This is a genomic window from Bacteroides bouchesdurhonensis (genome assembly GCF_900155865.1).
GTDB lineage: Bacteria > Bacteroidota > Bacteroidia > Bacteroidales > Bacteroidaceae > Bacteroides > Bacteroides bouchesdurhonensis.
The window spans coordinates 1,973,385-2,088,727 of the sequence record NZ_LT707006.1; the positions used below are offsets into that span (position 1 = coordinate 1,973,385).

The 115,343-nt window shown below is 41.6% G+C and carries 89 protein-coding genes, 5 pseudogenes and 1 riboswitch (2 of these 95 cut by a window edge); of the genes and pseudogenes, 58 read left to right on the forward strand and 36 right to left on the reverse strand.

Features of this window, described 5'->3' with window-relative positions; genetic code table 11:
• Nucleotides 1-2,575, reverse strand: partial view of a zinc-dependent metalloprotease gene (locus tag CZ225_RS07935; protein ID WP_077153681.1) — the 5' portion only. Its footprint begins 62 nt before the window's first position; only the first 2,575 of its 2,637 coding nucleotides appear in the window; its start codon is at nucleotides 2,573-2,575; its stop codon lies off the left edge, out of view.
• A 199-nt stretch (nucleotides 2,576-2,774) separates the two neighbouring features.
• On the opposite strand from CZ225_RS07935, the gene CZ225_RS07940 reads away from it, so the two are divergent.
• The 6 genes from CZ225_RS07940 (at nucleotide 2,775) to CZ225_RS07965 (ending at nucleotide 12,152) form a co-directional block, all read left to right on the forward strand.
• A complete protein-coding gene (locus tag CZ225_RS07940; RefSeq protein WP_077155747.1) occupies nucleotides 2,775-4,427 on the forward strand; it encodes a M23 family metallopeptidase in 1,653 nt (550 codons plus the stop codon).
• Nucleotides 4,428-4,452: 25 nt separating this feature from the next.
• A complete protein-coding gene (locus tag CZ225_RS07945; protein ID WP_077153682.1) occupies nucleotides 4,453-6,093 on the forward strand; it encodes a C69 family dipeptidase in 1,641 nt (546 codons plus the stop codon).
• A gap of 294 nt (nucleotides 6,094-6,387) precedes the next feature.
• Nucleotides 6,388-7,851 carry a tetratricopeptide repeat protein gene (locus CZ225_RS07950; RefSeq protein ID WP_234983020.1) on the forward strand — a complete coding sequence of 488 codons (1,464 nt, stop codon included), beginning with the start codon at nucleotides 6,388-6,390 and terminating at the stop codon, nucleotides 7,849-7,851.
• A 30-nt stretch (nucleotides 7,852-7,881) separates the two neighbouring features.
• Nucleotides 7,882-9,063, forward strand: a complete 1,182-nt coding sequence (locus CZ225_RS07955; RefSeq protein WP_077153684.1) for a 6-bladed beta-propeller — start codon at nucleotides 7,882-7,884, stop codon at nucleotides 9,061-9,063.
• 8 nt (nucleotides 9,064-9,071) lie between these two features.
• Nucleotides 9,072-10,244, forward strand: coding sequence for a 6-bladed beta-propeller (locus CZ225_RS07960; RefSeq protein WP_077153685.1), 1,173 nt, complete (start codon nucleotides 9,072-9,074; stop codon nucleotides 10,242-10,244).
• Nucleotides 10,245-10,406: 162 nt separating this feature from the next.
• Nucleotides 10,407-12,152: a phospho-sugar mutase gene (locus CZ225_RS07965; protein ID WP_077153686.1), complete on the forward strand. Its 1,746-nt coding sequence runs from the start codon at nucleotides 10,407-10,409 to the stop codon at nucleotides 12,150-12,152.
• Nucleotides 12,153-12,319: 167 nt separating this feature from the next.
• Here CZ225_RS07965 and CZ225_RS07970 read toward each other — a convergent pair whose 3' ends face one another.
• The 6 genes from CZ225_RS07970 to cdd all read right to left on the reverse strand — a co-directional run bounded on the left by CZ225_RS07970 (nucleotide 12,320) and on the right by cdd (nucleotide 21,009).
• Nucleotides 12,320-15,943: a DUF4062 domain-containing protein gene (locus CZ225_RS07970; protein ID WP_077153687.1), complete on the reverse strand. Its 3,624-nt coding sequence runs from the start codon at nucleotides 15,941-15,943 to the stop codon at nucleotides 12,320-12,322.
• A 293-nt stretch (nucleotides 15,944-16,236) separates the two neighbouring features.
• Entirely contained in the window at nucleotides 16,237-17,073 is an 837-nt protein-coding gene (gene nudC, locus CZ225_RS07975; protein ID WP_262352017.1) for an NAD(+) diphosphatase, read from the reverse strand.
• A gap of 489 nt (nucleotides 17,074-17,562) precedes the next feature.
• A complete protein-coding gene (locus tag CZ225_RS07980) occupies nucleotides 17,563-18,936 on the reverse strand; it encodes an FAD-dependent oxidoreductase (RefSeq protein WP_077153689.1) in 1,374 nt (457 codons plus the stop codon).
• 78 nt (nucleotides 18,937-19,014) lie between these two features.
• Complete coding sequence (locus tag CZ225_RS07985; RefSeq protein WP_077153690.1) at nucleotides 19,015-19,596, reverse strand: DUF417 family protein; 582 nt, start codon at nucleotides 19,594-19,596, stop codon at nucleotides 19,015-19,017.
• Nucleotides 19,597-19,684: 88 nt separating this feature from the next.
• A complete protein-coding gene (locus CZ225_RS07990) occupies nucleotides 19,685-20,524 on the reverse strand; it encodes an AraC family transcriptional regulator (protein WP_077153691.1) in 840 nt (279 codons plus the stop codon).
• A gap of 2 nt (nucleotides 20,525-20,526) precedes the next feature.
• On the reverse strand, nucleotides 20,527-21,009 hold the full coding sequence (gene cdd / locus CZ225_RS07995; protein ID WP_077153692.1) for a cytidine deaminase: 483 nt from the start codon (nucleotides 21,007-21,009) through the stop codon (nucleotides 20,527-20,529).
• A gap of 111 nt (nucleotides 21,010-21,120) precedes the next feature.
• Between cdd and CZ225_RS08000 the strand changes: the two genes are divergently transcribed.
• The 12 genes and pseudogenes from CZ225_RS08000 to CZ225_RS08055 all read left to right on the forward strand — a co-directional run.
• Entirely contained in the window at nucleotides 21,121-22,026 is a 906-nt protein-coding gene (locus tag CZ225_RS08000; RefSeq protein WP_077153693.1) for a glucosaminidase domain-containing protein, read from the forward strand.
• 116 nt (nucleotides 22,027-22,142) lie between these two features.
• On the forward strand, nucleotides 22,143-23,531 hold the full coding sequence (locus CZ225_RS08005) for an NAD(P)/FAD-dependent oxidoreductase (RefSeq protein WP_077153694.1): 1,389 nt from the start codon (nucleotides 22,143-22,145) through the stop codon (nucleotides 23,529-23,531).
• Nucleotides 23,532-23,612: 81 nt separating this feature from the next.
• Nucleotides 23,613-26,222, forward strand: coding sequence for a sensor histidine kinase (locus tag CZ225_RS08010; RefSeq protein WP_077153695.1), 2,610 nt, complete (start codon nucleotides 23,613-23,615; stop codon nucleotides 26,220-26,222).
• Nucleotides 26,223-26,304: 82 nt separating this feature from the next.
• Nucleotides 26,305-28,857, forward strand: coding sequence for a DUF5686 and carboxypeptidase-like regulatory domain-containing protein (locus CZ225_RS08015; RefSeq protein ID WP_077153696.1), 2,553 nt, complete (start codon nucleotides 26,305-26,307; stop codon nucleotides 28,855-28,857).
• A 108-nt stretch (nucleotides 28,858-28,965) separates the two neighbouring features.
• A complete protein-coding gene (locus tag CZ225_RS08020; RefSeq protein WP_077153697.1) occupies nucleotides 28,966-30,255 on the forward strand; it encodes an inositol-3-phosphate synthase in 1,290 nt (429 codons plus the stop codon).
• Between the two features lie 258 nt (nucleotides 30,256-30,513).
• Entirely contained in the window at nucleotides 30,514-30,993 is a 480-nt protein-coding gene (locus tag CZ225_RS08025; protein ID WP_077153698.1) for a phosphatidylglycerophosphatase A family protein, read from the forward strand.
• 14 nt (nucleotides 30,994-31,007) lie between these two features.
• Nucleotides 31,008-31,475 carry a GtrA family protein gene (locus CZ225_RS08030; protein ID WP_083714715.1) on the forward strand — a complete coding sequence of 156 codons (468 nt, stop codon included), beginning with the start codon at nucleotides 31,008-31,010 and terminating at the stop codon, nucleotides 31,473-31,475.
• A 21-nt stretch (nucleotides 31,476-31,496) separates the two neighbouring features.
• Nucleotides 31,497-32,162, forward strand: coding sequence for a CDP-alcohol phosphatidyltransferase family protein (locus tag CZ225_RS08035; protein ID WP_077153700.1), 666 nt, complete (start codon nucleotides 31,497-31,499; stop codon nucleotides 32,160-32,162).
• Nucleotides 32,163-32,189: 27 nt separating this feature from the next.
• On the forward strand, nucleotides 32,190-33,107 hold the full coding sequence (locus tag CZ225_RS08040) for a phosphoinositol dihydroceramide synthase (protein ID WP_129585896.1): 918 nt from the start codon (nucleotides 32,190-32,192) through the stop codon (nucleotides 33,105-33,107).
• Nucleotides 33,108-33,140: 33 nt separating this feature from the next.
• A complete protein-coding gene (locus CZ225_RS08045) occupies nucleotides 33,141-34,142 on the forward strand; it encodes a lysylphosphatidylglycerol synthase transmembrane domain-containing protein (RefSeq protein ID WP_077153702.1) in 1,002 nt (333 codons plus the stop codon).
• 65 nt (nucleotides 34,143-34,207) lie between these two features.
• On the forward strand, nucleotides 34,208-35,380 hold the full coding sequence (locus CZ225_RS08050; RefSeq protein ID WP_077153703.1) for an iron-containing alcohol dehydrogenase: 1,173 nt from the start codon (nucleotides 34,208-34,210) through the stop codon (nucleotides 35,378-35,380).
• Nucleotides 35,381-35,886: 506 nt separating this feature from the next.
• Nucleotides 35,887-36,642: pseudogene (locus tag CZ225_RS08055) on the forward strand (tyrosine-type recombinase/integrase); the annotation flags it as partial.
• A 196-nt stretch (nucleotides 36,643-36,838) separates the two neighbouring features.
• Here the strand turns inward: CZ225_RS08055 and CZ225_RS08060 are convergent.
• The 10 genes and pseudogenes from CZ225_RS08060 to CZ225_RS24690 all read right to left on the reverse strand — a co-directional run.
• Nucleotides 36,839-37,150: pseudogene (locus CZ225_RS08060) on the reverse strand (helix-turn-helix domain-containing protein); the annotation flags it as partial.
• On the reverse strand, nucleotides 37,107-37,433 hold the full coding sequence (locus tag CZ225_RS24300) for a DUF2589 domain-containing protein (RefSeq protein ID WP_310591582.1): 327 nt from the start codon (nucleotides 37,431-37,433) through the stop codon (nucleotides 37,107-37,109). The pseudogene CZ225_RS08060 and the gene CZ225_RS24300, both read right to left, overlap by 44 nt.
• A complete protein-coding gene (locus CZ225_RS24305) occupies nucleotides 37,372-37,602 on the reverse strand; it encodes a hypothetical protein (RefSeq protein ID WP_234983022.1) in 231 nt (76 codons plus the stop codon). Before CZ225_RS24305 ends, CZ225_RS24300 begins: the two co-directional genes overlap by 62 nt.
• 226 nt (nucleotides 37,603-37,828) lie before the next feature.
• A complete protein-coding gene (locus tag CZ225_RS08070; RefSeq protein WP_077153704.1) occupies nucleotides 37,829-39,541 on the reverse strand; it encodes a fimbrillin family protein in 1,713 nt (570 codons plus the stop codon).
• Nucleotides 39,542-39,560: 19 nt separating this feature from the next.
• Nucleotides 39,561-41,123 (reverse strand): fimbrillin family protein, encoded by a 1,563-nt coding sequence (locus CZ225_RS08075; RefSeq protein ID WP_077153705.1) that lies wholly within the window; start codon nucleotides 41,121-41,123, stop codon nucleotides 39,561-39,563.
• Nucleotides 41,124-41,157: 34 nt separating this feature from the next.
• Nucleotides 41,158-42,045, reverse strand: a complete 888-nt coding sequence (locus CZ225_RS08080; protein ID WP_077155748.1) for a fimbrillin family protein — start codon at nucleotides 42,043-42,045, stop codon at nucleotides 41,158-41,160.
• Between the two features lie 20 nt (nucleotides 42,046-42,065).
• Complete coding sequence (locus CZ225_RS08085; protein WP_077153706.1) at nucleotides 42,066-42,953, reverse strand: FimB/Mfa2 family fimbrial subunit; 888 nt, start codon at nucleotides 42,951-42,953, stop codon at nucleotides 42,066-42,068.
• Between the two features lie 16 nt (nucleotides 42,954-42,969).
• Nucleotides 42,970-44,064, reverse strand: a complete 1,095-nt coding sequence (locus CZ225_RS08090; protein WP_077153707.1) for a DUF3575 domain-containing protein — start codon at nucleotides 44,062-44,064, stop codon at nucleotides 42,970-42,972.
• A 198-nt stretch (nucleotides 44,065-44,262) separates the two neighbouring features.
• Nucleotides 44,263-45,390: a helix-turn-helix domain-containing protein gene (locus CZ225_RS08095; RefSeq protein WP_077153708.1), complete on the reverse strand. Its 1,128-nt coding sequence runs from the start codon at nucleotides 45,388-45,390 to the stop codon at nucleotides 44,263-44,265.
• Nucleotides 45,391-45,598: 208 nt separating this feature from the next.
• A pseudogene (locus CZ225_RS24690) lies at nucleotides 45,599-46,048 on the reverse strand (hypothetical protein); the annotation flags it as partial.
• Between CZ225_RS24690 and CZ225_RS23870 the strand changes: the two are divergent.
• Both CZ225_RS23870 and CZ225_RS08110 read left to right on the forward strand, forming a co-directional pair.
• On the forward strand, nucleotides 46,014-46,220 hold the full coding sequence (locus CZ225_RS23870; RefSeq protein ID WP_229066725.1) for a hypothetical protein: 207 nt from the start codon (nucleotides 46,014-46,016) through the stop codon (nucleotides 46,218-46,220). The pseudogene CZ225_RS24690 and the gene CZ225_RS23870 sit on opposite strands and share 35 nt — an antisense overlap.
• A gap of 930 nt (nucleotides 46,221-47,150) precedes the next feature.
• Nucleotides 47,151-51,116, forward strand: coding sequence for a hybrid sensor histidine kinase/response regulator transcription factor (locus CZ225_RS08110; protein WP_077153710.1), 3,966 nt, complete (start codon nucleotides 47,151-47,153; stop codon nucleotides 51,114-51,116).
• 36 nt (nucleotides 51,117-51,152) lie between these two features.
• Here CZ225_RS08110 and CZ225_RS23270 read toward each other — a convergent pair whose 3' ends face one another.
• Nucleotides 51,153-51,365, reverse strand: coding sequence for a hypothetical protein (locus tag CZ225_RS23270; RefSeq protein WP_129585771.1), 213 nt, complete (start codon nucleotides 51,363-51,365; stop codon nucleotides 51,153-51,155).
• 227 nt (nucleotides 51,366-51,592) lie between these two features.
• On the opposite strand from CZ225_RS23270, the gene tnpA (CZ225_RS08120) reads away from it, so the two are divergent.
• The 5 genes and pseudogenes from tnpA (CZ225_RS08120) (at nucleotide 51,593) to tnpC (ending at nucleotide 54,638) form a co-directional block, all read left to right on the forward strand.
• Complete coding sequence (gene tnpA, locus CZ225_RS08120) at nucleotides 51,593-51,997, forward strand: IS66 family insertion sequence element accessory protein TnpA (RefSeq protein WP_200800545.1); 405 nt, start codon at nucleotides 51,593-51,595, stop codon at nucleotides 51,995-51,997.
• The gene (gene tnpB / locus CZ225_RS08125; protein WP_077153712.1) at nucleotides 51,985-52,380 is read left to right on the forward strand and encodes an IS66 family insertion sequence element accessory protein TnpB; all 396 of its coding nucleotides are present in this window, start codon (nucleotides 51,985-51,987) and stop codon (nucleotides 52,378-52,380) included. The genes tnpA (CZ225_RS08120) and tnpB (CZ225_RS08125) overlap by 13 nt, the downstream gene beginning before the upstream one ends.
• Nucleotides 52,381-52,442: 62 nt before the next feature.
• Nucleotides 52,443-52,829 (forward strand): IS66 family insertion sequence element accessory protein TnpA, encoded by a 387-nt coding sequence (gene tnpA, locus CZ225_RS08130; protein ID WP_233525122.1) that lies wholly within the window; start codon nucleotides 52,443-52,445, stop codon nucleotides 52,827-52,829.
• Between the two features lie 7 nt (nucleotides 52,830-52,836).
• Nucleotides 52,837-53,217 carry an IS66 family insertion sequence element accessory protein TnpB gene (gene tnpB, locus CZ225_RS08135; protein WP_077153714.1) on the forward strand — a complete coding sequence of 127 codons (381 nt, stop codon included), beginning with the start codon at nucleotides 52,837-52,839 and terminating at the stop codon, nucleotides 53,215-53,217.
• Nucleotides 53,218-53,278: 61 nt separating this feature from the next.
• Nucleotides 53,279-54,638 (forward strand): annotated as a pseudogene (tnpC, locus tag CZ225_RS08140) (IS66 family transposase).
• A gap of 670 nt (nucleotides 54,639-55,308) precedes the next feature.
• Here tnpC and CZ225_RS08145 read toward each other — a convergent pair.
• From CZ225_RS08145 to CZ225_RS08155, 3 genes are read right to left on the reverse strand one after another with little or no spacing between them, the layout of a single operon-like run.
• The gene (locus CZ225_RS08145; RefSeq protein ID WP_075964296.1) at nucleotides 55,309-55,725 is read right to left on the reverse strand and encodes a hypothetical protein; all 417 of its coding nucleotides are present in this window, start codon (nucleotides 55,723-55,725) and stop codon (nucleotides 55,309-55,311) included.
• 31 nt (nucleotides 55,726-55,756) lie between these two features.
• Nucleotides 55,757-56,203: a PepSY-like domain-containing protein gene (locus CZ225_RS08150; protein WP_077153715.1), complete on the reverse strand. Its 447-nt coding sequence runs from the start codon at nucleotides 56,201-56,203 to the stop codon at nucleotides 55,757-55,759.
• Nucleotides 56,204-56,253: 50 nt separating this feature from the next.
• Nucleotides 56,254-56,988: an RteC domain-containing protein gene (locus CZ225_RS08155; protein WP_233525123.1), complete on the reverse strand. Its 735-nt coding sequence runs from the start codon at nucleotides 56,986-56,988 to the stop codon at nucleotides 56,254-56,256.
• Between the two features lie 1,129 nt (nucleotides 56,989-58,117).
• Between CZ225_RS08155 and CZ225_RS23875 the strand changes: the two genes are divergently transcribed.
• From CZ225_RS23875 to CZ225_RS08175, 3 genes are all read left to right on the forward strand, one after another.
• On the forward strand, nucleotides 58,118-58,330 hold the full coding sequence (locus tag CZ225_RS23875) for a hypothetical protein (RefSeq protein WP_005825814.1): 213 nt from the start codon (nucleotides 58,118-58,120) through the stop codon (nucleotides 58,328-58,330).
• A 387-nt stretch (nucleotides 58,331-58,717) separates the two neighbouring features.
• Nucleotides 58,718-58,921 carry a helix-turn-helix domain-containing protein gene (locus CZ225_RS08170; protein ID WP_077153717.1) on the forward strand — a complete coding sequence of 68 codons (204 nt, stop codon included), beginning with the start codon at nucleotides 58,718-58,720 and terminating at the stop codon, nucleotides 58,919-58,921.
• A 12-nt stretch (nucleotides 58,922-58,933) separates the two neighbouring features.
• Complete coding sequence (locus CZ225_RS08175) at nucleotides 58,934-59,227, forward strand: helix-turn-helix domain-containing protein (RefSeq protein ID WP_077153718.1); 294 nt, start codon at nucleotides 58,934-58,936, stop codon at nucleotides 59,225-59,227.
• A gap of 66 nt (nucleotides 59,228-59,293) precedes the next feature.
• Here CZ225_RS08175 and CZ225_RS08180 read toward each other — a convergent pair whose 3' ends face one another.
• Together CZ225_RS08180 and CZ225_RS08185 are read right to left on the reverse strand one after the other, a co-directional pair.
• A complete protein-coding gene (locus tag CZ225_RS08180) occupies nucleotides 59,294-60,505 on the reverse strand; it encodes a site-specific integrase (RefSeq protein ID WP_077153719.1) in 1,212 nt (403 codons plus the stop codon).
• A 19-nt stretch (nucleotides 60,506-60,524) separates the two neighbouring features.
• Nucleotides 60,525-61,754 (reverse strand): site-specific integrase, encoded by a 1,230-nt coding sequence (locus tag CZ225_RS08185; RefSeq protein ID WP_008670537.1) that lies wholly within the window; start codon nucleotides 61,752-61,754, stop codon nucleotides 60,525-60,527.
• Nucleotides 61,755-62,686: 932 nt separating this feature from the next.
• Between CZ225_RS08185 and CZ225_RS08195 the strand changes: the two genes are divergently transcribed.
• Both CZ225_RS08195 and CZ225_RS08200 read left to right on the forward strand, forming a co-directional pair.
• Nucleotides 62,687-65,551: a hypothetical protein gene (locus tag CZ225_RS08195; RefSeq protein WP_077153720.1), complete on the forward strand. Its 2,865-nt coding sequence runs from the start codon at nucleotides 62,687-62,689 to the stop codon at nucleotides 65,549-65,551.
• A 75-nt stretch (nucleotides 65,552-65,626) separates the two neighbouring features.
• Nucleotides 65,627-66,721 carry an OmpA family protein gene (locus CZ225_RS08200; protein ID WP_077153721.1) on the forward strand — a complete coding sequence of 365 codons (1,095 nt, stop codon included), beginning with the start codon at nucleotides 65,627-65,629 and terminating at the stop codon, nucleotides 66,719-66,721.
• A gap of 205 nt (nucleotides 66,722-66,926) precedes the next feature.
• On the opposite strand, the gene CZ225_RS08205 is transcribed toward CZ225_RS08200, so the two are convergent.
• Nucleotides 66,927-68,501 (reverse strand): Rne/Rng family ribonuclease, encoded by a 1,575-nt coding sequence (locus CZ225_RS08205; RefSeq protein WP_077153722.1) that lies wholly within the window; start codon nucleotides 68,499-68,501, stop codon nucleotides 66,927-66,929.
• Nucleotides 68,502-68,788: 287 nt separating this feature from the next.
• The gene (locus CZ225_RS08210) at nucleotides 68,789-69,064 is read right to left on the reverse strand and encodes an HU family DNA-binding protein (protein WP_077153723.1); all 276 of its coding nucleotides are present in this window, start codon (nucleotides 69,062-69,064) and stop codon (nucleotides 68,789-68,791) included.
• Nucleotides 69,065-69,273: 209 nt separating this feature from the next.
• Between CZ225_RS08210 and mutY the strand changes: the two genes are divergently transcribed.
• The 4 genes from mutY (at nucleotide 69,274) to CZ225_RS08230 (ending at nucleotide 72,933) form a co-directional block, all read left to right on the forward strand.
• Nucleotides 69,274-70,323, forward strand: a complete 1,050-nt coding sequence (gene mutY / locus CZ225_RS08215) for an A/G-specific adenine glycosylase (protein WP_077153724.1) — start codon at nucleotides 69,274-69,276, stop codon at nucleotides 70,321-70,323.
• A gap of 88 nt (nucleotides 70,324-70,411) precedes the next feature.
• Nucleotides 70,412-70,876, forward strand: coding sequence for a single-stranded DNA-binding protein (locus CZ225_RS08220; RefSeq protein ID WP_077153725.1), 465 nt, complete (start codon nucleotides 70,412-70,414; stop codon nucleotides 70,874-70,876).
• A 76-nt stretch (nucleotides 70,877-70,952) separates the two neighbouring features.
• A complete protein-coding gene (locus tag CZ225_RS08225; protein WP_077153726.1) occupies nucleotides 70,953-72,299 on the forward strand; it encodes a gliding motility-associated protein GldE in 1,347 nt (448 codons plus the stop codon).
• A 1-nt stretch (nucleotide 72,300) separates the two neighbouring features.
• Complete coding sequence (locus CZ225_RS08230; RefSeq protein ID WP_077153727.1) at nucleotides 72,301-72,933, forward strand: 4'-phosphopantetheinyl transferase family protein; 633 nt, start codon at nucleotides 72,301-72,303, stop codon at nucleotides 72,931-72,933.
• A gap of 119 nt (nucleotides 72,934-73,052) precedes the next feature.
• Here the strand turns inward: CZ225_RS08230 and CZ225_RS08235 are convergent, their stop codons facing one another.
• The 4 genes from CZ225_RS08235 to CZ225_RS08250 form a co-directional block, all read right to left on the reverse strand.
• Entirely contained in the window at nucleotides 73,053-73,904 is an 852-nt protein-coding gene (locus CZ225_RS08235) for a cell surface protein (protein WP_077153728.1), read from the reverse strand.
• Nucleotides 73,905-74,245: 341 nt separating this feature from the next.
• Nucleotides 74,246-74,452, reverse strand: a riboswitch (cobalamin riboswitch).
• A gap of 103 nt (nucleotides 74,453-74,555) precedes the next feature.
• Nucleotides 74,556-75,497, reverse strand: coding sequence for a DUF5106 domain-containing protein (locus tag CZ225_RS08240; RefSeq protein ID WP_077153729.1), 942 nt, complete (start codon nucleotides 75,495-75,497; stop codon nucleotides 74,556-74,558).
• 739 nt (nucleotides 75,498-76,236) lie between these two features.
• Nucleotides 76,237-78,018: a sensor histidine kinase gene (locus CZ225_RS08245; protein ID WP_077153730.1), complete on the reverse strand. Its 1,782-nt coding sequence runs from the start codon at nucleotides 78,016-78,018 to the stop codon at nucleotides 76,237-76,239.
• A 9-nt stretch (nucleotides 78,019-78,027) separates the two neighbouring features.
• Nucleotides 78,028-78,717, reverse strand: a complete 690-nt coding sequence (locus CZ225_RS08250; RefSeq protein ID WP_077153731.1) for a response regulator transcription factor — start codon at nucleotides 78,715-78,717, stop codon at nucleotides 78,028-78,030.
• A gap of 241 nt (nucleotides 78,718-78,958) precedes the next feature.
• On the opposite strand from CZ225_RS08250, the gene CZ225_RS08255 reads away from it, so the two are divergent.
• The 4 genes from CZ225_RS08255 to CZ225_RS08270 all read left to right on the forward strand — a co-directional run bounded on the left by CZ225_RS08255 (nucleotide 78,959) and on the right by CZ225_RS08270 (nucleotide 83,869).
• Nucleotides 78,959-80,152 carry a hypothetical protein gene (locus tag CZ225_RS08255; RefSeq protein WP_077153732.1) on the forward strand — a complete coding sequence of 398 codons (1,194 nt, stop codon included), beginning with the start codon at nucleotides 78,959-78,961 and terminating at the stop codon, nucleotides 80,150-80,152.
• Nucleotides 80,153-80,254: 102 nt separating this feature from the next.
• Nucleotides 80,255-81,055, forward strand: coding sequence for a DUF3805 domain-containing protein (locus tag CZ225_RS08260; protein WP_077153733.1), 801 nt, complete (start codon nucleotides 80,255-80,257; stop codon nucleotides 81,053-81,055).
• Nucleotides 81,056-81,090: 35 nt separating this feature from the next.
• Complete coding sequence (locus CZ225_RS08265; protein ID WP_077153734.1) at nucleotides 81,091-82,959, forward strand: ABC-F family ATP-binding cassette domain-containing protein; 1,869 nt, start codon at nucleotides 81,091-81,093, stop codon at nucleotides 82,957-82,959.
• Nucleotides 82,960-83,026: 67 nt separating this feature from the next.
• Nucleotides 83,027-83,869, forward strand: coding sequence for a histidinol-phosphatase (locus CZ225_RS08270; RefSeq protein ID WP_077153735.1), 843 nt, complete (start codon nucleotides 83,027-83,029; stop codon nucleotides 83,867-83,869).
• Here the strand turns inward: CZ225_RS08270 and CZ225_RS08275 are convergent.
• Together CZ225_RS08275 and CZ225_RS08280 are read right to left on the reverse strand one after the other, a co-directional pair.
• Nucleotides 83,859-85,928, reverse strand: a complete 2,070-nt coding sequence (locus CZ225_RS08275) for a M48 family metallopeptidase (RefSeq protein WP_083714611.1) — start codon at nucleotides 85,926-85,928, stop codon at nucleotides 83,859-83,861. The two genes, CZ225_RS08270 and CZ225_RS08275, sit on opposite strands and share 11 nt — an antisense overlap.
• A gap of 99 nt (nucleotides 85,929-86,027) precedes the next feature.
• Nucleotides 86,028-87,263 (reverse strand): L-arabinose isomerase family protein, encoded by a 1,236-nt coding sequence (locus CZ225_RS08280; RefSeq protein ID WP_077153737.1) that lies wholly within the window; start codon nucleotides 87,261-87,263, stop codon nucleotides 86,028-86,030.
• 180 nt (nucleotides 87,264-87,443) lie between these two features.
• Here CZ225_RS08280 and CZ225_RS08285 point away from each other — a divergent pair, with 180 nt between their 5' ends.
• Complete coding sequence (locus CZ225_RS08285; RefSeq protein ID WP_025074415.1) at nucleotides 87,444-88,643, forward strand: pyridoxal phosphate-dependent aminotransferase; 1,200 nt, start codon at nucleotides 87,444-87,446, stop codon at nucleotides 88,641-88,643.
• A 21-nt stretch (nucleotides 88,644-88,664) separates the two neighbouring features.
• Nucleotides 88,665-89,909: an ABC transporter permease gene (locus CZ225_RS08290; protein ID WP_077153738.1), complete on the forward strand. Its 1,245-nt coding sequence runs from the start codon at nucleotides 88,665-88,667 to the stop codon at nucleotides 89,907-89,909.
• An 18-nt stretch (nucleotides 89,910-89,927) separates the two neighbouring features.
• Here the strand turns inward: CZ225_RS08290 and CZ225_RS08295 are convergent, their stop codons facing one another.
• From CZ225_RS08295 to CZ225_RS08315, 5 genes are all read right to left on the reverse strand, one after another.
• Nucleotides 89,928-91,100, reverse strand: a complete 1,173-nt coding sequence (locus CZ225_RS08295; RefSeq protein WP_077153739.1) for a glycosyltransferase — start codon at nucleotides 91,098-91,100, stop codon at nucleotides 89,928-89,930.
• A gap of 56 nt (nucleotides 91,101-91,156) precedes the next feature.
• Nucleotides 91,157-92,182: an AI-2E family transporter gene (locus CZ225_RS08300; RefSeq protein WP_077153740.1), complete on the reverse strand. Its 1,026-nt coding sequence runs from the start codon at nucleotides 92,180-92,182 to the stop codon at nucleotides 91,157-91,159.
• A 94-nt stretch (nucleotides 92,183-92,276) separates the two neighbouring features.
• Complete coding sequence (locus CZ225_RS08305) at nucleotides 92,277-93,776, reverse strand: L-lactate permease (RefSeq protein ID WP_077155749.1); 1,500 nt, start codon at nucleotides 93,774-93,776, stop codon at nucleotides 92,277-92,279.
• Between the two features lie 93 nt (nucleotides 93,777-93,869).
• The gene (locus tag CZ225_RS08310) at nucleotides 93,870-95,321 is read right to left on the reverse strand and encodes a DUF3868 domain-containing protein (RefSeq protein WP_077155750.1); all 1,452 of its coding nucleotides are present in this window, start codon (nucleotides 95,319-95,321) and stop codon (nucleotides 93,870-93,872) included.
• A 24-nt stretch (nucleotides 95,322-95,345) separates the two neighbouring features.
• Nucleotides 95,346-95,933: a DUF3575 domain-containing protein gene (locus tag CZ225_RS08315; protein ID WP_077153741.1), complete on the reverse strand. Its 588-nt coding sequence runs from the start codon at nucleotides 95,931-95,933 to the stop codon at nucleotides 95,346-95,348.
• Nucleotides 95,934-96,115: 182 nt separating this feature from the next.
• Between CZ225_RS08315 and CZ225_RS08320 the strand changes: the two genes are divergently transcribed.
• The 18 genes and pseudogenes from CZ225_RS08320 to CZ225_RS08410 all read left to right on the forward strand — a co-directional run.
• Complete coding sequence (locus CZ225_RS08320) at nucleotides 96,116-97,660, forward strand: acyl-CoA carboxylase subunit beta (protein ID WP_077153742.1); 1,545 nt, start codon at nucleotides 96,116-96,118, stop codon at nucleotides 97,658-97,660.
• Nucleotides 97,661-97,680: 20 nt separating this feature from the next.
• Entirely contained in the window at nucleotides 97,681-99,192 is a 1,512-nt protein-coding gene (gene accC, locus CZ225_RS08325; protein WP_077153743.1) for an acetyl-CoA carboxylase biotin carboxylase subunit, read from the forward strand.
• Between the two features lie 24 nt (nucleotides 99,193-99,216).
• The gene (locus CZ225_RS08330; protein ID WP_077153744.1) at nucleotides 99,217-99,741 is read left to right on the forward strand and encodes a biotin/lipoyl-containing protein; all 525 of its coding nucleotides are present in this window, start codon (nucleotides 99,217-99,219) and stop codon (nucleotides 99,739-99,741) included.
• 201 nt (nucleotides 99,742-99,942) lie between these two features.
• The gene (locus CZ225_RS08335) at nucleotides 99,943-100,236 is read left to right on the forward strand and encodes a helix-turn-helix domain-containing protein (protein WP_077153745.1); all 294 of its coding nucleotides are present in this window, start codon (nucleotides 99,943-99,945) and stop codon (nucleotides 100,234-100,236) included.
• On the forward strand, nucleotides 100,220-101,212 hold the full coding sequence (gene dcm, locus CZ225_RS08340) for a DNA cytosine methyltransferase (protein ID WP_077153746.1): 993 nt from the start codon (nucleotides 100,220-100,222) through the stop codon (nucleotides 101,210-101,212). Before CZ225_RS08335 ends, dcm begins: the two co-directional genes overlap by 17 nt.
• Nucleotides 101,178-102,245: a HaeII family restriction endonuclease gene (locus CZ225_RS08345; RefSeq protein WP_077153747.1), complete on the forward strand. Its 1,068-nt coding sequence runs from the start codon at nucleotides 101,178-101,180 to the stop codon at nucleotides 102,243-102,245. The genes dcm and CZ225_RS08345 overlap by 35 nt, the downstream gene beginning before the upstream one ends.
• A 221-nt stretch (nucleotides 102,246-102,466) precedes the next feature.
• Nucleotides 102,467-104,149: pseudogene (locus CZ225_RS08350) on the forward strand (PAS domain-containing sensor histidine kinase); the annotation flags it as partial.
• Nucleotides 104,150-104,785: 636 nt separating this feature from the next.
• On the forward strand, nucleotides 104,786-105,847 hold the full coding sequence (locus tag CZ225_RS08360; RefSeq protein ID WP_077153749.1) for a type II toxin-antitoxin system RnlA family toxin: 1,062 nt from the start codon (nucleotides 104,786-104,788) through the stop codon (nucleotides 105,845-105,847).
• Between the two features lies 1 nt (nucleotide 105,848).
• Nucleotides 105,849-106,232 (forward strand): type II toxin-antitoxin system RnlB family antitoxin, encoded by a 384-nt coding sequence (locus CZ225_RS08365; protein ID WP_077153750.1) that lies wholly within the window; start codon nucleotides 105,849-105,851, stop codon nucleotides 106,230-106,232.
• Between the two features lie 540 nt (nucleotides 106,233-106,772).
• A complete protein-coding gene (locus tag CZ225_RS08370) occupies nucleotides 106,773-107,249 on the forward strand; it encodes a helix-turn-helix domain-containing protein (RefSeq protein ID WP_083714612.1) in 477 nt (158 codons plus the stop codon).
• Between the two features lie 44 nt (nucleotides 107,250-107,293).
• Nucleotides 107,294-110,287, forward strand: a complete 2,994-nt coding sequence (locus CZ225_RS08375; protein WP_077153751.1) for a coiled-coil domain-containing protein — start codon at nucleotides 107,294-107,296, stop codon at nucleotides 110,285-110,287.
• 21 nt (nucleotides 110,288-110,308) lie between these two features.
• Nucleotides 110,309-111,241 (forward strand): BT1926 family outer membrane beta-barrel protein, encoded by a 933-nt coding sequence (locus tag CZ225_RS08380; RefSeq protein WP_077153752.1) that lies wholly within the window; start codon nucleotides 110,309-110,311, stop codon nucleotides 111,239-111,241.
• Nucleotides 111,242-111,344: 103 nt separating this feature from the next.
• The gene (locus tag CZ225_RS08385; protein ID WP_129585772.1) at nucleotides 111,345-111,914 is read left to right on the forward strand and encodes a DUF4369 domain-containing protein; all 570 of its coding nucleotides are present in this window, start codon (nucleotides 111,345-111,347) and stop codon (nucleotides 111,912-111,914) included.
• Nucleotides 111,915-111,927: 13 nt separating this feature from the next.
• Nucleotides 111,928-113,001 carry an OmpA family protein gene (locus CZ225_RS08390; protein ID WP_077153754.1) on the forward strand — a complete coding sequence of 358 codons (1,074 nt, stop codon included), beginning with the start codon at nucleotides 111,928-111,930 and terminating at the stop codon, nucleotides 112,999-113,001.
• Nucleotides 113,002-113,283: 282 nt separating this feature from the next.
• A complete protein-coding gene (locus CZ225_RS08395; protein ID WP_077153755.1) occupies nucleotides 113,284-113,610 on the forward strand; it encodes a helix-turn-helix domain-containing protein in 327 nt (108 codons plus the stop codon).
• Nucleotides 113,594-114,709 carry a type II toxin-antitoxin system HipA family toxin gene (locus CZ225_RS08400; RefSeq protein WP_077153756.1) on the forward strand — a complete coding sequence of 372 codons (1,116 nt, stop codon included), beginning with the start codon at nucleotides 113,594-113,596 and terminating at the stop codon, nucleotides 114,707-114,709. Before CZ225_RS08395 ends, CZ225_RS08400 begins: the two co-directional genes overlap by 17 nt.
• Nucleotides 114,710-114,802: 93 nt before the next feature.
• Nucleotides 114,803-115,027 carry a helix-turn-helix domain-containing protein gene (locus CZ225_RS08405; protein ID WP_077153757.1) on the forward strand — a complete coding sequence of 75 codons (225 nt, stop codon included), beginning with the start codon at nucleotides 114,803-114,805 and terminating at the stop codon, nucleotides 115,025-115,027.
• Nucleotides 115,024-115,343, forward strand: the 5' portion of a protein-coding gene (locus CZ225_RS08410; RefSeq protein ID WP_077153758.1) for a HipA N-terminal domain-containing protein. Its footprint extends 1 nt past the window's final position; only the first 320 of its 321 coding nucleotides appear in the window; the start codon lies at nucleotides 115,024-115,026; the stop codon is cut by the window's right edge — 2 of its three bases fall inside, at nucleotides 115,342-115,343. Before CZ225_RS08405 ends, CZ225_RS08410 begins: the two co-directional genes overlap by 4 nt.

Here is a 115,343-nt window from a genome sequence, read left to right on the forward strand (position 1 = left end):
CAGTATCAGAAGTGCTGAGACGGTTCTGCAAGAGTTTCTTGATACGTAATAATTCTCCGCGTTTTACAGAAATAGCATCTGAGATACGGTTAAGTTGGCTACCATAAAAATTCAATACTCGTGGAGCACCCATCCGGCTTTCTTCGTGCAGAGTACGCTGTTCGGCAGCATGGCAGCTACAAAAAGAAGTAGAATGATCGAGTAAGAAATGTTCGTCAGCCAGTTTCTTGTTGATTTTAACCGCTTCGGGTTCTGCGGCTGCTGTAAGTAAAGCATCCAGAAAGTTTTTCTGTAAAGAGCGTTCCATCACATCTGGAGTTCCTCCCCGTTCGGTAACACCGAAAATGTTTTTGTGAAGCGCATCCATAAATTCTACTACTGTAAACGCTTTCTTGCCATTTACAGACTCATTTTCGATCATACGCATCAATCGATTGTTACCTAGCAGATCCCAAAGGATATATGCCTGCGCATTTTTCAATATTTGTGTAGGTGCGTTCTCTTGTTTACCAACAGGAGTGTTACGAAGTAAATATGTATATTGTCCAACTTCCGTATCAAACAACCATTTGGGATAAGTCAGTACTTCGTCCATCAGGAACTTCAATGAAGCTTGTTGTTTCTCTTTTTCCACAAATGTATATGTCTTAACGCCATCACCTACTGTCGTATTTTCAATATAGATACCACCAATATTAGTCAGTACATGATACAAGTAATTGTTCCATTGATTGATAACAGCGTAATATAATCGTGACGCGTCTTCATACGTTTGTCCCTTTTCTCCGGTAGTAGTCCATTGGAGAATTTGAGGAACGATACGTTTCAGGTTTTCGATACCGAGTAGAGAAGAACGAACCGGATCATCTCCTAAATCTTCGTTTTGTGCACGCGGATCAACAGCATCACGTATATCTTGTGCTTCACTATACTTGTAAAGGCGGTCTGTATGTTTACTCAGGAAATCGAACAGAAGATTTTTTTCTTCCTCCGGAGTATTTTTACCATACCAACGATACCCATATTCAATAGCAAATTGGTCATAAGGACCAATATGTGGAGAAAGGACTTTCACTCCATCTCCCGGTTGAGCAATATAATTGAAACGGGCATAATCCATGATCGATGAAGCGGTGGAGTTCATCTTGGATGTGAATGACTCAGAGCGCAGAGAATCTGTAGGGAATGCAGCTGATCCCATCATATTATGGCGCAGACCTAGAGAGTGGCCTACTTCGTGACAAGCCACAAAACGGATAGCGTCACCCATCAGAGAATCAGGTAATTGTACGCTACGTGCTGCCGGGCAGACTGTTCCGGTTTGTACAGTGATCCATTCGCGTACCATGGAGAGTACATTGTGCCACCACATGATGTCAGCTTCTAGAATTTCTCCTGAACGTGGATCAAGGATGGAAGGTCCCATAGCGTTCTTTTTTTCTGAAGCTGCGTACGTTATTACAGAGTAATTAACGTCATCCATATCAATTTGCATACTGTCGGTAATCTCCTTGGCAATAATTGCATTTTTGAACCCTGCTTTTTCAAAAGCGGCTTGCCAATCTTCGATTCCCTTTTTTATATAAGCACGCCATTGATAAGGTGTTGAGTTATCTATATAAAACACGATAGGTTTAGCCGGTTCTACGAGTTTCCCTTTCAGATAGGCTTCCCGATCTTCCGGTTTAGGTTCTAGGCGCCAACGAGTGATATAGTGTTTGGTATCGGTACCTTGCTGTGCGTCGCTGAAACTTAATAGCGGATTAGTAAAGTATCCTACTTTCTGATTGTCGAAGCGTCCCATCATTGGAATCTCCGGCAACAAAAGGATAGATGAGCTGACCTCTACAGTTACATAAACACTAGTTGTGCCTTCTGTGACTTTAGTTGTCAATTCCGAAGTTGCTACTACATTGTTCGGGAAAGACTTCACAGAAAGAATACGTGAAAGGTTTTTGATGGCTGAGGTTCCTAAATTAATATTTGTGAATACATTATTAATGCTGGTTTCCGTTCCATCATAGATATCATTTACTTTAATAACCAAAGCTGTAGAATCCTGATTGATTGCTTCAATTTTGAATGCAGCGATCAAGGGAGAGATAAAGTTATCTTTCACCGATTGATAGATAGCATCAGTTTTGGGAGCTAAAGGTAAAGGGCGTTGCTGACGAAACATTAGTTTTTTGCTGGCTTTGTCCCATTCAGCACTGATCATTTGATTTTCATAATTTACCCCACGGTTTACACCAGCTTCATTCAGCTCTGCGGGTACACGTTGTAGCTTATTGACCACTAATAGGTCACGACCTAACAAAGAGGTAGGAACTTCGAAATAAAAATCATTTTCTTTTTGGTATACAGTAAACATTCCTTTGGAAATTTTACTGCCTTCTACCAACTTCTCATAGTCTGTTTTTGACTTTTCTTCCTGTTCGGGCTTCTTCTTTTTTTTCTTCTTGAACCAACTCGCTTGTTCTGCGACCGAGGATTCTGCTGATGCCATGTGGGGGCATACAACACCTAGCAGTACGCAGGCAACCACTGTTGCCATTACTCTCTCATAAATTCTCATTGTTTTTTTCGATTAATTAAAAATAAGAAACAGCCTACAAAATTACGAATATAATTCATATGTTACTTTCAAAGTGAGAGATAAATACGAAAAATAAAAGAATTATTAACTAGTATTCGGTATATCATTCGCTTCGGGACATTTCGTAATCTACTTAAAATAGTGTACTTTTGTAGAGTTTTTAAAATGTATGTGTTATATGAAACAATATATTGCTGCCTTTTTGCTTGCTTGTTGCATTCAAGGGTATGCGCAAGAGAAAAAGCAAGTGACTTTTACACCGCCTTTCGATTTCCCTCTCACTTTAAGCGGAAATTTTGGAGAAATCCGTACCAACCATTTCCATGGAGGATTAGATTTTAAGACGGGAGGAGTGATCGGTAAACCTGTACATGCTCTGGCTGATGGTTATATTTCGCGTATCCGCGTCACTAATGGTTCGGGATATGTACTTGATGTTTGCTATTATAATGGATATTCAACTATAAACCGACATCTAAGTGGTTTTCTTTCTCCTATTGCCGAAAGAGTGGAAAAGCTTCAGTATGAAAATGAGAATTGGGAAGTGGAGATTATTCCCGGACCGGAAGAATACCCTGTAAAAGCCGGACAACCGATCGCTTGGAGTGGGAATACAGGATATTCGTTCGGACCTCATCTCCATCTGGATGTATTCGAAACAGAATCGGGTGAATTTATTGATCCTATGCCTTTCTTCAGAACGAAAATAAAGGATACGCGTGCGCCTAAGGCGGATGGTATCATGTTATTTCCTCAAGCGGGTAAAGGTGTAGTAGCGGGTAAGCAGGAGAACTTAACGATCCTACCGAATCATGAACAGCCTGTAGAAGCGTGGGGTATTATTGGTACAGGTATTAAAGCGTATGATTATATGGATGGCGTGAGCAATCATTATGGAGTATATTCCGTAGTACTTTCAGTAGATGGAAACGAAGTATTTCGTAGTACTGTAGATCGCTTTTCCCCAAATGAAAACCGAATGATTAATTCCTGGACTTACGGGCAATATATGAAATCGTTTATTGATCCGGGGAATACTTTACGTATGCTAAAAGTTTCAAATGGAAATCGTGGTCTGATCACTATCGATGAAGAACGGGATTATCAATTCTTGTATACTTTGAAAGATGTTTTTGGTAATACCTCCCGTTATCGTTTTACAGTACGTGGACGAAAACAACCGATTCAACCGTTGGAATATCAGGATAAATACTTCTTTGCATGGAATAAAACAAATTTTCTGCATGAACCGGGATTGAGTCTGGTTGTGCCGAAAGGAATGTTGTATGATGATGTGAATCTTCATTATGAAGTAAAAGCGGATAGCGGGGCTATTGCACTTACTTATCAGTTGAATGATGAATCGACACCTCTTCATGCCGGTTGTGAATTACGAATCGGATTATTGAGGAAACCATTGGCAGACACTACAAAATATTATATAGCTTCTGTTACTCCCAAAGGAACAAGATACAGTGTGGGTGGTAAATATGAAAATGGATATATGAAAACAAATATCCAGGAGTTAGGTACTTATACGGTAGACATTGATACTATTCCACCAGAGATCATTCCTATCAATAAGAATCAATGGGCAAAAAATAAAAAGATTGTTTATCGATTGAAGGATAAGGGTACGGGAGTCTGTTCCTATCGTGGAACGATTGATGGAAAGTATGCGCTTTTCGGACGTCCCAATATTGTTAAGTCTTATTGGGAATGTGAGCTCGATCCGAAACATATCAAAAAGGGAGGGAAGCATATTGTCGAATTTACCGTAACTGACTGTTGTGGTAACAAGACCGTTTCCCGGGAAAGTTTTATCTGGTAATTATTAAAAATGTGAATCATATATTATGAAAAGAAGAATTGTCTTTTGTGCTGTAGTATTCCTGACAGCTGTAGCGAATACTTTCGCCTGTACCAATCTGATTGTCGGAAAGAATGCTTCTACCGACGGATCAACTATAGTTTCTTATTCTGCTGATTCCTATGGATTGTTTGGTGAGCTTTATCACTATCCTGCCGCCACATATCCGAAAGGAACGATGTTGAAAGTGTACGAATGGGATACTGGTAAATATCTGGGAGAAATAGAGCAAGCGCGTCAGACTTATAATGTAAATGGTAACATGAATGAATATCAGGTGACTATTGGTGAAACAACTTTCGGTGGTCGTCCTGAATTGGCTGATTCTACCGGGATTATAGATTATGGAAGTTTGATTTATATCGGTCTGCAACGTTCGCGTACGGCGCGTGAAGCTATTAAGATAATGACTGATCTGGTGCAACAATACGGTTACTATAGTGAAGGGGAATCTTTTACTATTGCCGATCCTAATGAAGTTTGGATTATGGAGATGATTGGTAAAGGTTCAGGTGTACGTGGAGCGGTTTGGGTAGCTGTACGAGTGCCGGATGATTGTATTTCAGCTCATGCTAATCAATCCCGTATTCACCAATTTGATATGAGCGACAAAGAAAACTGTTTGTATTCGCATGATGTTATTTCGTTTGCACGTGAGAAAGGTTATTTCAATGGAGTCAATAAAGACTTTAGTTTTGCCAATGCGTATGCACCGCTTGATTTCGGTGCCCGTCGATTCTGTGAAGCTCGTGTATGGAGTTATTTTAATAAGTTCACTGATCATGGAAAAGAATACCTTCCTTATATAGAAGGTAAGACAAACGATCCGATGCCTCTTTTTATCCGTCCGAAACAGAAGCTTTCTGTTCAGGATGTGAAAGACATGATGCGTGATCACTATGAAGGAACGCCTCTCGATATTTCTAATGATTTCGGAGCAGGTCCTTATAAAACTCCCTATCGTCTTTCTCCGCTGAACTTCAAGGTTGGTGATAAGGAGTATTTCAACGAACGTCCTATTTCTACTCAGCAAAGTGGTTTTGTGTTTGTGGCGCAGATGCGTGCAAATAAACCCGATGTGATTGGTGGTGTGCTTTGGTTTGGTGTAGATGATGCAAACATGACTGTATTTACTCCTGTTTATTGTTGTTCAACCAAAGCTCCATTATGCTATACGCGTGTAGACGGAGCAGATTATATCACTTTCTCATGGAATTCTGCTTTTTGGATTTTCAATTGGGTGTCGAATATGGTATATCCTCGTTATAGCTTGATGATAGATGACGTACGTGCTACTCAAAAAGAACTGGAAACGACTTTCAATCAAGCACAGGACGGTATTGAAGAAATGGCTGCAAAGCTATTGGCAAAAGATAAGAATGCTGCCATCGAATTTCTGACAAATTATACTAATATGACTGCTCAAAGTACTTTTGATACATGGAAACAACTCGGAACTTTCCTTATCGTGAAGTATAACGACGGAGTGGTAAAACGTATGAAAGATGGAAAATTTGAACGTAATTCTATCGGTCAGCCTGCCGGCGTCATCCGTCCGGGATATCCGAAGGAGTTTCTCGAAGAATATGTAAAACAAACCGGAGAAAGATATATGGTTACAGAATAATTCTGTTATTATCGTCTTTTTATTTAATAAACTGTCCATATAGTCTAAAATCCTGTCCACATCATTCGGTCAATCTGAATGATGTGGATTTTTATTTTATTAGTAATCAGATAAATAAATATATCTGATTTGTCCATGCATGAAATTTGCTTTCTTTCTCGATACTTCCTACATTTGCATTAATCATTAAATCATGATACGATGAGAAATGTTTTACTTTTATATATTCTCTTGCCGGGATTTCTCTTTATCTCTTGTCAGTCTTCCTCACAAAAAAGAAACCTTGAAGAAAAAATGCAATCTTTATTTGAGAAAGGTGATAGTTGTAGGAAGCACGGGGATGAAGAAAATGCGGTAAATTTTTATAATCGATCTTTGAATTTGGCTAAACAAGGAGATAACCCTTGGCTGGAGGCTACTCTTTATAATCGACTTGGTACTATATATATGTATCGGGAACTGTACAGTGATGCTTTGGATATGTTTAAATCGGGTGCTGCTCTTTATGCGAAGGTGCCCTACTGTAAAGAAGGTGCCGTTACCTTACGGAATATCGGTAGAGTGAATTTATTGTTGCAGCAGTCTGATAGTATTTTCTGTTATTACGACCGGGCTTTGGACGTTGCAATGCAACTGCCTGATAAGGAGTTGCAGCGTAAACTCTCATCCGAGTTGGAGGCTATTTATTCAAAAGCGGGTCTTTTTCATTTCTCTACCAAATTATTATTGAGATTTCTTGATAGTCTCGAGGATGATGCCTCTACTTATTTATTACTCGGAGAACTTAGTGTATATCAGAATCGGAAGGAGGAAGCGAGAAGGTTGTTATTGAAAGCTGTTCAGACGAGTGATATGTATATTTGTTCGAATGCTTATCTGCACTTGTATAATCTGGAGAAAAAAGAACAACATTGGGAAACTGCCGTTCGATATGCCGATTCTTATAAACAATGCCGAGATTCATTAGAGCGACAATTAGCTTCTTCTTTTGACATTCGAGCTTTGGGACAAAAATACGAGAAAGAACGTCTTCAGAGTGCAAATCAGGAATTACAGAATGAACATTTACGTCAGCGGACTCACTATCTGACAGGCATATTGGTAATTTGTTTCTTGTTTATAATCTGTCTGTTCTTTTATTACCGGGAGAAAAGGAAGAAAGATAAAGAACTTACTCGGATATTACGGAGATTGAGGGAAAATGAACAACAAATCAGCAATTATACTTCATTGTTGCAAAAAAATAAACGTATGATTGGGAATTTGTTGAATGACAAGAAAGAGAATGATACATTGTTACAAGATAAGAACGTAGAATATGAGGATTTGAAAGAAATAAATAATCAGTTATCAGCAGAGCTTAGGACTTTACATACGGATCGAGAGGATATATTACGTCATCTCAATGTTGGAAACTTAGAATTAAACCTTTCTGAACAGTATATGGCTTACACTCATCTCTGTCAATTAAAAAGTGAAACTTATTATGGGATTCTCGAAACTCAACAGGAATGGAGTCAATTATTTGCAATTATTGATTTACTGTATGACAATGTTTCCGCGAAACTCAGTAAATATGGGCTGTTGACGGAACAGGATAAAAGAGTTTGTTACTTGCTTCGTATCGGCATCAGTAATGCGGACTTAGGCAGACTTTTTAATATAGACGCCCGTTCTGTTACAAAATCGAAACAACGAATCAAAAAGAAAATAAATCTTGCACCGGACGACTCATTAGAAGAGTTCTTGATAAAATAGAAATTATTTCACTTTTAAAATAGAAAAACCATGAGAAAACTGTTATTATTATCATTTTTACTGTATATCGTACTGAGCGTATCTGCACAAAATGGAAAACAACCAACTAACCGGAGTCTGCCGGTAGTTGATATTACTAAAGACTATCCGAAGAAGGAAATGGTACTTAAAGATTTTGTCACAGTAGAGTATATTCCATTGGAGACTACAGACGATGTGTTACTGGATAACATCGCACATCTGTATACTTCTGTTACAGATCACTATATCGTAAATTGTAATTCTCGAGAGGGAACTGTGTTTGTTTTTGACCGGTCGGGGAAAATCAAACATCATTTTAATCACAAGGGTGGTAGTGGAGAAGAATATAATTATATTCTTCAATTGCGAATAGATGAAAAAGCAAAAGAATTATACTTATTGGATAATACGAGAAAATTACTGGTTTACTCTTTTGAAGGTCATTTTAAACGGCGTTTGCCATTCCCTAAAGATATTAGAATTGAAAAGATGTATAATTATGATGATCAATATTTACTGTGTTATGATATTTATAATTTAGATTGGGAAAAACTAATTCCAAATAGCTGTCCCTATTTCCTGATGTCAAAGAAAGATGGTGCTATTTCACGTCTTCCGATAACGATTCAGAATAGAATTGGTAATTGTATTCATATTCAAAAAAGTCCGACTGAAGTCATGACGAGTTCAATGACGGCTTTTCCAATGGTCAGTAATGGAACTGAATTTGTTCTTTCAGACTTGGCGGGAGATACAGTGTTCCTTTATAAGAATAAGAAGATCATTCCTCTGTTTACTCGTACCCCAAAGTCGGCAGCTAGTGACCCTCGTCTGATGTTGACTTGTACAATGAAACTGGGAAATTACCTTTTTATGTCATCAATGGCGAAGAAAATATATGACGGTCCCCGTATTGAGACGAAAGACTTTGTATACGATCTGTCGACCGGAGCTATATATGATGGCCGTTTGGTAATAAAAGATGCTAATTCCTCTGGCAGGTTTTCATTAATGGGGGATAATTCTTATACTCAATTACCAGAGAATTGTTTACTTCAAAGTTATCGTCCTGATAGATTGCTGAAAGATTATAAGGAAGGTAAGCTGAAAGGTCAATTGAAAGATATTGCTTCTAAACTGTCGGAAGATGATAATCCGGTGTTTATGTTGATTACATTCAAACTCAAATAGAAAGTACTATGAAATTTGTATGGTTTCTTTTCTCACTTACTCTATTGGTCGGATGCAACCGTCAGCAAGTGACTATTGTTCCTGACTCTTCATTGCCGGTGCTGGATATTACCGCTGATTATCCTGAAAGAGAGATTGACTTGACGGAAGAAGCGGAGATAGAGTATATTCCATTGCAATTTCAAGGAAAGGAGCGGCTGGAACTTTCTGATTTGTTGTATGGAACGGTATCAGAACATCTGATTATTGCTTATAACAGAGAAGGAACTGTTTTTGTATTTGATAAAATGGGGAAACAATTGCATCAGTTCAATCCTATTAAAAAAGAAAAGAAACCATACGACTATATTTTTTCGATTTATGGTGATGAAGAAAACCAAGAGATATTTATAAAGACTTCTTCTCGCGAAATAAAGGTTTACTCTTTGGCTGGTAACTATAATAGGAGTTTGAAAGTTGTCTATCCAATATCATTCGACCAAGTTTTTGGATATAGTAAAGATACGCTGATTGTTAGTAATGGGACGGAGGACGTTGATAATTCGGTCACTAATGGAATTTATTATTATAAATTATCAAAGAAAAATGCGGGTCTGTCACCTTTTCCATTTTATGTAAAGCGTAGGATTACGAATAGATTTACTGGTAATGTGCAGGATGGGGCGCAGGCTAATGGTTTTTGGTTTAGTTTGTCTGTAGAGCCGATGATAAAAAATGGCAATGAGATAATCCTCTCTGATTTCGCCTGTGATACTATTTTTTCATTTGACGGTGGTATAAAGAAGGCTTTATTGCGTCGTACGCCAGCCGTTCGTTCTACTTTTCCTTTGAAGTTGATCGGGGTGATAATGAAGACTGATCGTTATATGCTTATGAATATTGTAGAAAAAGTATATGTACCCAATGAAAAAAAAATTAAAGTTAAATCATTGTTATATGATTTCAAGACACAGGAGATTGTCGTTCCTAAACTTATAAATAAAGAGTTTACTCCCCTGCGTCCGGTTTATCTGGAAAATCTTAAGGGGAATTTTCCTAAGAATACCTGTGTAGCTGCCATACATTCGAAGAAATTGTTTCAATTATATGAATCAGGACGTCTTTCGGGCAAGGCAAAAGAAGTGGCTTCTCGCCTGGGGCGGGATGATACGCTTGTTTTAATCTTGCATCGTTTCAAATAATAGTAGATGCAAAATCCTTTTCTTTGGTGATTAATTTAGCGAAAATGTAGGATTTATAAACTTATTCTTTTACATTTGTATGCTCAATCCACCAGTCAGATTACTTCTGACTGGGTTTTGTGTTGAGCTCTGACTAAAATATCAACTAATATTTAAATAGAAATGGAAAATCAAGAACTTGTGAAACAGGTAACTGAGAAAGCCAAGAAATGGCTGACACCGGCTTATGATGCCGAGACTCAGGCTGAAGTGAAACGTATGTTGGAAAACGAAGATAAAACCGAATTGATTGAAGCGTTCTATAAAGACTTGGAATTTGGTACAGGCGGTTTGCGTGGAATCATGGGAGTAGGAAGTAACCGCATGAATATATATACTGTGGGTGCTGCTACTCAAGGACTTTCCAACTATCTGAAGAAAAATTTCAAGGATCTTCCTCAGATTTCTGTTGTAGTAGGTCACGATTGTCGTAACAATAGTCGCCTGTTTGCAGAAACTTCTGCTAACATTTTCTCTGCCAACGGTATCAAAGTATATTTGTTCGACGATATGCGCCCAACTCCTGAGATGTCTTTTGCTATTCGTCATCTTGGTTGCCAAAGTGGTATTATTTTGACTGCTTCACACAATCCTAAAGAATATAACGGTTATAAGGCATATTGGGATGATGGCGCACAAGTATTGGCTCCGCATGATAAAGGTATTATTGACGAAGTAAATAATATCGCTTCAGCTGCTGACATCAAGTTCGAAGGAAATCCGGATCTGATTCAGATTATCGGTGAAGATATAGATAAGGTTTATCTGGATATGGTGAAAACAGTATCTATTGATCCGGAAGCTATTGCTCGTCATAAAGATATGAAGATCGTTTATACTCCGATCCATGGTACAGGTATGATGTTGATTCCACGTGCATTGAAGATGTGGGGATTTGAAAATGTGTTTACTGTCCCCGAACAAATGATTAAGGATGGTAACTTCCCGACTGTTGTTTCTCCGAATCCGGAAAATGCTGAGGCTTTAACAATGGCAATCAATCTGGCTAAAGAAATTGACGCTGACCTTGTGATGGCTTCCGATCCGGACGCTGACCGCGTAGGTATTGCTTGTAAGGACGATAAAGGTGAGTGGGTATTGATTAACGGTAATCAGACTTGTATGATGTACCTTTATTATATCCTGACTCAATACAAGCAATTGGGTAAGATTAAAGGTAATGAATTCTGTGTAAAAACTATTGTAACAACAGAATTGATCAAGAAGATTGCCGATAAGAATCATATTGAAATGCTGGATTGCTACACCGGTTTTAAATGGATTGCCCGCGAAATTCGTTTGCGTGAAGGCAAGAAGAAATATATCGGTGGTGGTGAAGAAAGCTACGGATTCCTTGCTGAAGACTTTGTTCGTGATAAAGATGCCGTATCTGCATGCTGTCTGATTGCTGAAGTTGCTGCATGGGCTAAAGACAATGGTAAATCATTGTATCAGTTGTTATTGGATATCTATATTGAGTATGGATTCTCTAAAGAATTCACTGTGAATGTAGTGAAACCGGGAAAGAGTGGGGCAGAAGAGATTAAAGCAATGATGGAAAATTTCCGTTCTAATCCTCCGAAAGAATTGGGGGGCTCGAAAGTTATTCTGAGCAAAGACTATAAGACTTTGAAACAAACTGATGCTCAAGGCAATGTTACTCCAATTGATATGCCGGAACCGTCTAATGTTCTGCAATATTTCACAGAAGATGGTAGTAAAGTTTCCGTTCGCCCATCAGGCACTGAACCAAAGATTAAGTTCTACATGGAAGTGCAAGGTGAAATGGGTTGTCGTAACTGCTATGCTTCTGCCGAGTCGGATGCAATGGAAAAAATTGAAGCAGTGAAGAAATCATTAGGCATTTGATCGAATTCAGATACTTTTATTGATAAATAGTAAAAGAAGCTTTTTGGAAAGCCTTGTCCTATAAGATTTAGGCAATGTGTTAAAATCCACTTTTCAACGAAATCACCCTCAATACAAATACTTGTAGCGAGGGTGATCTCATTAAAATGAGTGAAAGATATTTGTACTTATTCCTGTTTTTCAAAAACTGCTAAAATGTTATCAGCCCATTTTATGTTTTCCGGGTCGGGGTGTGCGCCATTCTCCCTGAGCATTGTCAGGACTTGTTTCGCTGAAAGTGCAGCATAGTAACACCTTTCATAGTCTTTCAAATGAAAGCAGGTATGTGAAAAATAAAGATAAATCTCTGCCATAAGTGAGAAGAAAGGAACAGTATTGGCTTTCTTTACCAATTCATTTACGTGATTGATTGCTTCTCCAAATTCTTGTTGAGCAGATTGATAGTTTTCAAGTCGCAGATAACTCTTTCCGGTGGCTTTTAGTGCATTAACCAGGCTACTTTGCCATTGTTTACGGCTCGGATTGTTTTCATATAATTCAGCAGCATGCCTTTTGTATTCCTGATAGGAATCTAATGCTGTGTCATATCTTTTGTTTTTGAAGGCAAAGTCTCCTAGTACGCGGGAAATACTTAGTATTCTCATCTTGCCATCTTCAAAATCGGGATTGTGCATATGTATCTCTTTTGCCAATCTTTGTGCTTCTAAATAAGTTGAGAGTGCTTTCTCGTCCTCTTGCGCTTTTTCGTATAATAGACCGGTAGCCTGAAGAGATAAGATGTATTCGGCAATATCTTCTAAACTCCCTGAGTCTACGCATATTGATCTATACAAAGTACAGGATTCTTGTTGGCAGGCTATTGCTAATTCTTTGTGCATTGGTAATATAACTTTTGCAATATTTTCCATAAATAGAGCTAGGATGGGTACCCTTGCTTCCCAGATGGTGAGAGTTCTTAGATATCCTTCAGAATATTTTTTCTCATACTTTCCATTAATAATATCCTCCATAAATGCATTATACAAATCTTCAAAGTTTTCTTTATCTTCCATATTTGGATTCTTTAAAGTATAATGTAGCAAGAGTAAACCAAGATAAGCTCTTTCATCTAGCCAATCTGCTTCCCATTCGTTTGGTAATTCCTTATCAATGATTTCGATAGTATCTTGTACAATTTGATTATGATCCTCATTCTCCAACGTGTTGTTTAGTTTAGAAAGATCCATAAAGAGATTGCGGGAGAAATCAAGAGAAGAGATTTCTGTGAGTTCCTTGTATTTTTCGTTATAATATTCTTTTAGTTTAGTGTTGTAGCAATGTTCATAGATGTTCCTTAAATTTTTATATGCATTGGGAAGTAAAATCTCCTTCACTACTAAATCATCCATATCTTCCTCCATCATAGGAATAATGATCTGAAGGATTTTTTCGTTCATTTCTTCCTTACCAATAAACATCAGGTGGTTAGACATCGTTCTCACTATGCGGTCGTACATATGACGCGACTGACAAGTATTGTTTTGGTATTTGTCTAAATTGTTATCATTATCAGTTGTATTTTGGCTTTCATTCAAATGCTGTAATAAATACTCATATGCTTTTTTCCACGTCTCTTTACTTTCTTGATTACTTCGATATAATTCCCGAATTTCCTCGCAAAACATTTCGAATAATTGCGGATTATTCTCAAATTCATCCACAAGGATCGATGTTCCGGCTTGTATTGCTATGGGGAGACGGCAGGAATAGGTGTAGTGAAATAAGATAAACTCTTTTGCTTTAGCAGCATGATACATTAGTTCTTTGATACGTATGGGATCATCCGGTTTCAGGTTATTTAGATGTCGTAATATTGTTTGGTGAGTATCACATAGATTCTCTTTATTGAGTTCATTCAGTCTGTTTTTCAATAACTGGTGGGAGATGTTCCATTGCTTATCAACACCATTTTCTGTAAAATGGGGACGGAACCAACGGCGTAAAATGGAGAATGTGAGTTCATTCCATTCTTCTTTAAGCAATACGGATAAATCAGATTCACGAAGTCCGTAACGTGAAGCTGCCAAATAATACATGACTTGGTAAACAAACTTATCTCCAAGATTCTCAGCCGCCCGTTTCAGTAAATAAAGAAACATATCGCCCGGTGTACTTGGGAATTCATTGACAAGTTTGAGCATGTATTGTTCTATTTTCACCTCATTGTCTTCCTCTTCTCTTTCGCGAATGGCTTCGAAATCTGAGATGTCGAGTGTAAATAGGGCATGGGTAGCCATTTTCAACCATAAGGGAGAATAGTGTGAAAGATACTCGGAAGTACCATGTTGCAATAGTGCATTGACCACACTGGAATGAACCTCTTTACAGTTATAGGTGCAAAGAGAAGTGATCATGTCGCGAGTATCCGATTCATCGAATGAGGGAACTTCTATGATGAAACTTTGAGGTATTTTTTGTAGTTCTTCTATTGAATCAGGGATTGTACTTATTAAAGCTGATACGTTGAGCAGGGATAACCATTGTAGCGATATTAATTGCGAATGTTTGTTGAAACAGTCATAAGCGTCAATTAGTAATGTTAAATGAATTCCTGTCTTGGTAGCATGATTAACCAACTTTTCGAAATTGTGAAGAACAATCTGATCATGAGACATATGATTAACTTTCTCCTGCCCAATAATATTGAAGGTGCTTACCCAACTGGAAAATGCTTTAAATTCTTCTCCTGACATTTTCGCTCCTTCTTCTACGGGTTCGTACCTTTGATTTAAGATGGTTGCTATTTGATGACAGAAACATTCCAGCATATTGCTAACGGATGAAGCATTACCTGAAACGGATGCGCTGTGGAATAGAAGCAAGTGTTTCGGATCGTCTTCCCATTTTATTTGTATTTCATTGGCTAGCTGGCACATAATCGAACTCTTTCCGGAACCGGATTCTCCTGAAAACAGAATGATAGGGTACTCTGCCTTCTCTAATTTATCTTTAAGCTCTGAAAGAATAGATTCACGTCCTATAAACGAGCGGGTATTCTGTTGGATAAACCCCACTTGTTCTGCAATGTCTTTTTCTATCCAATTCTTATAATTCAGTTGCCTTTCTCCTACATCTTCTGAAATACATTTCTTTAATAGCTCATAAAGTTTTGTGTCGAATTCATCCAGATTTTCAAAATTCCTTCCGTTCCATGTGGGCGAATAATTCATTAATAGTTCATCCATATCATTCTGATGGAAGTGTCCAGTAATAATTTCCTTGAGATTGTTGAGCTCAGGTTTATGTTGTGTTTCGATATATTTCTTTTGGTATTCTTCGGGAATTTCGCGATAAACCTCTTCGTTGCGAATACATACGATGCTTCGGTTCAGATGATTTTTTTCAAATAAACCGTAATAAAATTCTAATGCAGTTACACTGATTTCGTCAGTTTGTAGCAAATTGCGGCAACGGTCTATATCTAACTGCGGGAGTGAACGTTTGATACGAATATTATCCGGCACCCATCCATAACGTGAACCAAGTAACCCAATAAAGAAAGGACGGCTTCTGTCTATCTCTTCCATACATACTTTCAGTATCTTAGCGTCACGGTCAATTAGGCTCTTGTCATCAGTGGTATTTACTCCCCAACGTAAGTCAATGACTCGAATTGCTACGTGTAGAGGATTGAAGAACTCTTCTAGTTGAGGGATTACTATTCGGCGGATATGATCTCTTTCCGCATCCATGTCTGCAAATGTACTACTGATAAAGAGTGTTACTGTGGTCCATTCGTCGGTTTGCTTCATAGTTGAATTTTTTCGGTTCGTAATTTACAAATATAAGAAAGTTGGGCGGATATCCAATGAATAATCTCTTTGTTAGTTTCATTTCCTTTGCATTCTTTAAGTTCCCTTTCTAATCCTTCTGCCTTGAATCTTGTTCTATCTGCAACATCTCAATTTAAACATGCAGGCTGCGGGGACACAAGGTTTTTGTTGATGCTTTAGAGTGGATGCGTTTCGTTTCATTCTCATAAGTTGTTCGTTTGTAGTTTTTGTGTACTTCGTAGCCTGTTCTTGTTGTGCTAGTATACGATTGATTATTTTGCTTCAGAGGTAGGATTTTCTATCCACCAATCAATCATCTTTCTAGCCAAACTCAGTTTATGTGGAAGCTCCGGCAAATTGTCTCTTCTGTAAAATGCTCCCGAATTCAGTTCCTCTTTTTGTAATTTGATTTCTCCTCCGGCATAATCGGCAATAAAGCCGACCATTAATCCGCTGGGATAAGGCCAAGGCTGATTGCCGAAATAAGTGATATGCTTTACATCTAGTCCTGTTTCCTCTTTTACTTCACGTGCTACACATTCTTCCAGTGTCTCTCCTGTTTCCAAAAATCCGGCAACAAGGCTATTGAATGTTCCTTTAAAATTATGGGCATGGACGAGCAAGATAGAATCTTCTTTGCGTACCAAAACCAAGATAGCAGTAGAAATTGCTGGATACACTTCTTGTCCGCACTTCGGACAACGTTTCATAATCGTTTCTTTTTGTTCCAGAGGAGTTCCACAAGCAGAACAGAAACGGCTGTTTCTGTCCCAATGTAATATTTCATATGCTTTTCCCGCTGTCTGATAATGAACTACTGATAGATACTCGTACGAAGCGCGAAGTCCGACCATTACAAATTGTTCCGATTCCTCGACAGGAGATATGATGGAAAATGCTTTGCAATTACTATTTTCCAGTGTGGTAATATTGTGTATAGTAGTTTTCTCTTTGATATTAATAGGAGGTACTTCTCCATAAGGAATAGTGAATGTCCCATTTTCATTCTTTTCAAGTAGCAGCTGGTCTTTATAAAAGATGAACCACCAGGATTGCATTGTTTGACTCATTTTTTTTCTAAAGTTTTCTTCGCGGTATTTTCCACGAATGTTTTCGTGGATATTTTTTCACGCTGCGAAGTTATAAAAAACTGATTTGATATTTAAACTAGTGAAGTAAAATATCAGTGGATTACTCTAATAATATTCGTTGTTTTATTCCAATCTCTTTGATAAAATAACTATCACGGGAAATAGCGATACTAAACAACACGAATTTCGTGATTCTTAGCGATGAAAAAGCATATTAAAAGTGATGTTTAAAGAAAGTATTGTCTTACTTAGATATACTTATGGGAGTAATTATGAAGTTTAATTTGTGTGCAAAAAATACTTTTTATCAATATGATTGCGTTTCTTTTATTAAAAATAAGTGTGTCCAACTTAGAAGATAAATCCTCAGAGTATTGAGCTAGGAGAAGTGAATAAGTAATATTAAAAAATGAAACAGAGGTTGAGCTTGAAATAAACGTATCCTCTGTTTCCCTTATTTACAATTTCTGTTTTCTAAACTATGTAGCTTTTATATATAAATAGACCTTACACATCAAACAGCTCATTTAATCCTTCACTCATACTTGGATGTGTGAAGATAAAGTCGCGAAGGAAAGTATAATGCTGCCCGGTTTTCATTGCCATTGCCACGATATTGATTACTTCCGATGCATCCGCACAAAACAAAGTACATCCCATTATCTTTCCACTATGGTTGTTTACAATTGCTTTCAACATACCATCTATCTGTTGTAAAGTACGTGAACGTACCACAGCTGTTGCCGGTAATCGTGAAACCTTGATAGAGTAACCTCTCTTTAGGGCTTCCTCTTCAGTAAGTCCGATATGCGCCAACGGTGGATCAATAAATACTGCGTAAGGAACAGGAGTTCTATCACCAATATCCCGTTTCTTATCTCCAAAAAGCTGATTACGAATAATCCGGAAATCATCCAAAGAGAGATATGTAAATTGCGGTCCTCCTTTTACATCACCCATTGCCCATATATGAGGAACATTGGTACGGAGTTGGTCACTGACGGCAATAGCCCCATGAGCATCTACTGTCACGCCTGCTGCCGAGAGGTTCAGGTCTTTAATCATCGGTTTGCGTCCCGTTGCTATCAGGATAGCGTCCCCATCTATAAAATAAGGGGTGCCGTCAGAAACATCGGAATACGTTAGCGTTACTCCGTCATTCGTGTCATGAATGGATTGCGCACGCGAATTCAAGCGGATTTCAATTCCTTTCCTTTTCATGACATCTTTCACACTGTTGGCAATATCTCGATCTTCATTAGGCATAAACTTATTTCCTCCTTCAAGTACTGTAACTTTACTGCCGAATCCTGCATACATAGAAGCGAATTCCAGTCCGATATATCCTCCACCAACGATAATTAAATGTTTAGGCAATAAATCTACTTCCAGCATTGTTGCACTTGTGTACACTTTCTGGCTTTGTTTGATTCCATCAATTGCTGGAATTATAGGTGTAGAACCGGTGTTGATAAAAATCTCTTTACCCTGCAGCTCAATATCTCCGTCAGGTAAAGTTACTTTAATCGTATTGGTCGATGTGAAGGAACCAACACCTGTATAAATCGTAACATTAGGACGTTTACTCAACTTTTCGTAGTTGCTTTCCCGTAAGAACGAAGTTAGTTTGTTTTTGCGGTATATTGCTTGTTTATACATATTTGCCTGTTTTGGATAGTCTTCATGAAGAAACAGACTGGAAATATCAGCTTCATGTATCAGAGCTTTCGTAGGAATACAAGCTATATTGGGGCAACTTCCTCCGTACATCGTCTTGGAACGTTCTACGATGGCAACTTTCCATCCCCGGTTTGAGAGTTCGGCAGCAAGAACTTTTCCTGCTTTTCCGAACCCTATAATAATTGCATCATATTGTTTCATAAATTATTCTCTTTAATCGTTTATACTCAGCCATATAAACAGCAGAAGAGAATATTTGTTTATGTTGCGAAAGGCTACTTATACGTTTTTAAGTGTTTTGAGTACGCGTTGTGACGAATTGGAAAGTAATACGACTGCTCCGGCGAGAATTACGATATCTTTAATCACCAGTCTACCGGCACCGGACAGTAATGGAAAACCGAATTCATCACCTCCAAGATTAGGTACCCAGACTTCCGGTGTAGTGACAAGGAAGGAAAGTGTACCAAGCGTCATAATAATAGCTAGCGTATCACCTATCAGTCCAATTCTCGGGAAGAAAATACCAAGAAAAACCAGAATACCGATACTCATAATTAGTGCTCCTAATCCATAAGAGAAAATATAAGTATGATTGGTTTCATGCCATGCTCTGTGTTCCGGAACAAGAGCTCCTTCCGGATTCTTAAACTCTTTGTATTCGGGTGCCTCCTTGGCATAGAAGAAGCTCATAAATGGGCTGTTGGCAACAAACGGTACAATACCGTCAGCTTCATAATGGAAATACTTTAATCCGCCGATCCAAACGAATACAACCAAAATAGCTACGCGGATAAACTTGATTCCGAAATTCTGAAGACCTGAAGTAAAGGTAAGTAATGTGATAAATTTTTCTTTCATCTTAATTGAGTTTTTATGGGTTTAACTTACACTGCAAAGATCGTGCTTTCCCCATAACTGCTCAATGGCAATACTTCCGTTTTACTTATCAATTCTTCCTTTCAGTCTCATTCCTGAACTGTACAGCACTCTGTCCTGTCATATTCTTGAAAAAACGACTGAAAGAAGCTTGGTCTTCAAAGCCTAGAATATCAGCAATTTCCTTGGCACTTTTGTTACTGTAAAGTAGCAAACGTTTGGCTTCAGCTTCCACTCTTTCGTGGATAACTCTCAGTGGAGATGGCAGTTTGCAAGTCGAAAATATGTTGGAAAGCGTCTTGGGAGACTTATGCAACATATCTGCATAATCTTGTACTTGTTTTTTAGTCCGGTAATGCTCATCTACCAAATTATAGTATTGGCGTACTATCTCAAAACCGGATTCTTTTTCTCGCGTGATATCTAACCGTTGCCGAGCAATGCGGGTACATTGGATGATAAACCGTTTCAGCAGGATACGTAGCATTTCTTCCTGAAGACTGTCGGAAACTGTGAATTCACTTTCCATAGCCTTAGTGATATCATTCAACTGTTGGCGTTCTTTTTCATCCAGAGTAAAACGGATAAGATGTGAGGAACCGTTGAAAAGGAAACCGCTGCATGATACTTCATGATCATTGCCGTAGATACAATAGAAATTACTATTAAACAATAAAGTCAGATATTCTCCGTCAATAGATTTGAATTCAAGATGTTGCAGGTGAGTCAATGAGATTACGTCATTTTCTGAGATTAACATCTCCTGGTGGTCAATTTCCACAGTGATACTTCCTTTGCGTACCCAGATGAACTTATAAAGCCCTTTTTCTTTTTGAAGAGCTTTTTCCATCAGATAAGAATCTGTGAGTGCGAGTGTTCCTTTTAGTTTGGTGTGATACTGTTGTAGCATATTTATTCCTCCATAGCTGATGCGTCAAATGATAATGGAAGTAAGTCGGAAATGCTTTTTACTTCGTAGATACATTCTTTTCCGTATAATAAAATACGGATGGGTTGCCCGTAACGTTTTTCTGTTTCCAGAATTACCTGCCGGCAAGCACCACATGGCGGAATTGGTGTTTGGATAAAGCCTTTCTCTGTTTTTGCGGCAACGGCAAGTGCCTTTACTGCTTGGTCAGGATATTGTGAATTAGCGTAAAACAGGGTAGTACGTTCTGCACATAACCCCGATGGGTATGCGGCATTCTCCTGATTGGTTCCGGTTACTATTGTTCCGTTATTCAGCAATGCAGCTGCTCCCACTGAAAAATGAGAGTAGGGAGCATAACTGCGGGCAGTTGCTTCCATAGCTGTTTTTATTAGCTTTTGGTCGTCTGCATTCAGTTCATCGTACTGATATACTTTGATAATAGCGGTTATTTGAAGGTCTTTCATATCGACTGGAGAATTAGTTTCTACAATTAATGTTACAAAGTTAGAAAAGAGATTGATAATCCCAATTATTTTTCAGAATTTTGTGCCTTATAATCCACTATTAAAATAAAAATGGAGAATAAACTGTATAGACTTGTTTTTTTAACGGTTATTTTATTCTTTGCCATAGGAGTACAGGCACAACGACGAAATTCCCGTTATGTGGAATATATAAATAAGTATAGCGATTTGGCTGTGGAGCAGATGAAACTCCATAAGATTCCTGCTAGTATCACATTGGCACAAGGACTTCTGGAAAGTGGAGCCGGATATAGTGAGCTTGCCCGTAAAAGTAACAATCATTTTGGAATTAAATGTGGTAGTAGTTGGCGAGGACGTTCAGTTCGTCACGATGATGATGCACGTAATGAATGTTTTCGTGCTTATAAGCATCCACGTGATTCTTATGAAGACCATTCTGATTTCCTAAGACGTGGAGCTCGTTATGCTTTTCTTTTTAAACTTAATATCACAGATTATAAAGGTTGGGCTCGTGGATTGAAGAAGGCGGGATATGCTACCGATCCTTCTTACGCTAACCGTCTGATAACAATAATCGAAGACTATGACCTGTACAAATACGATACTAAGGGAGTCTATTCAGAACGTAAATTGAAAAAAGAACCTTGGCTGTTGAGCCCGCATCAGGTGTATCTTGCGAATGGTATTGCTTATATAATAGCACGTAATGGTGATACATTTAAGAGCTTGGATAAAGAGTTTGATATCAGTTGGCGTAAACTTGTGAAGTATAATGATCTACAACGTGATTACACATTGATGGAAGGTGATATTATTTACTTGAAGAGTAAAAAGAAGAAAGCTTCCAAACCATATACTGTATATATAGTAAAAGACGGTGATTCTATGCATGGCATTTCCCAGAAGTTCGCTATTCGTCTGAAGAATCTGTATAAGATGAATCGTAAGGATGGTGAATATATTCCTGAGGTAGGAGATCGTCTACGTCTTCGTTAATGTAACTATGTTATTAGAGAAAATGATAGTTTGAGTGAGACAAAAATAATCATGATCTATAAGTAAACTAAAAGTACGCTTTGTTTGTTATTGAAAGAATAAAACATGATTAAGGTATGAGTCTCAACATTGCAAAAACAGATAAGAAACGCGTTGTTATAGTAGGCGGTGGTTTCGGTGGTCTGAAATTAGCTAATAAGCTTAGAAAATCAGGCTTTCAGGTCGTATTGATTGATAAAAACAATTATCATCAGTTTCCTCCATTAATCTATCAGGTAGCTTCGGCTGGTATGGAACCTACTTCTATCTCTTTCCCTTTCCGTAAGATATTCCAACATCGGAAAGACTTTTATTTCCGTATGGCGGAGGTACGTGCTATTTATCCTGAGCGAAACATGATACAAACTTCTATCGGGAAAGCGGAGTACGACTATCTGGTGCTTGCCGCAGGTACTACTACTAATTTTTTCGGTAATAAACATATCGAAGAAGAAGCCATGCCGATGAAAAATGTATCTGAAGCGATGGGCTTACGAAATGCTTTGTTGGCTAATTTGGAGCGTGCTGTTACCTGTTCTAATAAGCAAGAACAACAAGAGTTATTGAATGTCGTTGTAGTAGGAGGTGGAGCTACCGGAGTAGAAATAGCGGGTGTACTTTCTGAAATGAAAAGATTTGTCCTTCCGAATGACTATCCAGATATGCCCAGTAGCTTGATGCACATCTATCTGATTGAGGCAGGGCCACGTCTGTTAGCTGGAATGTCTGAAGATTCATCAGCTCATGCAGAACAATTTCTCCGCGAAATGGGAGTGAACATTTTTCTAAATAAACGAGTTGTTGATTATCGTGATCATAAAGTTATGCTCGAAGATGGAAGTGAAATTGCTACACGTACATTCATTTGGGTGAGTGGTGTTACCGGAGTTGCTATCGGTAATATGGATACCTCTCTAATTGGTCGTGGTGGGAGAATTAAGGTAGATGCATTTAACCGGGTGGAAGGTATGAAAAATGTGTTTGCTATTGGTGACCAATGTGTACAATTTGCTGATAAAAACTATCCGAATGGACATCCTCAATTGGCACAAGTAGCCATCCAACAGGGAGAACTGTTAGCTAAGAATCTGATTCGTCTGGAAAAAGGAAAGGAGATGAAGCCTTTTCATTACCGGAACTTAGGAGCAATGGCAACCGTTGGGCGTAATCGTGCTGTGGCGGAATTCAATAAAGTGAAGATGCAGGGTTGGTTCGCTTGGGTGATGTGGTTGGTTGTTCATTTGCGTTCTATCCTTGGAGTTCGTAATAAAGTAGTAGTATTGCTGAATTGGGTATGGAACTATTTTACCTATGATCAATCCATGCGTATGATTGTTTATGCACGTAAAGCTAAAGAAATTCGCGACAGAGAAGCAGTTGAAGCAACGACTCATTGGGGGAACGATTTGACTCCTACTTCTGAGGTATCTAAAGGACCACAAACACAGCTGCCAGGTAAAGAATAAAAAATAAATGCCTATTTGCATCGTTTTCAATATAATAACGTATATTTGCATGCACAATATTGAAACAATGCAGTTTTGCTTATGAACCGACGATACTATTGTTTGTTTGTAGTTTTGCTCTTTATTATTTTTAATCGAGCTGTAGCTGCTGAACACACATATAAGATATTATTTATTCAATCATATACATCCCAGACTCCTTGGCATGCTGATCTTACTGGCGGTTTAGCTAAAGGTTTTAAGGATAGTGGATTGAAAGTAGAAATTACAACTGAATATTTGGATGCTGATTTCTGGGCATTCAATTCGGAAAAGGTGATAATGCGCCGTTTCTGCCAACGTGCACGTGAAAGGCAAACTGATTTGATTATAACTGCTAGCGATGAGGCTTTTTATACGCTGTTTTCTTGCGGTGATTCCTTACCGATGCAGATCCCTGTTGTGTTTTTCGGAATTAAATATCCTGATGAAAAATTAATAGCAAACCTTTCCAATGTATGTGGATATACTTCCAATCCTGATTTTGCAGTTATGTTGCGGCAGGCAAAAAAGATATTTCCACAACGTAAGGAGGTTGTTTGCGTGATAGATAATAGTTTCCTTAGCAATAAGGGGCGTGAAGATTTTAAGAACGAGTGGGAAGTCTTTCATAGTGAGAATCCTGATTATAAGATGAAAATCTATAATACTCAGCAGGAAACCACTAATCATATTATTGCTGCCATTTGTTACCCCCGAAATAGTTATAACAGTATTGTAATAGCTCCCAAATGGTCTCCTTTTCTATCTTTTGTGGGAAAGAACTCTAAAGCACCAGTCTTTTCTTGCCAGAATGTAGGATTGACAAATGGAGTGTTTGTGGCTTATGATGCTGATGCTTTTGCATCTGCACATCTGACAGGTCAGAGAGCGTCTCAAGTGTTGCAAGGAACATCTCCTTCTGCATTGGGAATATCAGAACTTGATCAGGAATTTATCTATGATTATCGTCAATTGGAGTATTTTCATGTCAATCAAAGTAGAATTCCTGCCGGTGGAATTATCGTCAATCAACCTTATTGGGAAAAGTATAAATTCTTATTTATTCTATTTTATTCATCTATTCTGGTATTATTGATTGGTTCGGTAGTATGGCTGGTACGCGTTAATCGTCGGGAATCCAGACGAAGAATACATGCTCAGACACGTTTGCTGGTACAGAATAAAATGGTGGAACAGCGTAATGAGTTTGATAACATCTTCCATTCCATTCGTGATGGCGTTATTACTTATGATATCGATTTGAATATTCATTTCACGAATCGATCTTTGTTAAAGATGCTTCATTTGCCTTATGATACTCCTGTACGTCCTTACGAAGGAATGCCGGCTGGAAGTATTTTTAAGATATTCTACAACGGTGAGGAGATATTACGTAAGATGCTTCTTGACGTAGCAGCTACTGGAAATAGAGTTGTCATCCCTAAGGGAGCTTTTATGAAGGAAGTACATAGTGAAAACTACTTCCCAGTTTCCGGTGAAATAGTTTCGATTCATTCAAAGGGGCAAATAACAGGTATGGCTTTATCAGCACGTAATGTTTCTGATGAAGAGATGCAGAAACGTTTCTTTGATATGGCGTTAGAGGAAAGTTTTATTTATCCTTGGCAGTTTGATGTGACAATTAATTCATTCATTTTCCCTCAGGGATTTCTTGTTCATTTTGGATATGATGAATCTGTTACCACTATCTCCCGCGATGAGATGGATCAGATGATTCATCCGGAAGATTTGGTTGAAATGACTCGTATCTTTGATAAAGCATTGACAGGAGATGAAACTTGTGCCCGGTTGAATTTCCGTCAGCGTAATGCAACAGGAGAATATGAATGGTGGGAGTACCGTTCTTCCGTTATAACAGGATTAACGAGTGACTCATTATATAATATCCTTGGTGTATGTCAAAGCATTCAGCGATATAAAACTGCGGAACAGGAGATGAGAGAGGCGCGTGACAAGGCATTGCAGGCAGACAAACTGAAGTCAGCTTTCCTTGCCAATATGAGTCATGAAATTCGTACTCCGTTGAATGCTATTGTCGGATTCTCAGATTTGCTGAGTGACACAAGTGCTTTCACTGTGGAGGAAGTCGCTCAGTTTATTGCTACAATTAATAAGAATTGTGGATTGTTGTTAGCGTTGATAAATGATATTCTTGACTTATCTCGTATCGAATCGGGAACAATGGAATTCCAGTTTGCAAGTCATAATCTGTCTTTATTGCTCAAGACTGTTCATGATTCTCAGCGGCTTAATATGCCTCAGGGAGTAGAATTGGTATTGCGTGTACCTGATGGAGATAAGAAATACTTAGTGACAGACAATGTCCGGTTGCAACAAGTGATTAATAACCTGATTAACAATGCTGCTAAATTTACGACATCCGGATTCATTACTTTCGGCTATGAAGATGATGAAGATCCTAATTATACACTTCTTTTTGTAGAAGATACAGGTGTCGGTATTACTCAGGAGGGAATTGATCACATTTTCGAACGTTTCTATAAAGTCGATAACTTTACTCAGGGAGCTGGATTAGGATTAAGTATTTGTCAGACTATTGTCGAGCGTTTAAGAGGAACAATTTCGGTTACTTCGGAAGTTGGTAAAGGAACACGTTTCACTGTACGCGTTCCCAATTCCTGCGAATAAGAACAGTTATTCCGATAAACAGACCTTTTTTTGTTCTAAAATCCCCTCTACCTTTGCCCGCTCAATTCAATAGGACGTAGGTATGAGATTAATGGCTAAAGGAATATTAGCGATCTTTCTTTTAATGTCTGTTAGCATTTCATTGAGTGCTCAATATGTAGTACAAGGTGTAGTGACAGATTCGCTGACAAAGGAACCTTTATCTTATGCATCAGTACGCCTGAAAGACACGACAGAAGGAACGACTACCGGAAGTGACGGACGTTTCTACTTTAAGACTCATCGTACAGAAGTTGTGCTTATTATATCTGCCATTGGGTATAATGAATATAATAGCCAGATTCATCCCTCTCGTGGAACCTCTTATAAAATCGCATTATCAACAGCGACCTATGCAATCAAAGAAATAACTGTAAAGCCCAAACGCGAACATTACCGTAAGAAAGACAATCCCGCTGTGGAGTTTGTCCGTCAGATGATAGAACATCGAGACGATCACTCTCCTGACGAGAAAGACTTCTGGCAACGTGAGCGTTATGAAAAGACCACCTTTGCATTAAACAATTTTGATGAAGAAAAACAAAAGAAATGGTTATACCGCAAATTTGATTTCTTAACGAACTATGTAGATACTTCTGCCGTAACAGGTAAGCCGATATTAACCGTCTCTGCAAGAGAACTACTTGCTGTAGATTATTATCGCAAATCTCCCCGTACAGAAAAACAATGGGTGAAAGGACGTAAGCAAGCGGGAGTGGATGAGCTTCTTTCCCGTCAGGGAATGCAAGCAGCCATTAATGAGGTATTCAAAGATGTAGATATATATGATAACAATATCTCGCTTTTCACCAATAAATTTGTTAGTCCATTATCACGTATCGGTACAGGATTTTATAAATACTATCTGATGGATACGTTGCAAATAGCCGGAGAGCCTTGTGCAGACCTGACTTTTGTACCCTTCAATTCCGAGTCTTTCGGCTTTACGGGGCATTTATATGTAACCCTTGATTCCACCTATTTTGTTAAGCGTGCCGTATTCAACTTCCCTAAAAAGATTAATCTGAACTTCGTCGATTATATGTTGCTCGAACAAGAATTTAAACGGGCAGAAGACGGTACACGTCTGCTTGACCATGAGAATATTACGGTCGAGCTTAAACTAGCAGAAGGACAGGATGGTATTTTTGCCCGTCGTGTGGCAGATTACAACAATTATACCTTTGAGCCGACTGCCGAAGCAGATAAAGCATTTGACCGTCCGGAACGCATTATAGAAGAAACAGAAGCCTTATCACGTTCTGAAAACTATTGGGCAGAGAATCGTCCTCAATCCGCCATCTCCAAACAAGAGAACTCAGTAGACCGACTGATGGAACAATTACGAGGCTACCCGGTCTATTATTGGACGGAGAAAATACTCTCCATTCTTTTTACGGGCTATATTCCCACCTCTAAAGAAGCACCGCTATTCTACATCGGTCCGATGAATGCAACAATCAGTGGTAATACACTCGAAGGACCTCGTATTCGTGCCGGGGGAATGACAACAGCCTGGCTTAATCCACATTTATTTGGCAAAGGATACATTGCCTATGGTTTCAAAGATGAACGACTGAAAGGACTTGCTGAAGTGGAATATTCCTTCAAAAAGAAAAAAGAATATGCTAATGAATTTCCGATTCATTCTTTAAAAGTACGCTATGAATCGGACGTTAATCAATACGGTCAGAACTATTTGTATACTAGTAAAGACAATGTATTTCTGGCTTTGAAACGTGAAAAAGATGATCGCATCGGTTACTACCAACAAGCTGAAATGACCTATACCAATGAGTTTTATTCCGGCTTCTCATTCCAATTGACAGCCCGGAGAAGAACCGACGAATCATCTTATCTGATCCCTTTTATAAAGAAAGAGAATGATGGTTATTTCCCTGTGAAGAGATTCTCGATGAGTGCTGCCGAGGTGAAACTGCGTTATGCCCCGAATGAGAAATTCTTTCAGACTCAGTGGAATCGCTTTCCCGTTTCTTTAGATGCTCCGGTGTTCACCCTGTCTCATACCATTGCCGGCAAAAGTGTATTAGGGAGTGATTATACCTACAACCATACGGAAGCCGGTATTCAGAAACGGTTCTGGTTTTCTGCCTTTGGTTATACGGATGTTATTCTGAAAGGGGGGAAAGTATGGGATAAAGTACCATTTCCCTTGCTTATTATACCCAATGCAAACCTTTCCTATACCATTCAGCCAGAGTCTTATTCATTAATGAATGCGATGGAGTTTATGAATGATGAATATTTCTCGTGGGATGTTACTTATTTTCTCAACGGATGGCTATTCAACCGGATTCCGTTGCTGAAAAAACTGAAATGGAGGGAAGTACTTTCGTGCCGCGGAATATATGGTCATCTGAGTGATAAAAACAATCCGGAGATGAGTGACGGACTGTTCACTTTTCCAATAGCAGACACCCGTTCAATGGGGAAAACACCCTATGTAGAAGCCGGAGTTGGCATAGAGAATATATTTAAAGTTCTGCGTCTGGACTATGTCTGGCGGCTAACATACAGGGATTCACCTAATATTGATAAGTCAGGTTTGAGAATTAGTCTCCACATGACCTTTTAAAAGTTAAATCCTGCTAATTGCAATGTAGATATGACAAATAAAAACCGTTTTAGTAATTAATTAATCTTATTTTTGCAACAATTTTAGTTTAATTTTAATAGAATAGAAATGAAACAAGAAATTAAACCCGCTACTGGACGTCTTGGCGTATTGGTTGTCGGAGTTGGTGGTGCGGTTGCTACCACAATGATTACAGGTACACTGGCCTCTCGTAAGGGACTGGCAAAACCGATAGGATCTATTTCACAGCTTGCTACGATGCGTATGGAAAACAACGAAGAAAAACTCATCAAAGACGTTGTGCCTTTGACTGATTTGAAAGATATTGTTTTCGGTGGATGGGATATCTTCCCAGATAACGCATATGAAGCTGCTATGTATGCAGAGGTCTTAAAGGAAAAAGATCTGAATGGAGTAAAAGAAGAATTGGAAGCTATTAAGCCGATGCCGGCTGCTTTCGATCACAACTGGGCAAAACGTCTGAATGGAACACACATTAAGAAAGCTGCTACCCGTTGGGAAATGGTAGAACAACTCCGTCAGGATATTCGCGACTTTAAAGCTGCTAATAAATGTGATCGTATCGCTGTGCTTTGGGCTGCAAGTACTGAGATTTACATTCCTTTGTCAGACGAGCATAAGTCACTTGCCGCTTTGGAAAAAGCAATGAAAGACGACAATACAACTGTGATCTCTCCAAGTATGTGTTACGCTTACGCTGCTATTGCAGAAGGTGCGCCGTTTATTATGGGTGCTCCTAACTTGTGCGTAGATACTCCGGCAATGTGGGAATTCTCTAAGAAGATGAATGTGCCTATTTCCGGTAAAGACTTCAAGAGCGGTCAGACATTAATGAAGACAGTATTAGCACCGATGTTCAAGACTCGTATGCTGGGTGTGAGCGGTTGGTTCTCTACCAATATTCTGGGTAATCGTGACGGCGAGGTGCTCGATGATCCGGACAACTTTAAGACCAAAGAAGTTAGCAAACTTTCTGTAATCGATACTATTTTCGAGCCGGAAAAATATCCGGATCTTTACGGTGATGTTTACCATAAAGTACGTATCAATTACTATCCTCCTCGTAAAGATAATAAAGAAGCATGGGATAACATCGACATCTTTGGATGGATGGGCTACCCAATGGAAATCAAGGTAAACTTCCTTTGTCGTGACTCTATCCTTGCTGCTCCTATTGCTCTTGACCTGGTATTGTTCAGTGACTTGGCTTTGCGTGCAGGTATGTGTGGTATCCAGACATGGTTGTCATTCTTCTGCAAGAGCCCGATGCACGATTTCGAACATCAGCCGGAACACGACTTGTTTACTCAATGGAGAATGGTAAAACAGACATTGCGTAACATGATCGGTGAAAAAGAACCTGATTATTTAGCATAATAAGAGATCAATATAACCAAGTTGAGATTGAGATTTGCCCTGTTGTAAGGCGGGACAGATACTCAACCTCAACTTTTGGTTTTTAATCATAACCCTCAGGTTACTGTCTTCGATCAAAGTATACATCAATTGATGAAATTTCGTATAAGTAACTGACGACTATTGATTTATATTTTCTGCACAGTTGTTTGGTAATTTATGCTTGTTGATCGGCAATTAGTAATAAGTGAGTAATTTGTAATTAGTAATTTGTAATTAATGAAGACCCCTCCCTTTCTACCTGTTTTGATAGGCACAGGCTTTGGCTCAGGATTCTCTCCCGTAGCTCCCGGTACAGCTGGGGCATTATTGGCTTCTATTATCTGGATTGTCCTTTATTTCTTACTACCATATTCTATTTTGTTGTGGGTAACTGCTGCTTTGGTCATCATCTTTACCTTTGCAGGTATTTGGGCTGCCAATAAACTGGAAACCTATTGGGGTGAAGACCCTTCACGCATAGTGGTGGATGAGATGGTAGGCGTATGGATTCCGTTATTGGCTGTTCCTGCTGATGAACGGTGGTTCTGGTATGTGATCGGTGCTTTTTGCCTTTTTCGGATCTTTGATATAGCTAAACCTTTAGGAATACGTAAAATGGAAGATCTTAAAGGAGGAGTAGGGGTAATGATGGACGATATCTTGGCAGGTATATACAGTTTTATCTTGTTAATAGGAGTAAGATGGGTAGTTGGCTGAGAAAATTTGCACGAATGGTTTCCCGGAAAGGTGGTATTTTCATGTTTCTGAGGGCACAACTTTCTGCCCAGATGGCAACTATCGCGGACTTTCTCGTGACTATCTTGTTAGTTAAACTATTCGACGTATATTATGTCTATGCTACATTGACAGGGGCAGTCTACGGAGGAATAGTCAATTGCGTTATTAATTATAAGTGGACCTTTAAATCAGATGGAAAGAAAATACATGTTGCTGTAAAATTTATAATCGTATGGTTTTGCAGTATCTGGCTGAATACGTGGGGGACGTATGCACTGACTGAATCTCTTGGGAGAATTCCTTGGGTGCGCGATACGCTCAGTCAACATTTCGGCGACTTTTTTATTATTCCTAAGGTTGTAGTGTCAATCATAGTTGCGTTATTTTGGAACTACAATATGCAGCGTTATTTTGTGTACCGGAATTTGGACATTAAGGGTCTTTTTAAAAAACAGCATTGAATATAAACAGAAGAATTAGATATGAATTACAGAGATTATTTACAACAATTGATTTATAAGATCATTAATCCCGTAGTGCATGGAATGATTAAGATTGGGATCACTCCCAATTTTATCACTACTACCGGATTTCTATTGAATGTAGTGGCTGCAGGTTTGTTGATATATGCCAGCATATACGCTGAACATGATCAACTCGCATATCTGGGCTGGGCAGGAGGTATTATCCTGTTTGCCGGTTTGTTCGATATGATGGACGGTCGTGTGGCACGTGTCGGGAATATGAGTTCCACATTCGGTGCGCTTTATGACTCGGTTCTCGACCGTTACAGTGAGCTGGTTACTTTTTTCGGTATCTGTTATTACTTGCTGGTGGAAGGTTATTTTCTCTATTCCGTTATTGCTTTTGTTGCGTTAATCGGTTCGTTGATGGTAAGCTATGTGCGTGCTCGTGCCGAAGGTTTGGGGATAGAATGTAAAGTAGGTTTCATGCAACGTCCGGAACGAGTAGTGTTGACTAGTTTGGGAGCCTTGTTTTGTGGAATCTTTAAAGATGTCACTCTTTTCGATCCGATTCTGATATTAGTCTTTCCTTTAGCATTTGTTGCACTATTTGCCAATATTACGGCTTTTATGCGTGTAAACCATTGTCGGAAAGTAATGATGAAGAACGAACTAAAGAAATAATTAATTATTATGATAAAATCTACCCAAATGCCATCAAAGAAAGAGGTTTGGACAGTAATCTGTGCATTATCTTTTTTTCTTTTGCTGACAGGTCTGTTTATCGGATTTCGTATCGAGCATTTGTTGATGGCAGTGATCTATTTGGTATTATTCTTTGTCGGCTTACCTACTCGTAAACTAGCGGTGGCATTGTTACCATTTTTTATATTCGGTATTTCGTATGACTGGATGCGTATATGTCCTAACTATCAGGTGAATCCGATTGACGTAGCAGGGCTGTATAATGCAGAGAAATCCTTGTTCGGAGTGATGGATGGCGGAGTGCTTGTTACTCCTTGCGAATACTTTGCAGCCCACCATTGGGCTATAGCCGATATTTTTGCCGGAATCTTCTATCTTTGTTGGGTACCTGTACCCATTGCATTTGGAATCTGGCTATATCTGTCGAAGTCGAGAAACATCTACCTGCGATTTGCTATGGTCTTTCTGCTAGTTAATTTGATAGGCTTTGCCGGCTATTATATTCATCCGGCTGCTCCACCTTGGTATGCTATCAATTATGGTTTCGAACCGATTTTAAATACTCCGGGCAATGTAGCGGGGCTTGGTCGTTTTGATGCACTTACAGGACTGGCGGTTTTCGATTCTATCTATGGACGTAACGCTAATGTGTTTGCAGCAGTGCCTTCGCTGCATGCGGCTTATATGGTAGTAGCATTAGCCTATGCCATCGTACGTAGATGTAAATGGTATGTAATTACTCTTTTTTCCATTATTATGGTCGGTATTTGGGGAACCGCAGTTTATTCTTGTCATCATTACATCATTGACGTGCTACTTGGCATATCTTGTGCTTTACTCGGCATTCTGATCTTTGAGAAAGGATTGATGAAACTAGGAGGCTTCCGTCGTTTCTTTGACAGATATTATAATTACATTAAATAATAATCTGTGGTGAAACCACCTATTGACCAGTAGATGAAGAATAAATACCGTAATTTGTTTCTCACTTTCGGCATAATTGCTGTCCTGATAATGATTTTCACTTTTGATATGAATTATCAGGAGTTATGGGAAAACGTGAAACGTGCGGGGATTTATTTACCTCTGATCTTGTTGCTGTGGTTATTTATCTACCTGATAAATACTATATCGTGGTACATCATCATTCGTAGCGGTGGTAAGCTGGGACTTTCTTTTCCTCAGCTTTACAAGTTTACCGTTACCGGGTTTGCACTTAATTATGTAACCCCTGTTGGATTGATGGGTGGCGAGCCATATCGAATTATGGAACTCACTCCATATATTGGAGTAGAGCGTGCCACATCTTCTGTGATTCTTTACGTGATGATGCACATCTTTTCTCATTTCTGTTTTTGGCTGAGTTCTGTCTTGATTTATGTATGTCTTTATTCGGTGGGTTGGGCAATGGGTATTTTACTTGGGGTAATCACCGTATTTTGTCTGCTGATTGTTGTACTGTTTGTGAAAGGTTACCAACATGGGATGGCAGTAGCTTGCATTCGCATGGGCAGCCGTTTGCCTTTTTTGAAACATCGGGTTGTCCGCTTTGCCGAGAAACATCATGAACAACTGGTGAATATCGATCGACAAATAGCTCTTTTGCATCAACAAAAGAAACGTACTTTCTATACAGCCCTTTTGCTGGAATATACGGCACGTGTAGTCAGTTGTCTGGAAATATGGCTTATCCTGAATGTCTTGACCACCAATGTCAGCTTTACCAGTTGCATCCTGATTGCGGCTTTTTCTTCCTTGCTTGCCAATCTTCTATTCTTTATGCCGATGCAACTTGGCGGTCGTGAAGGAGGCTTTGCCCTTGCTGTAAGCGGTTTGGCCCTTTCCGGAGCTTATGGAGTATATACCGCTCTTATCACTCGTTTGCGTGAAATCTTTTGGATCGTAATCGGACTTACACTAATGAAAATAGGAAATAAAAGTGATAATAAATCATTTTAAGTTCCAAACATCCTCTTTATTCTATCTAATTATTTAAATTTGTCGGGCTTATAATATGTACGACAATGAATAATTTTATCTTTTATAGTCCTACCGAATTTGTATTCGGAAGAGGTACGGAAGCCCAGACCGGAGCGTTGGTAAAGAAATATGGTGCACATAAAGTAATGGTGGTTTATGGCGGTGGCTCTGTAGTTCGTAACGGACTTTTGGCGTGTGTGGAAAAATCTTTGCAGGAAGCGGGTATCGCTTATTGTATGCTTGGTGGTGTACAGCCCAATCCGGTTGATACGAAAGTGTATGAAGGGATAGAGCTTTGCCGTAAAGAACAGGTAGATATGATGCTTGCTGTAGGAGGAGGTTCGGTGATTGATACAGCAAAAGCCATTGCTGCCGGAGTTCCTTATGACGGTGACTTTTGGGATTTCTATATTGGGAAATCTACTGTAACGGAAGCCTTGAAAGTGGCTGTCGTGCTGACTATTCCTGCTGCCGGAAGCGAAGGTTCCGGTAATACAGTCATAACCAAAGTAGATGGTTTACAGAAACTCAGTCTTCGTGTTCCTGCTTTGCTTCGTCCTGTTTTTGCTGTGATGAATCCGGAACTGACATATACACTTCCTCCTTTCCAAACTGCCTGTGGCATTGCCGATATGATGGCACACATTATGGAACGTTACTTCACCAATACCCAAGAAGTAGAAATAAGCGACCGTGTTTGTGAAGGAACTTTGCTTGCTATCATCAAAGAAGCCGTTACTGTGATGAAAGAGCCACAAAACTATGGTGCGCGAGCTAATTTGATGTGGTGTGGAACAATCGCTCATAACGGTACGTGTGGAGTTGGTTGTGAAGAAGACTGGGCTTCCCATTTTCTGGAACATGAAATGAGTGCTATTTATAATGTGACGCATGGAGCCGGATTATCGGTTATTTTCCCTGCTTGGATGACATGGATGGTTGATCATCATGTTGATAAAATTGCCCAATATGCAATACGTGTATGGGGAGTGCCGGAATCAGAAGATAAGAAATCTGTTGCGCTTGAAGGAATCTCCCGTCTGAAAGCCTTTTTCAAATCTATTGGATTACCTGTTACCTTTGCGGAATTAGGTATCGAAAATCCTGATATTGATCGATTAGCTGATAGCTTGCATCGTAACAAAGGTGAGTTGGTTGGTAATTATGTTAAACTTACCCGAAAAGATAGTGAAGAGATTTATAGATTGGCATTGTGAATAAACTCATATCATTGTTTTATCTGTTGGATACCGTAGGGTTATTTAGTGGGAATATTTATATAAATACTATTTGATTTTATTGTCATTGGTAGCTTGTTGAAATGATTGTCTTTAAATTAGATAAAATAAAGAAGAATCAATTCGTGAAATAGAAGATAATCGGAAAGTGTTTTTTTACTCCTTTAGCACTTCACATAGAACTGCGCTCATAAGGTTTGTTATCAAACTTTAGCTGTGCAGTTTAATGTTTTTTAGTAGTCTGTAATCCAGAGTCGGTACCAATTTTATGTCATATACACTCATATATACTCTTGATTTAATGTTTGAAAACGGTTTGCCTTCTATGTCTTGAAAACAACTATACTTCTTATTTGTTATTGCCTACCCGGCGAAAAACCGTTCTGCCGGGGGATTGAATCAATAACAAAATGTATGTCTATCGAAAAAGTTTGAGAACGGGATATGATATATATTTATGGTCTAATTCTTTAATGAGTAGTAGAATAATGAAGTTAGCGACATTTATGAAGCAAGTAGCCGATAGGCTCCAAATGGGGGGAAACTTTGGAACTGCGCACGTATATCGGAGCAGTCTCAATGCCATTATTGCTTTTCATGGGAATGGGGATTTGGCTTTTCGGGAGGTGACTCCAGAATGGCTGAAAGGTTTTGAAATACATCTTCGTAGCCGAGGATGTAGTTGGAATACGGTTTCCACTTATATGCGTACTTTACGGGCGGTTTACAATCGGGCGGTGGATTGTCGTAAGGCTCCTTATATGCCTTATTTGTTCCGATCAGTCTATACCGGAACAAAAGCGGACCACCGTAGGGCATTGAACAACGAAGACATGAAAAAGGTATTTACCAAACTACCGGATACTTTTGCCAGTATTCCTGTATTGCGGCGTACCCGAGATTTATTTGTTTTGATGTTTTTGCTTCGTGGATTGCCTTTTGTCGATCTTGCCTATCTTCGCAAAAGTGACTTGCGTGATAATGTTTTGACTTACCGTAGGCGTAAAACGGGGCGTTCTTTGTCGGTAACATTAACTCCGGAAGCAATGTCGATCTTGAACAGATATGTCAATAAGAATAGTACCTCACCCTATTTATTTCCGCTTTTGACAAGTCGTGAAGGTACTCGGGAGGCGTATCGTGAATATCAGCTGGCTCTTCGTAATTTCAACCGGCAGCTCATGTTATTGGGTGAGATACTGGGATTAGGTGATAGGCTGAGTTCATATAGTGCAAGACATAAAGGATTTCCTTTCTTGCTAAAATTCAATAGCTTACAAAATATCTCGGCTTAATAGGTAACGATTTAGAAACCAGCGAAATTCTGTGTTTTACCTCGTTTTGCAGTAATTCAAAAGAACGCTTTTCCTAAATGCAAAGGTAATATTATTTTTTGAATAACAAACCTTTGCAGATAGTCAAATTCAACAAAATCGGCTATGGTTGCCTGAATTTATATTTCAATCCATATTCTTCAAGTTTGCCATATAGAGTTGTTCTGCTTATTCCAAGCAGTTCGGCAGCGGCACTCCGGTTGCCGTTTGTCTGTTTTAACGCACGCAATATCCGCTCCTTATCCTCCGCGTCATTGCGCAGGGCGAAGCTGACAGGTGAGGTCAGTTTCGTCACGGCAAGTTCCAGATGCTCTTTCGTGACCACACCTTCCTGCGCCTGTAATACGGCTCCCATTATCTTCTGCCGAAGCTCACGCACGTTGCCCGGCCATGTGTATATCAGTAATGCTCTCCGGAGTCTCCTGAACCTTAAAATTGACGCAAACCTCCATGACATCATCCGCATCCGGTTTTATGTTGCTCATCTGCATCTGGAGATTGGCTCTGTGCAGACTGGATAACAGCAAGTTGTTTTCCGGGATCTGTGATTCCACGCTTCCGACCTTCGCCTTGAACTTTATCTGCACATTATCCATTGCAAGATAATGATGGGATATCAAGGCTATAAGTGGAATATCAATAGTCTTGTCTCCAACCATGATTTTTTTTCGATTGGAACGTATTTGCGTTATTTGCATTTGTTCCTTCAAAAAGTCTGGTCAGATTTTGTATCTGATGATTCTGCAATGTATCTTGTGCACAGTTTACGGAGTATTGCAAACCATTCATAATATCAGAGAATGAATTGGTTTGAACACTGTCCGGCTCATCGTCATTATTTTTCTTGCCTCTGTGAAAAAGTCCCATGTTTTTAATTTAATTACTTGATTTGTTGTCTTTAATGAGCACCAATCTTGACAATGTCCGGCTTACAGCTTCCATATTTACACTGGAGTCTATATTATTATTGACAATGCCTTGATGTCAAAACCTATATGGTGGATTCTCCGTGTGTTCCATCACGTCCTCCTTTCTTTATTGGGGTTATACTTCGGTTCTTTCCGTTGCGGGCGGAACTTTTTCCGCCCGACGTTTACTGCTTCCTCAAGGTGGGCAATGCTCCGGTGAGTTCGTAACGCCACTCTGAACCTGCGTTCTGCAAGGCGGTGTTCATGGCATCGACGGCTTTCTGCCAGGTAACGTCAGTGCCGTCTACCTTCGTGACTTCGGTGTCGGTGCCTACCTTATTGTAGCCGATGCCTTGTTCCTTATTATTCTTCCAGTAGCAGGCGGTCACGGTGGTGGAGTTATATCCACAAAAGCCGCCGATATACACATTGACGGTGCTACTACCTGTACTGGTTACGTTGCCCGTGGCATAGCAGGCAAGGATGCGGCTTCCTCCGTTGAATCCCACCGCACCGCCGACATCGATATTATTTATGGGGGCTATTTCTAAGGTCACGTTGCCCGTGGCATAGCAAGCGGTCATGGTGGCATTCGAATTCGTCTGACCTGCCACGCCGCCGACATCGACCGTTCCCTTCACTGTGGCCGAGGAACTGCATCCGGTGATGGAACCGCCCCATTGAGCCCCCACCACACCGCCGACGTACACCGTGCCGCTGACGCTGCCCGACACCGAGCAGTTTTCAATAGTGCCCCGGCTAAATCCTACCACGCCACCGGCCTGGCTCGACCCGTGATTGCTTGTTATCTGTATGCCTTCCATCACCACGTTCTTCACCGTACCAGCTCTATTGAGATAGCCGAACAGACCCACAAATTGGTCATTTGTCGTAACGGCCAGCCCCGTGATGGTATGGCCGCCGCCGTCGAAAGTGCCTTTGTATGAGTTATCGAAGCTTGTGCCTATCGGCGTCCAGCCTTTGCCCGTCAAGTCAATGTTTTTGTCGAGGGTAATGTTAATGTCGGTCTTACCTCCGTTCACTAAATCGGCTACATGCATCAGGCCATCGGCGGATGTCACGGTGTAGCTGCCGTTGCCCTCTATGGTATATCCCGGGTCTTTTGCCGCAGTGAGGGAGACTGTGTAGGTATATTCACCGCCCGCCTGCCAGTCGGTAGCATTCTTCATCTTATAGACGAAGGTCTTGCCGTTAGTGAAGGTGCAGGTAATGAAGGCCGTGCCAGCTACCACACTTTGTGGGGCTACGAGGGCGGTGTAGGTGTTGCTACCCTTGTCATACGGGGTGATTTCGGCCGGGTTGCCGCCTTCGGTGGAGAGACCCGTCAGCCGCACAGATGCCAGCCCCTCGGTGTAGTCCGTCAGAACGATGGTTACCCGCGCCGTGCGGTGGGTGAAGCGGAGCGTGGGGCTACCATAGGTCACCGTCTGTCCGTCGGCTACGATGAGGTCGCTGCCCTCGAAGTCTTTCCGGGCACTTTGGTTGGCTTTTACCTTCACAGCAGAAGGGGTTGTCTCGCCAGCGGTGTAGGGCCACCACGCTGTGACGGTGATGTCTTTGCGGTTGGTCCAGTAGTGCGGGTCGGTGGAGGTCAGCGTGGCGCTGGCGGGGTCGGCGGTGGTGAGCGTCACGTCGTATGCCTTCACCGTGCCGTCCATCAGGACTGCCACGCTCTGCACACCCTCCCAGTCGCCGTCCACGGTGGAACGGGTATTGGCGATGGCTGTCGCAGCGGGGTTCAGCCCCGTGGCGGTAAAGACGATGGGTGTGCCTTCCGCCCCTTCCTGCAGGAAGCCCGCTTCGTCCTGCGTGCAGGCGGCAATGCCGAGCAGCAGGGCTATGGCTGCAGATGTATGGATGATTGTTCGTTTCGTGATGCGTGTTGTTTAGGGTTCGTTATTGTTTCTTTTGCAATACGGGCAGACCGTCGGTGCCGAGTACCCACTGGTAGTCGCCAGCGGTGAGGGCGGTGTTCATGCCGTCGACGGCTGTCTGCCATTTCACTGTCGCGCCGTCCACCTTCGTGGCATCTACCTTTTCTCCATGATCATGGAATACTCCTTGCCCGACATTGCCTCCCCAATAACAGGAAGTTATAATTTTGTAGTTATAACGCACTATAGCTCCGGATTCATACTCTTTCAATGTGCCGTCGAACCAGCAAGCGGTGATTCTGCCATAATTTAAATCGGCTATACCACAAGTTCTACCATATGCAGAAATTTTTCCCGTCACAGAGCAGGCAATGATTTGGCCATTATTTTGCTCCACTATTCCAGCTGCTGATCCACTATTGCCATACAGATTCACATCTATGAGTTGTAAGTTCTTTATCACACCACGTTCATTTAATAACCCAAAAAGTTCAGTAGTCGCTGCTGAAAAGTTTAATCCCGTAATGCGGTGTCCCTGCCCATTAAAGATGCCGGAGTAACCTGGCCATGTGCCTATCCGTGTCCATTCCCTACCCGTCAGGTCGATGTCGGCGGTGAGGGTGCAATTTATCGATTCATCTTTTTGTACGGCTTTGTTCCATGCCAGCAGGCCGTCTGCGTTATAGACCGTGTAACTGCCGTCGTTCTGTATAGAATAACCCAAATCCTCAGCCTCACCGCTCTCGCCGCCTCCGTCAGCCCAGTCACCGATAGTGCAGCCCTCTAACGTCAAGCCAGTGGCGTTCACCTTAACGGTATATTTATAGCGACTGCCTGCTGCCAGCACGACGTTGTTCTGCGGACGGAAGTAGAAAGTGCCGCTGCCGAGTTCCACCCTGATGAACGGCTTGCCTGCCACAACGGTCTGCGGAGCGGTCAGTGCCTCGTAGGTGTTGCCGCTTGCGTTGTAGGTCTTGATGGCGGTCGGGTTGCCGTTATCGGCAGACAGGCTTACGAGGCTCACCGTGGCACCGGCGACGCTCGTGAATCCCGTGCCGGGCTTCAGATCGATTGCCACGCGTGCCGTGCGGTGGGTAAATTCAAGTGTCGGGTCATCAAATTTCACCGTCTGGTTTTCGGCAGAGATGAAGTCGCTGTTCTGGAAGTCAGCCAATTGGCTCTGGTCTTCAGCCACCTTCACGGCAGGCATCTGGGTGATGTCAGCATTATTGAAGGGCCACCATGCCGATACGGTAATCGGGTCGCGGCTGGTCCAGTAGTGTGGGGCGTTCTCGCGTGAGAGCGTGGCACTCTTGAAATCGGTAGAAGCCGTTACGGTGTATTCCTTTACAGCGTCGCCCATCTTGAGTGCCACAGTCTGTACGCCCTGCCAGTCGCCGTCCACGGTGGCGCGGGTTGATGGGGCTGCCTGCGGCGTTGCCTCTACGGACAGTCCAGTGGCACGGATGAATACGGGGTATTCACCTTCGGGCAGACGGTTGTCGTCGGTCAATTCGTCCTGCGTGCAGGCAGCGAGGGCGAATAGTAGCGCGGTGGCTGCGGGGATAAATAATCTATGTCTCATAATTCTTCATTCTTAATTCTTAATTATTAATGTTTTACAGGTCTGCGCCCACTTCTCCGCCGTCTATATCGTTCCACTTTGCAATGGTGGCTTCGCTGACTTCAAGGACTTTGTTGCGTACCTTGACGGTATAGGTGTAGTTTTTGCCCGCCTGCAGTGCGCCTTCGGGCACGGTGAGTGTGGCATGATATTCCTGACCTTTGTAATTCACAACCAACGGCAGGGATGTAGCTGTCTGCGGGAAAAGGATGACCGATGACGTGAGATTGCCGTCTGTCAGATCCATGGCCAGCGATTCGGCTTGTGCCCCGTCGTCTGCGGTGGCAATACCGTCGGCCGTGTTGAACGTACCGGTGAGTATCAATGCGTCCAGCGTGTAACGTTCAGGCTTGACCACGCTGAAATCCACGCCGTCGCCCGCCTCGAGGGTAAGGGTTATCTGGCTCATGCGGTGGTGGAAGGAGTTGTCTTCACCGCCTTTGCCGGTTTTGTTGGTGAAGCTCACTACCGGACTGTTTTTGTCTCCCGTGGCTCCTGTGGCAAAGAGGAAGTCAATGGAAGACTGGTTCTGCTGCGCCGTGGCATCGGTCGTGGCTGCGAGGATACCTCCCGCCGCGTTGTACGGATAGTAGGCGCGGAAAGTATGGGGCTTTGTATCTTCGATATAGATGACCTTTTTTTCTGCCTCAAATTTCCCATTTTTCAGGATGAAAGGCACGTTGCCGTACTGGGTGTCGTTGCCGATGTCGGTGATGCCGATACGGTCGCCGTTATCCCAGGTGGTTCCGCTGGCGCGGGTGGCGAGGGCGATGTCGGCGGTAAACTGGGCGGCCACTGGGTCACCGTTCAGGTTCTCGTTGTCGTTGTTGCAGGCTGCCAGTGCGAGGACGAGCGTCGCAAGTGCAAAAAATCTTGTCTTCATTATATCTGTCATTATATTAGTTACAAATCGGCATTTACATCATCACCTTTCACTTCTTCCCAGCCGTTGATTTCGGCTCCGTCCACTTCCATGCCTTCGGGAGTCTCAACCAGCGTTCCGCCGAGGGTCAGCGATGCGCCCTTTCCGGTGTTGAACTCCTTGAGGGCTTCCGTGAGGTCGCTTTTCAGCGTGGTGGGGGTCGGGTTGCCGTCAGCATAGCGGATTTCACCCGTCAGCAGTTGTTCCGTGCCTGTCACACCCAGTAGCCGCACCGTGGCTTTCCACTTGCCAGCATCGTCACCTTCGGTAATCTTGGTGAAGGGCAGCACGACGTTCGAAGCGGCTCCGTAGGTATCAGTAGCGAAATTGAGTGTTCGGGCTGCACCCGTCAGATGGGCAACAATCTCCGTGATGCGTCCGGCGGCATCACCAGTAGGTTCGACGACAAGCGTCAGTTCGCGTACCTGCTGCTTCATTGCGGCGGTCAGCGGATAGTCCTTGTCTTTCTCGATGGTCACCTGTTCCGTATAGGTGAAGAACCATCCCGGGGCATTGTTCACAAAGGTATCCGTGCCTGCCCGGGTTCCCGTGGCTGCGGCAATGGTGGCTGTGGTGCCGTTCACCGTGATTCCTTCAGCCGGGTTCCACACCGCAAGGGTGTAGCTGCCCGGAGCAAACAGATGGTCGGGGGTATGGGTGGCGGAAGTCTCCGTACCCGTATAGTCACCCATGGTGACCGTCCATGTGGCAGGTATGTCGATACCTTCACCGCGGGCCGACCAGTCGGCTGTCACCGCAATCTTCCCGTAGTCGGGATGCGGCGTGTCATAAAGCGTGTCCTTCACGCAGGAAGAGAGCAGCACGGCGGCTGCCATTCCCATCATATTTATATATTGTCTTGCTTTCATATTCTATTCCTCCGTATTAGAATAACTTCCATACCAATGTCACACCGGCATTGATGGGACCACACCAATCTTTTGTCTCGTTGCCGCGGCGTACACGTACACCGTCGATGACCTCATATTTCTCATAGTCGGCATTCAGGTAGCCCAAACCGAGGTTGAAATCAAGAGCCAGTGCCTTGTTCAGCCGCAGCTGATAGCCGGCGGTGATGCCGCCACCCATCAGGTCGCCCTGCTTGCCTGTTTCGGAGAGCTTGTAGTTGAACTGTCCGGCCTTGAACAGCGCGCCCAGATACCAGGCTTTCTTCTCACCCATATAGTAACGCACTTCCGGAGCCACTTCCCAGAGTGCATAGCGGTGGTCCTTGTCGCTCCACGTCCATGAAGTCCACGAGCCGTTTACGGCAATGCCCCACGATGGGCAGATGCGCCATTCCACGCCAAGATCTGGTGTCAGGGTAGCCCAGCGCAGCAGGTTGGCACGCAGGGAGAGATGATAATCAGTTGTGATTTTGGTTTCCGACGGCGTGTCGGCAAGTGTATTTTGTTGAGCGGCTTTCTCGGCTTCTGCCTTTTCAGCGGCAAGTCGGGCTTCTTCCGCCTTGCGCTGCTCTTCGGCAAGCCGTTCCTGTTCGGCACGCTTCTCGGCTTCCAGTCGTTCGGTTTCCGCCTTGCGTCGTGCTTCCGCATCCGTCGCGGCAGTTCCCTTTACCGGTACCGTCAGGCGCACGGTGACAAAATCACCCTCAGTCGCATGGTTGCGGGTAATGAAATTCTCCTCTTTTATTTCCGCACGGATAATCAGTTCGGATTTCACACGGTTGGCACGGATCTTCGCCGTGGCAAGGTTCTCGGCTTCACTGCCCAGTGAATTACAGTATCCGTCAACCAGTAGCGGCAGCTTGCCGTCAAGAATTGTGGTTTTGTTGTTTTCGATACATTCCAACAGGCGGGCAAGTTCCGTGTCATTGCCATTCCAAGGCACGTAGAACATGTCCTTCTGCGGAACGAACCGGAAGGTGTAAACTGTGTCTGTTTTCTGCTGCGCAAAAGCCGGAAAAGCTGCCGGTGCCAGCCACGAAAACAAAATGAAGAATAGGATTCTTTTGCTCATTTTTTATATGCTTTTTAAATTTCCAATCCAGACTTAACATACAAAATAAGCGAAAAGATTTAAATTCAGCCCGATTCTTGCCTATAAAAAATGTCTCAATTGTCAGAATCGCACATCTTTGTGATTTAGAACATTTTGGTTTTGTCGTTCAGACTATTTTTTTGTCGTTTGGTCTATTTTCCCCATCCACACACCGTATTATTCCGCCTCTGTTTTCCTCCATTTGACAGGGGTACAGCCTGCATTTTCCTTGAACAGCCTTATAAAATGGCTTGGTGACAAAAAACCGGATTTCTCGGAGATGTCGGCTATCGTCAACCTCGGATATCGCGCAAGCAGACGTTTCGCATATTCTATACGAAGTCCGGTAATCCAATCGCGGAACGACATGTCATACGTAGTTTTGATGTACCCGGACAGGTAGGTGCGGTTGGTATGAAGCACATCTGAAAGCTCCTTTATGGTAAGGCCGGGCCGGATATAACCGTCCGCATCGATCCAACCTTTGATTTTTTTCGCCATTTCGGCATGGAAAAAAGGAGTATCCTGCCTCTGTGCCTGTTCCCGGTTTGTGGTGTCACACAGGTCTTCCTCTTCAGAAGTCATGCCATCCTCCATCGCGTTTTCCACCTGTTCGTAAAACAGCAGATAGTTCAGATAGCAAAGGAAGAGATAAATGTAGAACGGTACCGATGACAGAATCCAGATATAGATGTATTCATCAGGCAGGAATGTCAGCAGTCCGCATCCCACCCCGAATGTGACAGCCCAGTAGGTGAAAATGGAAAGCCATTTGATATAGGCACCGATGTCGTCCGCACGGGTGTCATCGAAAATGCGGATGACCCTGTGATAGGCCCGGAGAAGCCTACGGGTCAAGAACAGCCCATAGATAACCAACCATGCGGCCAAGGCAAACATCACCGTTGTCTGTAAACCACCTTTTGGTAACAACAGCAGAACGATGCCGGAAAGGATGGAAAACAGTATCCATAGACAGATATGCGTCCGTAACCGACATTTGGTGATATAAAAGCGGTCAAGCAGAGTGGTGAGGCCCGAACTGAACAACCAGTAGCACAAAAAATAGGTGGACAGGTTCATCAGGATGGCGGCATCGGTATTCTTGAACCTGATCCCAAAAAAGAAATGTACCGAATAGTTGGCGGCAAGTAACAGTATGGCTACCCCCATAATTCGCCGGGAACGCAGATAATTATTGAAAATGGCTTTTTCCGGGGTTGGAGCCAACAAAAAATAAAAGCCGAAGAACAACATCAACGGTAGCGCAATACAAAGTGAATAACTGTATATAGATGGTTCCATTTTATTATGCCTAACTATTTTGAATGCAAAATTAGCGAAAATACTGAATATATGGCGGATTTGCCATGACGATTTACTTTCAACACCCTATTTTGATATAATCGAGGGCTTGTTGTATGGTATCCTTGCCATTATGTCATATTGATGGAAAAAGGCAGGAAAAGGAATGGTATGTTCCCAATCCTGCCATATATATCCGCACACTCGTTCACATTTTTATACCTTTCGGTTTGCACTCGTCACGGACGTTGAATCCCGGCCGCCCGATGATGATATGGTCGGCAATAAAATTGCCAGACGGACTGCGTTCATTCACCGGGCTGCGTATCTGCGGCACATCTTCGGTGTGTTGTGGAGCTACGTTTCGTACACCTTCCGCATCCGGTTTGACCTCCTGTCCGTCATTCTCCTTTTCGGCGACTTCGGGCGTAGGCGGCTCAAGCTCCAACTGTATCTTTCGGTCGAGTGCTGCAAGTTCGGACTTCAACTGTTTCAGTTCGTCCTCCTTCTTCCATACCTTCCCGGCTATCTCCTACAACTGTGGGACCTCCTTTTCCTGCACCTCGTTCTTCGCCTTGTACTGGTCAATGATGGACGGAATCCTCTCCTATGCGTTCAGGAAATTGCGTGCGGCGGCTACCGGGGCAGCCATCGCCAACATGCAGCTTATGTCATACAAGGATACTGATACTACGGGAGAACCTGTCGAGCATGTGACAGAACCGGACAAGCAAATTGCGCATTCGGCTCTCGGTGACTACGGACCATTCAGTGTGAAATACGCCACGAAGGAATTTCTCAGCTACGGGAACAAAAAGTTCCGCATATAGATTCTGATTTTGCTTGTTACAGATGGAAGCAACGGCAATATGCCAGAGGAGGCCGGGCTATACAAAAAAATAAGGGGCTGTACACATGCGTCAGCTCCTTGTTTTTAAGGGGATATTCGACTTTTAGCCCCCAAAAAGATCAATATTGTTATGTACAACCGTCCAACCTGCGGGTAAAGTGCGCAACTCGGACCTGGACAGCAAGCTGAAAAGAGGCACAAGTATGTAGGCAACCCTGTTATAGCACCGGAATCTGCTGTGTCGCATGAATCAACCGTAGTCCCCGTGAAAGGCATGGCTATACCGCCAAGGGCTGTGGATGAAGTCGCAATGCGGAAAGCCGTCCTTTCCCAGGCAGTTCTCAGGAAGTCTTAAGAAAGAGGGGATAAACATCTGATACGGACAACTCGCAATACGATACGCAACGATGAAAGTGGTGAACAAATCTGGCACTAACGGATGCGCCTCTTTTATATGATTATAATATTAACAAGAAATGCCCGCCATTGTTCTTAAATGCGAATTATAACTTCTTACTGTTGGAAGATTATCTATAAATCGGGCATGAGGGTAAGAGTGCTTACAAACAATTCGGCCCGCTTTATTGGGGGCTGCCAAACCTCGACCGGCACCTGTACCACCCGCGGATATAAATTCGGACCGGAGGTATGGATGGTATTCCGCACACCGGACCAACGTACCCTTGCGGACAGTCCCGAGCCCGGCAAGCCATAATTCCGTCGGGTCAATTGAACAACCGCCTCTCGGAATATGTTCATATCATGGGCCGGTCCCGTATGCAGCTATTTTCCGGGGTACATGACATTGAGGACATACCGCCTGATGCCGACATCCGAGGTTATGTTTAAATTTGTATATTAATTTATATTTTTATATATTTGCAACAGTTATTGTCTAATTTACATCAGAATGACACGTGTTCGGAATATGGGAAGAATACTGTCCGCATTCCTTATGCTGGGAATTTCCTCCATGTGCGGAGCCCAGATATATAAATACTTGGGAATAGAGGACGGATTGAGTAACCGGAGGATTTACCGTATCCAAAAAGACGGGAGGGGATACATGTGGTTCCTCACCCAGGAGGGGATGGACCGTTATGACGGCAAGCGGATCAGGCATTACACTGTTCTTGACGGCAATCTGAAGGTGGCCCCGCAAGTCAATCTGAACTGGCTCTACACCGACACGGAGAACACGCTGTGGGTTGTGGGAAGGAAAGGCCGTATTTTCCATTACGACACCCTCCATGACCGTTTCCGGATGGTATACAGGATACCCGGTCTTCAGGATGACTTCGCCACGGGCATGCTCTGTTACGCCTATATGGACCGTGGGGACCGCATATGGCTCTGTCAGGGTGACCATATCATCCGCTATGACACCCGCACAGGCATTGCGCAGCGGCTGGTCTCCCGTTTAAGAGGTGATATAACCGCTATCAGCGAGACGGACGGTACAAACCTTTTCATCGGTACCGTGAACGGACTTTTTCCGGTACGGGAAAGGGACGGTGTCCTTGAGGCGCTTGCGGACACGGACAGCATCCGGACGCCGGTCAGCGAACTCTACTACCACCCCGGTTCGAAGAAACTGTTCGTGGGAACCTTCAGGAAAGGCATACTTGTATACGGAGTGTCCGCAGGCAGTACGCTGCGGAATGTGGCCGTCAACCGGATCACCCCTCTCAATGACCGGGAGCTGCTGATAGCCACGGGCGGAAGGGGGGTATACAGGATGGATATGGACTCGCTAGTGCCCAAACCCTATATAACTGCCGACTACGCCAGCCACAACGGCATGAACGGAGACAATATCAATGACATTTATGTGGATGGCGGGGACCGTATCTGGCTTGCCAACTACCCCGCCGGAGTCACAATCCGGAATAACCGCTACCAGAGCTATGAATGGTTCCGGCACTCACCGGGCAACAGCCGGTCGCTGGTTAACGACCAGGTGCACGATGTCATCGAAGACAGCGAAGGCGACTTGTGGTTCGCCACCAGCAACGGGATCAGCCTGCTGCAGCCTGCGGTAGGACGGTGGCGCTCCTTTCTCAGCCGGTCCGATGGGATACAGGATGGCGGGAACCATATCTTCCTGACGCTCTGCGAGGTCTCGCCGGGTGTCATCTGCGCCGGCGGGTACGCTTCGGGCCTGTACAGGATCGAAAAGAAAACCGAGAGGGTGGAATACTTTCCCCCCTCCTTTGCAGCAGAGGGGCGTCCAGACCAGTATATCAATGACATCGGAAAAGATTCTGGAGGATGTATATGGACAGGGGGCTGCCACAATCTCAAACGTTTCGATCCCCATGACGGCACAGTACGCCTGTACCCGGTCCCGGGCCCCATCACCGCCATACTGGAGAAGGCTCCGGAATGGATGTGGATCGGTACCGGCATGGGGTTGTACCTGCTTGACGGGCACGGGGGGACCTGCAGACATATCGCATTTCCAGTCGAGGCGGTTCATGTCTATGCACTGTACCAGGCACCGGACGGGCTCCTGTATATCGGCACCGGCGGGGCGGGACTTCTCGTCTATGACAGCGTGGAGGACAGGTTCGTCCGCCAATACCAGACCGAGAACTGCGCCCTGATATCCAATAACATCCATACCATTGTCCCCCGTGCGGACGGCACCCTGCTACTGGGGACCGAAAACAGCGTGGCCCTGTTCCGGCGTGAGAGCGGCACTTTCAGAAACTGGACGGCAGAACAAGGGCTGGCAAGCGTATGCCTCAATGCCGGGGTATCCACTTTCCGGCACGGGGAAAGCTTCGTGTTCGGGAGTAACACCGGAGCCGTCATGTTCCCCTCCGACATGAGGATACCCGCCCCGCATTTTTCTCGGATGCTCCTGCGGGATTTCATGATCTCCTACCGCCCCGTCTATCCCGGGGACAAGGGATCCCCCTTGAGGGAGGATATTGACAATACCGTCAGGCTGGAACTTGCATATGACCAGAATACCTTCTCCCTGGAAGCTGTCTCCATCAACTACGACTATCCCTCGAACATCCTATATTCATGGAAATTGGAGGGGCTCTACGAGGGCTGGAGCCATCCGGTCCAGAGCGGGCGGATACAGTTCACGAGCCTGCCCCCAGGCAACTACACCCTGCGTATCCGTGCCGTCTCCAATGAGGAGAAATACAAGGTGTATGAGGAAAGAAGCCTCGGTCTGAGTGTCGCCCGGCCGCTGTGGGCGGGTACATGGGCCATTGCCGGATATGCGTCATTGTGTGTGTTGGCTGGGGTGGTGTCTTTTCGTGTTGCCATGTTGCGCAGGCAGAAAAGGATATCAGACGAAAAGACGTGCTTCTTCATACATACTGCCCATGATGTCCGTACTCCGCTTACGCTGATCAAGGCTCCGCTGGAAGAGGTGGTGGAGAAAGACATGGTGAAGGCGGAGGGGATGGACAATGTACGGATGGCCCTGAAAAGCGTGGACGGACTTCTGGGATTGGTCACCAGCCTGATAGATTTCGAGAGTACGGACAACTACACCTTGAGACTTCATGTCTCGGAATATGAGCTCAACAGTTATCTGGAGACGACCTGTGAGGCATTCCGCACATATGCCTCCATCAGGGACATCGATATCACCCGTGAGAGCGGCTTCCCTTACCTGAATGTCCGGTTTGACAAGGACAAAATGGACTCTATATTGAAGAATATACTGTCCAACGCACTGAAGTACACTCCACGGGGCGGGAGTATCCAGGTCCGTGCCTTCGCGGACCGGCATGTATGGGGTGTGGAAGTGGAAGACACGGGGATTGGCATTCCACCTGAGGAACGGAAGAAACTGTTCAGGAACCATTTCAGGGGCAGTAATGCCGTCAATCTGCAAGTGGCGGGAAACGGTGTCGGACTGATGATGGTACATAGGCTGGTAAGGCTGCACGGAGGCAGGGTCCGCGTTACCAGTACCGAGGGGAAGGGGACCATGGTATGTGTTATTTTTCCCATGAGGAGCAGACGCCTTGACAAGGCATGCCCCGTTGCTTCGCCCAGGAAACAGGATACCGGGGAAACCCGCATGGGACCGGATTGCGGCCCCATGCGTGAGATCCTTCCAACAATGACCGGCGGGGACCGGCAGCGTATTCTTATTGTGGAGGACAATGACGATTTGCGGACCTACCTTGAGGGGCTGCTGAAAGAGGAATACCTGGTCCAAACCTGTTCCAACGGACGGGACGCGCTGCTTGTGGCGAGAGAATACAATCCGGACCTGATACTTTCGGACGTTATGATGCCTGAAATGGGAGGGGACGAACTTTGCGCGTCCGTCAAATCCGATATTGAGACATCCCATATCCCGGTCATGCTGCTGACCGCCTTGGGAGATGAGAAGGACATGCTGGAGGGGCTGGAAAACGGAGCTGACGCCTATATCACCAAACCGTTTAGCATAAACGTGCTCAGGGCGAATATCAGGAACATACTGGCAAACCGGGCACTGCTCAGACGGGCATACGCCGGTCTTGAGGACGGAGTCGGACAGGTTCCGCCGGACTGCCACAATACCCGGGACTGGAAATTCATGGCCTCCGTAAGGGAATGCGTCATGAAGAATATCGACAACCCCGGTTTCTGTGTGGACATGCTCTGTGGCATGCAGAACATGAGCCGCACCGGATTTTTCAACAAGTTGAAGGCGCTCACCGGCCATGCCCCGGCTGACTATATCCGCTCCATGCGGCTGCAATATGCGGCACAACTGCTCAGGGAAAAAGACTGTTCGATAACGGAAATCTCGGATGACTCGGGGTTCTCCGATGTCAGATATTTCAGGGAGGTGTTCAGGAAGTACTATGGAATGAGCCCGAGTGAGTACAGGAATTCGATGAGAGGATAACATCACGGGCAGACAGACTCCAGGATATGGCAGGTCTTATTGTCGGAGATGGTGTATGTTTCGCTCCGCACCGACAAGCCGGGCACGGTTAACTCGTTCACCGTAATGATGAAGGCGAACAGCCGCCCTGCCCCAGTATTGAGGCTCGTGCCTGATAGGGATAGTAGAAATAATAGTGTTCGTCCAACAGCCCGCCTGCGAGCGGTGTCGGACTTTCAGTTTTCCATACGAGACCGCCCGTGTCGGCATCTCTCTCGGCTGTCAGTTTCACGTTGGAATAGACTGTTTGAGTGCCCCGCACCACGTATAGGCCGCAGGCCCCGCCTTCGGAAAACTTGGTTTGGCAGCCATTCTCCACAGTACGGGTGGTTTTGCGAACAGCCGACGTATATCCGTAAGCGGTTGAGCAAATACATCTTGTCATAATATCCTTTCCCGTTTATCTTTGTGTGCAAAAAGGATTTATGGCAAAATATATGACAAGGGAGGAGTTTTTCCATATTCTTCTTCGACAACGCCAAAGCAACTTAACGGTAAAGGATTTTTGTGCGAATGAAGGATATAACCGTTCCCAGTTTTACGACTGGCGCTCACGTTTCAATATATCGGACGAGGAGCTTAAATCTGGAAGTGTCCCCACAGCTGGCATGGATGGTTTTGTTCCGATAAGCATAGACAACAACAATGTGTCTGCACCAACGTTCCAGTCCAAACCTGCCTTGTGCCCGCAAAAGACAGAGAAAACTTCCGGTAAATGTACTGACAACTCGGAGATATCCCTGGAGCTTCCCAACAGGATTAAAATGAAATTTAAGGGCACGGGTGGTTGTAAAGCCGCTTTGAGCCTGCTCACTAAACTGTGTGGAACATGTTTTGCCTGAACGACTCCATGCGTTACTTTTTATGCCCCGGCAGTACCGATATGCGTAAGGGCATGTTCAGCTTGAGCGGTCTGATCCGGGAAAAAATGAACGGGGATGTCCGGAATGGAGATGTGTACATCTTTATCAACAGGCTGAAAAACCGTATAAAGCTTCTGCACGCAGAAACGGGAGGTCTGGTGATGTACGAGAAACTGCTTGAGGAAGGAACTTTTAAAATCCCCGCTTATGATCCTGAAACCCACTCGTACCCCATGACCTGGAGTGATCTTGTCATCATGGTGGAAGGCATCAACGAGGACAAACGAAAGGGAAGGCAAAGACGGCTCTCCGATCTGAAAAGACACTGGCAAATATCTGTAAACAAAGTAAGTGTTCGGTGAACTCCCCCTATAAATAATCCTTTCATTGAATACCTTTGTCCATGATTTAAAAATATACAATTATGGTGACAAGAGTTCAATGGACAATGGACGATTTCAAAGAAATTTATGCCCGATATAAAGAAAGCGGTTTAACAATAAAGGATTTTTGCTCTAATGAAGGAATCAAGCGTAAACGTTTCAGCTTTTGGAAAGCAAAACTGAAAGGTCCCAAAACGAATGCCGCAGCCAAAGGTAAGTTTATACCGGTTAAAATGGGAGCTGGCGGTCATGCCCTGTCCGGCAAAACTCCAGCTCCAGCATCTTTTTTTTCTCCTGATTTTCCTTCTTCCGGACAGCCACAAAGTGTCTGTGAAATAGTATATCCCAATGGTGTTACTGTGCGGTTAAATGGTCCCGTGTCATCAGAGATTTTACAGACCCTTATATTTTTAAACCTTAACCGTTAATCAGCCGATGTTCAGTCTTAACGAGTCAAACAGATATTATCTGTATCCTTATCCGACCGATATGCGTAAGAGTTTTTATACTTTGAGCGGTCTGGTGACAGATCAGATGGGCAAGAATGTGCGTGATGGAGACGCTTTCATTTTCATATCAAGGAATTGCGCCTCTATGAAAATCCTCCACATGGAATATGGTGGACTGGTAATATATCACATGAAATTGGAACAAGGGTACTTCCACGTACCTTCTATTGATACGGAAGAAGGCCGCATCAAAGTCGTGGAGACCTTCTGGAGCGATCTTGTAATGATGGTCCAGGGTATAGACAGCAGCAAGGTCAGACGGCATAAAAGAAATATGCCTGTAACGTTCAATTGTAACAAATTATAACACATGTCGCATTGTCCTTTAACCGATTTTGCGTATCTTAGTGTCATATTTAGAAACAGTTATGTCAAATACGTCAACAGAAAACGAAGCCCTTATAAAAGACCTCATGTATAAATGCGACTGCCTTTACAGGGAGAACAGCAGGTTGAGGGAAAAGGTGTCCGCGCAGCCTCTTGGGGTTGCGGAAAAGGAGGCTTATGAGCTTCAGTTGTCTGAAAAAGATACCATTATCGCCAAAAAGGAGGCAAAGATCAGCAAGTTGGAAGAACGGGTGGCATATCTGGAACGTCAATTATATGGGCGGAAAGCGGAAAAGTTTATCAAACCTGACGCACAAGACAGATGGCTGGATTTTGAAGGTTTTGACATGTTGCCGGAAGAAGCGGAAGCCGCTGCGGAAGCAGAAAAGGAGCTGCAAGCTACCAGAGAGGCGGTCATCGCCCGTAAAAAGATGGCAGGAAAGCGTCCGGTCCGTAATCCTCTCCCTGAAAATCTGGAACGCAGGGAGGAGCATGTTTATCCTGAAGGGTATAATGAAGAGGAATGGGTTCTTCTTCCCGGAGAGGAAGTGACCGAGGTCCTCGTGTATGAACCTGAACGGTTTTATATCCGGAAAATAATACGGCATACGGCCAAGCGGAAAGGCACGGACGAGTTCCGTACAGGAACAGTACCGGTCATGCCGATCGCCAAGAGCTATGCGTCCTCCTCGTTGCTGGCTGAAATGATGATAAACAAGTATGTGGACCACCTCCCGTTCCACAGGCAGTTGGAAAGGTTCAGGCGAGTAGGCGTGCATCTCCCGCCATCGACGGTTAACGACTGGTTCAAAGATGTGGCCGATCTTTTAAGGCCACTATACTTCCGACTCTGGGAGTTGATATTACAAACGGACTATATACAATCGGACGAGACTACAATCCCTGTCATACATGACGAGAAACACAAGACGGTAAAAGGATACATCTGGCTTGTGCGCAGCGTTATGACCGGACGTCAGTTTTTCTATTATGATAATGGCTCCCGTGCAGGTAGGGTGGTCTTGAAGCTCTTCAGCAAGTTCCGTGGAGCCATACAGACGGACGGTTACGAAAGATACGATTTGCTGGACGCGAAGAAAGGGATTATCCTGCTGGGCTGTTGGGCCCATGCCAGAAGAAAAAGAAAATAAGGTCCGTCCCGTGGCGTGCGGACGCAAAAACTATTTATTTTGTGGCAACCATGACGCCGCGGAAGATGCTGCGGTACTCTACTCGTTCTTCGGGTGCTGTAAATCTGCCGGTGTGGACTTCCGTACATGGCTGATCTACTTCCTCGAACATATCCATGACTATGACAATGACTACTCAACAGACTTGGCAGAATTACTGCCGGATAATCTGAAAGCTTACAATAAGCTCGCCTCCTACGCATTATCCTAAACGCCCTTTAGGTGGGGCAAAAGGTATGAATGTACCTTGGTGTACCCTTTTGGTAGCCCAAGCACGGACAAATGCCCCTTGATGTACCCTTTTGATGACCCAAACACGGACAAATACCCCTCGATGCACCCTTTTGATAGCCCAAGCGCGGACAGATACTCCTCGATGTACCCTTTTGATAGCCCAAGCGCGGACAGATACTCCTCGATGTACCCTTTTGATGACCCAAACACGGACAAATACCCCTCGATGCACTCTTTGGGTAGCCCAAGCACGGGTAAATACCCCTCAATGTTACTTTAAGGTGTGCCGAGCAGGACGTACACCCTACCTTTACTCGTCAAGGGAGTTCACCGAACACTTACGAACTTTCCTAAAAATTCAAAAAAACTGTGTCCTACGGGCATTGCTACCCTTCGGCGGACATCTGGCGACCTTTCACAAGGACGCATTCCGTTTTCTTCATCGTAACTCTTCGTATATATGTCTAAATTGCACTTTTTCCTTTTTTACTTCCACGCTTTCCTTTTCCGCCCAGAGGAATGTGATAAAAGGAAGCGGTGGGCTGCATCTCGTTTAATCATAAAGAAGGCCCCAGGATGCCCGAAAACAACTTAAACAGACAGCAGCCCACGCTTGTAGTAGCTGTATAGGAGTCAGTCCTGTTCCTTTAGCAGAACCAGCTTCGGTCGATGGCCGGCAGCTCCTTTTTCCAATACCACTTGCGCCAAGCGAAATGTTTGCGCACCACGAAGTAGCTTACTTCCTCGCTCTCTTTTTCTGCCTCGTAATCAAACGCTGAATGGCCGACAGCCAAGCGTTCAGCCCAGTAAAGGAGGTAGTAAGCGAACAGCGGCAGGGCGGCAAATCCCCAGCATACCTGCCAGCCCAAAAGCAGGGACGGCAGCAGGGACACACAAAAACATTCCGTGTATTGCCGGCGGTGGATGCTCATCTCCATCTCTTCCCAAATGCCTTTCTCGCCATAAGGGAGGGCAGTCAGGGTAACCAGAGGCAGGGTCACGTAATCGTAGGGATTCAGCCGGCCTTGCAGCAGACGGGCGATTTTGCTGTCATAGATGATCATAGCTCTTTAGTTATTGGTGTTTCATGCAGTTTTACAGGTCTCTCTCGGCGCGGATGAACGTGCCTTGATTGTTGTAGTACAGTTCCCAGCCGGGGATGTCTATCTCGTAACCGCCCGGTTGTTTCTCTACCTTGTAGGGTACAGCATCGGGGTAACGGGTAGCGATGTCCGTCGCGATGGCTTCCGGCAGGATGCCGTTCGGCAGCGCGGAGAACTTGCAGTCCACGCTTGTCCAGTCGCCCTGTCCGTCAAAGTCCAATTCCGTCCCATCCGAGAGCCATGCCTCGTATTCGGTTGTTCCGTCATCCTTGTCACGCACCGCACGGGTGCATTTCACACCGGGGAAGTACTGTGCGATGAACTGCCGCGCCTTTTGGGGCAGCGCGTCGTAGCCGATTTCCTTCTCGTCCTTGTCGCAGGATGCCGCTGCCAGTATCACGAGCAGCAGCAACAGAGGTTTGACAAATACCTGTTTCATGTCCTTTTCTATTTAGGTTTCTGTTTGTTATTATTCAATTCTTATCCTTCTCAAAGCGTTTTTTTGTTCCGACCTCCGGGGCGGTTGTTCAGCGGGCGGTTCATCCGCCTGAGCAGTGCGGCCTTCAGGCTGTCAAGGAAAGGCGTCTGCCGGTTGCGGATGCGCAGGTCGCCGAATGTCCGGGACAGGTTCTTGTCCAACTCGATGTTGAATGCCCGCTGCACGTACTCCGACAGCCTTGTCAACGGGACATCCCCGAATACCTTGCGGCTGTCCAAAGCAAATAGCAGTTCGGTCAGTTCCGTCTTCGTCGCTTTCCACGTCAGGCGCACCTTCGGCAACGATTCTTCGGCTTGCCGCAGCTCGAACGCCTCCAATTCCTTCGTCAGGTAGCGGATCAGCCGCTCGTTGGCAAGAAGCCGTGCCGCCATGAAGTTACAGTTGGTCGAGAAAGACGGATCACGCTCGTGATGGAACGACTCCAAGTAGAGTGCCGTGTCAAGGTTGCCACGCAGGTAATAGAGCGCGTCCAAGTGGGTCAGCCCGGAGCGGTAGTAACGCACGAAGTCCGAACGTTTCTCGTTGTAGCGGTTGATGCCCCGTATCTCGTCTATCAGGTAGCTTCGCTGCGACTCGCTGCCTACCGGACGGTTCATCTCGATGTTGTATATCTTGCGGTAGTAGATGAGCCGGTGACAGATTCGGGGTTTGACCGTCTTGAAGAACTCGATTTCCTCCACTTCGTCACGGAAAGTATAGTCCGCGATGAAGGCTTTCAGTTGCACTTAGGAAGCGGACGGTTTAGCGGCTTAATTGCCGTTAAACCGTCCGGTTTTCGTTTAACGAAAACACAACTTGCTGTCCGCAGGAGCGGACCATGTTTCTCCAATAATTATTGTGTATCAGACCATTGTGTGGCTATTTTCCTGTGGTTTGTGGGGCTTTTCCATCAGATATTTGCCGGCTGTTCTCCCCATTAAAGGATAGATATATCTCCATGACCATGTGACTTACGCCCATAATTCGGGGATAAGGAGGCGAATATACGGAAAATCTGCCCTTTACATGCCCTATTGTCCATTAATGGATTGCTACTTCTACACTTCTGCAAATGGAGAATGGGCATGTAGCCGTGTACGACTTATGTTTTTTCTTCATTGTCTCCATTAACGGATTGCTACTTCTACACTTCTGCAAATGGAGAATGACATGTAGCCGTATACGCCTTATTGTTTTTTCATCGTCTCCATTAACGGATTGCTACTTCTACACTTCTGCAAATGGAGAATAACAGGTAGCCGTATACGCCTTATTGTTTTTCTTCATCGTCTCCATTAACGGATTGCTACTTCTACACTTCTGCAAATGGAGAATAACAGGTAGCCGTATACGCCTTATTGTTTTTTCATCGTCTCCATTAATGGATTGAAACTTCTACACATCTGTAAATGGAGAATAACAGGTAGCCGTATACGCCTTATTGTTTTTCTTCATCGTCTCCATTAATGGATTGATATTTATACACTTCTGCAAATGGAGATTTTGAGATATCTATATCCGGAAGGATGCGTGCTCCCTTCGCTCCCGGCTATCCCTATTTTGATATCCGGCTATATCGCAATTCTGTGATAGCATTATCCGGATAGCGTATCATACGGCTATATACAAATATGGCTACACTATAATTCATGGTTGTGATGGAGATGGCTTTTCCTATCCGGTAACAGACCATGATGCCACGAGGAAAAAAGCGACAGCCGCAGAGAAAAAACGGATGGCAGGAACCATTATGGAATCTGGTAAATAGAAAATCCGGTACATGCGAATTCAGGCGATCATCCCGGATGGTAACCTGTCAAAGAGGCTTTTAAGACATTTGAAATACCGATAATAAAAAAAACGAGATCAGGTATTTTGGCGGATGGCGGCAGGATTGCCGCCTCCGGCCCTTCCGAGTTTGTACGCGTCCTGCGTGAGGGCAGCTGGTTTGACAGCGGGTGCACCGACGGGGAGTACATGGTGAATTTCTCCGGGCGGTACAGGGAACTGCACGGGGTGACGGTGAGGACCGACACGCCGGAGCATTTCATGGACGACCTGAAAAAGTACGGTTACATCAAGGGCTGAACAGTCCGTTCCTTTATTATTACACTCCCTGCCGGTTTGGGGTCGCTTCACTTCCGGTGGGGATTTTTCTTTTTTCATCGTCGTGACGCACCCGTCCTTCAGGTTTTCCAAAGGGGGTCGTGAAAACCGACCGGCTACGGAGTATTTTTCCTTCCCATATGACAAAAACCGACTATCCATGACTATTCCTGCCAGTGTGCCGGTCGCGCTTGCCTCTCATGGTTTCTTCCCTTATATTCGCACTGACATTTAAACAAGTTGAAAAATATGGAAATATGCTACATCGAGGCCGGTGTCCTTGAGAGGATGCTGGCACGCGCCGAGAACCTGTCCGCACATGTGGACAGATTGTATGAGAGAAACCGCTGTAAGGAACTCGGAGAGTGACTGGACGGCCAGGATGTCTGCCTGCGCCTTGACATCTCGCCACGTACCCTGCAGACACTCCGCGATACCGGACGGCTGGCGTTCACCCGCCTCCAGAGCAAGTTCTATTATAAGCCAGAGGATGTGGAGAAGCTGATGGCCTACGTCGGCATCAGACGCAAGGAGAAGGCAATGAGAGAAGGAAGGAAGAACGGAAACCTTTAAAGAGCGGAAGAGATGGAAGGCATTATCGACAAGGAGAACGAACGTGTCCGCAGGTTCTTTGCCCTGCTGGACAACATGGAGAAAAAAGTGGAGCGTCTTGCCCGTGACAACCGTCCTCCCTTCAACGGGGAACGGTTCCTGACTGACAGGGAGTTTTCCGGAACGTTGAGGATCAGCCGCAGGTGCCTGCAGGATTACAGGGACCAAGGGCGGATTCCCTATATCCAGCTTGGCGGGAAGATCCTGTACAGGCAGTCGGACATCGAGAAGCTGTTGGAGGAGAACTATCACGCAGCATTGGTATAATATCGTATTCAAGTTTAAGGATTGCCGCCGGAATCGTAAATACAATTCCGGCGGCAATTTTTTTATTTAGCCTGCGGCTTCCTTGCCGGCCGCAGGTTTTCTTCTTTCCATCAGCCGGTCCATGTCCGAGGATATCTTCCGGTCGGTGACCTGAGCGTAGACCTGCGTGCTGTCGATATTCGTATGGCCCATTATCCTGGCGATGCTCTCTATCGGAATGCCCGCGGTCAGTGTCAGGGTTCCGAACGAATGCCGGGCCATGTGGTAGGACAGGTTCTCTTTCATGCCTAATGCCACGCCCATTCCATGTACCTCGTACCAGAGGACATCGCGGACCGGCAGCGGGAATACCGGCCTGTCGTCATCCGTGGTGTTGTAAAGATCCAGTATCTGTCCGGCTATGGGATGCAGCGGGATGAACGCCTCCACGTCCGTTTTGGCGCGGCGGATGCGGATATACCTTCTTCCTTCCGAGGTCGTTCCGATGTGACGGGGATGGAGAGCCCTCGTATCCGCGTAGGCCAGACCGGTCAGCGAGGAGAAGATGAACGTCCTGCGCGCCAGCTCCATCATCGGGTCGGGCAGCGGGGTTTCCATCATCCGCTTCAGTTCACTGCGGCTGATATGCCTTAGTTTAGGTGCTTCTTTCCTCTCGTATGCCACGTCCTCTATCGGGTTGGCACGCAATACTTCCCGGTCCACGGCGATGTAGATGAGCCGGTTGAGCCAGCACAGGCAGTGGTTCACGTGTCCGTTCCTGTGTCCCAGCTCCTTCTTGAGAAAGACCTTGAACGATTCGGCGAACTCTTCGGTGATGTCCGAAAAGGCGATGTCCTTCATCCCGCGGGATTCGATGAACTGCCTGAGGTTAAGCTGCGTGGTCTTCGACTGGCGGTAGGTGGAGGTGGAATTGATCTCCTTGGAGCGGACCCTGAGCCGTTCGCGTTCCACCTCTCCGGCCTGCAGGAGGTATTCCGGCACGGAATTGGCACCGGATACGGTGGTCTTGAGCTGCTCGGCCGTGACCACTCCCTGGTTCCTCAGCAGGTTCCCATACGCCTCTTCCAGCCGGCTTCGGAAGGCGGCAAGGCGGTTGTTCTCCCTGGCTGTTTTGATTTCACACTTCTTGCTGTCCCAGTCTCCGGGTTTGCAATAGATGCCTGTCGTGACTGCCGATTTCTTTCCGTCGATGCTGATCCGGCAGAGGACGGCGGTCGTGCCGTCCGATTTTACCTTGTTACGGTTGATGTAGAATAAAAGCTTGAATGTACTGCGCATGATAATGATTGTTTAGGGATTAAAGGATAAGTTTCAAATCGCGGGTTGCCTCGACGAACCTGTCCATGTCCTCGAACAGTCGCTTCGGAGTTACACGGGCATATATCTGGGTGGTCTTTATGTTGGAGTGTCCCAGCATTTTGCTGATGGTCTCGATCGGCACTCCCTCCTCGAGCGTGACCAATGAGGCGAAAGAATGCCTTCCCATGTGGTAGACAAGGTCCTGGCTCAGCCCCGCCATCAGGCGCAGGGATTTCATGTTGGCCCTGAGCGTATGGTAGTCCTGCGGCGGGAAGAGGGTGATGCGGGTATCGTCACGATACTTCCCGATCAACGCGAGTGCTTCCGGCAGCAACTTGACGCGTCCGAGGTAGTCGGTCTTCTTCCGCCGGTATTTCAGCCAGAGGCTGCCCTCGTCATCCTGGAAGAGGTTCTCCCGGGTGATGCTTACCGCATCGGCATAGGCGGTGCCGGTGTAACAGGCGAAGAGGAAGAGGTCCCGGGTGATGACATGTGACCTGCGTTTTTCCGGTATCTCCAGATCGCGTAGCTTCTCGAAATTCTCCCGGCTGAGTGCTTTCGGTGTTGTCTCCTTCTGCTTGGGCAGCTTGAAGTGGCAGAAATGGTATTTCTCCGAGTGCCCCTCCTTGTAGGCGATGCGGCAGATCTTTTTCAGGATGGACAGGTAATGGCGCACCGTCTCCATTGCCAGTTTCTTCTTTTCCAGGCAGAAGTCCTGATAGTCACGGATGAACTGCTCGTTGAGCTGTCCGAAGGCGAGGTCCGAGACCTTGAATTCCGTTTTGATGAATTCGGCAAGGGTGCGCCGGGTGTACACGTAGGTCGACATTGTCGTCGGTGCACGGTCCACGCCGACACGGGCCTTCATCTCCTCATTGTGCCGGTCGAGAAGTTTGAGCAGGGTCATCTGCATGCCCGCGTTACCCTGGAACATGTCCCTGACCGCGGCGGCATCGAAATCCTTTTTCCTTTCCATGAGGGAATTGAAGGCCGAGTGTACGGCAAGCAGCAGCCTCTCTATTTTTTCATTGGTCTCCACCGCTTCCCGGCTCTTGCCATTCAATCGGCTCTCACGCGCGTTCCATAGCCCGGGGGTACAGGAGAGCTTGCAGCTGAACTGCGCCATCGTGCGGTTGAGGGTGATCCGTCCCATGATCGGGGCCTTGCCGGTCTTGTCCGGCTCGCTCTTTTTCAGGTAGAGCAGCACCTTGAATTTTTCCACTTTCATAACGCTCTTTTTTAGGTTGTAAAAATACTCCTTTGAAAAGCGTCCTTTGGCATGCAAAACATTGATAAACAGTGAATACAAATCTGCTTTGTTCCTATCGGTAAAAATTCGGTTACCTGCCGTTGTTTTCGAAACAGGCGGCTAACAGTCTGGTAACTGAAACGTCGCAATATTTTGTTTTCTTTTGCAGGTCTGTCTGTTCTGCAAATCTTGCAAAATGCTTAATTATAAACGTTTTACGTTTAATTATCGTCATTCTGTTTTTTATTGCATTTCTAAATATTACTTACGTGGGCCGCCATACCTGGGCTACAACTGCTTATTATTGCGAAATTCATCCGGGAATCATATCCGAAGCTATGGGGCATTCTTCTATCACTGTTACCGAGACTTACCTAAAACCTTTCAGGAATAAAAAAATTGACGAGGCGAATAAACGTGTGATAGATTATGTAAAATGCTTTGTGCCGGGATTAATATGCTGAATTATAACCTGTTACTTCGTAGGTAACGGGAACACCTTTGTTCCAGCTCTCTGAGAGCCATCTAAACGAAAAACCAGATAAAATGACATTGAAACATATTTACCCCTGTTCTCTAAAGAGAGCAGAGGGGAGGAAAATCTTTGTTATGTATTGAAAGGTAACAAAAGTACTGATACAAAGAAATCCATAGTTTTATTGTGCTATTTTCTTTTTTTTAGTAGTTTATCAGAAAAAATATCATTTTTGTTTGCTTGTTTTCCAAAATATCTCCATATTTGCACCGCTATTAAGCTCCGTTACCTATGAAGTAACGGGATAAATTCATTATTGTCAAATGAATAGTTAGGAGGTTATATGAAAATGAATGAGGCAAGGTAGGAGGCTTTCAATTAGACAACTAGAGACTATATTTTATTTTTTTAATTTATAAATTAAAAGTTTTTTATTATGAACAAAAAGTTTTTAAGTGTAGCCCTGTTTGGAGCACTGTTGGCGGTTTCATCAGGTACATTTACGTCTTGTAAAGACTATGATGATGACATCAATAGCCTGAACGATCGTGTAGATGCAGTAGAAAAATCTTTGTCCGAATTGAAAACACAATTCGGTTCATTGGCTTACGTAAAGGCTGTATCTATCACTAACGGCAAATTGGTGGTAACAGATCAGAATGGAAAAGATGTTACTTTTGACATTCCTGTTACAGAGAATACGAACACTACGTATACTCTTGGTGTTAAACAAGAGGGAAACAAAGTAACTGTAACTTTAACTCCAAGTGAAGGTAAGGCACAGGAATTTAGTTTCGAGATTACAGACAATGACACTAAATTTGACGCAACTCGGCTCTGGAAAGATGCTGACGGAAAAGTTTATTATGGCCCGAATGGTGACTTGGAGAACAGTAAAGAAACAGGTGTTGTTGTTCCTAATTATGAACAACATGACAAAACGACTGTTTCAATCGGAAAGATTATTGAAAACGAAGCAACTCTAGGATGGATCATTCAGGTAGACAAACAAGAACCTGTAAAACTGCTTATTCAGGATGTATTGCCTATCACTGGTTTTGCTTGGATTCCAGAAGATTATTATAATGGTATCGAGGCTGTTTCATTCGGCTCTTACGAATATAACGTAATACAGAAAACTGCTGCAAATGTAGCTGATACTACTTATACAGCAAACGGTGATGCTACTTTGTCTTCATTTCCTGGAGTAGCAAAATTCCATATAAATCCGTCTTCGGCTACATTGGCTCAGATTAAGAATGGAGCTGAAGGAGCTACTGTATTGTATAAGGGTGCTACTAATCACACTACAAGAAGTGCTAAAATAGATCCTGAAGCAACAATTGCAATTGCTGATGGAATATTGACTGCTAGCATTACTGCTGATCTGAATGAAGCTGAAACTGCTGCTGATAAGCTGGATATGTTGGCTTTGCAGATGACTACTACTACTGGTAATAAGTTTACTACTAATTATTTTGCTGTTTATAACGAAAAGAAAACTGTAAGCTTTACTTTGGTTGATAAATGTAATATTACCAACAATACAGTTGATAGCAAAAATGTATTGGCTACTTCATGGAATGCTGTAACCGGTCAGGTTGCGAAGATTGATGCTGATAACATTGCTGATGCAAGTAATGCACACTTGGTTCAGGCTTTGGAATATGAAGAAGCTATAAAGGGAGTGGATTTGAATACATTGGTAAATGTGGTGATGACTAAAGATGGAAAGGCTGAAAAAATTGATTTAGCTACTAACAAACTTTCTATCGAATATCTTTTGTGTAAGTATACCGTAAACGGAACAGAGCAGATGAATTATGCGAAATTGGATAAATCTGTGCTGACTGCCGTTAATTATGGCGACATTAATATGTCTTGTATAGGTAAGACTCCGATAGTGAAGGCTATCGTAAAAGATGCTAATAATGGTGATGCCGTTGTTGCCGTTGCTTATATCAAGCTATTATATGTGGGTGATAAATGGGAAGTTTCTGACAACTTTGTTGCTGAGCCTTCTAAGACTCTTGAAATCGATTGGAATTGCTTCGATGATCCGGATTTGGATTACACATCTACTGTAGAATATATGAGTACAAAGGTATATCCGATGGTAGGTTCTAAACTCGGTTTGGACGCATTGTCTAAAGAAGAGTTTGCTAATATCTATACATTTGTTGATGATCAGGTTAATATTCCTGACGAAGATTTGACGAGCAGATACTTCACTTCAATTACAGAAAAAGCAGGTGCAGAGGATAACGCTGATAACCGTCAGATTGTATTTAATGTAGATGAAGAGGCTATTAAGAATATCCAAAAGGACGGTACTTACACATTCTATGGAGTATACAAGAAAAATGATGCTGCGTCTGAAGCTGCATCTAAATATCGCCAGTATCCTGAATTTGTAGCTATTCCTTATGTGGTGAAAGTGAAGAACTATCCTACTGTGGCAAACGGCCGTATCAAGGATATTAAGAACTTCCGTATAGAACAGGCTTGGGAAAATGGTTATGCAATCTGTAAAGGTAGCAAGGAAACAGTTAAGGGTGCTGCTTTGTATCTAGATTTGAAAGAAGCTGTCGATTTGGATAAGTTTAAAGCTGATTATGCCGGTTACGAATTGGAAATCGTTGATCCTACAGCTCCGCTTGTTCCTGTAGCTGAATTAGGTAGTGAATGGTATACAGGTGGTAATAGTAACTGGATTGTTCTGACTAAACAATTGGTTGACGGAGCTGAAGAAATCGTTCCTGTAAATGTATATGCTATACTTTGCAATACCCATAGAATCTTGGCAGGTACTGTTAATGTGAAGTTCATCAATCCAGCTAGGCTTGCTATGAGCAAAACTACTATTAATGTAAAAGACGGTCTGAAAGCTTATAATACACAAGATTTGAAATCATACATTACTATTACTTCTTCTAAGGATGGTTCTGTATTGTATGACGGTTCTAAGATTCCAGCTTTGACAGAAATTGGTAAGAGAATTCTTGGAGAAAATCCTGCAATCACTTTAACTAAGGGTGCAGTTAATCCAACCCAATGGGGTAGCAAGTTTACACTGAATGATGATGGTACAGTAACATGGAACCTTGAAGGCCAGAATACTTTGGCTAAAGGCCAGAACGCTACTTGTGAAGTTACTTTCGCAATCGAATATGGTAAGGTTGTTCCTGCTGACTTGAAAATAAATGGTGTTACTGCATCTACTCCTGCTCTTGGTGGTGGTAAACTTACAGGTAAGTTCACTATCAAGGCATGGAATGCAGACGAATTCCCCGGTGAATAATTATCGTTATTCTATAATACGGAGAGAGCGCGTCTCAAACGCGCTCTCTTCTTATTCATTTCTAATGATTGTGATATGAAAAAGATTTTATTAGCTTTTTTAGTTGTTTTGTGTTGCAGTACGATTGTGACTGCTCAGAATCCGGAACAACGTATTAAAGAGCCTGGAAAAGTGATTTTTCATCCTCACTGGTTTATACAAGCACAAGTTGGAGCTGCTCATACTGTAGGCGAAGCAAAATTTACTGATCTTATTTCTCCTGCAGCTGCATTCAATGTAGGCTATAAGTTTGCTCCTGCATTCGGTGCACGTGTCGGTGTGAGTGGATGGCAAGCTAAAGGTGGTTGGGTGAATCCGGAACAAAGCTATCAATATAAATATCTGCAAGGAAATGTTGATATCATGGCTGATCTCAGTACTTTGTTTTGTGGCTTCAATCCGAAACGAGTGTTTAATGGTTATATCTTTGCCGGAGCAGGACTTAATCGTGGCTTTAACAACGACGAAGCGAATGCGTTGGATACAAGAACGTATAAACTGGAATATCTTTGGCAAGAAGGAAAGTTCCTTGCGACCGGTCGTTTTGGACTAGGTTGTGACCTTCGCCTAAATGATCGTTTGGCTATTAGTATAGAGGCAAATGCAAATCTGTTATCAGATAAATTCAACTCGAAGAAAGCAGGAAACTGTGATTGGCAAATCAATGCTTTAGTTGGTTTGAGCATTAAGCTTGGTAAAAGTTATACAAAGACAGCTCCGGTATATTATGAACCAGATCCTGTAGTAGAAGTACAACCGAAGCCAGCTCCTGTAGTGAAGCAAGAACCACAACAACAGAAAGCAGTGATTGAGCCGATGAAACAAAATATCTTCTTTGCCCTAAATTCTACGCGTATCCAAAATGACCAGCAAGCAAAAATTGCTTCTTTGGTTGAATATCTGAAAAAATATCCTACCGCAAAAGTGACGGTTACAGGCTACGCTGATGTAAATACAGGGAATGCTAAAATTAATTCCAGACTTTCTGAAGCTCGCGCTAAAAATGTGGCGGAAGCATTGAGAGCTAAAGGAATTGCTGCGGATAGAATTACTGTTGATTTTAAAGGTGATACAGTACAACCTTATAGTACACCGGAAGAAAATCGTGTTAGTATTTGTGTTGCAAAATAATATTTACCCCACTTTATTATATCCTATATATGTGAAGAAAAAACAAGGTATAGAGAAAAATGTACTATGCTTGGGAAAGTGTGGCTTTTAATAAACTCTATTCCTATGGAGGATGCCTTTCAATATATTCCCCAATATGTTCCCCATTGGCATCCTCTTTTTTTATAACAAAAGGCGGCTCGATCTGTTCGAGCCGCCTTTTCTGTTATTTGATTTCGATTTCTTCCTTCATATCGATTTCCTCCCTATGTGTATCATAGAACACATATTGAAGAAAAGCAAGTTTTTGATTAGGAATGATCTTGATACCGAATCCGTACTTCATTTGCCATTTACGTTTCAGAGACACAAGTCCCTGATTGATGTAAGCGGCCACATACGGATGGACGTGTAGCGAGAATTTCTTCACCTTCAGTTTATTGACCAGATAATCAATTTTACTCTCGAGAGTGTCCGTAAAGAGGATGGACGACTTGATGGTACCTTTTCCAAAGCAAGTAGGACAAGTTTCGGACGTGTTTACGTCCATGGCTGGACGCACACGTTGGCGCGTAATCTGCATCAGTCCGAATTTGCTGAGAGGCAGAATGTTATGGCGTGCCCTGTCTTTTTGCATGTTGGCACACATACGTTCGTAAAGCTTCTGACGGTTTTCGGCTTCATTCATGTCGATGAAGTCTACGACAATGATACCACCCATATCTCTCAATCGCAGTTGGCGAGCCAGTTCGTCAGCGGCTCCCAAGTTTACTTCGAGTGCGTTACCTTCCTGCCCGTTGGCATTCTTGGTGCGGTTACCGCTGTTCACGTCTACTACGTGAAGCGCCTCAGTGTGCTCAATAATCAGGTAGGCACCACTCTTGTAAGAGATTGTTTTACCAAACGACGATTTAATTTGTTTGGTGATACCGAAATTGTCGTAAATGGGAAGTTGTCCTTTGTACAGTTTCACGATGTTGGCACGATCTGGTGCGATCAACGTAACGTAGTCTTTGATTTCATTGTACACAGCCTCGTCATTGACGTATATATTCTCAAAAGAAGGATTGAAGAGGTCGCGTAGCAAACCTACAGCGCGGCTTGTCTCTTCATAAATCAACGTCGGATACTTGGTGGCTTTCTGCACTTTGGTCATTGCATCTTCCCAATGTTTGACTAAGACTCTAAGCTCTCCGTCGAGTTCGGCTACACGTTTGCCCTCGGCTACCGTTCGCACAATGACACCGAAGTTTTTCGGTTTGATGCTCATCAACAGTTGTTTCAGGCGGGCGCGTTCTTCGCTCGATTTAATTTTTTGGGAAACAGATACCTTATCGTTGAAGGGAATCAGTACCAAATAGCGTCCGGCAAAAGAAATTTCGGACGTTAATCGGGGACCCTTGGTCGAAATAGGCTCTTTAACGATTTGCACCACTACTTCTTGTCCGACCTTTAATGTATTGGCTACAGTGCCATCCTTGTCAAGGTCAGGAAGCATGGTTGCTTTGCTGATGGAGTTCAGCTTCTTTCTGTCGCTTAGAGTTTGCTTTACAAACTTTTCGAGTGAGTTAAATTGAGGTCCTAAGTCTAAATAATGAAGGAAAGCGTCTTTCTCGTAACCGACGTCCACAAAGCATGCATTCAGTCCGGGCATCAATTTCTTGATACGTCCCAAATACATATTACCCACAGAGAAAGAAATGTTGGTTCCTTCACTTTGAAGCTCCACCAGACTCTTATCTTCGAGAAGGGCGATGGAGACCTCTTTGGGTTGTACGTCTACTACTAGTTCACTTGTCACAGTTTCCTTTCCTTAAGTTATATTAGTTGAATCTCAATACAATGAACAACATTTTTTACATTTTGTTCATTAAGGTCAGCTACTTAAACAAAGAACAAACTTGAAAGATATAAGCTTCGCAAGTTTGTTCTTTATTCTGTTCTGACTCAGACTTAAAAATTATTTTTTGCTTTTATGTCTGTTCTTTCTTAGTCTTTTTTTACGCTTGTGCGTAGACATTTTATGTCTTTTTTTCTTTTTTCCGCTAGGCATAGCTTCACAATTTTATTGGTTAATACTCTTGTTTATTATTTCTTCACTGAGATTGTAAATGTCTTAGCTGGTTTGAACGCCGGAATGTTGTGTTCCGGAATGATGATAGTAGTGTTTTTTGAAATATTGCGAGCTGTCTTTTGTGCTCTTTTCTTCACTACGAAGCTGCCAAATCCGCGAAGATATACATTTTCATCTTTTGACAAAGAATCTTTCACAGCATCCATGAATGCTTCCACTGTTGCCAGGACTGTAACCTTGTCAATTCCGGTTTTCTTTGTAATCTCGTTTACAATATCTGCTTTAGTCATTTTTTTAAAAAAAATATTATTACTCTGTTATTGCTAATTTTTTGGACTGCAAATATATAGCTTTTTAGTCTCCTAAAAAAATATATTCTGCACATTTTTCTAAAAAAGTGAAGGCATTAAGTTTTCTTAGAGTCAAAAGAGTTACTTTTGTGTGTCTTTTTTTGAATAGCATATACAAGATAATTGTTAGACGAATCCTTTTGTGTGAAATGAATGAATTTACAAGAACGATCATAGAATGGTATAATGAGTATAAACGAGATTTGCCTTGGAGAGAATCATCGGACCCTTATTTGATATGGATTTCCGAGATTATTCTTCAGCAGACACGTGTGGCGCAGGGATATGATTACTACCTCCGTTTTATCGGACGTTTTCCCAATGTGCAGACGTTGGCAGACGCTGACGAAGATGAAGTGATGAAGTATTGGCAGGGGCTGGGATATTACTCTCGTGCCCGTAATCTCCATGCTGCCGCCAAGAGTATGAAGGGTGTTTTTCCGGCAACGTATCAGGAGGTGTTATCATTGAAAGGAGTGGGGGAGTATACAGCTGCGGCTATTTGTTCTTTCGCTTATGGAATGCCTTATGCAGTGGTAGATGGTAATGTATACCGGGTTCTTTCGCGTTACTTTGGGATAGATACGCCAATTGATTCGACGGAAGGGAAAAAGCTTTTTGCTGCTTTGGCGAATGAGATGCTGGATAAGAAACATCCGGCATTATATAATCAGGGAATTATGGATTTCGGTGCGATACAGTGTACTCCGCAGTCGCCCAACTGTTTGTGTTGTCCGTTGGCGGAAAGTTGTTCGGCTTTGGCTACGGGACGTGTGGCATTACTTCCGGTCAAGCAGCATAAAACGAAAACGGTCAATCGCTATTTTAATTATATTTATGTACGTGCGGGCGCGCATACATATATAAATAAACGTACGGCGGATGATATCTGGAAGAATCTGTTTGAATTTCCTTTGATTGAAACTCCTGTTTCTGTGACTGAAGAAGAATTTCTGTCTTTGCCGGAGTTTCAGTCATTAATCGCCAAGGGAGAGAAGACAGTGGTGCGTTCTGTTTGCAGGGATGTGAAGCATGTCTTGTCTCATCGGGTAATTTATGCTAATTTCTATGAGGTAACGTTGCCTGAAGATTCGGCTTCTTTCACTAATTATCAGAAAATAAAAACGGACGAACTGGGGCGGTATGCAGTTTCTAAGCTAGTACATGCTTTTATTGAGAAGTATATCGGTTTGAAATAAAAGTAACAACAATTCTTGCATTCTATTGTTATTCTGTTTAATTTTGGCAGCAGATTTAATTTTTTGAATCATAAAACCCGAAACATATATGTCAGTAAATAAAGTCATATTATTAGGTAATGTAGGACAAGATCCTAAAGTGAAATACTTTGATACGGGATCGGCTGTGGCTACATTCCCTTTGGCTACAACAGATCGTGCTTATACGTTGGCAAATGGAACTCAGGTTCCCGAAAGAACAGAATGGCATAATATCGTAGCTTCAAACCGTTTAGCTGAAATTGTGGATAAATATGTGCATAAAGGTGATAAGTTATACCTGGAAGGGAAGATAAGAACTCGTTCTTATAGTGACCAGTCAGGAGCGATGCGTTATATCACCGAGATTTATGTAGATAATATGGAAATGCTGACCCCTAAAGGTGCAAACCCGGGTCTGGGAGCTTCTGCCGGACAACAAGCTGCTCCGGTGCAATCTAATCCTGTGCAACAGGCACAATCTTCGCAGACACAATCCGCACAAGGTGGTTCGGCAGACGATTTACCGTTCTAAATACTGTGATAATGTGCCGATAAGTTGCATAAACCCATAGGCACATTATTTTTTGTTTAATTAAAATATAAATTCTTTGGACTCAGATGGTTATTTAAGCCAATTGGCTGACATTTTTAACGGTATTACCGTACAAACTCCTTCTATTTCTGCTATTATAGCCATAGTGCTGGCGGGTATTCTTCTGCTTGCTTCCGGCTTTGCTTCGGCTTCCGAAATAGCTTTTTTCTCTCTTGGTCCTTCAGATCTGAATGATATTGAAGAACGCAATCATCCTTCCGACAATAAGATCAGTGCACTTTTGAGTGATTCGGAACGTTTGTTAGCAACGATTTTGATTACGAACAACTTTGTGAACGTAACGATAATTATGCTCTGCAACTTTTTTTTCATGAATGTGTTTTATTTCCATTCTCCTTTGGCTGAGTTTCTGATATTGACTGTCGTTCTTACGTTCCTGCTATTGTTGTTTGGTGAAATTATGCCGAAGATTTATTCGGCACAGAAAACGTTGGCTTTCTGTCGTTTCTCTGCACCGGGTATTTATTTCCTTGAAAAAGTATTTCGTCCGATCGCTTCTGTCCTGGTGCATTCTACCGCTTTTCTGAACAAACATTTTGCTAAGAAGAATCATAATATTTCTGTCGATGAACTTTCTCATGCTCTGGAACTTACGGATAAGACCGAAATTTCGGAAGAAAACAATATTTTGGAAGGGATTATACGTTTTGGAGGTGAGACTGTAAAAGAGGTGATGACATCGCGTCTGGATATGGTCGATTTGGATATTCGTACACCTTTTAAGGAGGTGATGCAATGTATCATTGAGAATGCTTATTCGCGTATTCCTGTTTATTCCGGTTCAAGGGATAATATCAAGGGAGTACTCTATATAAAAGACCTTCTGCCACATGTTAATAAGGGAGATAATTTCCGTTGGCAGTCGTTGATTCGTCCGGCTTATTTTGTTCCTGAAACGAAGATGATCGATGATCTTTTGCGTGATTTTCAGGCTAATAAGATTCATATTGCTATTGTTGTTGATGAGTTTGGGGGGACTTCCGGGTTGGTGACGATGGAAGATATTATTGAGGAAATTGTTGGTGAGATCCACGATGAATATGATGACGAAGAGCGTACATATGTGAAGTTGAATGATCATACTTGGGTGTTTGAGGCAAAGACTCAGCTGACAGACTTCTATAAAATTGCAGAAGTAGACGAGGATGAATTTGAGAAGGTAGTAGGGGATGCGGATACATTGGCTGGTATGTTACTTGAAATTAAGGGAGAGTTTCCTGCACTGCATGAAAAAGTAACGTATCATCATTACGAGTTTGAAGTGTTGGAAATGGATAGTCGGCGTATCTTGAAAGTCAAATTCACGATCAATCCGGTAGAGGATAAGAAGTCGAAAGAGTAAGATGGCTTTATTTCTGCAACTTAAAGAACATTCCTGTCAGTGGGCGGTCTGGAAGATGGACGAAAACATAACGGAATTATTGAATCTTTTGCCTGTTTCGTTGAAAGTGGAATACGAAAAAGAGATTCAACGGTTTACGTCTGAGCATCGGAGACAGGAATGGCTATCGGTTCGTGTTTTGTTATTTACCCTCTTGGGAGAGAAGAAAGAAATCGGGTATGAAGACAGTGGCAAACCTTATTTGGTAGACGGTTCCTTTTATATTAGTATTTCTCATACCAAAGGGTATGTAGCAGTCATCCTGAGTTCGGAAGTGCCAGTGGGAATTGATATTGAACAGTATGGAAAACGTATTCACAAAGTCATCGATCGTTTTATACGTCCGGATGAACAGGTTGGTTCTTATCAAGGGGATATTACGTGGGGATTATTATTACATTGGTCAGCGAAGGAAACAGTTTTTAAATACATGAAAGATCCCGATGCTGACTTACGGAAACTCTGTTTATCTCCTTTTGTCCTCCAGAAGGAAGGACAGTTTCAGCTTCGGGAATATGTCACAGGACAGAAGCAACTGTTTGATGTGGGTTATCGCATTAATCCCGATTTTGTATTAACTTGGGTAGCCGGTTGATTGGGGCGTTTCTATCTTTTATACAGATTTCTGCATGCTGCTATAGTTACGGTTGAGAAAATGAAAAAGCCAGAGTCTCTTTTTGGCAAACTCTGGTTTATCTTGTGTTATATATTTTTCTAGAATGCTTTGAAACCTGCTACTTCGGTAGACACTTCACCAATTACTCCTGCATTTTTTAGAATTGCACTTTGTACTTTTACAAAATGAATACTTTCCAATTGCACCGGATCACCGTTCGAATCAACGGCATTGTCTAGATCGAATTGGTTGTAACGGTAATTTCCATATTCGTCTTTAGCAATATCTTTTCCCCAATTATCAGCATACCCTTCTTCGAAATCTTTGTTATGCCATTCTCCTTCAACTTCTTCAGTACGTGGTTCAAGCTTACTTCCGGTTAATGTATATGAACTACTTTTGATCCAATTGGGATAACACATTTGTTTATGGAATTGAGGAAGGTATTTGATCGTACCTGATTCTCCTTGATTATCTTCCCAAGGAATATCTCCTATTTCATCAGGTCTGTAATATGTTACTGAATAGTCGCGAGTCGTTTCATCGCTTCCATTCAATTCATACCAAACGTCGTCTGCTTTTCCGTTACCGTTATCATCTCTTGATACCCATACGATCCCCGGTTCGGAACTGTCGGGAAATGGGTTACCAATGATTGCAAAGTCATATCCTTTCCGGTTCTTAATTTCTTTGGGCATTTTTACTGTTATATATCCTCCAAATGCTCCTAAAGAAACAAATCTTTTCTTTTTGAAGCACTCTTCTGCATAAGTATTTGCTTCTTCCATAGTTTGGCAATTGAATCCGTCGTTGATAAACTGTCCAGGTGCAGGGCAATACTCCAATACTTTTAATTCTCCGTCGTTGTTTGGAAGAGATTCGTCATGATCGTTTCCACATGAAGAGAATATAGTAGCTATGATAGCTAAAACATACCATTGTTTTTTCATAATTTATATCTGTTTAATTATTGAATATTATGTAAGATGGAGCATTCGATAGAAATCTCCGATCGTTGGAACCTGCTGTAATGACAAGCACTGTAGCCAGGCATAGAAACGATTTAAATAGTTTTTTAAAGTTCATATTTTATTTATAAAAAAAATGCTTGTAAATACAATCCATAATACATTTTTCATAAAAGTGTCCGGGCGAAATCCCTTCGACCGGACACGCATAATAAACTTGGCAGAGTTTATCTTTACTACATACTTTCTCTGAATCAGAGTGGTGAATGAAATGATAGACGAATGGTCCGGTTCATTAGATTCAACGCTTTTTCCTCGAAAGCAGTGAAATAGGTTACATGGCAGGTCTTCTGACTTATTCCTGTTGTGAACGCCTTCCCGGAAAACTTATCCAGTGGCTCATGAGTTCGGTTGCTCACAACATAATATATGGAACTTACAGCAGCGGGACTGTCCAGGATTTACACCTGATTCCCTTTTAATCGTTTCCCTCGTATGAGAGTTGCGAACCAATGTAGGACAAAGATAGGTAGTTTCTTTTTCTTATGCAAGAAAGAAAAGAAGGGAATTTAAATAATCTGATTATCCGTTCTTTTTAATGCTGGGATAAGTAACGGATAATCAGATTGTTTTTTATGAATGGAGGGTTAAATATTCTTCAATAGCTTGTGCAGTAGCATCTTTCAGTAATACGGTTTTCTCTTTGTCAATGAGGTAAAGAGTGGGGATTGCTTTTAAATCGTAGATTTCCTCTTCTTTGATGGTGAATTTTTTATCATAAGCATTGATCCATTCTTTAGGAAATTCACTCAGATGTTTTTTCCATTCATCAAGTTCCTCATCTGGATAAATAGAAAGTAATATCAGTTTCTTTTCTTTCAGAAGTTTGTTGATGATAGGAGCATTCTTTAGTTGCCCGATCATTTCAGAACATGCGTGGCAACCAGGGTTGTTGATGAACAATAAGATGTAATCGGCATTAAGCTTATAGAGATTACTTTGGGTACCGGAAGCCAACGTGTATGTAAAATCAAATGCTTTTGTCCCAATACGGTTTTTGAGAGCCAGTTCCAAACGTGCTTTTGGACGTATCTTTTCTGTTTCATTCAGTATGGGTGAGGCGATCATTGCTTCAAGCACAGGAATATAAAATTCTTCGTTGCGTAACGGAGAATTAGGATCATACAAATATTTGTCGGCTAATTCTGTAATATAAGAGAATACTTTTTTATTTGCGTTCGTCTGTTCAATGGTCTTTCGGATAGCTTCATGAGCAGTTGTTAAAGGTACATGATTGAGGATATCGCAATAATCAGCCCATGCTTGTTCCGTGATGTCAGGGTGATGGATATAATTTGTATCGGCAAAATTTACGTTATCCCAATAATGTCTTACCAGAAAGTCTGCACGTTGCTCCGGATCTGTCATCATTTGTGGGATGGAGGGTAAAGTGAAGGCTTTAATGGTATCTTGTGGTATTTCATTCTTGTTTTGACTGGAAGCGTTCCCATTTTTGCAGGAAGTGCAAAGAAGAAAGAAACAAAGAATGGAAAGAAAGTTTATATTCAATTTCATAACTTACTGTTTTTACGTTGAACTTTACATCATATACGTTGAGACAAAGATAGCTTCCTTTTTACTTTCTTCAAAGAATTTTCAGAAAAGAATATTCTGGATATAAGAATGAATTAGGCTGAAAATGTGCTGTTTTTAAGAAATCTCTTCAAATTATTGATGGTTTGGTAAATGAATTAGAGAAGAAATTGTATAAATGAGTGTAATAATATGCAGAAAACCGGTTTGTTTTTGTATGTTACTGCACGGAATATGCAATTAATAGTGTCACTATAAGTTATGTTTCTCACCGACGAACACTCTGTTTCTCACCGATGAACACTTTGTTTGCCGGTAATGAACATTCTGTTTCTTGGTAAACCAGTTGTAATGTGAGAAAATCTATCTGTTTTTAGGCTGGTTTACTTTTTATTGAAGGTAGATGTAAATTGATAAAATGGAGTAAAATGCAGTCTATGTCGTTCTAAAAAAATATATTGCCAAGTGAATATAATCGTTTTGATATGAATAAAGTCTTAGGTGTAGAAAAATGAAATTTACTATTGGTAAATGGCAGTGATTTTCAGTTTACTTCGGAAACTCCGCTAGATTATTCATTTGTAGATTGATTAAATATCCCGTTTTTAAGGATGATCTATTTTTATATCATTAATAAGTCTAAGAGTATCAATAAAAAGGAATAAGTCGATTCATTGTTTCGATTCTAATCTATTGGTCATCTCGTAAACTTATATAATGTCTATTTTTCTTTAGCCAGTGTAAATACGAACTCCAATCCTCCTCCTTGATTATTTTTAGCGGAAATGCTTCCACCATGGATAATTACAGCATTCTTTACAATTGCCAGACCAAGCCCTGTTCCGCCTAACTTACGTGAACGTCCTTTATCTACGCGATAGAAACGTTCGAAAAGGCGATTCAAATGCTCGGGAGATACACCGATACCAGTATCGGCAACACTAAAATAATAGTAGTTTTCATCTTCACGAAAACAATTGATATTGATTTGGATATTTGTTCCGGCGTAGGCTATAGCATTATCCATCAGATTACGGAAGATAGAGTAAAGCAATGAGTAATTCCCTTTGATTTGAATACTTTTTTTGAGAGAATTGACAACGGTGATTTGCTTCTCTTCTAATTCCAGAGATACTTCATTAATGATATTGCCTACTAAAAGACTAATGTCTATTCGTTCCATGTCAATCATATTAGCAGCTTCATCCATACGGGTAAGTACGGAGATATCACGAAGCAAGCGACTCAATCGATTACTTTGAGCATAACATCGTTTAAGGAAAGTATTCATCTTGTCTCTAGGGATTGTCTCATTATTGACAATAGTCTCCAGATATCCCTGAATACTGCTGACAGGAGTTTTTAGTTCATGCGCAATATTCTGAGTCAGTTGACGTTTCAGTCGCACCTGTTCTTCCTCTTGGGTGACGTCATTAATAGAAATCTCGAAACTTGCGTCCTGGAAAATGATGCACTCTACGATAAATGTCCTTCCGTTTTTGTTGATTGTCACAGACATTCTCTTTTCATCTTTACCGCTGGAACGCTGTTGCTGATTCTTGTTGATGAAATGAGTGATATCTTTCAATTCTTCAATGGCAAACACTTCCTCGGTTGTTTCCAGATTAGAGTCTGAAATCAGGTTGCTGTATTGTGTAAAAAGATTATTCACCAGAATTTCTTTCTTGTTTTTAGTGAATATCCCCAATCCTTCATGTGAAATCTGTAGGTGGGTGATTAACTTTTCACGTTCAATGTAAAGAGCATCTTTTGTTTCGTGCAGACGTTTGTATATCTGGATAATATGCTGTGAAATCTCTCCCAGTTCATTGTGTGGAAATGCAGTGTTCATCTCTATTTCAATAGGCTCGTTCCGGTCGGCACGCATGGCGAATTCGCGAAGTTGACTGATAGAAGTTCCCAGTTTCTTGGTAAACTTGTAAAAGATGAAAATTAATAGTAGAGATACAATCACAGTGAACCACAAATAGTGTGGATCTGCTTTCAGATTTTTAATCAGGCTGACGTTGTAGGGCAATGCCGAGCGTATGAAATAATCTCCGTAACGAGTAGCTGAATAGAAATATGGCACTCCTGTGGTCTCCGAAGTGCGGCGGACGTCGAATCCATTGCTGTTTTTCAGTGCCTTTTGTATTTCCGGGCGGTTCAGGTGGTTTTCAATCTGGAGATTGGATGTTTGATAACTGTCATATAACACATTGCCTTGTAAATCAATCAGCGTTACCCGTAAGTCCTTCAAAGAGTGATTGCGGATATATTCATTGATTGCCTCTTCGATAGCCGATGTGGTATTTAATTGTTCATATAGCCGGCTATTGTAATCTTGTAGTTGTGTATTTAGCAATTCGATTTTGTACTCTCTTTCGCGCTGATATTGATACGCGATAAAGCATACGGCGAATACAAGAAATAGAGATATAACCGAAAGGAACAACTTCCGGCTGAAAGAAAGAAAATGTTTATGTGTGACAGGTAGGTTCATAATTGTTTATTATTCAGCTTCAAAGCAATATCCATATCCCAGGCGGGTAACGATACATTTGCCGTATTCGCCTATTTTCTTGCGTAAACGGGTAATGTTTACGTCGATGGTACGATCGAGTACATACACTTCATCGCTCCAAATACGTGCAAGAATATCTTCGCGAGAGAAGACACGCCCTTTATTTTGTACTAACAGAAGCAGTATTTCAAACTCTTTTTTGGTAAGTTGCACTTCTTCGCCGTCGATACTTACTTTCTTTTTGGTAATATCGATCACGAGTGACTGATAAACAAGACGTTCGGGAGCTTGTTCAGTTTCTGCAGTTGTTGTTCGTCTTAAGACAGCTTTTACGCGGGCAATGACTTCACGCAGAGAAAATGGTTTCGAAATATAATCATCCGCTCCCAGATTAAATCCTGTAACGGTATCGTTCTCAGTATCTTTGGCTGTGATAAAGATGATAGGCACCTTATCCGTTTTCTTATTCTTCTTTAGCATATTAGCCATTTTGAATCCGGAGATTTCTCCCATCATCACATCGAGAAGTAGCAGGTTATAACTGCTGATATCCATCTTCAATGCTTCTTCGGCAGAATTTGCGGTATCCACTTCAAAACCTTCATTTTCCAGATTAAACTTCAGGATTTCACAGAGGTCCTCTTCATCATCGACAACTAAAATGCGGTAATCATTCATAATCTATATGTATTAATGTGATATGACAAAGTTACATTTTTATTTTATTTTGTCGCAAAGATGAGGAAACTTTGTTACGGGCGGATGAAACAAATATTACATTCATATTACATTCTACAAAATACGTTATCCGGTATAGATTTTAATAGTTTTTGCGGAATGTATGAGGAATAAATGGTTGCTATTTGTTATCTTTGTTAGAGAAATGTGATAGATACATTATAATATACATCAACAGGCAATGATAAAAATTGACTTTAAGCAGCATCGACGCGAAATAATCGGTATCATTATAGCGATTTTACTAATAATAGGAGGTATGTCTATCTTTAGATATACTTCTTTCAGTAAAAATTTTGAGATTGTAGACGATTTGGGAGGGAATATATTTCCGTCGGCTATCTTGTCGGTAGCTACAACGGATGCACAAGTAATCACACCTTCGGATTCTTTGTATTTGGGAAATCCTAAATCGTGTATTGCCATCCGGATAAAATCAAGGACAGCTTATAGTCGTGTGCGGATTGAAGTGGCGGAAACTCCTTTCTTTTCCCGTTCCGTATCGGAATTTATATTGAATAAGCCCCGGACGGAGTATACCATTTATCCGGATATTATCTGGAATTATGAAGCATTGAAAAATAATGTGCAGGCAGAACCCATCAGCGTTGCGGTGGAAGTCGAGATAAATGGAGAGAATCTGGGGCAACATGTCCGTACATTCTCTGTGCGTAGTATTAATGAATGTCTGTTGGGGTATGTGGCGAAGGGCGTTAAGTTTTATGATACCGGTATTTTCTTTGCTGCTTATGTCAATGAGGAGAATCCGATGATTGATCAATTGCTCCGCGAGGCATTAAATACTCGTATCGTAAATCGTTTTCTAGGTTATCAGAGTTCGGCTAAAGGTGCTGTAGACAAACAGGTATATGCACTTTGGAATGTTCTACAAAAACGTAAATTCCGTTATAGCTCCGTATCTAATACGAGCCTTTCAAGCAATGTCGTCTTTTCTCAACGTGTTCGTACGTTTGATGATTCATTGGAGTCTTCACAAATCAACTGTGTAGATGGAAGCGTACTTTTTGCTTCCTTGCTTCGTGCCATTAATATCGATCCGATTCTGGTACGTACGCCGGGACATATGTTTGTTGGCTATTATACGGATAACTCTCATAAAGATATGAATTTCTTAGAAACCACCATGATTGGGGATGTGGACTTGGATGACTTTTTCCCGGATGAACAGTTGGACTCTACGATGGTCGGTAAATCTCAGAATGAGATGTCATTACTAACTTTTGAAAAATCCAAAGAATACGGGAATAAGAAATACAAGGAGAATGAGAAAGGAATTCATTCGGGTAAATTGAATTATATGTTTTTGGAAATCTCCAAAGAGGTACGTCGAAAAATACAGCCTATAGGGAAATAGTGTTGCTTTTCGTCTTGTTTATCAGCCTTTCTTTGAGTGATTGAAATTATTTTCCACTTTTTATTTTTATCTTTGCATTCATAATTCTTAAAATGAAAGAGAATGCAAGGCAAGAAATTTATCTCTCCCGGAGCATGGTTCTCCATGATTTATCCATCAGACTGGAACGAGTTTGAGGATGGTGAAGGCTCTTTTCTTTTCTATAATCCCGAAGTATGGACGGGCAACTTTCGTATATCTGCTTTTAAAGGGAAAGCCGGTTATGGCAAAGAAGCCGTTCGGCAGGAACTGAAAGAGAACGAAGCAGCTTCTTTGGTTAAAATAGGAACGTTGGAATGTGCATATAGCAAAGAAATGTTTCAGGAAGAAGGGACTTATTATACTTCTCATCTATGGATGGTCGGAATAGATGATTTAGCTTTTGAATGTTCGTTTACTGTGCCTAAAGGGGGTGATGTGAAGGAGGCGGAAGCTGTCATTGCTACATTGGAAGCTCGCAAGGAAGGACGGAAATATCCAGCGGAACTTATTCCTGTTCGTCTGTTGGAGATTTACCAGATTAATGAAGGATATGAATGGGCAGTTTCTAAAGTGAAGCAGGAGTTGAAGAAAGACTTTCAGGGAGTAGAAGAAGACTTGGAAAAGCTTCAACAAGTGATTGATAGTGGCAAGATAGGTCCCAAAAAGAAAGATGAATGGTTAGCAATCGGTTTAACGGTTTGTTCTATTCTGACCAATGAAGTGGAAGGGGTAGAATGGAAAACGTTAATTGATGGAAATCGTGAAACACCTGTTCTTCAATATCACGATCAGATGATTGATCCTATGAAATTGGCTTGGAGCAAAATAAAAGCAGGTCAGCCTTGCAATGTCATTGAGGAATATAAAACTATACTTAATTAATTTAATTATCACAACCAAACTAATCACTAACCTAAGTGGCAGTACCTTATTTACAAGTAGACAATCTGACCAAGTCTTTCGGGGATTTGGTCTTGATGGAAAATATATCTTTTGGCATTGCCGAAGGGCAGCGTGTCGGACTTATCGCCAAGAACGGAAGCGGTAAAACGACTTTATTGAATATTATTGCCGGAAAAGAAGGATACGATAGTGGAAACATTGTATTTCGCCGCGATCTCCGGGTAGATTATCTGGAGCAAGATCCTAAATATCCCGAGGAACTGACTGTACTCGAAGCCTGTTTCCATCATGGGAACAGTACCGTCGAACTCATTAAAGAGTATGAACGTTGCATGGAAACAGCCGGACACCCCGGACTAGAAGATCTGTTGGTACGTATGGACCAAGAGAAAGCCTGGGAATATGAACAAAAAGCCAAACAGATTCTCTCGCAACTGAAAATCCGTAATTTCGACCAACAGGTGAAGCAACTTTCCGGTGGGCAGCTAAAGCGCGTTGCATTAGCCAATGCATTGATTACTGAGCCGGATTTACTGATTCTCGATGAGCCTACCAATCATTTGGATCTTGATATGACGGAATGGCTGGAAGAATATCTTCGTCGTACTAATCTGAGTTTGCTGATGGTGACGCATGACCGTTACTTTCTTGATCGTGTATGTTCAGAGATTATAGAAATAGATAACCGGCAAATTTATCAGTATAAAGGAAACTACAGCTATTATTTGGAGAAGCGCGAGGAACGGATTGAGGCCAAAAGTGTGGAAATAGAACGTGCCAACAATCTTTATCGTACAGAACTTGATTGGATGCGTCGTATGCCTCAGGCACGCGGACATAAAGCGCGCTATCGGGAAGAGGCTTTTTACGAATTGGAGAAGGTTGCCAAGCAACGTCTTCGCAATGATAATGTGAAGTTGGAAGTGAAGGCTTCTTATATTGGAAGTAAGATATTCGAAGCCGATCATCTCTCTAAGAGTTTCGGCGACTTGAAGATTCTGGATGATTTTTCTTATATCTTTTCCCGTTACGAAAAGATGGGAATCGTGGGAAACAACGGAACCGGTAAGTCCACCTTTATCAAGATACTGATGGGGCTGGTTCAGCCGGATAGCGGAATATTGGAAATCGGTGAAACGGTTCGCTTCGGTTATTATTCACAGGATGGGCTTCAGTTCGACGAACAGATGAAGGTGATTGATGTGATACAGGATATTGCTGAAGTGATAGAGCTGGGTAACGGCAAGAAACTGACAGCTTCGCAGTTCTTACAACATTTCCTGTTTACGCCCGAAACTCAACATAGTTATGTTTATAAGTTGAGTGGGGGAGAACGCCGTAGACTTTACCTCTGTACGGTGCTGATGCGTAATCCGAACTTCCTCGTGTTGGACGAACCTACCAACGATTTGGATATTATCACCTTAAATGTGCTGGAAGAGTATCTTCAAAGTTTCAAAGGTTGTGTGATCGTTGTATCCCACGACCGTTACTTTATGGATAAAGTAGTCGATCACTTGCTGGTGTTCAACGGGCAAGGGGATATTCGTGACTTTCCGGGGAATTATAGTGATTATCGTGATTGGAAAGAAGCGAAAGCGCAAAAAGAAAAAGAAGCAGCAAAGCCTCAGGAGGAAAAAACTGCCCGCGTCCGCCTGAACGAAAAACGAAAGATGAGCTTTAAAGAAAAGCGTGAGTTTGAACTTCTGGAAAAGGAAATTGCAGACTTGGAGACAGAGAAGGCTCAGATAGAAGAGTTGCTTTGTAGTGGTACGCTTTCTGTCGATGAACTAACGGAAAAGTCGAAACGTTTGCCCGAAGTAAATGATTTGATTGATGAGAAAACAATGCGTTGGTTGGAGCTAAGCGAGATAGAGGGTTAAGCCTAACAAACTGAATAAATACGAATAAACAAGTAATTGATAATAAATAATTTATAACTTTTCTGTCATGTCGAACCTGACCAATTATCATAGTCACTGTCTTTATTGTGACGGACGAGCAAATATGGAAGATTTCATTCGCTTTGCCATTAGTGAGGGTTTCTCTTCCTATGGTATTTCTTCTCATGCCCCACTACCATTCTCTACTGCATGGACTATGGAATGGGATCGTATGAATGATTATCTGTGCGAATTTTCCCGTCTGAAGAAAAAATATGCTGATAAGATAGAATTGGCAATCGGGCTTGAGATTGATTATCTAAATGAAGATAGCCATCCGGCTTTGCCCTGTTTCCAGGAATTGCCGCTCGATTATCGAATAGGTTCTGTACATATGTTATATTCACCGGAGGGGAAAGTGGTGGATATCGATACTTCTGCCGATACTTATCGTCGGTTGATAGACACGCATTTTGGTGGTGATATAGAACACGTAGTTCGTCTGTATTATAAGAATTTACTTCGGATGGTGGAGTTAGGTGGGTTTGACATTGTAGGCCATGCAGATAAAATGCACTATAATGCTTCATGTTATCGTCCCGGTTTGCTGGATGAGGGTTGGTATGACACTCTTGTGCGTGATTATTTTGCAGAGATAGCCCGTCGCGGTTATATGATTGAAATCAATACTAAGTCATATCGTGATTTAGGTACTTTCTATCCCAATGAACGTTATTTCCCTTTCTTAAAAGAATTAGGTGTTCGGATACAAGTAAATAGTGATGCACATTATCCGGAACGGATTAATAATAGCCGTCACGAAGCACTTCTAGCCTTGAGAAAAGCGGGATTTGAGACGGTCACAGAATGGCATAAAGGGAAATGGGAGGAAATACCCATTAATCTATAATAGGTAGGTTCCTTTCAATTTCTTCAATCTTCGCTCCTAATCTGATTTTAGACTTGTGTTCCAGTGTTTTCAGAAGATAGAAATAAATGACCTTGACTTGAATCATGGTGTTAATTTGTTCTGTATCAATCACTGAATTTGTGGATTCGTCAAGAGGACTTTGTACAAAGGTTTGTAGAAGTTCTATCATTTTAGTATCTCCCACTGTTGATAATAAATTCCAGTTGCCGGCACTTACTATCTTCTTGATGTCATTTGTTAAGGAGTTAATCATTTTTTTGAGTTCTATTATTTCTTCGTCAGTTCGATTGACGGGGCGGTTAAGCTCATTAACTAATGCATTGATTCTCATGTCTAACTCTGAGTCATGTTCTTTTATGTTAGTTTGTGCAAAGAATATTGCATCATAAATAGAATTAATTTCGTTAGTTAAAGCATTATTATTCAGCTGACAACAATACATCAGATATTGATAGATATCCTTATCGATTTGTTTTACTTTGGCTGATAATGTTCCTACGTACTCCTCGTGTCTTTTGATTGGAAGTGCTTTTATTGAACAATCCTCGTTGAGATAACGAATACTCTCTACTTCTATTTGTTTGTAATATACTTTGTATAGTGTATTGCAATCATTGAGTGCAACTTCGTATTCTTTAATCACATCGCAATTGGCAGCAGTAAAAGGTGTATCTATTTTATTAGCAGCCACTTCCGATCTGTCAAATACCAGAATATTCCGATTCAGAAAATATCTGTACTTTTCTATAACGATATTATTGCGGTAATATTCCAGATACCATTGTCTAAACGCTTCATTAGATATTGTTTCCAGAGTTTCTACTTCAGCTGATGTTTGGACCTCTTTTTCTACAATATCGGCAACTTTCAGTTTGATGTTCTCTGGTAGTAATGTCCATGAAGAGACGAAAGAAGTTACTTTTTTCTTGCTGTCACATGATGTCAAATGTGAAACTCTTTTTTCTGTAGAAGGATGTGTATCCCATGTGTTCTCAATAACGATTCTGGAAGGGGGATATAGGGTGGGTATCTCCTGATCCATCAATGATTGATAGGATATTGATAAGTGATTATTTTGAGTGATGATATCTGTTATAATTTGATATGCTTCAAAGAAGTTATTCACTTTTTTCTTTTCTTCGGCCAAATTGGCTAATGCTTCTTTAGTAACATTAAATGAGGAGGCTAAAATCTCAATTTTATATAATGCAGAAGCAAATACATCTTTTCCGATGTAATCGCATGCTATCCTGTCCGCATCATATTCCATCTGGCGTGATAGCTTGAAATAGGAATGATTCACTACTCTATACATATATTGTAATATTCTCTTGACCAGGTTAGTGAATATTCGGGTGAATTTACCAAAAAAAGCAAGAGATTGTATCGGAATTACACACCACTCATCTACCCATTTATCCCATTTATCTTCTTGAAAAGCAAGGTTATAGATAACAGTGTTGGCTATATAAACAGTAGAGCCTACTTTCATACTTTTTTGTGAGAAGTGGCCGAATTCATGTGCAAGTATCCCTTTTAGTTCATTCGTATTGGTAGCATTGAATAGTCCTAAACCTATTTCCAGATTTTTCTTTACCGGAAAGAATATACTCCAAAAACTGGTATTATAAAAGACGCAGGCATTGACATCCGGTGATAAATATACTTTTTTAGGCATAGGGCATTGCGTTTCCAAAGCAACTTCGCGGATTGCTTGAAATAACTGTGGACATTCTGTTTCTGTAATTAATCTCCTGCTCTCGTTGTTGTTTATTGTACGGGAAAAGATGAATTTCACGAGATAGATACCAAACATAAGGGAGAAACCTATTCCTCCGACCATAAGGGCGAGTAGTAAAAGCATTAGTCTTATCGAATGGAGAGCGGTTAAATGTAGAACTCCCCAAAAACAAAATTGATAAGCCAGCCAAATTAGCAGTACTCCTATGGCGATTAATCCTATATATACAAGGATAAAGAGGGATATTTTGAAGAGAACAATAGAAGAGTGCTGTCGGATAGTGTCGTTGTGTTTCATAGCCTTTATATGATATAGTTATTCCTATGCAAATATAGGATTAATTTGCATAGGAATAACTATATAAAAGACTTTTTGATGAGCAGAACAAGAATAATATTATTCTGTTCTTTTACAAGCATTTGCTTGGAAGAACTCGTTCAACGCATCTTCGTAGTTACCTTGTATTAGGATATGATGATTACCGAGTGGATTTTTCAGGAAATATTCGGTAGGGGTATTCATTTTAATGCGTACTTGTGTACGGCACATGTTGATATAGTTGGTATTTTCTGTTAATGTTCCGGTAGATAGATAATATTCGTCCAAACACTCTCCACCGCATTTTACAATAGTCACATCTCCAGTAGGAAGTAACCCCTGTATACCTATACTTTTCTCCGATTCAAAATGATTTCGGATGACATATCTCTCCGTTTGTTTGAGTCCTACGGTGCAGTGTGCCAATACCAGTTCGTTCGAACGAGAGGTTATCATAGACGGGTTAGCCATGAATCCCCCTTTTCCCGTCAGTGTTTTCACTGCAAGTAGGGTAAAGACAGATTGTAAATCGCCTTCACATCCCGCAATGATTCCTTCATCATTCAATAAGGACAAAGCCAGACAGCCGGTAGTGTCAATCTGTTCCAATATTTTAAAACAACTGAGCGTCAATGCATCCAGCTTGTTTTCTTCACACACTTTTTTAATAGCCCTATATAGTTTCATTGCATTAATTAAATCTTTGGGACTACCCTCCCGGCAAGCGAGAGCCTGTGAAGCGACGGCAGCGCACGATGCACCTACTTCGTCATCAGTGATATGTTGGAAATGCTTATATATGGACTCTAGTGGAATATCATTGTATTCGATTCCCCAACGTCGTTTGGCTAACAGATAATCTACATTGCTGGCTATTAACCAAGAAGAAGGTGTGCCAATGACGCCGATGCGTTTTCCAAATAAGGAACGCTGTGCTCGGAAGTTATTGTATAGAATATGAATTCTCAAGATGATAGCAGGTAGTTCTCCATGTAAGATTTCGCTTTTCATGCCACGTCCCCGTAACCAGGAAGAAATCTCCAAAGCTGCTGCAAGTGAATTCTGCATACCGTCAGCCAATAAAATGGTAGGGCGGGGAAGACGTTCAAAATGTTGGATCACTAATCGTTCCACTCCTCCGGTAGCGATGAAGATAATTTTGAAATCATCACTACTCAGTTTGTCCATATCTTGGTAATCGACGAATTTAACGGTATAGTATTTCTCGAGCTCACTTAACACAGCTTCATGTGAACTACGTAGTGAAGTCTGTTTGTGAAGAAGCGAAGCGAATGAGATGAGATGTATAGTCATTATGGTATTGTTTTAAGTTTTCCATATGACAAATGTATAGCTTTCTTTCCATATTTCAATAACGATTTTAACCTTGCTAAGGTTTTTAAAGTTTTTATGTCTCTGTATTCAAATTATTGCGTACATTTGCAGCTTCAAGTAGAAAAAGTAAATAGTAATTAGTAATTTGTAATTAAAATTATGCCAACCATCTCCATTCGCGGAAATGAGATGCCTGCATCTCCTATCAGAAAACTGGCTCCTTTAGCAGATGCTGCCAAACAGCGGGGAGTCCATGTGTTTCACCTGAATATCGGACAGCCTGATCTGCCCACTCCTCAGGCCGCGATTGACGCGATACGCAGTATTGACCGCAAAGTGCTGGAATATAGTCCGAGTGCCGGTTATCGTAGCTATCGCGAAAAATTAGTAGGGTATTATGCTAAATTCAATATCAATCTGACTGCTGATGATATAATTATTACATCAGGAGGGTCGGAAGCGGTGCTTTTCTCTTTTCTTTCCTGTTTGAATCCGGGAGACGAAATTATTGTTCCTGAACCGGCTTATGCCAACTATATGGCTTTTGCAATTTCAGCTGGAGCGAAAATCCGCACAATTGCCACTACCATTGAAGAGGGCTTTTCTCTTCCGAAGGTGGAGAAGTTTGAAGAACTGATCAACGAGCGGACAAAAGCGATATTGATTTGTAATCCGAATAATCCGACCGGATATCTGTATACTCGTCGTGAGATGAATCAGATTCGTGATCTGGTGAAGAAATATGACTTGTTCCTGTTCTCCGATGAAGTTTATCGTGAGTTTATTTATACCGGATCTCCTTATATCTCTGCCTGTCATCTGGAAGGGATTGAAAACAATGTTGTATTGATTGACTCCGTTTCAAAACGATATTCAGAATGCGGTATTCGTATCGGTGCGTTAATTACCAAGAACAAAGAGATACGTGACGCTGTTATGAAGTTCTGCCAGGCACGTTTAAGTCCTCCATTGATCGGACAGATTGCTGCAGAGGCTTCTTTGGATGCTCCCGAAGAATATTCGCGTGAAACGTACGATGAATACGTGGAACGTCGTAAATGTTTGATTGACGGATTGAATCGCATACCGGGCGTATATTCTCCTATACCGATGGGAGCTTTCTACACAGTGGCAAAGCTTCCGGTAGATGATTCGGATAAATTCTGTGCATGGTGTCTTTCTGATTTTGAATACGAAGGGCAAACAGTCTTTATGGCTCCGGCTTCCGGTTTCTATACGACTCCGGGTTCAGGAGTCAATGAAGTACGTATTGCTTATGTATTGAAAAAAGAAGATTTGACGCGTGCGCTTTTCGTTTTGCAAAAAGCATTGGAAGCGTACCCGGGAAGAACAGAATAAATAGAATTACGGAACAAATAAATGTCATTTTCACTTTTTATAGCTCGGCGTATTTATCGTGAAAGCGATGGTGGTAAGCAGGTATCTCGTCCTGCTGTCCTCATTGCGATGGCGGGTATTGCTGTCGGGCTAGCTGTAATGATTATTGCTGTTGCAGTAGTCGTTGGCTTTAAGAGTGAGGTGAGGGATAAAGTCGTAGGATTTGGTTCGCATATACAAATCACTAATCTGGATGCAGTTAATTCTTATGAAACTCACCCTGTTGTAGTGGGAGATAGTATGATGGCTGCACTTGTCGGTTATCCGGAAGTAAGTCACGTGCAGCGTTATTCTACGAAACCGGGAATGATAAAGACCGATGAGGCTTTTCAAGGAATGGTATTGAAAGGCGTCGGTCCGGAGTTTGACCCGCATTTTATTAAGGAATATTTGTTAGAAGGAGAAGTACCTGTTTTCAGTGATTCGGTTTCTACTAATAAAGTTCTTATTTCCAAAGCTTTGGCTACCAAGTTGAAGTTGAAGCTTGGAGATAAAATCTATACTTATTATATTCAGGATGACATTCGCGCTCGTCGGCTAACGATTGCAGGGATTTACCAGACTAATTTTTCAGAATATGATAATCTCTTCCTGCTTACGGATCTTTATACAGTCAATCGTTTGAATAGTTGGCAACCGGAGCAAGTGAGCGGGGTAGAATTAGAAGTTAATGATTATAATCGTTTAGAGGATATTACCTACAAAATAGCGGAAGATACAGATAATCAACATGATCTTTTGGGCGGTACTTATTATGTGCGGAATATAGAGCAGCTGAATCCTCAAATCTTTGAGTGGCTGGGATTATTGGATACCAATATCTGGGTAATTCTTGTTCTTATGATGGGGGTTGCCGGTTTCACCATGATTTCCGGTTTGCTGATTATTATCATTGAGCGAACCAACATGATTGGTATCCTAAAAGCTTTGGGAGTTGATAATTTCACCATTCGCAAAACCTTTTTATGGTTCTCTGTTTTTTTGATTGGTAAGGGAATGATTCTGGGAAATATCATAGGACTTGCCTTCTGTTTTCTCCAATCTTATTTTCATATATTTAAATTAGATCCTGCCAACTACTATATGGACTCCGTTCCTGTTTATTTTAATATCTGGTTCTTGTTATTAATCAATGCGGGAACATTACTTTCGTCTGTACTTATGTTGATAGGTCCTTCTTTCATCATTGCTAAAATTAATCCGGCAAGTTCAATGAGATACGAATGATAGTTCTAGTGATGGCTTTTATCTTCTCATGAAATCTCCCTTCCCACGGAAGAAACGGCAAGACTTGAATCTGAGAGACTGTATCGGTTGAAGCAAATCAAAAATAGGTAAAGAGAAAACATATTTCCTGCCTCCGCCCATTTCTTTGGCTGTCTGGTTGACTACGATTGCTTGAATGACATAGCGGAGTATCCAGGCAAATAAGGCAATTCCCGCGACCAACCAATGGAAGTTAAGGATACCGAATACGATTCCGGCAACACATACTCCATAGAATAGCAATCTTGAGAAAGTTTCGAAACCTAGTAGATAACGTTGTATACCACGATAATAACGTGCTGTCGCCATAAAACTTACCTTTTCTTCTTTCCAATCCTTTCTACGTTCTATCGGCTGTATGCGTACTGTTGCATTATAATCTGTTTCAACTCTGGTGTTTTCCGCTGTAGCTATCTGGTTAATAAACAAATCATCCTCGCCACGTTGTAGATTTAAGTAGGATGAATAACCTTTTTGTTTGAAGAATAATTCTTTTCGATAAGCCAGATTACGCCCGATACCCATATAAGGTTTTCCGGCTAAAGCAAAGCCAAGATAACGCAAAGATTGAAAGAGTGCATCAAATGCCACTTTTTTATGCAACCATCCTTTAGTACGGTCGTAACCACTATAGCCCAGTACAATTTGTGTTTGCGAAGTGAAGTTACGTGCCATTAATTTCAGCCATTGGTTACTTGCCGGAATACAGTTTGTTTCAGTAAATACCAGCCAATCGTGTTTACTAGCTTTGATACCTAATGTAAGAGCTAACTTTTTATGACTGATATATCGTGCACTTTCCGGAGTGAAACTGTGATAAAGATTAGGGTATTTTTCTTCAAAGATACCTAATACATCTGCTGTTTCATCGGTCGAGGCATCATTGATAACAATCACTTCAAATTGCGGATAATCCTGTTCCAAAATCGTTGGAAGTATTTTGCGCAAGTTATCAGCTTCATTGCGGGCACAGACAATAACAGATAGTGGAGGAAATTCTCGTGAAAAATGAACCTCTTCCTTACGTACAGCAGTATTATGTCTGTGTATCCGGTTATACAAACCGAAATAATAAATGAGTTGGATAATGAAGAGGATACCTGTAGCTGATAATAATATCAGTTCGATAGTATTGAATGTAAATGCTTCCATTAATTTATATGTCGTTTTTTATACCTGCAAAAGTACGTATTTTTTCGGTAGCTTTGTTATTTTGCAGGGAGGTTATTTCGTGAATCCAGATATTCTTTCTTAAACATATCCACAAAAAGAAAGAATAATGACAGCAATAAAGGACCGAATATGACACCCATAAACCCGAATAATGGTAATCCGACCACTACTCCGAAAATGGTTATCAACGGATGAATATCCGCCATTTTCTTTTGTAGAATAAAACGTATCAAATTGTCGAGTTGGGAAATGATTAATCCGCCATAGGCGAAGAGTCCGATAGCGTTAAACCATTCTCCATTCAATGCAAAATAAGCGGCTATAGGCACCCAGACCAAAGCTGTTCCTACCATGGGAATAACTGTCGCAAAACAAGTCAGGAATCCTAAAAGCCAGATATTGGGAGCACCGAAAATAAGATATCCGATCATGGCCACTCCTCCTTGTATGATAGCCAATAGAGGAATACCGATGGCATTGGACCGTACAATCATATAAATTTCGTGAATAACATCATTCGTGTTTGTTTCATTGAAAGGAAGGATATCATTGACATACGATTCCATTTTCTGACCACCGGTTAACATGAAATATAACACGAAAATCATTACAAATAAATTGACGGCAAGGTTGCTGATTCCCCCCATTATGGCTTGTCCTATTCGGGGAAGTAATGATACTATAAACGATAACGTATCATTTCCTAATACATCATAACCTGTTTTTTCTTTGATCGTGACCGCTGTCTGTTGGATGGGGGCAATAAAGGTTTCTGGTGCTAAATTGATATCTTGTAATTTATTTACCAACAGCCAGATAGTCAATCCGGCAGGAACAAGAAATACAAGAACAGTTTCTGAAGTGATCAGAAAAGCACTCAAACTTCGTTTCATTTTTCTTGTTACAGTCAAATAAATCATCTGGTTGCGTACTAGAATATAGATAGTGAGTGCACCCAACAATCCACCCAAAAAGGGAGTGATTTGACGGAAGATAATAACTCCCATCAATAGTATAATGACAATGAGGGAGTATTTCCAGTATTGTTCTTTAATGCTCATATTGTGTAATCAGTTCATTTATACGTTAATAAAAACAACAAAAACCCTCGAAAGGTTTGTTCTATAATGGAAGGCTGATATGAAAAAACTATTCCTAGCTGAAGACATACACAATAATTCCCGTAATAACGACATAAGCCAATGCATATGGGATAGCGGCTTTCAGTATTTCCCCTTCTTTGCCTTGTTGATTTCCGGCAGAGGTGGCAATGGCGATACTTTGCGGGGAAATAATTTTTCCTCCCGTAGCACCTACTGTATTAGCGGCTGACAACCAATCCGGGCTGACATGAATTTGTCCGGCGACACTAGCCTGTAGTTTACCAAAGAGAATATTGGAGGAGGTATCACTCCCTGTGATAAATGTTCCCAAACATCCGATGACTGGGGCAAAGAGCGGATACAAACTACCCGTAGCAGTTGCCAATGCCGTAGCAATAACAGCAATCATACCGGACGTATCCATGATAGTAGATAACCCGACTAGACAGATTACCGTTATAAAAGTTTTCTTTAACTGCTTCACAGTATTCCAAAGAACTATCAATAATTCTTTGACTTTTGCTCCCTGTATCAGTCCTCCTATAAAAGTTCCGATGAATAGTAATACACCTGCGTGAGTAAGCCAGGAGATAGTATAATTAACCGTAGAAGCATTGATCGGCAAGCTGATTCTGGTAATCCAGTTATTTTCCAATGTATGTCTTAATCCTGGGAAGAGGGGACTAGTCAGAATAATAAGGAATAGAATCAGCAAATAAATACTCCATGCATTAAGAATATCTTTCGTTTTAAGCGTGCTCTTTCGTGCCTTTTCTTCTTTGGAAGCAGTTAGTTTACCGTAGAGAACGATCACGATGATCGATAGTATGCTTCCAATAATGGCCGGAGATTCTGCACCCATATATTTGGCTGCCACATATTGTCCGAGCAAGGAAACACCTCCCACTAATAGAGCTAGAAATATATTCTTTGGTAGTGATTTCACTTTAGGATCAGTGAGGAATAGCAATACTAGAGGGATAAGGAACATTAAGACGGAAAGTTGCAACACAACGTTCGTACTCAGTTGTAATACATCTAAATTCGTTTCTTTCGCCAATACAAGTACAGGCGTTCCAATGGCTCCGAAAGCAGTGGCAACACTGTTGGCAATCAAACTGACAGTAGCAGAGAAAATCGGCTTGAATCCTAAACTGATTAATATAGCTGCCGGAATAGCAACAGCAGTACCGAATCCAGCCATTGCTTCCAGTAAACCGCCGAATCCCCAAGTTAATAACAACACCTGAATACTTTTATCCGTAGAAATCGACGAAAATTGTTGTTTGATGATTTCCATCTTCTGTGTTTTCAGCAAGACATTATAGCTGAAAATAGCCATTAAAATGATGATTAAGATAGGCGAAACAGCCTTTAATGCTCCATAGATAAATGAGAACAACAGATTGTCTATAGAGACAGAAAAACCAAAAAGAGCAATAAGGATAGTAACAATTAAAGAGATGATACTACTCTTATCACCAGACATTTTGAAGAATGCCATTAAAACTATCAACAGCAATACTGGAATTACAGCAAGAATTAGCGTCATAATAATCAGATTTAAAAAAGTGAAACGTCCGTTTGTTAAGAATATAACAAACGAACGTTTCATTTGGTCTACTGAATAGAATATTTTTTCTATTTATTTTATTTTCATGTTAAGGATTTGTTGCAATTGTTGCAAGTTTGCCTGAGCTGCTTCATTACCCATTTTGGCTGCCTGCTCGAAAGCTGCTCTAGCACGTTGGATATCACCGTTCAGGAAATTATATACACCTGTATTGTTTAAGAATTCAGCAGTGGCATGATCTGCTTTTTCCATAAATTTCACTGCTGTATTTAAATCCTTCATAGACAAAGCGACAGCTGCTGCATTCAGGTTGGCAACCGGATCGTTCGGATACATGCGAACGGCAATGTCAAATACATTTGCGAAATCCTTGCTGCCTTTCGGATAACTGTTGGCTACCTGATACATTTCATTCAAGCTCAAGTATTTAGGATTCTCACGGATAATGATGCGTCCTTGCTCTACATCGAAATTGATGACAGTATAATCGATTTTGCAATTTACTTTACGTAATCCCGGATAGATTTCTTTCAACATGGTACGATAAGGAACACCGCCACCTACGCGCATAATTTCCTGTTTACGTTTCGCATCGTCGGAAGTATTCTTGATGATATTCAGGAAAGTTTCTTTGTCTTTCATCGAAGAAGCCTCAAGAGCTTTCACCAGGCCATCCCAGTTTTCACCACCGAAAGTAACATTATAGACATTAGCAGGAACCTTCTCATTCTTTACCAGATAATCCTTCAAAGCCACTGCGCGTTTCTTTGAAAGTTGTTCATTGAATGCCAAAGGACCTTCCGGAGAAGCAAAACCTTCAATACTGATTTTTGTTACCGTCAAGTTTTTATCATTCTGGATCTTGTCGAACATCGAATGGATATTCACCAATTCGGAATGATTATTCATGAAATCAGTCAAAATGACGTATTTATTAACAGGGAAATCCAGATGAGCTTCGTATTGTTCGCTGCGTTTTTTAACCACCTCCACTGTTGGTTGGATATAAGCAACCAGTGGTGACATGGCACTCAGTCGTTTGGCTTCGGTAGAAACATCGTTTGTAATTAATTCCTGAGCAGTCATTTCCTGGTAGTTGCCACATCCGCATAAGGTCTCTACAAGTTGTAAGGAAGCATTTGCCATCCATGGTTGGTAAGGAATCACCTGTGTATAGTTTAAAGTTTCCCGTTTGTTATAAGGGACGATGATAGCTGTTGGCTCTTGTTGGTTCATGGCTAATCCACGAATATATGCTTTTTCACGTCTTTTTCCGTTTATAATAATTTCTTGTAGAGGAACATTGTGTTGCCCGTCTGTCAATAGAGGGACGAGGCTTAGGCTTCTTGCGGAACCGACAGTTAGGTTTTTCATATCCATGGTCATTCCTACATATAAAGACTCACCCTGTTGCCATAAAGTCACATCCGAGAGTGTGAGTGCATCATTCATGAATTTTTGTGCATGAGCCGGTGCTATGACGGCTGCAAGTGCTATAATGAGATAAATAAGTTTCTTTTTCATCATTGTAAGTATTATAAGTTTTGATTATTTGATGACATAAATAAAGCTTAAGCCTATTTTGGTCGGACCAAAATAGTTACGAGTATTATGTCCTAGCTTTTCACCTCCGTCACCGCGGGCATATTTATCATACTTTACGCGCGCATATCCGACCCCGATGGTTGCCTCCATACTCCAACGTCTGCTGATAATCCATTGATATCCGTATGAAATACCTGCACCATACAAATTTCCGTCATAACGGTCGTGCCCCATTCCGAAAACATTCAGATTACTGACATCCACATCAGCATAGTGACCATGCAGACCAAAGAAACTACCGTTAAAACGTTCACAAAGCCAATAGCGCAATTCCGGTTGGACCAGCCAGTGTTTGATTTGTCGGTCGTTTCCAAATTTCCATGGATTATAGTTACCCGATACATCCAGAGTCAGTTTTTTGGAGAGTGCGATTTCAATTCCCAGGTTGGGAGTGGAAGTCGCCCAATACAAAGCATTTGTCTTAATAGCAAATTTGGGTAAATAGGTTTCATTACGTTGTACCTGTGCATGAATGCTTGTACCGAAAGCGAGCAGGAAACCAACTGCTAGTAAAAGTTTAATTGTTCTCATTTTCGTTAGGATATTGGTTTTTTTAAAATGATAAGCGATAAACACCTGACCATGGGACTTTGTTGAGGCAACCGGTAAAAAATGTCTGTGAATAAACAAAGAAAGATGTTTAAGGGCATAAATGCTAACAAATTATCGTGTAAAAACGTTTATTATAGTAAAACATCAAATATACACAGTTTATGAAGGAGCTAATCAAAAACCTGGAAGAATTAAACAGGAAAGCTGAGAAGGGGGGCGGAGATGCCCGTATTGAGAAACAACATTCGGTGGGCAAACTGACAGCCCGTGAACGTATCGATTTACTTTTAGAAAAAGGTTCATTTATCGAGTTGGATAAATTGGTCACTCATCGTTGTACCGATTTCGGTATGGAAAAACAGAAATTTGCAGGAGACGGAGTAGTTACCGGTTACGGTATGATTGGAAAACGTTTAGTTTATGTTTTTGCACAGGACTTTACCGTATTTGGAGGAGCTCTTTCGGAAACACATGCCAAAAAGATTTGTAAAGTGATGGACATGGCTATGCAGATGGGAGCACCTATCATCGGATTAAATGATTCAGGAGGTGCCCGTATCCAGGAGGGAGTACGCTCATTGGCAGGATATGCTGAGATATTCCTTCGTAATTCGATGGCTTCGGGGGTTATTCCACAAATCAGTGCGATAATGGGGCCTTGTGCCGGAGGTGCGGTTTACTCACCTGCACTGACCGATTTTATTCTGATGGTAAAAAATTCCGGTTATATGTTTATTACCGGTCCCGATGTCGTGAAAAGTGTGACTCAGGAAGAAGTAAGCAAGGATGATCTGGGCGGAGTGGATGTTCACATGACAAAATCCGGCGTTGCCCATCTTTCTGCAGAAAATGATATTGAATGTATTAATTATATCAGGGAATTGATCTCCTACCTTCCGGGAAATAATATGGAAGAACCTCCTTTTGTAGCTACCAGTGACTCGCCTACACGCTTGACGCCGGAACTATCTGATCTGATTCCTACTAATCCGAATCAACCTTATAATATAAAGGAGATGATAGAATCCGTAGCGGATGAGAATAGCTTCTTTGAACTTCAACCGGAGTTTGCACCGAATATTGTTACCGGTTACATTCGCCTGAATGGAAAGACAGTGGGAATTGTAGCTAATCAGCCCTTGGTGTTGGCAGGAACATTGGATATAAATGCTTCCGTCAAAGCTGCCCGTTTCGTCCGTTTCTGCGATGCATTCAATATACCATTGCTGACATTGGTCGATGTGCCGGGATTCCTTCCGGGAGTGGATCAAGAATACGGTGGCATTATTCGTAATGGTGCCAAATTGCTTTATGCTTATTGTGAAGCTACGGTTCCCAAAGTAACCATTATCACACGTAAGGCGTATGGAGGTGCTTATGACGTGATGAGTTCAAAACATATCCGTGGGGATGTGAATCTGGCTTTTCCAACAGCAGAGATAGCTGTAATGGGACCGGATGGTGCCGTAAACATCTTGTTCCGCAAAGAAATAGATAAAGCCCAGTCACCCGAGACAAAACGAAAAGAACTTCAGGAAGAGTATCGCGGGAAATTCGCTAATCCCTATCGGGCAGCAGAGTTAGGTTATGTGGATGAAGTGATTGATCCGGCAGTTACCCGTTTGCGGTTGATCCGCAGTTTCGAGATGCTTGCCAACAAGCGTCAGTCCAATCCGCCCAAGAAACATTCAAATATTCCACTTTAAGACTAAGAAAGGAGAAAAATATGATCAAGAAAATATTGGTTGCTAACAGAGGCGAAATAGCCTTGCGAATCTTCCGTACGTGCAGAGTGATGAATATCTCAACAGTAGCCGTTTATACTCATGTAGATCGTAGTGCTTTGCATGTTCGTTATGCAGAAGAAGCATATTGTATTTCTGATTCACCGGAAGATACTTCTTATCTGAAACCGGAATTGATATTGGCAATTGCAAAAAAGACAGGTGCGGCTATTCATCCGGGATATGGTTTCTTGTCGGAGAATGCGGACTTCGCCCGTCGTTGTGAAGAAGAAGGAGTGATCTTTATCGGACCGAGTGCCGACATCATTTCGAAGATGGGAATTAAGACTGAGGCACGTAAGATTATGCGTGAAGCCGGATTACCGATTGTTCCCGGAACTGAGGCTCCCGTACAAGGCATAGAGGAAGTAAAAAGGGTTGCCAAAGAAGTGGGCTATCCTATCATGTTGAAAGCTCTTGCCGGTGGTGGAGGAAAAGGGATGAGACTGGTTCGTTCGGAGGAAGAAGTAGATACAGCCCTTCGTCTTTCGCAATCCGAGGCTGGGACGTCTTTTGGAAATGATGCAGTCTACATCGAAAAATATATCGAAAATCCACATCATATCGAAGTGCAGATAATGGGAGATAAATATGGTAATGTGGTTCATCTTTACGAACGTGAATGTTCCATTCAGCGTCGCAACCAGAAAGTGATTGAAGAATCACCGTCTCCTTTTGTGAAAGAAGAGACGCGGAAAAATATGTTGAAAGTAGCCGTAGAAGCTTGCAAGAAAATAGGGTATTACAGTGCCGGAACCTTGGAGTTTATGATGGACAAGGATCAGAATTTCTACTTCCTTGAAATGAATACCCGGTTGCAAGTGGAGCATTTAGTAACCGAAGAATGTACGGGAGTAGATCTGGTACGCGATATGATAACAGTTGCAGCAGGTAATCCGTTACCTTATAAACAGGATGATATTAAATTTAGCGGGGCTGCCATCGAATGTCGTATTTATGCAGAAGATCCGGAGAACAACTTCATGCCTTCGCCCGGAGTGATAACAGTGCGTGAAGCTCCCGAAGGTCGTAATCTTCGTTTGGATAGTGCTGCTTATGCCGGTTTTGAAGTATCTCTGCATTATGACCCGATGATTGCCAAGCTATGTTGTTGGGGACGTACTCGTGCTTCGGCTATCTCTAACATGGCTCGTGCTTTGCGCGAATATAAAATTCTGGGAATAAAGACTACCATTCCTTTCCATCAACGGGTTCTGAAGAATGCCGCATTTCTGGAAGGAAAGTATGATACCACTTTTATTGATACCCGTTTTGATAAGGAAGACTTGAAGCGGCACCAGAATACAGATCCTACAGTGGCTGTGATTGCAGCTGCGGTGAGACATTATGAAAGAGAGAAAGAAGCTGCTTCCCGGGCGACAACTCTTCCGGTGGTGGGCGAATCTCTTTGGAAGTATTATGGCAAGTTACAGATGACTGCCAACAATTATTAAATGGAGTAATAAAAAAATATTAATATGGGTACAACATTAGCTACATATTATGCCAAACTTCTGGATATGCCGGATACAGAATATAAGGTAGAAATTCTGGAAGATGGACCGATCAAGAAAATTGCGGTCAATGGCAAGGTTTATGAGGTGGATTATAATGTGGGAGGTGACTCCATTCATTCAATTATCATCGATCATCATTCTCATGGAGTACAGATTTCTCCTTCTTCCAATAATTCATATACAATCATGAATAAGGGAGAGCTTTACCAAATTGAGTTGCAGGGGGAAATGGAGAAAATACATAACGCACGTGCTGCTGCAGAAGCTGTGGGACGTCAGGTAGTGCAAGCACCAATGCCGGGAGTGATCCTGAAGACATACGTTAAGAAAGGAGATGACGTGAAACGCGGGGACCCGCTTTGTGTATTAGTCGCCATGAAAATGGAAAACGAGATTCGATCTACGACAGATGGAACGGTAAAAGAGGTATTTGTAGAAGATAATATGAAGGTAGGGTTGAATGACCGTATCATGGTGATTGAATAACTTTATTTTTCTGTATTGCCATGACCGATTGGGAACTCTGTGAACTATTCGGGGTAATCGTCCCAGCATTTAGGGACGGACAATCTCACCTCCAGAGTCGGGAGATTGAATATCCGATATAAAGATGGTTAGCTATAAACAGTAAACCAAATAAAAGTAGTAACTTTGCCAAATAATGTCAAGACATAAAATGGTAATAAGATGTTTTCGGAACGCATAAAAGAGCTACGCATTCAAAATCAGATACCGCAGCGACAATTAGCTGCGGCTCTGAATATTGACACAGCGACATATTGCAAAATAGCGAAAGGAGAAAGAAGAGCCAAGAGTGAACAAGTAGAAATAATCGCTCAGATATTGAATGCATATAAAAACGAACTTGTAACTTTATGGTTGGCGGATAAGGTTTATAATGTGGTAGGCGATGAAATCAATGCACAAGATATACTCCATGTTGTAAATGAAAATATTGTAAGATATGGGCAAGATATATAAAACTATAGATTTATTTGCAGGTATTGGAGGTATCCGACTAGGTTTTGAAGCACATGGATGTGAAAATGTATTTTCTTCAGAATGGGATAAATATGCCCAAATGATGTATGAAGCAAATTTTCATGAAACACCCTTTGGGGATATTAATGATATAGCCCCCGAAGATATTCCTGAACACGATATTCTCTTAGCTGGATTTCCTTGCCAACCGTTCAGTATCGCTGGCAAAGGCTTAGGTTTTGCAGATACAAGAGGTACATTATTTTTCAATATTGAAGCGATCCTTAGAGCAAAGCAACCGGAAGCTTTTTTGTTAGAAAACGTAAAACGGCTTACAACTCATGATAATGGGAATACCTTTACGGTGATTTTGGATAGATTGAATAAATTGGGATATACCGTTTATCATAAAGTATTTAATTCGTTAGATTTTGGCGTTCCTCAAAAAAGAGAAAGAATTTATATTGTAGGCTTTAAAAAGCCTATACAATTTAAATTCCCGAAACCTTTGGGGTATTTTAAACCTTTATCCGAATTATTGGAAAAAGAAGAAGATATTCCCGCCTCATATTTTTTGTCAGAAACAATGAGGCAGAAACGTTTTTCCGCTCTCAAAACAATACCGCCCAAACCTTCTATTTGGCATGAAAATATCGGAGGTAATATATCTCCATTGCCATATTCTTGCGCATTAAGAGCTGGAGGAAGTTATAATTATTTGGTTGTAAACGGAGAAAGACGATTGACTTCACGTGAAATGTTGCGACTTCAAGGATTTCCCGATTCTTTTATTATAAATATCCCATATTCACAAGCACGAAAAGTAGCTGGGAATTCCGTATCGGTTCCTGTTATACAAGCAATAGCTGGTGAAATGATTAAAGCACTTGATGAACAAAAAACAGCCGTAAAATATAAAGAACTTAATTTATTTGGAGATTATGACTCTATTGGAAGCAAAGCAAGCGTTAGATAAAATCATATCTAAAGGCAGAGTACATTTATATAAGCCTATTCAAATCGCAGAAATTTTATATCGAGATAGAGTTCATGGAGATATTGATTTATCAGATTTGGAAACTTATAGAAACGCCTCAAAAAGATGGCGTGATGTAGTCTGTTTGCAATTTTTGGGAAGAACATCGACATCCTCGGCAAGGTATCAAGATGATGTCTTTAATGAAAATGCAGTACCGCCTTCGGTTCTTGAAGTATTAGGAATTGAAAACAGACAAAATAAAGGTGTTGTAGAAAAATATATTTACGACCGCTTCGAGCAACGCTTTTCACAAATGTCAAGCGGTTTGGATTATTGCCATACACATGATAAAAGCAGTTTCAAAGTTATAGAGTTTATCAATCTTTTTTGGAATGAACCTGGATTGAGGAGAAGTGTAGATAAAATATATGAAATAGTAGTATATGCTTTGTTTTCGGCTCTTATAGAATGTCTTAAAGTTAAGGTTACAGTTGAAGCTGATAAGGCAAAACAAAAACTATTGGAAGAATTTTCTGATTTTGCCGAACGTGTAATCGGATTATCAAAAGAACGTTCAACGGTAACCGTCAATGCTCGAATAAATCGTGTCGGAGTTACCAATGCTGCCGATAGAGGATTAGATATGTGGGCTAATTTCGGTATGGCTATTCAGATAAAGCATTTGTCCTTGACCGAAGAACTTGCGGAAAATATAGTATCATCGGTATCATCTGATAGAATAGTTATTGTATGCAAAAATTCTGAAGAAAAACTAATAGTTTCGCTTTTGACACAAATCGGATGGAAATCTAAAATTCAAAGTATAGTAACGGAAAATGATTTAATATCATGGTATGAGAAAGCACTTAGAGGAACTTTTGCAGAAGAAATAGGTGGTAAAGTTCTATCAACTTTATATGATGAGATTTTATTGGAATTTCCTGCAACCAATTGTGATGACTTTAATGATTTCAAGCACTGTAGAGGTTATGATTCCATTTTACTAAATGATATTTGGCGTAATAGTTAAATGAGTTTATGTTATACGGAGTCAAAGAATCAATTTCGAGCTGTTGATTTTTCTGATAATCAAATCGTTACCTCTGTTTCTCGAATACTCCGTTAAATGTTTATTCTTCAAACGGTTGTATCAAACCGCTGAAAATTTTTAATAAAAAGTCTTGTAATATCCTTATTATTAAAACTTTTATCTACATTTGACAGTTAAGTATATAAATACCCCAGTATCTTATGGACAGTGAACAAACAAAAGCAACACTCGAAGAGCAACTAGAGGCACTTAGAGAAGAGAATGCCCAGTTGAAGAAACGACTCTCTTTTCCGGAAGAGCGTGTTCCTTTTGATTTTAGAGAAAAATATGCGGTTAAGATATTAGATTCACGGCCGGATATGCAGACTGTTTTCAAACACGATGAAGTCGGTGTGGAAGTGTTGCCGAACGAAGTTACCGAACAGATCATTACCCAACGTCAATTGGAAGTTTTTAAAAGAGTGTTGGATAAAGTTAGCGACAGTATACTTGCCGTCTCAGCAGAAGGTACATTAGTCTATGCTAATAAACAATTCATTGAAGAATATGGCGTAACCCAACAAGTTGGCATACAAAAGATCTATGATTTGCCAGTTTCCATGAAAACACCTGAGGCTTGGCAAGCACGTCTTCAGCAAATACGGGATAATGGTGGCAGTTTCTCATATCGTGCTGATTACACAAAAAAGGGATACAATAACAAAGGGGTTCACCAAGTCTCCACGTTTCTGACTAAAGAAGATAACGAAGAACTAATCTGGTTCTTTACTCAGGATATTACCGATGTCATCAAAAAACAAGATGAACTTCGGGAACTCAATGCCTTGCTCGAAGGGATTTTGAATAATGTCCCTGTTTACCTGTTTGTGAAAGATCCGGAGGATGAATTAAGGTATTTATATTGGAATAGAGCGTTTACTGAGCATTCAGGAATACCCGCGTATAAAGCTATCGGACATACGGATGCGGAAATCTTCCCCGAAAGCGGGGATGCCGAAAAATTCCATAGGGATGATATGGAAGTACTACGCACTCATGAGCCTCTTGAAATGCAAGAAACCTATATTTCGGCTAGTGGAGAAACACGTATTGTGCAAACATTAAAAACACTGGTTCCTATGGAAGGACGTAAACCATTGTTGATTGGCATTTCATGGGATATAACCAGCCTGAAAAACATAGAGCAGGAATTGATAACAGCTAGACTTAAAGCAGAGCAGTCCGATAGATTGAAAACAGCTTTTCTTGCTAATATGAGCCATGAGATACGTACTCCTTTGAATGCTATTGTTGGCTTTTCCAAACTGCTGCCTTTAGCAGAAAGTGCGGAGGAAGAAGAAACCTATTCAGATATCATCAATCAGAATTCTGACATCCTTCTGCAATTGATTAATGATATTTTAGATTTGTCTAAGATAGAAGCAGGTACGTTGGAATATATCAGGCACCCGATGAATCTTGGAGAATTATGCCGTACCATTTATGAAGTGCATAAAGATCGTGTACAGGAAGGAGTGACTTTATTCTTAGACAATCCGGAAACAGACTTGATGATTGAGGAGGACCATAACCGCATCATGCAGGTCATAACCAATTTTATTACCAATGCTTGTAAGTTCACTCATTCAGGTGAAATTCGTTACGGTTTTGAAGTACGCGAGGACCACATTTACTTTTATGTAAAGGATACCGGTATTGGAGTAGCACAAGATAAGATCAACCACATTTTTGATCGCTTTGTTAAATTGAACTCTTTTGCCCGAGGTACAGGATTGGGACTTGCCATCTGCAAAATGATTATAGAAAAGATCGGCGGTGAAATCGGAGCCGTCTCCGACATAGGCAAAGGTTCCACTTTCTATTTCACTATACCTTATAAAGACAAAGACCGTGCCTCCTCCTAACAAAAAACATCATTTTCTCTATCATCCTATCACCAACCTTCGGAAACTCCTTGTTGATCGCGCTTTGGAGCGGTGATAGGTTGTTATTTTATCTATCACCTCATCTATCACCTATCACCTATCACCTTTGCCGATATCCTCTTTGTTTTATTCCTGTTCTTTAATACCTAACTTCTTTTCCTCTGATAGATAAATCATTCTTTATTGGGACTAAACTATAAACAAAAGTTGCATTTTTATAAACGAAGCTTGCGTTTATATGAATGAAACTTGCGTTTATGTAAACGGAACTTGCGTTTATAGATTTTGATTAATAAAGAATAACTTTACCATTAAATAACAGAAAGTTTATCCTAGGAGCAGAAGAACTAATCTATGAATGCTTCTGTTGAACCTTGTCCCCACGGAAAAAGGACTTGCCGTGTACCACATCGTCAAGGACAAGCGCATTGCCGACATCGAAATGACCGGGCAGTGGGAAACAGCCCTTACCCGTATCGAGGCAGGCGGGATTTCAAGGTGTTATACCCATAAATTAAGGAAATAGTTAATAATGTACTGATATACATTGTTATATAGATAAAATGTGTAACTTTGCAAACCAATTCGAATATAATGGCAAATAAGAAATACTCTCTGGCTATTGAAAAAATAGATGAAGCAGCGAAAGAATTTATTGCTGCTCATCCTATTTATACCCTTCATATAAAGGACTGTAATCAGGGAAAACAAAAACAAATTGAGATTGTCAATACAAAAAGTCAGGAAAAGGGCATACTGAACTGCTACATTACCGTAGGGCAAGTTTCTCACAATATACAAGGCAAACAGGGCACATTAAACGGCATGTGTGAGAGTTGCTGGGAATATATTGTAGAACAGACAGCCATTCCCGAAATGGATCAGAAATGCTTCAAATTGAAAGGTGTAAGACAAGATGATTTCGACACACTGATTGAAGCTGTAAAAGAGTATAACAACGTTATTGTAACCGAGTTAAATACTGAAAAGAACCCGGCAATTCGGAACCAATACCATTTAAAAGGAAAATACGACGCTAAAATCTCCGTCATTTTCTATAACAATGGTACGCTGATGGTACAAGGAAGCATAACTTCTTTCTATGTCGAATTTATCACCGAAGTGTTGCAAGCCATCTCTTCCGTTCCCTCCGAAGTGATAGAAGAGGTATTTGCCATTCAAGCACGGGCAGGCTATGCTTTGGATAATGACCTCAACAAGCATATTTCCAGAATGGAACACATTCGAGGAAGTGTGATTGAGAAGTTTATCAATACGTCTGTCAGCTTGGCTAATTCCGGAGTTAAAGTGGACGATTACGGATGTTATACTTTTGGTATACTGAAAGCGTTGGATGCGGTTTTACGAACCCGTCTGCTGGAAGATGCACCGGATTTCGAAGACTATGGAACTTATTTCCAGAAAGACCGTAATGGAAAATATTGTTTCAAGAGTTGTGTCGGAACCTATAATGATAACGAGCGTTTAAAGCAAGCTTTGGAACAGGGTTATTCATTTTTCAACCAACATAGACATTCGACATTCCACGTGGATAGCCCCAATATAGAAACAAGCAGGACTCTTGAATATGACGAAGCCGTAAACATAATCAGAGATAGCCTTGTTGTTATTAACAATATATGTAATAATTGGTAGTATGGAAAATAAAGAATTTCAAATAATCCCCTTGCAGGAACGGTGCTTGTTGGTGGTCATATTATCGTCGGAAATGACGAGCCACTACTGGAAAGAGCTTCAGGCTGAATTGGCAAATTGCAATATTGCTGATGCAGAGGTCTATTTTGATTTTCTGTACCGCAATGGACTAAAAAACAGGTTCTTTAAATCAGAACTTAAAGGGATTACATTGATTGCCAATTCTCTGAAAAAGTGCGAAGTGCCTCAAGAGTATATCAAGGTTGCTGATACTTTTTTTGCTTCACACTCAAAGTGGATTGATAGCAGCGTTTTATCTTCTTTTCAAAAGACCTTTTACAAAAGAAGAATTACGGATGAGCAACCGTTAACGATGGCATTATAACTATTCAATTGGTTATATAAAACTAAAAAAGGTGCGACACTGAAGTGCACCCCAAAAGTTGGACGTTAAATTAAACGTTAATTATAAATTTCTCTATAGTAGTGAGCTCGGTATTGTGCCGGGCTCATTCCTTTTTATCACCGTCTTTCTTCCTTTGTAAACGGAACTTGCATTTATAGATTTTGATTAATAAAAAATAACTTTACCATTAAATAACAGAAAGTTTATCCTAGGAGCAGAAGAACTAATCTATGAATGCTTCTGTTCGTCACTTATAATATAGTGAGACTATGGATATGGTAAATCGAACTATTTTTATTTAACTGCTTATGGGTAAATTCCCCCATTTCATGTAAATCAAAGGAGTGTAGAAAGTTATTCAACACTTTTTTCAGGTTTTGTCCTTAATAAATTCCCAGAAAATGTCTTTTGTCCTGAAACTTAAAAAATATTATTAGATATTAAAGAATTTCTAATAAAAGTTCTCTCTGTTATTAAATAAATTAATAAGTTTGTTGCACGATCAAACAAAAATACAGTATGGGGACACATGGGGAACAATTATCTGGTACTAAACTGTACAATATGACAGCTACAAATATTAATCTGTATAAAGGGGAAATGAAAGATACAGATGACGAGGTACTAATAAATGAAAAGATGAAGGACATATATGAAAATATTATTTATGTTCTTGAAGATAAAAAAGTTTATCTTGACGCTCAGTTAAACCTGACAAAGTTAAGTCAGATTCTATTTACGAATACGACCTATCTTTCAAGGGTTATTAACCTCCTTTTTAAATGTAATCTAAAGACTTTACTTAATAGATATCGCATCAACTATGCCAAAGAACTTTTGAAGGAGGAAGAATGCGATATTCAAAGCTTACCTACTAAATGTGGCTTTGTCTCACGAAGCACGTTTTATAGTGCTTTTACTAAGTTTGAACATATCACACCATCAAACTTTCGATCACGTATTCTGAGTTTGAAACTACGCAATAAAGAAATTTAAGTTAAATATAATTTTTTATTTTTCAATTAAACTACTTATTTATTATGAAGAAATGGACTTTTTTGGTTGCATCTGCCATGCTAGTGGGTGCGACACCGGTCTTCACCGGATGTGTTGACAATGACGAACCGGAGGGCATCAATATCCTTCGAAAAGCTAAGGCTGAACTCATTATGGCAAAGAAGGTGATAGCAGAAGCTGAATCTTTGCGTGTGAAAGCGGAAGCTACAAAACTGGAAGCAGAAGCTAGAGTGCAGGAAGCTGAGGCTGAATTGAGAAAAGCGCAAGCTGAGAAGGTAAAAGCTGAAGCTGCACAAGTTGCTGCTTTAACAGAATCTGAAAAGGCAAAGTATGCAGCTCAAATAGCAGAAATAGAAGCTCAAATCGCTAAGTCTAAAGCTGAAACAGAAGTGGCTATTGCTACGGCTGAAGCCGCTAGACAAGCTGCTGAAGATGCTCATCAACAGGCTTTGGCTGAAATAGAAAAAGCAAAAAATACACTGTCTGCAGATGAACGTGCAACTATAGATATGTATCAACAACGTTATGATGCTGCTGCAAAAGAATATAATGAGCGTTATATTGCTTATACTAATGCACAAAGTGAATATGTAAAAGCTTTGGCTGCTGCAGAAAAGGGACAGAATAATGTTCAGTATACAAGAGAGCTGGAACAGCATGTTATAAATCAACAGGAGAATGTTGAAGCTAAGAAGATTGCTTTGGAAGTAGCTGAGGCTAACTTGGAAGAGGTGAAAACATATGTACCTGGCACACTTGCTGTAAAACTGACTGAAGCGCAAGATAAATGGAACGACATTCAAGATGAGTTGAATGCTCTAAACGTGAAGATAGCCGAAGAACGCATTAAGAATGATGCAGAATACAAAAAACAGGCTGATTTACAGAAAGCATACAATGACTTGACATCTACAGATGATGCTAAAATTTATGCAAAACCATTGACTATTGAACTTCCGACAATTGGTATTCCGGGTTATCAGAAAGGTAAATATGAGATTATAAAAGAAAATGTTTATGGTTTCTGGGTTGATAAGGATGGAGAGGCTATGACTTCTAATGGTAAAAATGGCTATACAACAGCAGTAGCAACAGTAAAAGGCTTCATTTCAGGTCTTACTAGTAAACAATTGGATAAAGATGACCAAGCGTGGACACAAGCCAGCATTAATGAAATGACTGCTGAACTGAAAGGTTTGCAGGAAAAGTATGATGCTAATTTGAAGACATGGCAAATGGCTGTTGATGGTTATAATAATGGTAATGGTACTGTATATTCTAAATATGCTGGTTACAATCCACTTATTAACCGCATTAATAACTATAATGCATCGGTTGAGAAACTGGAGCCTTTGAGAAAAGATTGGTTAGAAAAGGCAGAAATTAAAAATGCTGCAGAAGAGGCTTGGAATAATAAGATAGGTTCTAATGAACATACAGCATGGGTTATATACAAAGAGGCTGCTAACAATGCTAGGGAAGAATATGAAAGTGTAGTCAATAATAAGTATGATGGTGCAACGGAAGATGGAACAGCATGGGCTGCATATAGAGCTACTCAGAAAACATTAATCAATGCTCTAGACAAAGCTTGGGAAGACATAAAGGTGGCAGAGGCAAATATTAAACTGCTGGAAACAAAATTAGCACAGAATCCTACGGATGAGGCATTGAAGACACAATTAGACGCTGCTAGAAAGGAACTTGGTGCTGATGATACTGAAGGATTGAGAAAGGTCTATGCTGAGGCATACAAAAACTATAATGAAGGTATGGCTAAGGCTACCGAGATTTGTGATAATGCGATTGCAATAGCTGAAAAAGAATCTGCGCTCGCTTTTGCTCAAGCCTATAAAGATTATACGAATCATAGAATTGATTGGTCTGAAACTAATGGGGTAGATCCTGCATTTGTAGCTGAATTAAAGAAAAATTATGAAGATGCGAATGCTGCATGGGAAAAGGCAAATGAACTTTACCAACCGGCTAAAGAGGCAGCAATTGCACTCTATGAAGAGATGGCTGCAGCTTATGTAACTCTTAAAGAGAATGTATTGGATCATTTAAGTGGTACTCAATTTTTATCATCTTATTATCCTACTATTATTACGCATGGATTAGATATCAGTGAGTATGCTTTATGGCTTATTCAATCTAACCAATCTGCCTCAACTTTTGATATCAAAGATCTTGAAATTAATAGCAAAAACTTTGTGATTGTAGCTTCACGTGTACTTTACGGTTTGCCTTCAATAAATGATAAGTCTAATGATCTAGAGTATAATAAGATAATAAATGGCTTATTAAATGCAGAACGTATCACTCCGCTTGAAAAAGCAGAACTGGACAAAATTATTATAACAGAACATAATTTGACTTTGATAGATCGTGAATATGATGCTCCTTCTTACTATAAATTCTATGGCTCTTTCGGCGATAAACTAGCTAAAGAGAGAGATATAGCCTATGCTAAAGCGTTTATTAACGAACAGCCAACGATTGATGCCGTTCTTGCAACTCTGAATGAATATTTGACCGATTTGGAAGCAGAAAAAGATGCACAAGGTGAAGTGGTATTGGAAGCTTATAACAATTGCGAGGAACAAAATGAAGTAGTCAAAGAATTGGAAGCTGCATTCGAACCTGAAAAACGCGAATTGACAATGAAGAGCCAACTGCAAAGTGATCTTGTTGTTGCTATTAATGGAGCAATAGAAGCAAAAGGAACTTCTGAGGAAGCTAAACGTGATGAAGATGCTATCGAGGAGTTAATTAAAGATTATACTGATGCTGTGAAAACCGCTAAGGACGCTGAATTCGAAGCAGGTACTCAATTGCAAGAAGCAGAAAAGGCATTGGAGGCATGGAATAATGAGTTGATTGATATAGCAGATGCTAAGAAAGTATTGATGGACAATGCTAAGTATTATCTGGATATAGCTAAGACAACTATAGACAATACTGCTGCCCAATTGCAAATGATCCTCGAAAGAATCGGTGTATCTACTAAAGAATAATAATAAACTAAGAAGATTAAGATGATTAAGAAACTTTGCACAATCTTATTGTCAGCCTTGCTCGCTGCGCCTCTTTGGGCGCAGCCTGCCAAAGGCGATAAGGATGGTGTAGTGTTTGCTCCCCGTAAAGGTCAATGGCAAATCTCTTTGGTGTTAGGTGGAAGTAACTCTTTTTATAATGAGAATACAGGAAGTTATCTTCTGCCTGCCTATAACAATGCTGCCGGAAGCATCGGATTACCCAATGGTGGTACCGGAGGTATTCTGGACAAAGGTAGCACTTCCGGTGATGTCATTGCAAATGGCAATCAATCAGGTTATCTGAATGATTTCCTACAGATTAACGGGTTTAATAATAATAGCTTGGTGAATATCGTTGGCTTGCAAGCCAAATATTTTTTCAATGATTGTTGGGATGTAAATTTCTCTTTGGGGATGAATATCAATGTTACTCCAAAGAAGGATTACATAGAAGGTGACAATAGTGTGGCCGATATGGTAATTCCCAACCAGAAATATGTCAATGCGCAAACCACTAATAATTGGTATGCAAATGTTGGCACCGAGCGTTATTTTAAGACAGGCAATCCACGCATACATCCTTATATAGGAGCTACGGTTGGTTTCCAGATGGCACGTATTGAAACAATGGAACCTTATACCGGTAAAATTTATATGAGTGAAGATGATGATAACGAAGACGAGGCTGTAGACCAGCAAGTCTATCTGCCTGCAGGTAAAGTAGGTCAGATGTTTGGCATCAAGGGTGCTCTTGTGGGTGGTATTGAATATAGCTTAGCTAATGGATTTGTTATTGGTTTTGAATGTCAGCCATTAGCATATCGTTATGATATCATTCAAATTGCTCCCAAAGGATTCGACAAATATAATTTGTCACATCATAACATAAAAATTATAGATATGCCGGTATTGAAACTCGGTTTCCGGTTTTAATAGAACTGTGCGTTAATAATAACGTAATGTATGTAAATACAGGGAAGGCGGTTTTGCTAACATGTTTAGCCGGATCGCCTTCTTTGCTTAAATAAAATCAAAAATGAGAAAATATCTTCTGCTTTTATTTATATGTGGCTCGATAGTAGGAAGTTGTAGTAAACAACAAAATATACAACCGAGTTGCGTAGTGGAGATGAAAATCGAATATCCTGAATATTCTCATGGTTATTTAAGGAATATAGAGGGCAAGTATTTGGATTCGCTCGTTGTGACCAACGGTCATTTGAATTTAGAACGTACAGATAGTCTTTTGATGCCTTATGTAGCAATTATTAGCCTCAAGAATCCGGCTGATTCTATAGATCGCATTGATATGCCGTTCGTAGTAGAAGCTGGAAAGGTTAATATCGAAATTGGAGAATATATCAGTACGAGTGGGACTCCTCTAAATGGTCGGTTGCAAGAGTTCTTAAATGATTTGCAAGCTTTACGTTCAAGTCTTGATGTAAATATTTCGATAGAGGAAATGAATCAGCTTTTCTCCGAATTCTATAAACAACAGATTCTGAGCAATAAAAATAATGTTCTTGGGCAGTATATTTATATGAGCTATGGCATTCATTTGAATGATGCGGATCGTGATCTGGTAAAAGCACAGTTGGATAGTTAAAAAACAATTTACTATGAAATTTAAATCAATTATTACTTTTCTGGCTCTTGCGGCTGTTTGTGTAAGCACGCAGGCTCAGGAAAAGAAATTAAATCCGAATCCATGGTTTATTCAGGGACAGTTAGGAGCTTCTTATTCTAGCGGTGATGCAGCTTTTGGAAAGCTGATTGCACCTTCGGGAGCTATTTCTTTCGGTAAATATTTCTCACCTGTGTGGGGAGCCAGACTTTCTATTAGCGGTTGGCAAGGACGTGCCGGTTCGGAAATAACTAAGAAAGCCCATGGATTCTACTATGGTGCTGCTACTGTGGACGGATTGATGAATCTTAGTCAGTTGATACGGAAATATCCCGAACGATTGTTCGATGTAAATGTGATTGCCGGTATAGGTTTCAATCGTGCTTTTAGCAGTAGCGTGAGTTCTTTTATGGGACGATTGGGATTGCAAGGAAGCTTCCGGATGAATGATGCACTTGATTTTAATATCGAAGCTACCGCCAACGGTGTATCTGATCGCTGGAACGGACGTGATGATCATTCTATTGACACTTACTTTAATCTGGGATTGGGCTTTACCTATAAATTCAGAACAGGATACAAATGTGTTACTTGTATCTCGAAAGAATATCCGGAAACGCTCTATACGGAAGAAGAAGTGAATGAAATGATCAACGAACAGCGTGCGAAAACTGTAGAGAAGATTATTCAGAAGACTGATACTGTAGTGATAAATTCTGAAACTACGCCTACTACAAAAGTGGTAAGAGGGATCAGAAGTCACGTGAGATTTGAGCTTGCCAAGACAAATATTGAAGAAAGCCAAGTACTAAACATCCTTGCTATTGTTGATTACATGAAACAATTTCCCGATGCAAAAGCTACTATTATGGGATATGCCGATAATGGTACCGGAAACCGCGAAATTAATCTGAGACTTGCCAAGCAACGTGCCGAAGCTGTTGCCAATCAGTTGATCAACAAATACGGCATTAGCAAAGACCGTCTCACTGTATCGAGTATGAAAGATAGAGAACAACCTTTCCAGACTAACGACTGGAACCGGGTTGTGATTATAATTGCTGATTAGTCCATTTTAGTGAAAAGGCTTTTATTGTTTTCAATAAAAAGCTCTCTATGAGGACAAGGTGCCAGAAATCCTTTAGGAATCCTGGCACCTTTCTTTTGGAATGTGCCATTCATTCCTAACGCAGCAAACGGAAGCTTAGAGATTTGGGTAGCCTCCATTATCAATCATCAAAACCAGAAACAATTCACTGTATTTGGATTTCAGAAACGAAAGTGCTATCTTTGTGTTCAGATACAATGATATCTAAATACAGATATTATTATATAAATCAAATACAATTGTATGCCTTTAATTTATAATTTTGACATAGAGACGCCTGAAGAGCTATTAGCTATTCTTGCTCAAAATATGCAGAAACGCAGACTTGAAAAGGGGCTTTCCCGGGAAGCACTCACCGAACTGAGTGGTGTCCCGACACCTACTATTGCAAAATTTGAGCAGAAGCATACTATTTCGTTGGCATCCTATGTGGCATTGGCAAAAGCATTGGGCTATTCCAAAAACATCAAAGAACTTCTATCCGAGCCGTTATTCAGCACGATGGAAGAACTGGAAATGATTAACAAAAATAAAAACAGAAAGAAGGGGCGTAATGAAATCAGTAAATAAACTAACAGTAACCTATCACAACCGGAATGTCGGAACGCTCAGCATGACTCCCGACAACCGCCTGTGCGCCTTTCAATACGACAAAGAGTGGCTCGCCAATGGATTTTCCATATCCCCGCTCGACCTTCCTTTAAGACCAGACCTATTCATTGCCAAGCCGGAACCGTTTTGGGGAAATTTCGGTATCTTCGAGGATAGTTTGCCCGATGGCTACGGACGTTACTTACTCAACCGCTTACTAAAAAAGCAAGGAGTAAATGACAACGAACTAACTCCTTTGCAACGATTGAGCATCGTCGGAACATCCGGCATGGGGGCCTTATGCTATATTCCAGAAACCTATATCGGTGAAGAAAAATCACTTCCCAAACTGGATGATCTTCAGCAAATGGCTTTGGATGTATTATCAGAGAAATCCGATAAGGCCGAAGAAGTGCTTTACTTCAATAGCGGTAATTCCGGTGGATGCCGCCCCAAATGTTTACTCCACGATACAGAAGGCTCTTGGTTAGTGAAATTCAGACATACATACGATCCCAAAGATATGGGGATAATGGAATACCGCTATAATGAGATCGCTCGTCAATGTGGAATTACCGTCCCCGACTTTAAACTAATGGATGGAAAGTATTTTGCCACCAAACGTTTTGATATGGAAAACGGTATCAGATTACATATAGCCACTGCAGGAGCACTACTCAACGAATCGATCTCGCAACCTAAATTGGAATATAAAACACTACTCCACCTCACCGGCTATCTTACCCAAGACCCCAAGCAGGTAGATGAAATGTTCCGCCGCATGGTTTTCAACGTATTGACAGACAACAAAGACGACCATGCCAAGAACTTCAGCTTCATTTGCAAAGAAGGGGGTTGGTCATTGGCTCCGGCTTACGATTTAACCCGGTGCAGTAACGGGTATAATGGTGAACACGCCACCTCTGTTAATAATCACGGGAATCCAACTATCGATGACATGCTTGTCGTTGGAGAGAGTATTCGTATTCCCCAGAAAAGAGGGCGAGAAATGATACAGGGTATTGCTGAAGGATGTGCAGAAATAATATCTAAAGATTATATCTCCGCTCTAAAGTAGATGTAAATTGTTGAAGAGTTCTATCGAAACAACACCCGAAAAGGTATTATTCCAAAAATAATCCCTATATTTGTACCCGAAAAGGTATTGAACATGGATAATCTACCATTAAACGAATATGTGAAAACTAAGCGCAAGATGCTTGGATTTTCGCGCGAAGAGTTTGCACAGAAAGCAGGCGTAGGGCTGCGTTTCCTGCGTGAATTGGAACAGGGTAAGGAAACCCTGAAAATGGACAAGGTAAATCAAGTATTAAAATTGTTCGGGGTACAATTGGGCGTTGTACCAATGGACAGAAATAATCTGATAGAGCAATGAAGCAGGCTAAAATATTTATGTACGACCATCCGGCGGGTACGCTCACTGAGGATGAAAACGGTTATACCTTTGTGTATGACATAGGTTATTTGGCAAATAAAAATGCCGAACCTGTAAGCCTTACATTACCTTTGACCGATAAACCCTATGTCAGTAACGTACTACATCCTTTCTTCGATGGGCTTATTCCCGAAGGCTGGCTGCTGGATATTGCCGAAAAGAACTGGAAAATCAACAACCGCGACCGTATGGCTTTGTTGCTTGCCTGTTGTAAAGATTGCATAGGAGCGGTCAGTATTCAACCTATTCAAGAATG

Excerpts from the sequence above, each read along its gene's own strand:
- CZ225_RS07940 (WP_077155747.1), top strand. The coding sequence starts at position 2,775 with ATGAAACAATATATTGCTGCCTTTTTGCTTGCTTGTTGCATTCAAGGG.
- CZ225_RS07945 (WP_077153682.1), top strand. The coding sequence starts at position 4,453 with ATGAAAAGAAGAATTGTCTTTTGTGCTGTAGTATTCCTGACAGCTGTA.
- CZ225_RS07950 (WP_234983020.1), top strand. The coding sequence starts at position 6,388 with ATGCAATCTTTATTTGAGAAAGGTGATAGTTGTAGGAAGCACGGGGAT.
- CZ225_RS07955 (WP_077153684.1), top strand. The coding sequence starts at position 7,882 with ATGAGAAAACTGTTATTATTATCATTTTTACTGTATATCGTACTGAGC.
- CZ225_RS07960 (WP_077153685.1), top strand. The coding sequence starts at position 9,072 with ATGAAATTTGTATGGTTTCTTTTCTCACTTACTCTATTGGTCGGATGC.
- CZ225_RS07965 (WP_077153686.1), top strand. The coding sequence starts at position 10,407 with ATGGAAAATCAAGAACTTGTGAAACAGGTAACTGAGAAAGCCAAGAAA.
- CZ225_RS07970 (WP_077153687.1), bottom strand. The coding sequence starts at position 15,943 with ATGAAGCAAACCGACGAATGGACCACAGTAACACTCTTTATCAGTAGT.
- CZ225_RS07980 (WP_077153689.1), bottom strand. The coding sequence starts at position 18,936 with ATGAAACAATATGATGCAATTATTATAGGGTTCGGAAAAGCAGGAAAA.
- CZ225_RS07985 (WP_077153690.1), bottom strand. The coding sequence starts at position 19,596 with ATGAAAGAAAAATTTATCACATTACTTACCTTTACTTCAGGTCTTCAG.
- CZ225_RS07990 (WP_077153691.1), bottom strand. The coding sequence starts at position 20,524 with ATGCTACAACAGTATCACACCAAACTAAAAGGAACACTCGCACTCACA.
- cdd (WP_077153692.1), bottom strand. The coding sequence starts at position 21,009 with ATGAAAGACCTTCAAATAACCGCTATTATCAAAGTATATCAGTACGAT.
- CZ225_RS08000 (WP_077153693.1), top strand. The coding sequence starts at position 21,121 with ATGGAGAATAAACTGTATAGACTTGTTTTTTTAACGGTTATTTTATTC.
- CZ225_RS08005 (WP_077153694.1), top strand. The coding sequence starts at position 22,143 with ATGAGTCTCAACATTGCAAAAACAGATAAGAAACGCGTTGTTATAGTA.
- CZ225_RS08010 (WP_077153695.1), top strand. The coding sequence starts at position 23,613 with ATGAACCGACGATACTATTGTTTGTTTGTAGTTTTGCTCTTTATTATT.
- CZ225_RS08015 (WP_077153696.1), top strand. The coding sequence starts at position 26,305 with ATGAGATTAATGGCTAAAGGAATATTAGCGATCTTTCTTTTAATGTCT.
- CZ225_RS08020 (WP_077153697.1), top strand. The coding sequence starts at position 28,966 with ATGAAACAAGAAATTAAACCCGCTACTGGACGTCTTGGCGTATTGGTT.
- CZ225_RS08025 (WP_077153698.1), top strand. The coding sequence starts at position 30,514 with ATGAAGACCCCTCCCTTTCTACCTGTTTTGATAGGCACAGGCTTTGGC.
- CZ225_RS08030 (WP_083714715.1), top strand. The coding sequence starts at position 31,008 with ATGGTTTCCCGGAAAGGTGGTATTTTCATGTTTCTGAGGGCACAACTT.
- CZ225_RS08035 (WP_077153700.1), top strand. The coding sequence starts at position 31,497 with ATGAATTACAGAGATTATTTACAACAATTGATTTATAAGATCATTAAT.
- CZ225_RS08040 (WP_129585896.1), top strand. The coding sequence starts at position 32,190 with ATGCCATCAAAGAAAGAGGTTTGGACAGTAATCTGTGCATTATCTTTT.
- CZ225_RS08045 (WP_077153702.1), top strand. The coding sequence starts at position 33,141 with ATGAAGAATAAATACCGTAATTTGTTTCTCACTTTCGGCATAATTGCT.
- CZ225_RS08050 (WP_077153703.1), top strand. The coding sequence starts at position 34,208 with ATGAATAATTTTATCTTTTATAGTCCTACCGAATTTGTATTCGGAAGA.
- CZ225_RS24300 (WP_310591582.1), bottom strand. The coding sequence starts at position 37,433 with ATGCAAATAACGCAAATACGTTCCAATCGAAAAAAAATCATGGTTGGA.
- CZ225_RS24305 (WP_234983022.1), bottom strand. The coding sequence starts at position 37,602 with ATGGGACTTTTTCACAGAGGCAAGAAAAATAATGACGATGAGCCGGAC.
- CZ225_RS08075 (WP_077153705.1), bottom strand. The coding sequence starts at position 41,123 with ATGAGACATAGATTATTTATCCCCGCAGCCACCGCGCTACTATTCGCC.
- CZ225_RS08080 (WP_077155748.1), bottom strand. The coding sequence starts at position 42,045 with ATGAAGACAAGATTTTTTGCACTTGCGACGCTCGTCCTCGCACTGGCA.
- CZ225_RS08085 (WP_077153706.1), bottom strand. The coding sequence starts at position 42,953 with ATGAAAGCAAGACAATATATAAATATGATGGGAATGGCAGCCGCCGTG.
- CZ225_RS08090 (WP_077153707.1), bottom strand. The coding sequence starts at position 44,064 with ATGAGCAAAAGAATCCTATTCTTCATTTTGTTTTCGTGGCTGGCACCG.
- CZ225_RS08095 (WP_077153708.1), bottom strand. The coding sequence starts at position 45,390 with ATGGAACCATCTATATACAGTTATTCACTTTGTATTGCGCTACCGTTG.
- CZ225_RS08110 (WP_077153710.1), top strand. The coding sequence starts at position 47,151 with ATGACACGTGTTCGGAATATGGGAAGAATACTGTCCGCATTCCTTATG.
- CZ225_RS23270 (WP_129585771.1), bottom strand. The coding sequence starts at position 51,365 with ATGCCGACACGGGCGGTCTCGTATGGAAAACTGAAAGTCCGACACCGC.
- tnpA (WP_200800545.1), top strand. The coding sequence starts at position 51,593 with ATGACAAGGGAGGAGTTTTTCCATATTCTTCTTCGACAACGCCAAAGC.
- tnpB (WP_077153712.1), top strand. The coding sequence starts at position 51,985 with ATGTTTTGCCTGAACGACTCCATGCGTTACTTTTTATGCCCCGGCAGT.
- tnpA (WP_233525122.1), top strand. The coding sequence starts at position 52,443 with ATGGTGACAAGAGTTCAATGGACAATGGACGATTTCAAAGAAATTTAT.
- tnpB (WP_077153714.1), top strand. The coding sequence starts at position 52,837 with ATGTTCAGTCTTAACGAGTCAAACAGATATTATCTGTATCCTTATCCG.
- CZ225_RS08145 (WP_075964296.1), bottom strand. The coding sequence starts at position 55,725 with ATGATCATCTATGACAGCAAAATCGCCCGTCTGCTGCAAGGCCGGCTG.
- CZ225_RS08150 (WP_077153715.1), bottom strand. The coding sequence starts at position 56,203 with ATGAAACAGGTATTTGTCAAACCTCTGTTGCTGCTGCTCGTGATACTG.
- CZ225_RS08175 (WP_077153718.1), top strand. The coding sequence starts at position 58,934 with ATGGAAGGCATTATCGACAAGGAGAACGAACGTGTCCGCAGGTTCTTT.
- CZ225_RS08180 (WP_077153719.1), bottom strand. The coding sequence starts at position 60,505 with ATGCGCAGTACATTCAAGCTTTTATTCTACATCAACCGTAACAAGGTA.
- CZ225_RS08185 (WP_008670537.1), bottom strand. The coding sequence starts at position 61,754 with ATGAAAGTGGAAAAATTCAAGGTGCTGCTCTACCTGAAAAAGAGCGAG.
- CZ225_RS08195 (WP_077153720.1), top strand. The coding sequence starts at position 62,687 with ATGAACAAAAAGTTTTTAAGTGTAGCCCTGTTTGGAGCACTGTTGGCG.
- CZ225_RS08200 (WP_077153721.1), top strand. The coding sequence starts at position 65,627 with ATGAAAAAGATTTTATTAGCTTTTTTAGTTGTTTTGTGTTGCAGTACG.
- CZ225_RS08210 (WP_077153723.1), bottom strand. The coding sequence starts at position 69,064 with ATGACTAAAGCAGATATTGTAAACGAGATTACAAAGAAAACCGGAATT.
- mutY (WP_077153724.1), top strand. The coding sequence starts at position 69,274 with ATGAATGAATTTACAAGAACGATCATAGAATGGTATAATGAGTATAAA.
- CZ225_RS08220 (WP_077153725.1), top strand. The coding sequence starts at position 70,412 with ATGTCAGTAAATAAAGTCATATTATTAGGTAATGTAGGACAAGATCCT.
- CZ225_RS08230 (WP_077153727.1), top strand. The coding sequence starts at position 72,301 with ATGGCTTTATTTCTGCAACTTAAAGAACATTCCTGTCAGTGGGCGGTC.
- CZ225_RS08235 (WP_077153728.1), bottom strand. The coding sequence starts at position 73,904 with ATGAAAAAACAATGGTATGTTTTAGCTATCATAGCTACTATATTCTCT.
- CZ225_RS08240 (WP_077153729.1), bottom strand. The coding sequence starts at position 75,497 with ATGAAATTGAATATAAACTTTCTTTCCATTCTTTGTTTCTTTCTTCTT.
- CZ225_RS08245 (WP_077153730.1), bottom strand. The coding sequence starts at position 78,018 with ATGAACCTACCTGTCACACATAAACATTTTCTTTCTTTCAGCCGGAAG.
- CZ225_RS08250 (WP_077153731.1), bottom strand. The coding sequence starts at position 78,717 with ATGAATGATTACCGCATTTTAGTTGTCGATGATGAAGAGGACCTCTGT.
- CZ225_RS08255 (WP_077153732.1), top strand. The coding sequence starts at position 78,959 with ATGATAAAAATTGACTTTAAGCAGCATCGACGCGAAATAATCGGTATC.
- CZ225_RS08260 (WP_077153733.1), top strand. The coding sequence starts at position 80,255 with ATGCAAGGCAAGAAATTTATCTCTCCCGGAGCATGGTTCTCCATGATT.
- CZ225_RS08270 (WP_077153735.1), top strand. The coding sequence starts at position 83,027 with ATGTCGAACCTGACCAATTATCATAGTCACTGTCTTTATTGTGACGGA.
- CZ225_RS08275 (WP_083714611.1), bottom strand. The coding sequence starts at position 85,928 with ATGAAACACAACGACACTATCCGACAGCACTCTTCTATTGTTCTCTTC.
- CZ225_RS08280 (WP_077153737.1), bottom strand. The coding sequence starts at position 87,263 with ATGACTATACATCTCATCTCATTCGCTTCGCTTCTTCACAAACAGACT.
- CZ225_RS08285 (WP_025074415.1), top strand. The coding sequence starts at position 87,444 with ATGCCAACCATCTCCATTCGCGGAAATGAGATGCCTGCATCTCCTATC.
- CZ225_RS08290 (WP_077153738.1), top strand. The coding sequence starts at position 88,665 with ATGTCATTTTCACTTTTTATAGCTCGGCGTATTTATCGTGAAAGCGAT.
- CZ225_RS08295 (WP_077153739.1), bottom strand. The coding sequence starts at position 91,100 with ATGGAAGCATTTACATTCAATACTATCGAACTGATATTATTATCAGCT.
- CZ225_RS08300 (WP_077153740.1), bottom strand. The coding sequence starts at position 92,182 with ATGAGCATTAAAGAACAATACTGGAAATACTCCCTCATTGTCATTATA.
- CZ225_RS08305 (WP_077155749.1), bottom strand. The coding sequence starts at position 93,776 with ATGACGCTAATTCTTGCTGTAATTCCAGTATTGCTGTTGATAGTTTTA.
- CZ225_RS08310 (WP_077155750.1), bottom strand. The coding sequence starts at position 95,321 with ATGAAAAAGAAACTTATTTATCTCATTATAGCACTTGCAGCCGTCATA.
- CZ225_RS08315 (WP_077153741.1), bottom strand. The coding sequence starts at position 95,933 with ATGAGAACAATTAAACTTTTACTAGCAGTTGGTTTCCTGCTCGCTTTC.
- CZ225_RS08320 (WP_077153742.1), top strand. The coding sequence starts at position 96,116 with ATGAAGGAGCTAATCAAAAACCTGGAAGAATTAAACAGGAAAGCTGAG.
- accC (WP_077153743.1), top strand. The coding sequence starts at position 97,681 with ATGATCAAGAAAATATTGGTTGCTAACAGAGGCGAAATAGCCTTGCGA.
- CZ225_RS08330 (WP_077153744.1), top strand. The coding sequence starts at position 99,217 with ATGGGTACAACATTAGCTACATATTATGCCAAACTTCTGGATATGCCG.
- CZ225_RS08335 (WP_077153745.1), top strand. The coding sequence starts at position 99,943 with ATGTTTTCGGAACGCATAAAAGAGCTACGCATTCAAAATCAGATACCG.
- dcm (WP_077153746.1), top strand. The coding sequence starts at position 100,220 with ATGGGCAAGATATATAAAACTATAGATTTATTTGCAGGTATTGGAGGT.
- CZ225_RS08345 (WP_077153747.1), top strand. The coding sequence starts at position 101,178 with ATGACTCTATTGGAAGCAAAGCAAGCGTTAGATAAAATCATATCTAAA.
- CZ225_RS08360 (WP_077153749.1), top strand. The coding sequence starts at position 104,786 with ATGGCAAATAAGAAATACTCTCTGGCTATTGAAAAAATAGATGAAGCA.
- CZ225_RS08365 (WP_077153750.1), top strand. The coding sequence starts at position 105,849 with ATGGAAAATAAAGAATTTCAAATAATCCCCTTGCAGGAACGGTGCTTG.
- CZ225_RS08370 (WP_083714612.1), top strand. The coding sequence starts at position 106,773 with ATGGGGACACATGGGGAACAATTATCTGGTACTAAACTGTACAATATG.
- CZ225_RS08375 (WP_077153751.1), top strand. The coding sequence starts at position 107,294 with ATGAAGAAATGGACTTTTTTGGTTGCATCTGCCATGCTAGTGGGTGCG.
- CZ225_RS08380 (WP_077153752.1), top strand. The coding sequence starts at position 110,309 with ATGATTAAGAAACTTTGCACAATCTTATTGTCAGCCTTGCTCGCTGCG.
- CZ225_RS08385 (WP_129585772.1), top strand. The coding sequence starts at position 111,345 with ATGAGAAAATATCTTCTGCTTTTATTTATATGTGGCTCGATAGTAGGA.
- CZ225_RS08390 (WP_077153754.1), top strand. The coding sequence starts at position 111,928 with ATGAAATTTAAATCAATTATTACTTTTCTGGCTCTTGCGGCTGTTTGT.
- CZ225_RS08395 (WP_077153755.1), top strand. The coding sequence starts at position 113,284 with ATGCCTTTAATTTATAATTTTGACATAGAGACGCCTGAAGAGCTATTA.
- CZ225_RS08400 (WP_077153756.1), top strand. The coding sequence starts at position 113,594 with ATGAAATCAGTAAATAAACTAACAGTAACCTATCACAACCGGAATGTC.
- CZ225_RS08405 (WP_077153757.1), top strand. The coding sequence starts at position 114,803 with ATGGATAATCTACCATTAAACGAATATGTGAAAACTAAGCGCAAGATG.